This is a genomic window from Ruminococcus sp. 1001713B170207_170306_F1 (assembly GCF_015668065.1).
In the GTDB taxonomy this organism is placed as follows: Bacteria; Bacillota; Clostridia; order Lachnospirales; family Lachnospiraceae; genus Blautia_A; species Blautia_A faecis.
On the sequence record NZ_JADPEX010000016.1, the window covers coordinates 1 to 102,386 of the forward strand.

General features: G+C 43.7%; 75 protein-coding genes and 1 pseudogene. 68 read left to right on the plus strand and 8 right to left on the minus strand.

What is annotated here, in order from left to right:
- The first annotated feature begins 261 nt into the window (after window positions 1-261).
- From I4V84_RS10725 to I4V84_RS10750, 6 genes are all read left to right on the plus strand, one after another.
- The gene (locus I4V84_RS10725; RefSeq protein ID WP_331464536.1) at window positions 262-1,359 is read left to right on the plus strand and encodes a Fic family protein; all 1,098 of its coding nucleotides are present in this window, start codon (window positions 262-264) and stop codon (window positions 1,357-1,359) included.
- A 39-nt stretch (window positions 1,360-1,398) separates the two neighbouring features.
- Complete coding sequence (locus tag I4V84_RS10730; RefSeq protein ID WP_195991925.1) at window positions 1,399-1,797, plus strand: hypothetical protein; 399 nt, start codon at window positions 1,399-1,401, stop codon at window positions 1,795-1,797.
- Window positions 1,798-1,971: 174 nt separating this feature from the next.
- Window positions 1,972-2,169 (plus strand): hypothetical protein, encoded by a 198-nt coding sequence (locus I4V84_RS10735; protein ID WP_173717192.1) that lies wholly within the window; start codon window positions 1,972-1,974, stop codon window positions 2,167-2,169.
- Window positions 2,170-2,221: 52 nt separating this feature from the next.
- Complete coding sequence (locus tag I4V84_RS10740) at window positions 2,222-2,569, plus strand: ATP-binding protein (RefSeq protein WP_173717191.1); 348 nt, start codon at window positions 2,222-2,224, stop codon at window positions 2,567-2,569.
- A gap of 1 nt (window position 2,570) precedes the next feature.
- Entirely contained in the window at window positions 2,571-2,855 is a 285-nt protein-coding gene (locus tag I4V84_RS10745; protein ID WP_207748654.1) for a DUF234 domain-containing protein, read from the plus strand.
- A 35-nt stretch (window positions 2,856-2,890) separates the two neighbouring features.
- Entirely contained in the window at window positions 2,891-4,522 is a 1,632-nt protein-coding gene (locus I4V84_RS10750) for an FMN-binding protein (protein WP_195991927.1), read from the plus strand.
- A 74-nt stretch (window positions 4,523-4,596) separates the two neighbouring features.
- On the opposite strand, the gene I4V84_RS19940 is transcribed toward I4V84_RS10750, so the two are convergent.
- A complete protein-coding gene (locus I4V84_RS19940; protein WP_272113274.1) occupies window positions 4,597-5,934 on the minus strand; it encodes a diguanylate cyclase in 1,338 nt (445 codons plus the stop codon).
- Complete coding sequence (locus I4V84_RS20150) at window positions 5,931-7,424, minus strand: HD domain-containing phosphohydrolase (RefSeq protein WP_272113276.1); 1,494 nt, start codon at window positions 7,422-7,424, stop codon at window positions 5,931-5,933. The genes I4V84_RS19940 and I4V84_RS20150 overlap by 4 nt, the downstream gene beginning before the upstream one ends.
- Before the next feature lie 261 nt (window positions 7,425-7,685).
- Here I4V84_RS20150 and I4V84_RS10760 point away from each other — a divergent pair, with 261 nt between their 5' ends.
- The 7 genes from I4V84_RS10760 to I4V84_RS10790 all read left to right on the plus strand — a co-directional run bounded on the left by I4V84_RS10760 (window position 7,686) and on the right by I4V84_RS10790 (window position 17,893).
- Window positions 7,686-8,201, plus strand: a complete 516-nt coding sequence (locus tag I4V84_RS10760; protein WP_173770231.1) for a cysteine hydrolase — start codon at window positions 7,686-7,688, stop codon at window positions 8,199-8,201.
- 256 nt (window positions 8,202-8,457) lie between these two features.
- Window positions 8,458-9,144, plus strand: a complete 687-nt coding sequence (locus tag I4V84_RS10765; protein ID WP_195477960.1) for a response regulator transcription factor — start codon at window positions 8,458-8,460, stop codon at window positions 9,142-9,144.
- Window positions 9,134-10,420, plus strand: coding sequence for a HAMP domain-containing sensor histidine kinase (locus I4V84_RS10770; protein ID WP_195991929.1), 1,287 nt, complete (start codon window positions 9,134-9,136; stop codon window positions 10,418-10,420). Before I4V84_RS10765 ends, I4V84_RS10770 begins: the two co-directional genes overlap by 11 nt.
- On the plus strand, window positions 10,417-12,492 hold the full coding sequence (locus tag I4V84_RS10775) for an aryl-sulfate sulfotransferase (RefSeq protein ID WP_195991932.1): 2,076 nt from the start codon (window positions 10,417-10,419) through the stop codon (window positions 12,490-12,492). The genes I4V84_RS10770 and I4V84_RS10775 overlap by 4 nt, the downstream gene beginning before the upstream one ends.
- 251 nt (window positions 12,493-12,743) lie before the next feature.
- Window positions 12,744-13,532: a DUF4352 domain-containing protein gene (locus I4V84_RS10780; protein WP_173770227.1), complete on the plus strand. Its 789-nt coding sequence runs from the start codon at window positions 12,744-12,746 to the stop codon at window positions 13,530-13,532.
- A gap of 110 nt (window positions 13,533-13,642) precedes the next feature.
- Entirely contained in the window at window positions 13,643-15,712 is a 2,070-nt protein-coding gene (locus tag I4V84_RS10785; RefSeq protein WP_195991934.1) for an aryl-sulfate sulfotransferase, read from the plus strand.
- A gap of 105 nt (window positions 15,713-15,817) precedes the next feature.
- A complete protein-coding gene (locus tag I4V84_RS10790; protein ID WP_195991936.1) occupies window positions 15,818-17,893 on the plus strand; it encodes an aryl-sulfate sulfotransferase in 2,076 nt (691 codons plus the stop codon).
- 186 nt (window positions 17,894-18,079) lie between these two features.
- Here I4V84_RS10790 and I4V84_RS10795 read toward each other — a convergent pair whose 3' ends face one another.
- Window positions 18,080-18,985, minus strand: coding sequence for an AraC family transcriptional regulator (locus tag I4V84_RS10795; RefSeq protein WP_118577895.1), 906 nt, complete (start codon window positions 18,983-18,985; stop codon window positions 18,080-18,082).
- 354 nt (window positions 18,986-19,339) lie between these two features.
- Between I4V84_RS10795 and I4V84_RS10800 the strand changes: the two genes are divergently transcribed.
- The 31 genes from I4V84_RS10800 (at window position 19,340) to I4V84_RS10950 (ending at window position 68,644) form a co-directional block, all read left to right on the plus strand.
- A complete protein-coding gene (locus I4V84_RS10800; protein WP_118577896.1) occupies window positions 19,340-20,263 on the plus strand; it encodes a dihydrodipicolinate synthase family protein in 924 nt (307 codons plus the stop codon).
- 139 nt (window positions 20,264-20,402) lie between these two features.
- Entirely contained in the window at window positions 20,403-21,452 is a 1,050-nt protein-coding gene (locus tag I4V84_RS10805) for a sialic acid TRAP transporter substrate-binding protein SiaP (protein WP_173717183.1), read from the plus strand.
- Between the two features lie 234 nt (window positions 21,453-21,686).
- Complete coding sequence (locus tag I4V84_RS10810; protein WP_195991938.1) at window positions 21,687-22,181, plus strand: TRAP transporter small permease; 495 nt, start codon at window positions 21,687-21,689, stop codon at window positions 22,179-22,181.
- Window positions 22,178-23,464 carry a TRAP transporter large permease gene (locus I4V84_RS10815; RefSeq protein ID WP_195991940.1) on the plus strand — a complete coding sequence of 429 codons (1,287 nt, stop codon included), beginning with the start codon at window positions 22,178-22,180 and terminating at the stop codon, window positions 23,462-23,464. Before I4V84_RS10810 ends, I4V84_RS10815 begins: the two co-directional genes overlap by 4 nt.
- 363 nt (window positions 23,465-23,827) lie before the next feature.
- Entirely contained in the window at window positions 23,828-27,433 is a 3,606-nt protein-coding gene (locus tag I4V84_RS10820) for a glycosyl hydrolase (protein ID WP_243284073.1), read from the plus strand.
- Window positions 27,434-27,456: 23 nt separating this feature from the next.
- Window positions 27,457-27,915 carry a YhcH/YjgK/YiaL family protein gene (locus tag I4V84_RS10825; RefSeq protein WP_187565357.1) on the plus strand — a complete coding sequence of 153 codons (459 nt, stop codon included), beginning with the start codon at window positions 27,457-27,459 and terminating at the stop codon, window positions 27,913-27,915.
- 157 nt (window positions 27,916-28,072) lie between these two features.
- Window positions 28,073-28,624 carry an ECF-type riboflavin transporter substrate-binding protein gene (locus I4V84_RS10830; protein ID WP_148461353.1) on the plus strand — a complete coding sequence of 184 codons (552 nt, stop codon included), beginning with the start codon at window positions 28,073-28,075 and terminating at the stop codon, window positions 28,622-28,624.
- Window positions 28,625-28,914: 290 nt separating this feature from the next.
- Window positions 28,915-30,639, plus strand: a complete 1,725-nt coding sequence (locus tag I4V84_RS10835; RefSeq protein ID WP_195991942.1) for an ABC transporter ATP-binding protein — start codon at window positions 28,915-28,917, stop codon at window positions 30,637-30,639.
- Window positions 30,629-31,459 carry an energy-coupling factor transporter transmembrane component T gene (locus I4V84_RS10840; RefSeq protein ID WP_195991945.1) on the plus strand — a complete coding sequence of 277 codons (831 nt, stop codon included), beginning with the start codon at window positions 30,629-30,631 and terminating at the stop codon, window positions 31,457-31,459. The genes I4V84_RS10835 and I4V84_RS10840 overlap by 11 nt, the downstream gene beginning before the upstream one ends.
- Before the next feature lie 325 nt (window positions 31,460-31,784).
- The gene (locus tag I4V84_RS10845; protein WP_187565356.1) at window positions 31,785-32,009 is read left to right on the plus strand and encodes a hypothetical protein; all 225 of its coding nucleotides are present in this window, start codon (window positions 31,785-31,787) and stop codon (window positions 32,007-32,009) included.
- A 293-nt stretch (window positions 32,010-32,302) separates the two neighbouring features.
- Window positions 32,303-33,526 (plus strand): M28 family metallopeptidase, encoded by a 1,224-nt coding sequence (locus tag I4V84_RS10850; RefSeq protein WP_195991947.1) that lies wholly within the window; start codon window positions 32,303-32,305, stop codon window positions 33,524-33,526.
- A gap of 12 nt (window positions 33,527-33,538) precedes the next feature.
- Window positions 33,539-34,075 carry a hypothetical protein gene (locus tag I4V84_RS10855; RefSeq protein WP_118577906.1) on the plus strand — a complete coding sequence of 179 codons (537 nt, stop codon included), beginning with the start codon at window positions 33,539-33,541 and terminating at the stop codon, window positions 34,073-34,075.
- A gap of 53 nt (window positions 34,076-34,128) precedes the next feature.
- Complete coding sequence (locus I4V84_RS10860; RefSeq protein ID WP_207748655.1) at window positions 34,129-34,920, plus strand: LytTR family DNA-binding domain-containing protein; 792 nt, start codon at window positions 34,129-34,131, stop codon at window positions 34,918-34,920.
- 200 nt (window positions 34,921-35,120) lie between these two features.
- Window positions 35,121-35,342, plus strand: coding sequence for a hypothetical protein (locus I4V84_RS10865; RefSeq protein ID WP_118577908.1), 222 nt, complete (start codon window positions 35,121-35,123; stop codon window positions 35,340-35,342).
- A 445-nt stretch (window positions 35,343-35,787) separates the two neighbouring features.
- Window positions 35,788-36,717, plus strand: coding sequence for a cysteine synthase A (gene cysK / locus I4V84_RS10870; RefSeq protein WP_195991949.1), 930 nt, complete (start codon window positions 35,788-35,790; stop codon window positions 36,715-36,717).
- Between the two features lie 419 nt (window positions 36,718-37,136).
- Window positions 37,137-37,760 carry a hypothetical protein gene (locus tag I4V84_RS10875; protein WP_195991951.1) on the plus strand — a complete coding sequence of 208 codons (624 nt, stop codon included), beginning with the start codon at window positions 37,137-37,139 and terminating at the stop codon, window positions 37,758-37,760.
- 33 nt (window positions 37,761-37,793) lie between these two features.
- Window positions 37,794-41,507: a leucine-rich repeat protein gene (locus tag I4V84_RS20585; protein ID WP_195991953.1), complete on the plus strand. Its 3,714-nt coding sequence runs from the start codon at window positions 37,794-37,796 to the stop codon at window positions 41,505-41,507.
- 488 nt (window positions 41,508-41,995) lie between these two features.
- The gene (locus tag I4V84_RS10885; RefSeq protein ID WP_195991955.1) at window positions 41,996-44,584 is read left to right on the plus strand and encodes a leucine-rich repeat protein; all 2,589 of its coding nucleotides are present in this window, start codon (window positions 41,996-41,998) and stop codon (window positions 44,582-44,584) included.
- Between the two features lie 39 nt (window positions 44,585-44,623).
- Window positions 44,624-47,512 carry a tetratricopeptide repeat protein gene (locus tag I4V84_RS10890; protein WP_195991957.1) on the plus strand — a complete coding sequence of 963 codons (2,889 nt, stop codon included), beginning with the start codon at window positions 44,624-44,626 and terminating at the stop codon, window positions 47,510-47,512.
- 204 nt (window positions 47,513-47,716) lie between these two features.
- Window positions 47,717-48,541, plus strand: coding sequence for an ATP-dependent sacrificial sulfur transferase LarE (gene larE, locus I4V84_RS10895; protein WP_195408836.1), 825 nt, complete (start codon window positions 47,717-47,719; stop codon window positions 48,539-48,541).
- 246 nt (window positions 48,542-48,787) lie between these two features.
- Window positions 48,788-50,683, plus strand: a complete 1,896-nt coding sequence (locus I4V84_RS10900; protein ID WP_195991958.1) for a leucine-rich repeat domain-containing protein — start codon at window positions 48,788-48,790, stop codon at window positions 50,681-50,683.
- Window positions 50,684-51,003: 320 nt separating this feature from the next.
- Window positions 51,004-52,461 (plus strand): extracellular solute-binding protein, encoded by a 1,458-nt coding sequence (locus I4V84_RS10905; protein ID WP_118577925.1) that lies wholly within the window; start codon window positions 51,004-51,006, stop codon window positions 52,459-52,461.
- 58 nt (window positions 52,462-52,519) lie between these two features.
- The gene (locus tag I4V84_RS10910) at window positions 52,520-56,413 is read left to right on the plus strand and encodes an ATP-binding protein (protein ID WP_195699273.1); all 3,894 of its coding nucleotides are present in this window, start codon (window positions 52,520-52,522) and stop codon (window positions 56,411-56,413) included.
- A gap of 117 nt (window positions 56,414-56,530) precedes the next feature.
- Window positions 56,531-58,966, plus strand: a complete 2,436-nt coding sequence (locus I4V84_RS10915) for a glycoside hydrolase family 3 C-terminal domain-containing protein (protein WP_195991960.1) — start codon at window positions 56,531-56,533, stop codon at window positions 58,964-58,966.
- A gap of 187 nt (window positions 58,967-59,153) precedes the next feature.
- Entirely contained in the window at window positions 59,154-59,657 is a 504-nt protein-coding gene (locus I4V84_RS10920) for a GtrA family protein (RefSeq protein WP_118577927.1), read from the plus strand.
- Between the two features lie 176 nt (window positions 59,658-59,833).
- Window positions 59,834-61,228, plus strand: coding sequence for a trypsin-like peptidase domain-containing protein (locus I4V84_RS10925; protein WP_195991962.1), 1,395 nt, complete (start codon window positions 59,834-59,836; stop codon window positions 61,226-61,228).
- 359 nt (window positions 61,229-61,587) lie between these two features.
- Window positions 61,588-62,316, plus strand: a complete 729-nt coding sequence (locus I4V84_RS10930; protein ID WP_173718020.1) for an HAD family hydrolase — start codon at window positions 61,588-61,590, stop codon at window positions 62,314-62,316.
- A 3-nt stretch (window positions 62,317-62,319) separates the two neighbouring features.
- Window positions 62,320-64,332: a diguanylate cyclase gene (locus I4V84_RS10935; protein ID WP_195991964.1), complete on the plus strand. Its 2,013-nt coding sequence runs from the start codon at window positions 62,320-62,322 to the stop codon at window positions 64,330-64,332.
- 121 nt (window positions 64,333-64,453) lie between these two features.
- Complete coding sequence (locus I4V84_RS10940; protein ID WP_173718022.1) at window positions 64,454-66,040, plus strand: sensor histidine kinase; 1,587 nt, start codon at window positions 64,454-64,456, stop codon at window positions 66,038-66,040.
- Window positions 66,037-67,065: an ABC transporter substrate-binding protein gene (locus I4V84_RS10945; protein WP_173716786.1), complete on the plus strand. Its 1,029-nt coding sequence runs from the start codon at window positions 66,037-66,039 to the stop codon at window positions 67,063-67,065. Before I4V84_RS10940 ends, I4V84_RS10945 begins: the two co-directional genes overlap by 4 nt.
- The gene (locus tag I4V84_RS10950) at window positions 67,040-68,644 is read left to right on the plus strand and encodes a response regulator (RefSeq protein ID WP_173770587.1); all 1,605 of its coding nucleotides are present in this window, start codon (window positions 67,040-67,042) and stop codon (window positions 68,642-68,644) included. The genes I4V84_RS10945 and I4V84_RS10950 overlap by 26 nt, the downstream gene beginning before the upstream one ends.
- Window positions 68,645-68,653: 9 nt before the next feature.
- On the opposite strand, the gene I4V84_RS10955 is transcribed toward I4V84_RS10950, so the two are convergent.
- A complete protein-coding gene (locus tag I4V84_RS10955) occupies window positions 68,654-69,802 on the minus strand; it encodes a GntR family transcriptional regulator (RefSeq protein WP_195991966.1) in 1,149 nt (382 codons plus the stop codon).
- 595 nt (window positions 69,803-70,397) lie between these two features.
- Between I4V84_RS10955 and I4V84_RS10960 the strand changes: the two genes are divergently transcribed.
- From I4V84_RS10960 to I4V84_RS10975, 4 genes are all read left to right on the plus strand, one after another.
- Window positions 70,398-71,381: an ABC transporter substrate-binding protein gene (locus I4V84_RS10960; protein WP_173769138.1), complete on the plus strand. Its 984-nt coding sequence runs from the start codon at window positions 70,398-70,400 to the stop codon at window positions 71,379-71,381.
- 168 nt (window positions 71,382-71,549) lie between these two features.
- On the plus strand, window positions 71,550-73,106 hold the full coding sequence (locus I4V84_RS10965; RefSeq protein ID WP_330673595.1) for a sugar ABC transporter ATP-binding protein: 1,557 nt from the start codon (window positions 71,550-71,552) through the stop codon (window positions 73,104-73,106).
- Window positions 73,106-74,167 carry an ABC transporter permease gene (locus tag I4V84_RS10970; RefSeq protein WP_118577725.1) on the plus strand — a complete coding sequence of 354 codons (1,062 nt, stop codon included), beginning with the start codon at window positions 73,106-73,108 and terminating at the stop codon, window positions 74,165-74,167. The genes I4V84_RS10965 and I4V84_RS10970 overlap by 1 nt, the downstream gene beginning before the upstream one ends.
- On the plus strand, window positions 74,164-75,183 hold the full coding sequence (locus tag I4V84_RS10975) for a sugar ABC transporter permease YjfF (RefSeq protein WP_187565325.1): 1,020 nt from the start codon (window positions 74,164-74,166) through the stop codon (window positions 75,181-75,183). Before I4V84_RS10970 ends, I4V84_RS10975 begins: the two co-directional genes overlap by 4 nt.
- Before the next feature lie 116 nt (window positions 75,184-75,299).
- On the opposite strand, the gene I4V84_RS10980 is transcribed toward I4V84_RS10975, so the two are convergent.
- Window positions 75,300-75,851 carry a prolyl-tRNA synthetase associated domain-containing protein gene (locus tag I4V84_RS10980; RefSeq protein WP_118577811.1) on the minus strand — a complete coding sequence of 184 codons (552 nt, stop codon included), beginning with the start codon at window positions 75,849-75,851 and terminating at the stop codon, window positions 75,300-75,302.
- A 380-nt stretch (window positions 75,852-76,231) separates the two neighbouring features.
- Here I4V84_RS10980 and I4V84_RS10985 point away from each other — a divergent pair, with 380 nt between their 5' ends.
- From I4V84_RS10985 to I4V84_RS11015, 7 genes are all read left to right on the plus strand, one after another.
- The gene (locus I4V84_RS10985; protein ID WP_195991968.1) at window positions 76,232-76,801 is read left to right on the plus strand and encodes a TetR/AcrR family transcriptional regulator; all 570 of its coding nucleotides are present in this window, start codon (window positions 76,232-76,234) and stop codon (window positions 76,799-76,801) included.
- Between the two features lie 352 nt (window positions 76,802-77,153).
- Window positions 77,154-79,121: an oleate hydratase gene (locus I4V84_RS10990; RefSeq protein WP_195379332.1), complete on the plus strand. Its 1,968-nt coding sequence runs from the start codon at window positions 77,154-77,156 to the stop codon at window positions 79,119-79,121.
- Between the two features lie 239 nt (window positions 79,122-79,360).
- Entirely contained in the window at window positions 79,361-80,293 is a 933-nt protein-coding gene (locus I4V84_RS10995; RefSeq protein ID WP_195991970.1) for an aldo/keto reductase, read from the plus strand.
- A gap of 152 nt (window positions 80,294-80,445) precedes the next feature.
- Window positions 80,446-82,503 (plus strand): beta-galactosidase, encoded by a 2,058-nt coding sequence (locus I4V84_RS11000; protein WP_195991972.1) that lies wholly within the window; start codon window positions 80,446-80,448, stop codon window positions 82,501-82,503.
- Window positions 82,504-82,778: 275 nt separating this feature from the next.
- Window positions 82,779-83,906, plus strand: coding sequence for a linear amide C-N hydrolase (locus I4V84_RS11005; protein ID WP_243110239.1), 1,128 nt, complete (start codon window positions 82,779-82,781; stop codon window positions 83,904-83,906).
- 406 nt (window positions 83,907-84,312) lie between these two features.
- Window positions 84,313-85,719, plus strand: coding sequence for a YfcC family protein (locus I4V84_RS11010; protein WP_118577704.1), 1,407 nt, complete (start codon window positions 84,313-84,315; stop codon window positions 85,717-85,719).
- Window positions 85,720-85,833: 114 nt separating this feature from the next.
- On the plus strand, window positions 85,834-86,400 hold the full coding sequence (locus tag I4V84_RS11015) for a M15 family metallopeptidase (protein ID WP_195983070.1): 567 nt from the start codon (window positions 85,834-85,836) through the stop codon (window positions 86,398-86,400).
- Here I4V84_RS11015 and I4V84_RS11020 read toward each other — a convergent pair.
- Together I4V84_RS11020 and I4V84_RS11025 are read right to left on the minus strand one after the other, a co-directional pair.
- Complete coding sequence (locus I4V84_RS11020) at window positions 86,397-87,614, minus strand: HAMP domain-containing sensor histidine kinase (RefSeq protein ID WP_243284074.1); 1,218 nt, start codon at window positions 87,612-87,614, stop codon at window positions 86,397-86,399. The two genes, I4V84_RS11015 and I4V84_RS11020, sit on opposite strands and share 4 nt — an antisense overlap.
- Window positions 87,611-88,285 carry a response regulator transcription factor gene (locus tag I4V84_RS11025; RefSeq protein WP_173716471.1) on the minus strand — a complete coding sequence of 225 codons (675 nt, stop codon included), beginning with the start codon at window positions 88,283-88,285 and terminating at the stop codon, window positions 87,611-87,613. The genes I4V84_RS11020 and I4V84_RS11025 overlap by 4 nt, the downstream gene beginning before the upstream one ends.
- A 174-nt stretch (window positions 88,286-88,459) precedes the next feature.
- Here I4V84_RS11025 and I4V84_RS11030 point away from each other — a divergent pair, with 174 nt between their 5' ends.
- Genes I4V84_RS11030 through I4V84_RS11040 form a run of 3 tightly spaced genes read left to right on the plus strand, consistent with a single transcriptional unit; the run spans window position 88,460 to window position 90,761 of the window.
- On the plus strand, window positions 88,460-89,728 hold the full coding sequence (locus I4V84_RS11030) for a TlpA disulfide reductase family protein (protein WP_195991974.1): 1,269 nt from the start codon (window positions 88,460-88,462) through the stop codon (window positions 89,726-89,728).
- 21 nt (window positions 89,729-89,749) lie between these two features.
- On the plus strand, window positions 89,750-89,911 hold the full coding sequence (locus tag I4V84_RS11035; RefSeq protein WP_148461398.1) for a CD1871A family CXXC motif-containing protein: 162 nt from the start codon (window positions 89,750-89,752) through the stop codon (window positions 89,909-89,911).
- Between the two features lie 7 nt (window positions 89,912-89,918).
- Window positions 89,919-90,761 carry a 4Fe-4S binding protein gene (locus I4V84_RS11040; RefSeq protein ID WP_118577806.1) on the plus strand — a complete coding sequence of 281 codons (843 nt, stop codon included), beginning with the start codon at window positions 89,919-89,921 and terminating at the stop codon, window positions 90,759-90,761.
- A 128-nt stretch (window positions 90,762-90,889) separates the two neighbouring features.
- On the opposite strand, the gene I4V84_RS11045 is transcribed toward I4V84_RS11040, so the two are convergent.
- Complete coding sequence (locus tag I4V84_RS11045; protein WP_118577700.1) at window positions 90,890-91,846, minus strand: L-lactate dehydrogenase; 957 nt, start codon at window positions 91,844-91,846, stop codon at window positions 90,890-90,892.
- Window positions 91,847-92,074: 228 nt separating this feature from the next.
- Between I4V84_RS11045 and I4V84_RS11050 the strand changes: the two genes are divergently transcribed.
- The 10 genes and pseudogenes from I4V84_RS11050 to I4V84_RS11095 all read left to right on the plus strand — a co-directional run bounded on the left by I4V84_RS11050 (window position 92,075) and on the right by I4V84_RS11095 (window position 102,127).
- Entirely contained in the window at window positions 92,075-92,494 is a 420-nt protein-coding gene (locus tag I4V84_RS11050; protein ID WP_195991975.1) for a transcriptional repressor, read from the plus strand.
- Between the two features lie 47 nt (window positions 92,495-92,541).
- The gene (locus I4V84_RS11055) at window positions 92,542-93,579 is read left to right on the plus strand and encodes a metal ABC transporter substrate-binding protein (protein ID WP_243284075.1); all 1,038 of its coding nucleotides are present in this window, start codon (window positions 92,542-92,544) and stop codon (window positions 93,577-93,579) included.
- Entirely contained in the window at window positions 93,576-94,289 is a 714-nt protein-coding gene (locus I4V84_RS11060) for a metal ABC transporter ATP-binding protein (RefSeq protein WP_195991979.1), read from the plus strand. The genes I4V84_RS11055 and I4V84_RS11060 overlap by 4 nt, the downstream gene beginning before the upstream one ends.
- Window positions 94,286-95,131 carry a metal ABC transporter permease gene (locus I4V84_RS11065; protein WP_195991981.1) on the plus strand — a complete coding sequence of 282 codons (846 nt, stop codon included), beginning with the start codon at window positions 94,286-94,288 and terminating at the stop codon, window positions 95,129-95,131. Before I4V84_RS11060 ends, I4V84_RS11065 begins: the two co-directional genes overlap by 4 nt.
- Before the next feature lie 438 nt (window positions 95,132-95,569).
- A complete protein-coding gene (locus tag I4V84_RS11070) occupies window positions 95,570-96,604 on the plus strand; it encodes a hypothetical protein (protein WP_195991983.1) in 1,035 nt (344 codons plus the stop codon).
- 233 nt (window positions 96,605-96,837) lie between these two features.
- Window positions 96,838-96,984 (plus strand): annotated as a pseudogene (locus I4V84_RS11075) (TnpV protein); the annotation flags it as partial.
- Window positions 96,985-97,068: 84 nt separating this feature from the next.
- Complete coding sequence (locus I4V84_RS11080; protein ID WP_226854149.1) at window positions 97,069-97,329, plus strand: hypothetical protein; 261 nt, start codon at window positions 97,069-97,071, stop codon at window positions 97,327-97,329.
- Between the two features lie 88 nt (window positions 97,330-97,417).
- A complete protein-coding gene (locus I4V84_RS11085; RefSeq protein WP_334286063.1) occupies window positions 97,418-97,588 on the plus strand; it encodes a phosphatase PAP2 family protein in 171 nt (56 codons plus the stop codon).
- 19 nt (window positions 97,589-97,607) lie between these two features.
- Window positions 97,608-100,754, plus strand: coding sequence for a response regulator (locus I4V84_RS11090; protein WP_195991985.1), 3,147 nt, complete (start codon window positions 97,608-97,610; stop codon window positions 100,752-100,754).
- A 167-nt stretch (window positions 100,755-100,921) separates the two neighbouring features.
- A complete protein-coding gene (locus I4V84_RS11095) occupies window positions 100,922-102,127 on the plus strand; it encodes an ATP-binding protein (protein ID WP_118577695.1) in 1,206 nt (401 codons plus the stop codon).
- Window positions 102,128-102,386: the final 259 nt, after the last annotated feature.

Here is a 102,386-nt window from a genome sequence, read left to right on the forward strand (position 1 = left end):
AGCCAGATTAAAAGAAAAGAATATTGCAGAAGTCTGGAAGAATATGCTGGAAATGCACTTCTGGTTGGAGTGAATTATAATAAGAGAACGAAAGTACATGAATGCATGATTGAAGAGTATAAGCTTTAAATTAAATTCAGAGATGCATATGTGCACGAAAAGGTCTGTGGCGGGGCAGTGCAGTTGCTGAAAGGATAAGAAAAAAGGACAATAATATTATTATCCCAACATATTTGAATATCTCCCAAAAATGCGCCAATATTGGGAGAAAGAAAAGAAGCTTGGGAGAAAGGAGTTGGAATGAGAGTATTTGATTATTCCAAACTTAAGGAAAGGACCTGGGATAATGAGATTCTGGCATATGTTGCACAAATCCATGAGTATAAAGGAAAACAAGATCTGTATCTAAGACAAAAGCCCGTTGAACTTAATCGCCTGATTGAAATTGCGAAAATACAGAGTACAGAAAGTTCGAATCAGATAGAAGGTATTGTGACAACAAATGCAAGATTAAAACAGCTTGTGGAAGATAAAACAACGCCCAGGAATAGAGATGAAGAAGAAATACTTGGATATCGTAATGTCCTAAATATTGTCCATGAAGCTTACGAAGCAATTCCTGTTCGAAGTAATTATATTTTGCAGCTTCACGGTGAGATGTTAAAACATACTGCATTTTCTTATGCTGGTAAATATAAGACCACTCCAAATGAGATTGATATGATGCTTGAAAATGGAGAGAAAGTGGTGTTGTTTAAGCCATTAGAACCTTACGAAACCCCAGATGCAGTAGAACGACTTTGCAATGAGTATAACAAAGCTATAGGGGATGGTATTGTAGATCCGCTCATTCTGATACCTAATTTTATATTAGATTTTCTATGTATTCATCCTTTCAATGACGGAAATGGACGAATGAGCAGACTATTAACATTATTGCTCCTATATCGAAGTGGATATATTGTTGGGCAGTATATCAGTATAGAAAAAGCTATTGCGGATACAAAAGAAACATATTATGAAGTTTTGCAAAATGCGGATCAAAACTGGTATGAGGGAGAGAATGATCCCAAGCCATTTATTAAATATATGTTAGGAATTATTCTATCGTGCTATAGAGAGTTTGAGGCAAGAATAGTATTAGCTGAAAAAACAGGAAAAAAAAGCAAGGCATATGATGTTGTAAAGACATATTCAGAAAACACGCTCGGAAAGTTTTCGAAACATGATGCACTGGTTGCATGTCCTAGTCTTGGAAGTTCCTCAGTAGAATCAGCATTAAAAAAACTGGTTGATGAGGGTGCTATAATACGAACTGGCGCAGGACGCAAAACAATGTATATGAAGAAAAGAGAGTAATTATTACCAGCTGCAGAAAAAAATGGAGACTACATTGCGATGATGGCCAAAAAGTTTCCTACAGACTCTGATTACGCCAATTCCAATAAGAATCTGAAAGCAGAAGATTATGAAGTAGACTATGCGATCACACACACCTGCCCATTATACCAAGTGAGAACGCTTGGCTGCTACCACGTAGCCAGGGAAGAAGAACCCCTTCAGAACTATTTTCAATGGGTATGTGACAAGTTGAACCAGACTAATGAGATGCTTGCAGATGGCAGCGGCGACAAGAAGGGCAGATCTTTCAAACACTGGTATTTCGTCCACTGGCACACCGACTGGAACAAAAACTGGCTTGAGCTTATGCACCTGGAAGAATTGCCCCAAAAGTGCAGGGCAATTTACCTGGATGTAGAGGATATGGAAACTGGCGAACATATTTTCTTAAAATAATATGGAAAATCGATTGAAAATATCACAGAATAAAATATACTATTTATAAGTATACTACTGCAAACAGTATACTTTGTTTACGGCGCTTATGATTTGACAACGAGGAGGCTGCTTAAGAGAATTTGCCGGCAGACATAAAGCCCTGTTTTTTTCTGCACAGAGAAGAATGATTCTTTGAATCTTCTGGACTTTTCCAAGATGGTGCAAACATTTTTCAAAGGCTCTTTTATATCTTCTTTTCAAAATTGGGAAGCTGAATTTGAATATATTACAGGAAAAATTTCAGACGAAAAATTGGTATTGATTATTGATGAGTTTCCTTTTCTGGCAGAACCGAATCCTTCAATGACATCTGGAGGCGTTTTCCTCTGAGATTTCACTGGAGGAAAATATAAAAAATAATCTGCTTACGGAAGGGACTTTTTTGAATGATGAACCCCAGACACTTTTGAGGATTGAATTGAGAGAGCCTTCGGTATACAATTCCATTTTAGAGGCGATTTCCAATGGATGTAATAAGATTCGTGAGATTGCAGATCGAATTCATGAAGAGAAAAGCAAGTGCAGCAAATATATGCTTACATTGCAGACTCTGCGATTAATTGAGAAGTGTGTTCCCTGTACCGAGCCAGAAACAAGTAAAAAAGGGATTTATGAGATAACAGATAATTATTATAAGTTCTGGTACAGATTCCTTTTTACAAATCAGAATTATTATTCCATGCTGGGCCTGGAGCTTTCCTGCGAAGAAACTTCCGTTTATTCCATATAAAATGGGAAAATGGTGGGGGAATAATCTATTGATAAAAGCGCAGGATGATGTTGATATACTTGCGTTTGATAAAACGGGAAAGAAAGTGTTGCTCTGTGAATGTAAGTTTCGAAATAAACCAATGCCTATGGAAGAGTATGATGACCTGGTTATGGCTGCAGAAATGTTTAAAAATGCAGAGGAAAAGTATCTTATGTTTTTCAGCAAATCTGGTTTCACAGAGTCAGTAAAGGAAAGGGCGGCGCGAGAAAATGCGGTGCTTCTTACAATCGAAGACTTGTATTAGAGTCTTTTTCAGACCCGCTCTAAGGAGTATAAAGAATGAACAGAAAAAACTTTCTGAAAAATAAGAAAATCAACTGGATCAAAGTGGTTATCCAGATATTGTCCTTCGCTTTAATTCCGGGCTTATTTGAAGGGGAATTCGCAGCTGTGGGAAATATTGTTTCCTGCATATACAAGGGAAATATTTCATGGGAAAGTGTGAAGTATTCGGTATGGATGCTGTTGGCAACTGTGCCGGCAACAGTACTTGTGGGAAGGTTTTTCTGTGGATTTTTCTGCAGTTTTGGAGCAGTGCAGGATTTGCTATGGCTTGGATCACACAGATTGCGGGCATTATTTCCGGGAAAAAGAAACCTGAAAAAGGCTGACCGGATATTCAGATTTGCCAAGTATGCAGTGCTTTTTTACTTTATAATATTCATATGGAGTGGTGTAACAGCTGTGAAAACAGCCGGCCCGTGGCAGGTGTTTGGGCAGTATGTTTCATTTGGACACTGGCCAGGATTGAAGCCTTTGCTTTCAGTTGGAGGAGTTCTGCTTCTTTTAATCTTTATTGGCTCACTGTTTGTACAGAGATTTTTTTGCAGATATTTTTGCCCTATGGGAGCAATTTATTCACTGATTTCACAGACATCTTTCCTGAAAATTGATAAGCCGCGGGAAGAGTGCGGAAAGTGTCATTTATGTACCTCGAAATGCACCATGGGGATGGATCTTACGAAGAAAGACAGGATTGCCGGAGGAGAATGTATCAGCTGTCAGAAGTGTGTAAGCTGGTGTCCAAAAGGGAATGCGCACTTTAGAAGCAGATATGGAGTGCTGATCGGAGTGGGCGTTACCTGTGCTACCATCATGGTGTCACAGCTCCTTATAGCAGGAAATCTGGCTAAAGAGAAAACGGCAGATTCAGTGAAAAAAACGGCAGAAAATGATGCTGGAGGTAACTTTCAGAATGGTATTTACACAGGAACCGGTGAGGGCTACAGAGGCAAGGTGACGGTTACGGTAAAGGTTGCCGATGGGAAGATAACGGAGCTTGTACTGGATGATTATGCAGATGATAAGTCTTATATGGAGAGAGCGAAAAACAGGATTTTCCAGGAGATGATCAGCAGGCAGAATACAGATGTAGATGCAGTTTCCGGAGCGACTTACAGCAGTAACGGCTTGATTGAAGCTGTGAATAAAGCACTGGGAAATGACGAAGGTGAAGGGAAGAAACCTGAACAGGAAGAATCTGAAGATAAGCAATCCTTTATAGAGGCTGGACGTTTTCAGAATCTGACAGATGGCATTTATACCGGCTCGGCAGATGCATTTCGAGGGGATGTGGAGGTTCAGGTTACAGTTGAAAAACAGAAGGTAACGGATATTTCCATTCTTTCCTATTGTGATACAGAGGAATACTTTTTCAGGGCAGCACCAGCTGTAATCGAACAGATGAAGGCTGAGCAGAGTCTGAATGTAGATGCAGTAAGTGGAGCAACCTACAGCAGCAATGGGGTTATTCATGCAGTGGCAAATGCGTTGGAGATTCCGGAGGATCAGTATGCACCAAGACCTGGCAGGAATCTGACTGCAAAGAAAAAGAACCATGGGCATATTGTGAAGCATGAGATAACAAGTCAGGAAGAGTATGAGGAAAAAGTAGAGAAATATTCAAAGTGATATGGTCATCCCCCAAAAATAAAAGCTTCTGAATCAGACACAGGACTGAAAAATCCTGTATCTGTCAGAAGCTTTTATTTTTGATTTGTATCCATATTATTTTCTGCCATAGACAGATATTTATATGTGGGCAGAAAGTTAGTGCTTTTTGCCTTTCTATAGTATTGCATAAAAATACGTTCCATAATATTGGGAATCTGAGATTCAACCGGCTGAAACAGGATGATCAGATACTGCATGGAACTGTATCTGGTACAGATATCCACACGCCGGATGGTGTTTTGGATAGCCTGTTCCATATGGGAAAGTGTCTGCTCAATTTCTTCAATATGAGCGGGAGTGTCCGAAGTGGCTTCCAGTGTGAGCATTACCAGGTAGCAGCGGCTTCCGCTTCGGATAATGAGCTGTTGCATATATTCATACTGCCTGGAAAAATCCCGGTAATTCAGTTCAAGAGCACCTGCATAGCTGCCACTTTTGCGAAGCGCGTCTGCCACCTGCTGAAGATCCCTGGCAGTACCTGGTGAATCGGAAGAGGAATGACTGATCTGATGATAAAAGGAAAAGTGATTTTTACCATTTTGCTTTACATTGTATAATGCCTTATCTGCTTTGGAATAACAGTCTGCAAAGGTATCGCTGGTAGTGCACATATACAAACCGGCAGACAGAGCAGCATCTTTGATTTCAGGATCAGCTTCTGCGATGGAATGGAAGTGGTGGAAAAGCCGTGTCGTTAGTTTCGACACATTTTCAGCACTTATGTCTGGCAGAAACAGAAGAAATTCATCTCCACCAAGACGACAGGCAATACCGTTGGCTGTATAGCGTGAAAGCAGGGTTCCCAGATTCCTTAAGGCGCGGTCACCGGCCATGTGTCCATAAACGTCATTGATTTTTTTCAGATTATCCATATCAAGGAAAATAAGACAACCGTTATGTTCCTGCATGAATTCTGCAATAAGCCGCTCTCCAAGGCTTCTCATAGGAAGACCGGTCAGGAAATCATAATTCTTTGAATCCTCCTGGTTCTTTATGGTGCTGACTACTTCTGAAATGAATTTGTTAATGGTGTGGTCAGCCTCTGGTGGAGCTGTTATTTCCTGTGTGCGGATATTGTGGAGAACAACACGCTTTTCATCTAATAGCTTTAAAAATACATCTGTAATTTCCGGATCAAACTGTTTCCCGCGGTTCTTACTGATTTCCTCCCGGATCATTTCCGGAGGAAGTGCATTTCGGTAAATTCTGCGGGAATTCATGGCATCATAGCTGTCTGCCATTGCGGTGATGCGTGCATGAATGGGAATTTCGACACCAGAAAGCCCGTCTGGATATCCATTTCCATCATACCGTTCGTGATGATTTCTGGCCACTTCAACAATATGAGGGACAAAGGTAATATCCTTCAATATTTCTGCACCGATGACGGTGTGTTTTTTATCAGATTATACTCGTCATCTGTAAGTCTGGAGGGCTTGTTTAAGATCAGATCCGGAATACCAATTTTTCCGATATCATGAAGGTAAGCGGCATGCTTTAACTGCTGGATTTCCTCTGAAGACCATCCAAGCTCGGCTGCAATAAGTGCGGCATATTCTGCAACCCGGTAGGAATGTCCGCGGGTGTACTCGTCCTTGGCCTCGATGGTGGTGGACAAAGTCTGCATCATTTGCAGGGAGAGGTTCTCTGTCTGCTTCTGTTTGTGTTCCAGCTCCAGCTGCTGGCGCTCATTCTCTATATGCTGAATGCTTCGAAGAGTCCGGACAATGTTGACAAACAGCAGAATGAGCATTCCAATGCCGATAAAAAGACCGGACAGGGATGTGACAAAATATACAGAGACACATTCAGCAGCAACGCAAAGCAAAACGAGCAAATGCGCCAGGAGCAGAAGATGGTCTGAGGCTTTTTTTCTGTGGCGGATGTAGAGGCAGAGATGGATAAACACCATCAGGAATGTACCGATCAGTATGATCTGCCCCAGGGGGAGGGTTTCAGTGTAGTCTGCAATATTTGCTATGGCCAGAATAGAGCAGACTGTAAAATCCAGCAGGGAGATTCCGATTACAATATGATAAAGTTTGCGGTGAAGCCCATTCTGTATATTGTCTGCATAAAGCAGAAGGGGAATCGGTCCAAGAAGGATCATAACAAAGCATAAGGAAGCCAGGGCAGATGAGTTTGGGATCAGCAGCTGGCGGATCTTGGACTCGCCCAGCATCCAGGTTGCTCCCACTATCATGCACCAGCCAAGATATTCCATGTCAAAGCTTGTGTGGTACACAAAACCAAGGGTAAGGCTGAAAAGAATGGTGGTCAGTCCTGCAAACAGGGTGAAAAATGCGATGTAAGTGGCCAGTCCGTAATGGCTGAAGATCAGCTGCCAGATGTCCGCTTTATCTCCGCAGAAAATCTGGTTCACAACACCGGAATAATTAGAGGTGTAGGTGGTCAGTTCAATGCGGAGCTCCTTTCCGGCATCTTCATGGGAGGTGGAGCAAAAAATGAAACGGCTGGCGGAATTTTTCCCAATCAGACGGGTTTTACTGGTGCTGTACTGTTCTCTTAAGGTGCCGTTTATGTATATGTTTACGTCCTGCAGGGAGGAACGAATCGCTATAGATGAGGCATCAAAATCTGCCGGAAGGGTAGATGTGATGACCATGGTTTCGCCTGCGGGAACATCATAGGAACCGGGAACTGTGATTTCTTCAGTGGTGCCGTCAGATTTTTCCCAGGTAAAGGTTCCGGGATAGAGGAGGGACGGAGAGTTTCCGCTGACAGTTCTTTCATCCGCACCGAAAAACTGCATGAAAATGAACCATCCAAGAATGGCGAGCATCAGAAAATAGAAAATGTATCTTGGTCCCTGGCGGGCAGGGGATTTCTCCTTGGTCATGGTAATTCTCCTTGTATGTGAGCGGTGTTAAATTTTTGTGGTTGTTAATTGTATTATACTATATGCGAAGAGATTCATCAAAACATTATTATCCGCAATGTTTGGAAAATTTTTAAAATCTTTCAGAAATCTGACTGTTTCGGTATACGAAATTCCAATAAAGTGGTATAGTTAATCTAAATAAGTTTTACAAAAATATGTGGTGTTTGGGATGGATTGAGAAAAATTCTGTTAAAAAACATGTGAAGTACGGGGGAAAATATGGATATTTTAGTTGTGATCGATATGCAGAATGATTTTATTGACGGAGCGCTTGGCACACCGGAGGCGGAAGCGATTGTGCCTAATGTGGTGGACAGAGTGAAGAATTTCAATGGTCTTGTGCTGGCGACCAGGGATACTCACGGCGGGGATTATCTGCAGACCCAGGAAGGCAGAATGCTTCCTGTAGAGCATTGCATCCGCGGCACCTATGGCTGGGAGATCCGGGAGGAGATCGCAGAGCTTCTGGAGTCCGGACCCATTGACAAGCCAACCTTTGGCAGCGAAACTCTGGGAAAAGTCCTGAAAGAATTTAATAAATCAGAGACCATTGACAGCATTACACTGGTAGGGCTTTGCACAGATATCTGTGTGATTTCCAATGCTATGCTGCTGAAAGCATTTTTGCCGGAGGTACCGATCATGGTAGACTCTCTTTGCTGCGCCGGAGTGACACCGGAGAGTCATGAGCGGGCGCTGGAAGCGATGAAAGCCTGCCAGATAGAGGTCCTTTAGGGAGCCATGAGAAAATAGAATTTGGAAGTGGTTGCTAAAAAAAATGCCGCAAAGTCACGGGAAGTGGTGATCTTGTGGCATTTTTATTTTTCTGCGTCAAAAGAAAACTTATTTTCTCATATTTCCATCAAAATCACATGATACTATATTAAATAAATTGCGGCTTCTGTCTGATGGGAAACCGCAATGGATTACAAGAGCCTGTTTGAAATACAGAAAGCCTTATGGGACAGGCTTTAAGAGAGAGGAAAGAGCCGTGAAAAAAATAGAGATTCTTGTTGTAGAGGATGAACCGAAATTAGCACAGACGATTTCTGACTTTCTGAGGATTCAGAACTATGAAGTAGAGACAGCACTGACCGGGAACAAAGCCCTGGAATATTTTTGCCAGAATAAGCAGAAGGTGGATCTGATCCTTCTGGATCTTATGCTGCCGGATATTTCCGGATATACCGTATTGAAAGAAATCAGGAAAATATCGGAGGTTCCGGTTATTATTTTGTCTGCAAGGTCGGCCGTGGCAGACCAGATGAGCGGATTTGAGAAAGGTGCAGACGATTATATCACCAAGCCCTTTACTCTGGCTCTTGTGAAAATGCACATTGAGGCGGTGCTGAAGCGTGCCGGGAAGCTGCGGACTATGGTGGAATACAACGATCTGCAGGCAGATGTGAATGCACAGCTTTTATTTTACAAAGAGCAGCATATCCCCACCACCAGGAAAGAATTTGATCTGATAGTTTATTTCATGGAGCATCCGGGAATTGTTCTGCCCAGAGATACCATACTGAATGCGGTGTGGGAATACGATTATGCAGGTGATGTGCGGACCATTGATACTCTGGTGAAGCAGCTGCGGAAAAAACTTGGAGAAGGCTGCAATTATATCCGGACTGTTTACGGCGTGGGCTACATCTTCGGGGAGGACATCCATGAAAATTAAAAAAGATTTCTGGAGAAATGGGAAAGCACTGTGGATTCAGATTATTGCTTTTGCACTGGCAGTCATTCTGTATAGTGTGTGCTGTTATCCCATATATACTTCATCAAAGGCCAGAATCATGCGTCAGCTGTATGAAGATATTCATGACATGGATCTTGAGGAACTTAGCGAGGACGACGAAGAAACACTTGGTGATTATCAGAAAGAAAAATTTGAGACTATAATTGCGAATGAAAATTATGAGCAGATTTATACGTCCAGATCATCTCTGAAAACTATGCAGTCCCGTAAGTACATAGAAAACAAAATTGCCCAGTACACAGAAGAAGGAACCCTGGAACAGCGTCGCATGGAATCCCGGCATATTCTGATGTTTCGTGGGAAGATTATACAGGATGGACATACATTCTATGTATACCTGCGGAAAGATGTTCAGTCAGTTCTGGAAGTGATTGAGGGAACCAGATTATATCTGGCGGTTGTTTTGCTTCTGATGGTGGGATTAAGCTATTTCCTAGAAAAAATGAGTAAAGCAAGTACCGAGAAAAAAGCAAAGCAGTCTGACTATCAGCTTCTGGAAAGCCAGAGAGAATTTGTGGCGAATATTTCCCATGAATTAAAAACACCTCTTGCAGTAGTGTCCAGCCAGGTGGAAATGCTGGAAATCGCAGGAGATAAGATTGATCGTTCCTACTATTATTCTTCCATTCACGAGGAGCTGGACAAAATGTCCAGAATGGTAGGAGAACTCCTTGATTTTTCCATGTTGGACAATCAGATGAGTTCTATGGAAATGAGCCGTGTAAATGTATCAGAAATGATAGAATATCTGCTTCTTCGATATGATGCTATGTTCCGCAAAAACGAGATCAAAGTGGAACAGGAAATCGAAAAGAACTGTTTCGCATACGGAAACCGCATGTATCTGGAAAGAGCAGTAAACAATTATCTGATGAATGCGTTTCAGCATACAGAGCAGGGAAAGCGGATCCGGATTACTCTGAAGAAAGAGAAAAAGCAGATACGCATGGAAGTCTACAACGATGGAGCGCAGATTAAAGAAGAGCAGATGGAGCATATCTGGGACAGCTTTTACACAACTTCCCAGAAGAAGAAACCAGTCACATCTGAGAATGAAGTACGTAACATTGGTCTTGGACTTTTTGTGGTCCGAAAGATCGTGGATAAACATAAAGGAAGCTGCGGAGCCCAAAATCTGGAGAACGGAGTGCTGTTCTGGCTTCAGATTCCTGAAATCAGGGAGTTGGGAAAATGAGAAAGTGGAATAAAAAAACAAAAATTGCAGTATTTATTATATTTTTAATTTTAGCTGTGCTGTTTGCCGCTCTATGCTGGAAAAAGCGCCGTGGAATCTATAATACATATATGAAGCTTACTGGTCAGGAGATTCCTTATTCTGTCCAGGAAAAAAGAAGGAAAAAATATGGATATTATGACCAGGAATTGAATGCTTCCATGAATCTGGAAAATCCGGTTTACATAACTGAGAATGACGGTTCTGCAAATGAGATCGAAACAGATATTCCAAAAGAAGCCACACGTATAGCATCCTCTTATGAAATCGATCAGCAGCTGCAGACAGAGCTGGAGAATGGATACAGCTGGGAGGAGCCTATGGTGATCCAGAATCCTTATCAGGTTTCTCCATTGACAGCGGTGATTATTTTCGACACAAAAGAAGAGTGTGCGGTACGTTTTACGGTCAAGGGAAAAACGGAAGCCGCAGATATCAGCGGAGAAGTGGAATCTGCTGCTTCACACAGAATCCCGGTGATCGGTCTTTACCCGGCAATGGAAAATACAGTTGTTCTGGAGCTTCTGGATAAATCAGGCAAGGTTACAGATTCCCGGGAAATCACTATTACAACGGATGAACTTCCGGATAAACTGGATGATGCTGTGAAACCGGTGAAAACAAGCGGGGGATCTGCATTTGAACTGACTATGGTATATGGACAGCGGACAACTTTCCCATTTGCTTATGATTGTATGGGAGATATCCGTTGGTACATGAGCGGAGAATTTACTTCTGGAATTTATATGTTGTCAAATAGCAGGATGATAGTTGCCTCCAATGAAGCTTTTATGCCATCCCAGGACAAACCGCAGACAACCAATCTCTATGAGATGGATTATCTGGGACGCGCCTACACCATGTACTATGTGGCGGGTGGAAATCACCATGAAGTAATCGAAAAAGAGCCGGACGGAAATCTTCTGGTCCTGACCAGTTCTCTGGAAGGACACATTGAGGACAAAATTCAGGAAATTGACAGACAGACCGGTGAAGTTGTAAATGAATTGATAATGGAAGACATTTTTGGAGGGAAATATGAGGACCGGGTTGACTGGACTCATTTAAACACCGTGTCTTATCAGCCGGAGACAGATACCATTGTGATCAGTCCGCGAAATCTGGAATCTGTGGTCAAATTGAACTGGACGACAAAGGAAATCCAGTGGATTCTCTGCAATCCGAAATTCTGGGAGGGTACAGAATATGAGAAATATGTGCTTCAGCCGGAAGGGGATTTTGTTTATCAGTTCCAGCAGCATACTGCCTACCAGCTGGAAACAGATCTGGATGGAGATGACCAGACAATAGAAGTCAGTATGTTTGATAATCATTATGTAAAAGTACGAAAGTCCGATGTATTGCAATACTTTGATGGTGAAAAAGAATCTTATCTGTTGGTTTATGCTGTAAATGAAGCAGAAAAGACAGTAAAGCAGATTAAAAAGATTCCTACTGTATGGTCTACCATTACTTCTTCTGCTATTTATGATGCTGACAGTAATCATATTTTCGGCATGTGCGGTCATGTGAAGGATTCTGAAGATAAACGAAGAGGAATGAACTATGAGTTTGACTATGATACAGAAGAGCTGATCAATCAGTTCAGCATCAAAAGCTATTATTATCGCGCATCAGAGATGAAAATTGACTGGAATGATCTGGCAGCAGTCATGGAAATAAAAGACAACTATATTATGGGAGAATTATATCAGCCTGTAAAAGCGACCTGGTTCTTCTGGCAGAAGAAGCCGGAACAGGTACTGGATGACGGCGAGATTACATTGCATCTTACCGGACAGGTGCTTTATGCAGGCGCTTATGATCACCAGATTTCCCAGATTATTTTTCATGGAAAGAAAAATACTTATGTGTATGACACTACAGACATCCGTCTTCATACGAAATCTTACCTGAAGTTCTATGAGAACATTCCGGTACCGCTGCAGGGAATGGAAGCGGATGATTATGAGATTTATGTTGTATATCAGAACGAATTTTATGATTTGGAACAAAATATAAAAATTAAGTGATTTAATGCTGCTGTTCACTGGTAACATTCTGCGAAGCGTGTTGCTGTGAATGGTGGAAATAGTAAAACTTTAAATTTTTACAGGCAATATTAAGAAAGTGTTTCTGCTTTATTGCGGAACTATGTTATAATAGTTGATAACACGACCAGAGCGTGTTTGAAAAATGATTCCGGCACATTCGGCAGAATATTTATTTCAAACATGCTCCAGGTAAATGAAGTTATACCAGAAAAATAAAGGGAGTAAAAAAAATGAAGAAAAAAGTTTTATTACAGGTAATGGGAGCCGTTCTGGTGGCTGGTTTAATGGCTGGTTGTGGTGGCACAAATGATACAAAGACGGAAGAGAATACCAAGACAGAAGCTGCCGCAGACAATGCTGATGCCAAGGAAGAGACTGACAGCACGGAAGCAGAAGATACAAGTGAAGATTCTGCAAGTACTGATTCCGCTGAAGAAGACAGTGCAGAGGCAGATGACACAGCTGCAGAAGCAGAGAGTACAGGTGAGGATTCTGCAAGTAGTGATTCAACAGAAGCAGACAGTGCAGAGGTGGCCGACAGCAAGGAGACAGAAGCAGCAGGAAGTTCTGCTGGTACAGCAGCCCAGACTGCAAACAGTGATGCATACGGCGAGGTTGTTTCTGCAGCAGGATGGAATATTACAGTAGAAGATGTGGAGATCAATTCCTCTCTTGAGAATGTAAGCGTAGAACTTGGCTATACAGGTGTGGAGACAAGCGACTACAAGAAAGAGGCTGACGCAGGCAAGACTTTCTGTATGATTAAGCTGAAGATCGAGAAAGACGGCAGCAAGGAGACTTTGGACTGGGCGAATCTGAAGCTGACTGACAGTGAAGGAAATGAATATAGCAGAATGGATGATGAATTCATTTCAGAGCTTGGTATGACACGTATGGCAGGAACCACTTTGAATTTCGGTTCCAACGAGGGCTGGATCGCATTTGAGATTGACGAGAATGCAGAAGGTCTGGAGCTTAGCTATCCATTTGAGGCAGAGGAATATCACTGCGCATTATAAGGATGATAAAAAATGCAGACAATCCGTCAGCTGCCATGACGGTGGTATGAAAATGCGGATTTTGTATTAGATCGTGTTTGAGAAATCATAAAATTGCACAGGAGGCTGGCATGAAGAATAAAAGATATCGGGAACTGGCTGCAATACTTGTAATGATGACAATGACAGCGGGTTCTATTACTACAGTTGCAGCAGAAACAGAAACTACAGCAGAGACAGAAACAGATGAGCCGGAAACAGAAACTGCAGAGGATGCAGATTCCGAGGCAGCAGAAGCAGCAGATATCCAGTCCCAGGCGGCTGCCCTGGAAGTAACTGACCGGTTTGCACAGCAGACTGCTGTTGACGAAGCGCTCCTTCAGGAGGCGTCAAACGGCTACAGTCTTGATGAGGCCCTGATTGTAGTCAATCCATATGGAATGTCCCCTTTAAGTGCAGTTGCCGTTTTTTCCACAGAGGAAGCCTGCGGCGGAACTGTTACTGTGAAAGGAAAATCCGCAGAGAACGATGTGACGGGAACTTTTGAGGAGGAAACGGAGCATATCGTCCCGATTTATGGTCTTTACAACAATGATACCACAGAGGTTGTAATCACTCTGGATGATGGAACTTCTGCTACCTTTGAAGTAACAACTGAAGATATAGGTGTTGACTACGGTACAATCCAGACAGAGATGAAAAGTGAGGCAAGTTACGATTATTCGAACTTGACTTTTGTCTGCTCCACTATGGGAACCCTGTATGGAGTAGATGCGGCCGGAGATATTAGATTCTTTACCAATATTGGCGGAACTCTCGGAGTTCACCAGCTGGAGAACGGGCATCTTCTCATGCCTGCATCCTATGTGCTGAAGAGCAGCTACTATAAAGAAGGAATGATCGAAGTCGACCTTCTGGGAAAAATTTACCGCGAATACATGATTCCTGGTGGCCAGCATCACGATTTCGTGGAGCTTCCGGATGGCAATCTCCTGGTGGCTTCTGACAGCCCGGACTTAAGCACAGTTGAGGACTACGTGGTAGAAATTGACCGTGAGACCGGTGATGTTGTATGGGAGCTTGACATGAAGGATCTCATCAGCCAGGAAGATGGACAGTCTGCTTCTATGGATTCAGACGGAAGTGAGGAAGCTGACTGGTTCCATAATAATGGTCTTGCCTATGATGCAGAGAATGATCTGGTTCTTCTTTCTGCAAGACACAAAGATGCCATTGTAGCAGTAAATAAAGAGGACAAATCCCTGGCATGGATCCTTGGAAATCCTACAGGCTGGGATGGTGTGGATCCGTCTTATTTCTTTACTCCGGAGGGAGAAGATTTCGAATGGTTCTATGCACAGCATAATGTTTCCATTCTGGATAATGGAGATATTGCTCTTTTTGACAATGGTACTGCCAAGGTAAAACGTGTGGATGGCGATAACCGTGTAAGTGGTGATAACGTATATTCCCGTGCGGTTGTTTATCAGATTGATACAGAGAACATGACCGTTTCCCAGGTAACTGAGTATGGTAAAGAGCGAGGCGCCGACTGGTATTCGGACTGGATTTCCGGTGTGGTTTCCCTGGATGGAACACAGGATCATTTGTGGATCACAGCTGGCTCCCACCTGCATAGCGATGAAGAAAACCGCAGTGATTATTACCCGAAAGATATGTTTGTACAGGGACTGACCAAGACCACACATATCGATCAGGTAGATAATGGAGAGCTGAGCTTTGAACTGACGATCTCCGGTGACACTTATAACGCGCTGACCTATCGTTCTTTCCGCATGCCCCTTTATACAGAAGGAAAATATGATCCATCCGCAGTTCCGGAGGTGCTTGGTTTTCTTGGAGAGACAAGTTATGAGGAAAGCAGCATTGATGTGAGCACCGCAGAGGCTTTGCCAGATGGCTGGAATTTCCTGCTGGATGGAAGCAAGATCAGTGTGAACGGAAGCTTCCAGACCCAGACCGCAGCAGCAGATCTGCAGGCTGGAAAGATGATCCTGATAAGCGGTGAGTCCCAGAGAGCTTATCAGCTGACACAGACTCCTTCTGAAGGAGATGACGGAACAAATGTTACAGTTAAGGGCTGGACGGCAATTGACGGGCTGGAAGGTCAGGAATGGGATATTTATCTGGAACTGGACGGTGTTCTTTATAATACGGGATATATGTACAGTCAGGCATAAGTATATAATTTGTCAAAATGGGTTCAAGAGCCTTGAACCCATTTTGACGTTACAGGCTTTGCAGCCTGTACGGACATAACGACAAAAATTTGAGGAGCTTACAGTATGAAAAAATGGAGCAAAAAGAAAAAAATCACCATTCTGCTTCTGTTTCTGGTGCTGCTTGCATTGTTTGCAGGCCTTTGCTGGAAAAAGCGGCGGGGAATTTATAATACTTACATGAAACTTACCAATCAGGAAATTCCCTATTCTGTAAAAGAAAAACGGAAGAAAAAATATGGCTATTACGGTCAAAAGCTGAATGTTACCATGGATGTGGATGACACGATTTCCATTCAGGAAAACGATGATTCCGCGAATGATATCCAGACTGAAATCCCTCAGGCGAAAACACTGGTGGCAACCTCCTATGAGATTGACCAGCAGCTGCAGACAGAGCAGGAAAATGGATATACATGGGATGATCCCATGGTTATTCTCAACCCATATCAGATTTCCCCATTAACTGCAGTAGTACTTTTTGACACAGAAGAAGAGTACGGAGTGCGCTTTACTGTGAAAGGAAAAACTGTAGCAGCAGACATCAGCGGAGAGATAGATTCGACCAGTTCACACAGAGTGCCCATTATTGGTCTTTATCCGGGAGAGGATAATACAGTAGTACTGGAACTTCTGGATGATTCCGGCAGAGTGAAGGATTCCCAGGAGATCACTATTACAACAGAAGCTTTGCCAGAGTCTCTTACGGATGTGATCGAACCTGTGGAGACCAGTGGAGAATCTGCATATGATCTGACCATGGTTTACGGACAGAGCACTCATCTTCCTTTTGCATATGACTGCATGGGAGATATTCGCTGGTATATGAACAAAGAGACTGGAAATTATGGCCTTTACATGCTTTCCAACTGCAGAATAATCTGGCAGGATACTGCCGGATATGTTCCGAACCTGGAGAAGCCTCAGTCTACCAATCTTTATGAGCTGGATTATCTGGGAAGAGCTTACAACATGTATTATCTTTCCGGGGGAAGTCATCATGAGGTAATTGAGAAGGAGCCAGGCGGAAATCTTCTGGTGCTTACAAGCTCCATGCAGAGCCATTGTGAAGATAAAGTTGAGGAAATCGACCGGCAGACAGGTGCGGTAGTAAATGAACTGAAACTTCAGGATATTATTAAATGCAAATACGAGAATCTGGTTGACTGGGCTCATATTAATACGGTTTCCTATCAGCCGGAGACAGATACTATTCTGCTCAGTGTCCGCAATCTGGAATCTGTGATCAAGGTAAACTGGACAACCAAGGAAATCCAGTGGATTCTTTGCGATCCAAGATTCTGGGAAGGCACAGACTATGAAAAATATGTGCTGAAAGCAGATGGTGATTTCATTTATCAGTTCCAGCAGCATACAGCATATCAGATCGATACAGATCTGGATGGCGATGACCAGACTATAGAAATCACCATGTTTGATAACCATTTCCTGTGGAGAAGGAAGAAAGATATCGACTATTATGACAAGACAGAGGAATCCTACCTGCTGGTATATTCTGTAAATGAAGCAGAAGGTACTGTGAAGCAGATTAAGAAGATTCCTACGGTATGGTCCAAGATCACATCCGCAGCGATTTATGAGGATGACAGCAATCATTTCTTCGGAATGTGCGGTCATGTGGCAAATGCAGAAAATGGCTGGAAGGGAATGACCTACGAGTTTGACTACGATACAGAGAAGGTCCTGAATCAGTACTGTCTTAAGAAAACCTTTTACCGTGCAGAGGAAATGCGGATTGATTACAACGATCTTGCAAGTCCTATGGAACTGGATGAGAATTATATCAAAGGAGAATTGTGGCAGCCGGTGAAAACCTGGAAATGGCTGTGGAACAAGAAACCGGATCAGGTGCTTCCGGCAGATACCCTGACATATAACATTACTGGAAAAGTGCTCTATATAGGAACCTATGATCATCAGATTTCCCAGATCATTTTCAAAGGGGAGAAGAATACCTATGTTTATGATACAACAGAGGTTCGTCTGCATATGGAAACATTTCTGGATTTCTATGAAAATATCCCGGTGCCGCTTCAGGGAATGAATGCAGATAATTATGAAATCTACGTCATGTATCAGGACGGATTTTATGATACACAGCAGACCTTTGCAATCAATTAAACAGGTGATATTGCAAAGCCAGAATAGTAAGGGTATTGAGCCCGGATTCAGCTGCCGCAGCTGAATCCGGGAAAAATATACAGCAAAGCAGGGCACGCAGATTGCGGGAATGATTTTCAAACACGCTCTGGACGCGGAATAAAAAAATGCTGCAAAATCATTTTTGCAATGATTTTGCAGCATTTTCTATGACTGGGAAAAACTTTTGCGGTATGCCGCCGGGCTGTAGCTCAGGGTTTTTTTGAAAACAGAGCAGAAGTAATTGCTGGAAGAAAAGCCCAGCTGGTAAGCAATATCTGTAATGGAATCATCTGTAGTCTTCAGAAGCATCTGTGCCCGATCCATTTTCTGGAGGGTAATGTATTCAGCAGGAGTAATTCCCAGTTCTTCTTTAAATTTGGCTTTAAAACGGGATAGAGAATAGTTGGATGCCTGGGCAAGCTCCTGAAGTGTAATGGGGTTTTCAATATTCTGTTCAATGTATTTCAGCGCATGTCCGATGTCACTGTTCAGCTGTTCATTGATCTCTTCCTGGGCTGGAACTGCAGTCAGGTAGTTCAGACTGGCAAGTACACAGGTCAGATACTGGACACCGGCAATGGAGTCGCCTTCTGTTCCGTAAGAAATCAGGTTAAAAGCAGTGCGCAGCATGGAAATCTGGGAACTGCCTACATGGTACAGGTGCTGATCCATATTCAGAAGCCGATGGCACAAAATATTGCTGTAATGCTGGTTCAGACCAAGGAAATTATCGTGCTCCTTCAGATCCAGCTGCATTGCAAAAAATTCGCAGCGGTTCTGGGCAATATGTCCTGTAGTATGAAGCTCATAAGGTCTGGTGATAAAAAGGTTATTTCCGGTAGCACAGTAGCTGGTGCGGACGCCGCCTTTCATAACGTAAGTCTTGCGCTGGCCTTTCACCATGAAATGAAGCTCGATGATATCAGAGTGATAATGCAGAGGAACCGGAACGCCAGGTGCCATAGGTGTAAAATGAGAAAGATTTCTAAGCCCCGGGATCTTATGTTTATCTGCTGTTAATATTTTTTTATGTTCGTTCCATATGTAATCGTCAAATATTTCCTGTTCCATTCAAGTCGCCTCTTCTTATGTCCGTGAATTATTGTGTTGCAGTCTGTTTTACTACTGTTCACTGGTAACGTTCCGCGAAGTGTGTTACTGTGAACGAAGTGAACCGTAACTCTGTTTTGTTTACCGCACTATGCTGTGCTGTTTTGTATTCTTTTTCGTACAAAGTTATAAAATAGTACTAAATATTTTGCTGAAAGCAATTTTAAATTATTTATATTATACTATAGTCACAGTTGAAAAGCAATTGCGCGGTTGCAGTGGATAGTAAATGTTGTTGTTCATTCCGTTCATAAAAACACATCGCGGAACGTTACCGGTGAACAGCAACAAGTAAACATCAAGAGGGAGAAGAGCATGAAAAAAACAATTGCAGGCGGCGTATGGCCGGTTATGATCACACCTTTTACAGAGGACAACAGGATCGACTATGATGCAGTCCTTCGAATCATTGAGTGGTATGACAAGAACGGTGTTGACGGAATCTTCGCAGTATGTCAGTCCAGTGAAATGTTTGAGCTGAGCCCACAGGAGAGAGTGGAGCTTGCAAAATTTATTATCAATAATACACCAAAGCACATGGGAGTAATTGCTTCCGGACATTGCGCTGAGAAGGTAGAGGATCAGATCCGCGAAGCTCAGACTGTAATCGATGCTGGTGTAGATGCATATGTTTTCATTTCCAATCAGTTTGCAAAAGAGAACGAGAGCGAAGATGTAGCTAAGAAAAATATTGAATATCTTCTGGATCACATTGATGGAGATATGTTCGGTGTTTATGAGTGCCCGGCACCATACAAGAGACTTCTTTCACCAGAGCTTCTCAAATGGTGTGCAGAGACTGAGAAATTTGCATTCCTGAAAGACACCTGCTGTGATCTTGATCAGCTGGAAGCAAAATGCAAAGCAGTTGAGGGCACCGGATTAAAGATCTTCAATGCAAATGCAGCAACACTTCTTCGCAGCATGGAAATGGGATGTGCAGGATACTCAGGAGTTATGGCAAACTTCCATCCGGATCTTTATGTATGGCTTTGCAAGAACTATAAAGAGCAGCCGGAGAAAGCACAGGAGCTTATGAACTTCCTTGGCGCTGCTTCCATGGTTGAGTGCCAGGTATATCCGGTAAACAGCAAATACCATATGAATCTGGTAGGTGTGCCGATGACACTTCAGTCAAGAAGACAGGATTATAAGCTTCTTACAGGAAGCAAGAAATTAGAGATCGAAGAGTTCTGTGCGATCACAGAGACCTTCCGCAAGAGCTTTTTTGGAAAGTAATCAGAGATAACTGCCGGAACGGTGGGGACCGTGAGGCCGGCTGAAAGGTATTTCTTAAGATTTGTAATTGGGGTTACAAATATACGTGAAAAAAGGGAAACAAAAACACATAGTGTGTAAAAAACAGGAGGATGAGAGAATGAAAAAAAGATTAATGGCAGCAGTATTATCAACAGCTATGGCAGCAACAATGCTGTTAACAGGAAGCATCAGTGTACAGGCAGCAGATGCTGCAGCAGCAAATGACCCGGCAGTAGAGCTGATCTTTACATCAGTATCTGTAAGCGGTGACTCCCATACAGAGGCTATGTATGAGTTTGCAGATAAAGTTGAGGAATTATCCGGTGGTTCCGTAACATGTAAATGCTACGACAACGGTTCTCTGTTCTCTTCCGAGAACGAGTTCGATGCTCTTCTTAACGGAGATGCAGATCTGGCATATATTTCCTTCCCGACAATTGCAACACAGATTCCGTCCTACAGTATGTTTGCTTCCGGATATCTGTTCAGCTCCTATGAGCATATGACAAGCGTTCTCAACGGTGACATCGGACTTAACAAGATCCGTCCACAGATTGAAGAGACACTGAACATCAAACCTCTTTCCAGCTTCTATCTTGGAAGCCGTGTAATCAACACAAGAGAGAAAGAAATCAACAGCTACGATGACATGAACGGATTACTTCTCCGTATGCCGAACTCCGAAGCATGGCTGTTCCTTGGTGAGGCACTTGGTGCAAACCCGACACCACTTTCCTTCAGTGAGCTGTATACTGCACTTCAGACTGGCGCTGTAGATGCACAGGATAACCCGCTTCCAAGTATCGAGAGTGCAAAATTCTATGAAGTAACAAAATACATCGCAATCACAAACCACGTTGTTGACTCCATCATGCCATGTATCAACGGTGACACATGGAACAGCATGACAGAGGCTCAGCAGGAAGCTGTTACTGAGGCTATGGAATATGCAAGAGACGTAAACGATACAGCAAGACTTGACAGAGAAGCTGAACTGATCAAATTCTTTGAGGAGAAGGGACTTACTGTTACATATCCTGACATCAACGAGTTTAAAGAAAAAGTTCAGGCTAAGTATATGGAAAACGAAGATATGATCAAAGACTGGGATATGGATCTTTACAACGAAATCCAGGCTATGGCTGATACAACAACCGCAGAAGAGTAAAACGAATTGTCGTGACAACAGGCAAGACATAGTGATCAGCTATGAATTGACAGCAAAACTTGAGACATCTGTCTGACTTATAACAAAGAAAAGTCCCAGGCTGTGTGTACGGCCTGGGCTTTTGAATAAAGCACAGATTTTTGGCCTGTCTGCACAGGTGATACATTTTGCAGTAGTGGCTGCAAATGGGAACAAACCGATGGCAGAAAAGTGAATCTGAGAGGAGAGGAAACTGTGGATAATTTCAAAAAGATCGGGAAAAAGATCGCCGATTTCCTTGGCGTTTTTATCCCAAACATTACGTTTTTGGTAATTTTCCTTACCTTTATGGTAACAATCGTATCCAGATATTTTTTCAAAACCCCTGTAACATGGAGTTATGAGGTATCTGTTCTGGGTTACATGTGGACTATGTTCTTCGGCGTTGGTAAGGCAATGGAGGCTGATGAACACGTAGTATTTGGTCTGGTTTACGATGCTGTAAAACCTCGTACCCAGTTTATTTTTAAAGTAGTTTACAATACATTTCTTTTAATCCTGCTGGTAACCTGTTTTGTACCGTGTTTCCAGTCCATGGTTGGAAAGAAAATGGTGACAGGAGTTCTGAAGCTTCCATATACAGTTGTTTTTGCACCATTTATGTATATGCTGGCTGAGATCATTGTCAGAACCTGTATCAATATCAGAAATGCATTTAAAGAATACAAGGAAGGAGGAAAAGAATCATGAGTATGCCGATTATTATGCTGTTTGTGGTTATGGCGATCTGCTTCATAATCCGTATGCCTGTTTCTTTTTCCATGCTTGCAGCTTCTATTACATATTTTCTGCTTGCAGCTCCGGACAAACTGGGCCAGGTATTTACCGTTATCACTGGTAACATGTTTGCAAACTATACCATGCTTGCAGCGCCGCTGTTTATTTTCATGGCAAATGTGCTGAATGAAGGTGAGGTAACAGACAAACTGTTCTCTTTCTGTAATGGTCTTCTTGGAAGATTAAAAGGTGGTACAGCACAGGTTAACGTATTTATTTCCCTTATTTTCTCCGGTATGACCGGTTCTGCTATCGCAGATGCTTCCGGTATTGGTCTGATGGAGATCGACCAGATGAAAAAAGAGGGCTACGACGCAGAGTTTAGCTGTGCCATCACAGCCGCTTCTGCAACGGTAGGACCAATTTTCCCGCCAAGTATTCCGATGGTTATTTACGCTATGTTATCCGGTGCTTCCATTGGTAAGCTGTTTATGGGAGGTATGGTTCCTGGCGTTTTACTTGCCATTCTTCTTATGATCTATGTTGCGTTTATTTCTCATAAGAGAAATTATCCGGCAGGTGTGGTTATGAGCAAGAGAGAGTTCCTGAAAGCTACATTGCAGGCTCTTCCGGCACTGTTTACAGTTGTTATTCTTCTTGGTGGAATTTATTCCGGTATCTGTACTCCTACAGAGGCTGGTGCTGTTGCTTCTGCATACGCACTGATCATTTCTGCACTGATTTACAAAACACTGGGATGGAAAAAGCTTTGGGGTATCATCAAGAAATCCGCTGCCAACACAGCTACACTGGCTCTTCTTTGCGGAACTTCCATGCTGTTCTCTTACATCATCTCTCTGGAGCAGGTTCCGAGAGTTGTTGCAGGACTGGTTATGGGAATCACAGATAACAAGTACATTTTCCTGTTTATCGTAAACATCGTATTCCTGCTTCTTGGCTGTGTACTTGATGTAAGTACTATCCAGCTGGTATTTGTACCAATGGTTCTTCCACTGGTACAGGCTATGGGCATTGACCTTGTTCATTTCGGCGTTGTGATCTGCCTGAACATGATGATCGGTCTTTCCACACCGCCATTTGGTATGCTGTTGTTTATTGTTTCGGGACTTGGAAAAACGAAGATCAAGGGTGTCATACGGGAGATTTTGCCGATGGTGCTTATTATGATCGGGCTGTTGTTCCTGGTTACTTATGTACCGGATATTATTATGTTTATACCTAACAACTTCATGTAAAATATGAACTTGGGTAGTATGAAAGGGACTGTTTTGCAGTCCCTTTTGTTGTATCGGGAGGCACGGTTACCCGGACGCACTTTCGCAGCTGATATTCCACGCGGGGCGGTGCAACACTGCGGCGAGCTAACTGCTAACTACGACTAAATCGTTCAGGAGAGCCTTCACGATTAAGTCTTCGTAAGCAGTGGATCTCGCCTCCGTTAAGGGCGCACCTGGAAATGCCCCGCTTAGGAATATCAGCTACGAAAACGCTGTGTATTGGTAACGAATGGATACAATAAAAGCGACGGTGCTGGTGATGATGGAATAGGGAATTTAGAACAATAATGTAATGTGGGACTATAAGAGGAGGACATAAGGATGGGCACATTGGATAAGGTAAAGGGATTGGTTGAGAATCCGCCGAAGGAGTATCGGAGTGCTCCTTTCTGGGGGTGGAATGACAGGCTTCAGAAGGAGAATCTGGGAGAGCAGATAGAGGGATTTAAGAAGGCGGGGATGGGGGGATTTTTTATTCATTCCCGTGAAGGGCTGGAGACGGAGTATCTTTCCACAGAGTGGATGGAGGATGTGAAGTTCTGTGTGGATAAAGCCCGGGAAAATGATCTGGAGCTGTGGATATATGATGAGGATAAATGGCCGTCGGGGGCTGCGGGAGGTATGGTCAGCAAGGTAAATCCAGCGGAGTTTACGGCCAGGGCGCTGACGATGGAGTGCGGGAAAGCCGGGGAGCTGGCGGTACCGGCGAAGCTAAGTACCGAGGAAGAAAGGATAGTTACCGGGGACTCGGATTCGTTAATGTGCGGCGGGAATCGAAGCGTGGACGAAAATTTCATGTCTGGCAGGAACGGCGGTGAAGATTTAGCAGTGGAAGAAACTATGGAGACAGAGTTTCTTCAGGGTGTTTATGTGATTCAAACGGCGGCGGACGGCAGATTTATTAAGAGGATGAAAGAATATCTGACTTATGAGGAAGCTGCTGGAGCTTGCGGTGTTGATGAAGAGATTCTGCTTCTGCGCCAGGAGATTTCTGGTAAGAGTGAGTGGTACAACGGCTTGATGCCGCCAGATAATCTGAATCCGGAGAGCGTGAAGACATTTTTGAAGTTGACCCATGAGCATTATGAGGAAGTGTTTGGCGGAAGTTTTCCAAAAGAGGTGAAAGGATTTTTCACAGATGAACCAAACTGCTGTGATTTCTTCAGCGTTTTCCATGAAGGCAGACCGTGGATTCCGTGGAGTATTGGATTTACAGAGTATTTTATTGAAAAGAGAGGATATGATCCGCAGGAGAAGCTGCCTTACCTGTTTTTCGATGGGGAAGGGGCGGAGAAGATTCGTCATGATTATTGGAAGACAGTGGCGCAGCGTTTCGAAGAAAGTTATATGAAACAGGTTTATGAGTGGTGTGATAAACGGGGGCTTCGTACTACGGGACATATTTTATATGAGAACGACCTGGGCTATCAGACTCGTGTGTGCGGTGCGGCGATGCCTCAGCTTCGTTATCTGCATAATCCTGGAATTGATCTTCTTGGCGCACAGACGGATGAGTATCTGACTGTGAAACAGTGTGCAAGCGTGGCACATCAGTATGAACGTTCCACGACCATCAGTGAGGCTTACGGCTGCACTGGCTGGGAGCTGGATTTTTCTACTCAGAAATGGCTGGGAGACTGGCAGTTCGCGCTTGGAATTACGAGACGTTGTCAGCATCTTGCCCTGTATTCCATTACTGGCTGCAGGAAGAGGGACTATCCGCCGGTTTTCAACTATCAGAATACCTGGTGGGATGACAATGATAAGATGGAGAATTATTTTGGTCGTCTGGCGCTGTGTCTTTCTCAGGGTGAGCCGGTGCGGAAGGTGCTGATGATCCATCCGATTTCCAGCATCTGGACCGAGTGCCGCAGTGACCGGGCGGAGGATTTCAATCATCTGGAAATGAATATGGGATGGCTGGATGAGCATATTACTTCTTTAAATCGAAAAGGTGAGTATTATAACCGGATCGCAAAAGCGCTGACTGCAGGGCATGTGGATTTTGATTTTGGAGATGAGATCCTGTTGGAGCAGGACGGCAAGGTTGAGGATGGAATGTTTGTGGCAGGAAAGTGCAGCTATCAGGTGGTTGTGGTTCCGGGAGTGAGCAATCTGTTTGCAAACACGGTGAAGCTGTTGAAGGAATTTCTTGCAGCTGGTGGAATGGTGATCTGGCTGAAGCCGTATCCGGTGATGATTGAAGGAGAACGGATTGGTAGTAAGCAGATCTGCGTTGCTAAGAGATGGGATAAAAAAATAGACAGTGAAGATGTAAATGAAGAGAAATCTGACCGCAGGAAAGTGTGTGGAAAATATGGTGATATCCGGGATGTTTTAGATGAGGAAGCATTTGTTCATACGGTTGAGCATGAATGGGAGCTGACGGAAGCTGTGGCGAAATGCACCGGAAAAGATTTTACTGTGCGAAATGCCAGCGGCGCAGAGGATGGTGAGATTCTTTCCATGCTGAGAAAGACAGAAGATGGACATATTCTTTTCCTGACAAATCACGATCGGAACAATGCACATCAGGTTTACATAAAACTTGACTGCGGGAACGCTGTGGAAGAGCTTGACCCGCTGACCGGAGAAGTTTGTGAGGTGGAAACTGTTGCGGATGGAGAGGGCGTTTGCTTTACCAGGACATTCGAGACGGGGATGAGCCGAATTTATTTTGTGAAGAAAATAATAGGGGCTGGACAGATTATTAAAGAGATAAATAGTGTTGAAGACAAATGTGGAATTGAGGAAGATACTACCGTTGTGGACTTGGCCGCTGTTTCTGATGGCGTAAATGCGGTGCATGAAATGACAGTGAGCAAAGCTGCCACATTCCCATACAGACATCCGCATTACACAGATCCCGTATTAGCTACATTCGGTCCGGACGCGAAATTAAGAAGAACTATGGAGAATGTGCTGACGATAGATAAATGTACTTATGAGCTGGGGGTTGCTTCAGCAAATAAAATTTGTGACGGAAATGCTATGGTGGAAGATAAAGATCTTGACGCAATTGTAGAGCAGGTATCAGAATTCAGACATGGCAGCGGACTGTCAGAAGCAGGAAGCGTCTGTGAGTCCGCAGAGATGGAAATCTGGCAGGCGCAGAAGGAAATTCGTGAGAAATTGCGCATGCAGCAGGTTTACTATAACGGTGCACCTCAGCGATATACCTGGGTGGATCAGCCACATCCGGCAGATGGAACACCATTTACCATGCATTTCCGGTTTAATGTTGCAGAAGACATTTCCAGTGAATGCAGTTTTGTAATTGAGAAGCCTTATGGTCTGGAAGTTTACTTCGATGGCGTGAAATGTGCGCAGACCGGCAAATGGTTTATTGACAAAGACATGCGTTGCTTCGGACTTCCTGCTTTGAGTAAGGGGGTGCATCGGATTACCATAAAAGGCAGTTACGACCAAAAGCGGGAACTGGAAGATGTATTCGTAATTGGAAATTTCGCCGTAGATATGTCTGGCAATATTTCCAGGGAAAAAGAAATTCTGCATACTGGTGATTGGAGCATGCAAGGTTATGTAAACTATCCTGGCGGTATGATTTACCAGTACAAGGTGCCACAGTTGATTTCCGATAAGCAGGTTCTTCTTCATTTGGGTGAGTGGAGAGGTACCCTTCTGAAAGTCAGAGTAAATGGTAAGGAAGCTGGTTTTCATTTCGAAAAGAAGAACTGTGTCACAGATGTAACTGGTCTTTTCGAAAAAGAAGAGAATACTCTGGAAATTGAAGTTTCCGGAAGTCCAAGAAACATGTTCGGCCCATTCCACCAGTCCTACACCGGCTGCAGCCGGATCAGCTGGGCTGATTTTCGCACCGAGGGAATGTTCCATACGGATGGGAAGGTGCTGAAGCCTTACGGTATGATGGGGCAGAGCTATATTTGTGAGTATGAAGAACAGTAAAAAAATGAACAGGAGGATTTATCATGATTGCAGATTATGCAGACAAACTGAATTCCTACGAGGAGTTCAAAGACTATGCTGACATGGTGCAGCAGTTCATTAAACGACAGAAAGAGGAGAATCTTCCAGAAGGCAGATACGATCTGGAAAATGGTATTTTTGCTTTGGTGCAGAAATATACCACCAAGCCACTGGAAGGTGCACAGATGGAATCCCATAAGAAATACTGCGACCTTCAGTATATTGTAGAAGGCACTGAAAAAATCTATTGGGCTTCTCTTCGCAAGCTTACTGTGGAGGATGACCGCACCCCGGAAGCTGACATTATTTTCTATAAAAGTGGTCCGGAGCAGGGATACACTCTTCTGGAGGCTGGCATGTTTGGTTTCTACGCTCCTGAAGACGGTCATATGCCCTGCATCGCCGTAACAGAAGCCCAGCCCGCAACGAAAATTGTGTTTAAGATTCCGGTGAAAGGCTGAAATACTGTGGATTCAGATTGACAAGCTCTTAATAAAGCGTATACTATAGCGTGTTAGAGCCTGCTTGAAAAAACATTCCCGCAAATTGTGACGCACATCTTGCAGAAAGCCTTTATCAAACACGCTCTAGTAAGACACATAGTAGGAGGAAAGAGCTATGAAAAACAACAATAGTATCAAAACCGTAGTTGCTATCGGTATCGGTGCAGCACTGTTCTTTGTGCTGGGACGCTTTGTGGCGATCCCTAGTCCGGTTCCGAACACAAACATCAGTCTTCAGTACGCAGTACTTGGACTTCTTGCAGCAATGTATGGCCCGGTTGCAGGCGGACTCATTGGTTTCATCGGACATACACTGATCGACCTGTCCTGGGGTGGAAGCCCATGGTGGAGCTGGGTTATCACATCTGCATTTGTAGGTGTTGTGATCGGTCTGTTCGCCAAGAAGCTTCAGGTTCAGGAAGGCGATTTCGGAAAAGGCAAAGTTGCCGTTTTCACAGTTGCAAACGTGATCGCACATGTTGTAGGATGGGTAGTTGTTGCACCTGTACTTGACATTGTAATCTATGCTGAGCCGGCAAACAAAGTATTTGCACAGGGCGCATTCGCTGCAGTTTCAAACACCATCACAGGTGTTGTAGTCGGCGGTCTTCTGATCCTGGCTTATACAAAAACAATTGCAAAGAAAGGCTCCCTGGATCAGGAATAAGTTGAAAGGGAAATTTGTAAAAGACCTTGCTATGGGGAAACTTGTGGCAGGGTCTTTTTTGATGCATAATTTTATTGGATCCAAAAAGTAAATTTCGCAAGATTTATGCAAAATAAGATAAACTTTGGTAAGAAATTTTATTGTGGATTTAAGAAATTCGTGTTATCCTTTTGAGATGGTGTAAGGTGTACACTTATAGAGATGCAAATTGTTAAGTGGTTCTGAAGCAGTCACATTGTTTACAAATTGACGATGGATTCGCTTCAGGATATTTGATTTTGAGGTACTATATGACAGAGAAAAAATTTCCTATTATTTCTTTCAAAAACTTTTCTTTCCAGTACCGGGCACAGAAAAAGCCTACGCTGAAGGAAATTAATCTGGATATTTATCCTGGCGAGCGGGTGTTGATCGCAGGTCCTTCCGGCTGTGGAAAAAGTACTCTGGCAGGCTGCATCAATGGCCTGAATCCTTTTTCCAATCCAGGAGAATGCAGCGGGGAACTTATTGTGGATGGTGTGGATGCGCCGAAGAGCAGCATTTTTCAGCTCTCTGCACATGTGGGCACAGTGCTGCAGGATCCGGATGGTCAGTTTATCGGGCTGACGGTTGGCGAGGATATTGCCTTTGCATTGGAAAACAGCTGCATGCCGCAGGATGAAATGCATGAGATCACCCGTCACGCGGCAGAGCTGGTCGGAATTCAGGATCATCTGGATTACGCGCCCCACGAGCTTTCCGGAGGGCAGAAGCAGCGCGTCAGCCTGGCGGGGGTAATGGTGGATCAGGTGAAAATCCTGTTGTTCGACGAGCCATTGGCCAATCTGGATCCGGCTACAGGTAAGCAGACTATTGAGCTGATCGACGAGATTCAGGAAAAAACAGATACTACGGTGGTGATCATTGAGCACCGTCTGGAGGATGTTTTGTGGCGAGATGTGGACCGTATTGTTCTTATGGGCGATGGAAAAATTCTGGCAGATCTTCACCCGGATGAGCTTTTGTCCACCAGACTTCTGGAAGAAAACGGAATCCGAGAGCCTCTTTATCTTACTGCACTGCGTTATGCAGGTGTGGAACTTGCTCCTGCGAAGAAACCGGCACATGTTGATTCTGTTGTGATAGATAAGGCAGACCGGAAGAAAATGACAGACTGGTTCTGGTCCCGCCCGGCAGCAGAGGCTGAGAAAGAACATGAGCCGCTGCTTGAAGTTAGAAATCTTACCTTTGGTTATGAGAGAGGCAGGCAGACCTTACGTGATGTTTCTCTTACAATCCAAAAGGGTGAAATGGTCAGCATTGTAGGGAAAAACGGTGCCGGTAAATCTACTTTTTCCAAACTGGTCTGCGGCTTTGAGACACCAGATTCCGGTGAAATCCTTTTCCAGGGAAGGAATCTTCTGCAGGAAAATATCCGCCACAGAGCCAAACATATTGGCTATGTGATGCAGAATCCCAATCAGATGATTTCCAAGACTATGATTTTTGATGAGGTGGCACTGAGCCTTCGCAATATGGGAAAAAGCGAGGAAGAGATTCGGGAAAAAGTGGAGGAAACTTTGAAAGTCTGCGGACTTTTCCCATTTCGGAACTGGCCGGTATCGGCGCTTAGCTTCGGGCAGAAGAAGCGTGTGACCATTGCCAGTGTGCTGGTGCAGGATCCGGAACTGATCATTCTGGATGAGCCGACTGCGGGACAGGATTTTCGCCATTATACAGAGATTATGGAGTTCCTTCGTGGGCTGAATGAAAAAGGGGTAACAGTTGTGATGATTACCCATGATATGCATTTGATGCTGGAATATACGCCTCGGGCACTGGTCTTTGCTGACGGCAGGCTGATCGCGGACAGAAGCGCGGCAGCAGCTCTTTGTGATCCACAGCTGATCCGTCAGGCGGCACTGAAGGAGACCAGTCTTTTTACCTTGGCGAACCAGCTGGGAATCAGTCCGGCTGAAGAGTTTGTGCAGCGTTTTATTGAGGAGGACAGGGAGGTGCGAAGCCATGGCCGCTAAGACAGTGTTGAATTATCTGCCAAGGGAAAGTGTGATACACAAGCTGACAGGTACCACCAAACTGGCGTTTTTCCTGCTTTTTACTTTTGCAAGTATGATCACTTATAATACGTGGGTACTGCTTGGGCTGTTTGCGGTGAGCCTGGCGGCGTTTAAACTGAGTAAGATTAAGTTCCGCGAAGTGCGGTTTATGATGATTTTTATGCTGGTATTTCTGGTGTTGAATAATCTGTTTATTTTCCTGTTTGATCCTAACCAGGGAACGACGCTGTATGGCACCAGACATGTGCTTTGCCACCTGTTCTGGCGGTATGATCTGACTGCAGAGCAGCTGTTTTATATGGTGAATATTTCTCTGAAATATTTTGTTGCGCTGCCGGTTGCGATCTTGTTTATTTCTGCAACGAACCCAAGTGAGTTTGCTGCTAGCCTGAACAGTATTGGAATTTCCTATAAAGTGGGTTATTCTGTGGCGATTGCGCTTCGATACATTCCAGACATTCAGCGTGACTACCACAGCATCAGCCAGGCTCAGCAGGCAAGGGGCGTAGAACTTGGAAAAAACGAGCACTTTTTTGCCCGGCTGAAGAATTCGGTGAATATTCTTCTGCCGCTGATCCTGACCAGCCTGAATCGGATTGATACCATTTCCAATGCCATGGAACTGCGTGGGTTCGGAAAGGATAAGAAGAGAACGTGGTATATGAAGAGACCTTTTGAGAAAAGGGACTTCGTGGCAATTGGAGTTGGCGTGCTGCTGCTGGTAGTCAGCATGACGGTGACGATACGGTGGGGGAGATTTTATAATCCGTTTGTGTGAGGGAATTGAATAATATGAAAGATATGAGATGGCTGTGCGAGGGGGCTCGCATGGCTATTTCTTTTAAAGTAAATTAAGGAGTGTACATATTATATTTGGTTATTTGTGGGGGGAGACAGATATAAAAAGAAGCATGGCTGTCAAGAAGGAGATTGGATGCAATCTTTAAACGCACTATTAGTAAAACATTGGAAAAGGCATTCTATGGTCAATCATATGAAGTGAAAATTTTATGGTCCCTTCTTGTATTCTGAATTTGTGCGTGTTACTATGAACTTGTAGATATCTTTTAATCTGTGAAGCGTTTCCTGCGTAAGGAGGAAAAATGAGCAGAAAGCCACAGAACAAAAGAAAAAGGGACACTGCTTACCATCCGGAGCTGCATACAAGAGATGTGAACAGTCGTGAGATTTTCAAAAACGATACACTTGTCAGCCAGTTTTTGAGAAATTATACGAATATTCCATTGTTTGCGAATGTTCAGCCTGAAGATATCAAGGATGTATCCAGCAAATCAACTCTATTTACAGCAATGCGCCGGAAGCGATAAAAGAAATTTACAAGAAGATTTTATGGACTTTACTAATAAAGATGAATGTGCCCGTGGACGAGGCAAGAGAGATGATGGGCGAGATTGGAGGTCGTGGAATGGGTTATCTGTTTGAAAAAAGAGCAAATGTAACCGAAAACTAAATTTAAGTAAGGGAAACAAATCACGATGAAAGGTATTAATACGTAAAATGTTATAAACTTAAGTGAAATTTATAAAAACAAACCTCCGGTTCTCAGGGACACTCTGAGAGCCGGAGATTTTATCTTCAATTCACAAAGGAGAAAACCATCATGAATTTATCCAATATTTTCGAATCCACCGATTTCGTCCACGCCAGTGGCACGAAGGAGGAACTGCAGGTTGCTGAATTTCTGAAAGCGCAGTGCGAGGCGCTGGGAGTGCCAGCGAGGCTGGAGGCTTTTCGGGTTGCTATGGGAGAGATTGAATCTGCGCATTTGTTTGCAGATGGGAAGGAAATCACCTGTAAGGCGTTTAACTGCTGTGGCAGCGGCAGCGTAGAGGGAGAGCTTTATTATATGCCGGGAACGGATCCTGTTTCCATAGCAGGTGCAAAAGACAAAATTGTACTGATGGACACTCAGGGAGTTGGATTTTTTGTTTACCAGGACCTGATGAAAGCAGGAGCAAAGGGAATTATTTTCCAGTACGGAAATATGTATTATCCAAATACAGATATTGATCAGCGCGATCTGCGCGAAGCCGTTGTAGGGAAAGAACGGAAAGTTCTTTGCGCCATGATCCATTCCAGCCAGGCAGTAGAACTGGTGAAAAATAAGGTGAAGAACATTCGTCTGGAGGTTTCCCAGAAAGAGTACGACGGGGAGTCACACAATGTAATTGCAGAGATTCCGGGCAGACGGGACGAGTTTATTGTGCTTAGTGCCCATTACGATTCCACTTCTTTATCCCACGGCGCTTATGATAATATGAGTGGCTGCGCAGGTTTGCTTGGAATTATGGAACAGCTGAAGGGAAAAGAACTGAACTATGGTCTTCGTTTCGTATTCTGCGGAAGTGAGGAGAGAGGGCTTCTGGGCTCTAAGGCATATGTGAAGGAGCATAAAGAGGAACTGGACAAAATAGTGCAGAACATTAATCTGGATATGATTGGAACTTATATGGGTAAATTTATCTCCTGTGTTTCCGCAGAGGACAAGCTGGCACATTATATATCTTACATGGCAGCAGAGATCGGTTTTCCAATTGAGGCAAAGACCGGAGTGTATTCCAGTGATTCTACACCTTTTGCAGACAGTGGAATTCCGGCACTCTCTTTTGCCAGAATTGCCAGCTCCAATGTGGCACCAATTCATTGCCGCTATGATGTGAAGGCGGTTATGTCTATGGAGCAGCTTCAGTGGGATATTGATTTTCTGGTGAAGTTTACAGAACGTTTTGCAAATGCAGCAGTGTGTCCGGTTGCAAGGGAGATTCCGGAGAAAATCAAGAAAGAACTGGATGAGTATCTTGCAAGAAAAAGAAAAGAGCAGTAGGGGAGGCATCCTATGAGTTACATAACCACATACACAAGAAACCATTTCAATCCGGTTCATCCGGAGGCGGAGAAGATCGATATTCAGGATATTGCACATGCGTTGTCGCTGACCTGTAGGGGAAATGGACATGTAAGTTCTTTCTGGTCTGTTGGGGAGCATTGTATTTGCTGTGCGAAGGAGGCTCTTGGGCGAGGGTATTCCAATCGTCAGGCGCTGGCTTGTCTTTTGCATGATGCCAGCGAGTGCTATATGTCAGATGTGCCCCGTCCGCTGAAGCAGGAGATGCCCAGATACCGTGAGGTGGAAGAGCAGCTGCTTCAGGTGATTTATAAGAAATTTCTGGGAAGCAGTCTGACTGATGAAGAAGCGCAGCGTCTGAAAGAAATTGATGATGATCTTCTCTGGTATGATTTAGAGGTTCTTCTGGAAGAGAAACAACCGGGGGATGCACCGAAGCTGCACTTTGAGCTGGATTATACAGTGCGGCCGTTTGTTGAAGTAGAGCAGGAATATCTGGAAATGTTTCAAAAACTGAGCGAATCATAAAAGACAGATTTTTACCCGGAGAATGCGGCATTTATTATGCAGAAATATGAGGGATGGCAGATTCAGAAACAGACCTCAGACAGATTCTATGGGAGGAATTACACATGAACCAGGAGATAAAAATAGCGGTTTGTGATGACCTTGCGGAAGACAGGGAGAATATCACCCGGCTGCTTTCGGAATACACAGACAAAAATAACCTATATGTGAAAATAGAAGAATTTTCTTCCGGGGAGGCATTTTTATCCTCAGATACATCCGTTTATTCACTGGTTTTTATGGATATTTTTATGAGTGGGATGAACGGTATGGAGACGGCGAAGAAGCTGATTTCAAGAAACAGCCGGGTGCAGATCGTGTTCGGGAGCACCAGTACGGAGTTTGCAGCAGAGGCCTTTGATATTGAGGCGCTTCATTACATGGTGAAGCCAGTGGGAAAAGAGAAGCTGTTTCATATTCTGGATCGCTTTTTTGACAGTGTCTACTCCCTGCGGACTGTGAACGTGAAAGTGGGACGGCTGGAGGAGAGCATTTACATTTCCGATATTCTGTATGCAGAAGCAGATGGAAAACGAGCGAAAATTCACACGAAAAAGGGCGTGATAGATGCTTCCATGTCTATGGCAGATCTGGAAGAGGTTCTGCCAGCCAATGAGTTTTGCCGCCCGATCCGGTGGGCGCTGGTTTCCATGAGGGAAATCGTGGCTATGCCTACGGATATTCTGAAGCTGTCGGATAAGACAGAAATCCCCATCAGTCGTCTTAAGCGAAAGGAAATCCAGGATGCTTTTGCAAATTATAGCTGGCGAAGTACGAGACGGCGCATGCGGGGCGGAATCCTGTAAAAGAATTTACAGACTACGTTATAATTAAAAGGGAGAAACTCTATAGCGTGTTTGAAAAAAGGCTTTCTGTAAAATATACGTCATAATCTGCAAGTGAAAATTTAAGCGAAATATTGAGAGAACGTTTCGGACATGTTATGATTTGGAAAATATGAAAAACCTTTAGAAAACATTTTTTTGAAAGCGGAGGACATCATACTATGGGAAAAATTATTAATTTATCAGCAGTACTGGAAAAAGAAGAGAAATTACAGCAGGTTGTAGATTACATGGAGGAACTGAAAGACCAGTTTTCAGATTTGATCCAGGAGTATGAGGATGATGGCGCAGATGTAAGGAAAGTCGATACACTGACTGAGGCTCTGGACGCGCTGGAAGATGCATATGAGATGGTCTGTGAAGTTGCTGAGGAAGAGGAGTGATAATTTATTAAAAATAAGGTACATTCAGCTAAAAACACGAAACAACACAACGTGTTAATTAGTACTGGGTGTACTTTTCTTGTATATTGTGGAGATTTTGTAGTGTATAGAAATCGTACAAGCGTCGCTACGCGACGGCTCTAATGTTACTGTGAACTTTGTTCACAAAAAACACCTCGCGGAATGTTACCAGTGAACAGTAACGCTCCAATCTATTTTCTTATATAAAATCCCAAAAACCTATTGACATAGTGGGTTAATAGTGGTAATATCCATTTAACGAATAAATAACCCAGTAAATCAATACGGAATATCGACAATTATTGCCGAAGAAGCAAGCTGGCAGTTACTGGGGGCAGATACAGACATAACAGGCGGGCCGCCATACGGCGACATCACCTCAAATAAATGTAAAGCGGCCGCAGGCGCCGGGAAAGGAATGGATATGGCATACTATAAGGGAACACTTGGATTGATCGGAAACACCCCACTTGTAGAGGTTACTAATATTGAGAAGGAGCTTGGACTGGAAGCTACTGTTCTTGTGAAGCTGGAATACTTTAACCCGGCAGGAAGCGTTAAGGACAGAATTGCCAAGGCTATGATCGAGGATGCAGAGCAGAAGGGAATCCTGAAGGAAGGTTCCGTAATCATTGAGCCAACTTCTGGAAATACCGGAATCGGTCTGGCATCTATCGCAGCAGCTAAGGGATACAGAATCATCCTCACCATGCCAGAGACCATGAGTGTTGAGCGTCGAAACATTCTGAAAGCATACGGCGCAGAGCTTGTTCTTACCGATGGAACCAAGGGAATGAAAGGTGCCATTGCCAAGGCTAACGAACTGGCAGAGGAGATTCCGAACAGCTTCATCCCAGGACAGTTTGTGAACCCGGCGAACCCGGCAGTGCATAAGGCTACCACAGGTCCGGAGATTTGGAAGGACACTGAGGGAAAGGTTGATATCTTCATCGCAGGTGTTGGTACAGGCGGAACCCTTACCGGAACAGGCGAATATCTGAAAGAGCAGAACCCGAATGTGAAAATTGTAGCACTTGAGCCTTCTACCTCCCCGGTATTATCTGAGGGAAAAGCAGGTCCGCACAAGATCCAGGGAATCGGTGCCGGATTTGTTCCGGATGTTCTGAATACCAAGGTTTATGATGAGATTTATAAAGCAGAGGCTGATGAGGCATTTGCCACAGCGAAGCTTCTTGCACACAAAGAAGGAATCCTGGTAGGAATCTCTTCTGGTGCTGCATTAAGCGCTGCAATCGAGTATGCGAAGAAACCTGAGAACAAGGGCAAAGTGATCGTAGCACTTCTCCCGGATACTGGTGACAGATATTATTCTACACCACTGTTCACTGAATAAAGATACATTGTAAACATACGGTAACTGTGAAGGCATTGCGTAGTTATAGTTTACCAAATAAGAAGCTTCACTATCTGATATCGCTTATACAGAGTTGTTATCAGATCGGTGAGGCTTTTTTGCGTAATATTACGCTATTATCTTATTTGGTTAGCAACTGTACCGTCAGCATTGATAGTACAATTATCGGTCGGATTGAACTCGAGAATGTACATAAAAATTGCATGCTTATACATAAAAACGACAACTAACTTTTCCGGCGCCGTTTGTGATTGTAAGGGAAAAATAGCTATGCTAAAATGAATTTAGTCAATTATCAAAAATAAATGTAATTGTTCAGATCCAATTTCAAAAATGCTTTGCATTTCGTCGTTTGATTCTGACCAGTTACAAATGAATTTAAGGGAGAGAAAAGAATTATGAAAAGGAAGGCAATCAGCCGGATACTTGCAATTTCGTTGAGTGTTGCAATGTGTGCACAAAGCATTCCGATTTATGCGGCAGAAGAAATTGGGACTTCAGCTGCAGCGGACTTCTTCGCAGAAGATTCTATTGAAAACCAGAGTTTGAATGAAGGCGACGCGGAAACTAACACGGAAACCAACACAGAAACCAACGCGGAAACTAACACGGAATCTAATACAGAAACCAACACGAAAGCCGATGCGACAACCGGCATATCGGAAGCGTATACGTTGGAAGAGAGTAATTCAGCGACCACATCGGAGGAAACGGTTACTGACGAGGATGGATTCTGGTCTGGAGAATCAGAAACAGTTGAATCTTCAGCAAATGGTTCTGGTGGATGGGAATCTGCGGAAATGGATGGAGCAGAAGCGGGAGATGAGGCGGTAAAGCGAGATGCTGCAGCTTTTGTTTCGGGCGACGTGGAAGAAAACGTAGAGAAAACTGGAGAGACAAATGAATTGGAAGAGGCTCTTTCTGAATCGGCAGAGATGACAGAAGGTGATTTTTCCTATGTAATTGTAAATAACAGTTATGCGCGTATTACCAGATATTCCGGAAGTGCCACCAGCGTTTAGGTTCCATCTAACATAGGTGGTTATGCGGTTCAGGTGATCGGAGCGAGAGCATTCCAGGGAAATACAGTGCTGGAAAGTGTGGAGCTTCCCGATGGTCTTACCACCATATACGCCTATGCATTTGAAAACTATACCAGTATCACCAGCATACATCTGCCAGACAGCATCACCACATTGGGCTATAAAGTCTTTGGAGGCTGCAGCAATCTTGTCAGTGCCAATTATCCGGTGAACTGGGTAAACAGCCCCAGTGGAAACGGATCGAACAGCTATGAATATGGAAACGTATTCTCCGGCTGTCCGAAGCTGACCGGGATAGAGATTCCGGAAGGAGTAAAGGTAATCGCACCACACAGCTTTGCAAGCTTAACCACACTAATCTGTGTAACGTTGCCATCAAGCCTGACCGAAATCGGTGCATACGCATTCGCAGGAGCAACCGGACTTACAGAAGTAACGCTTCCTTCCAATACCAAGACGATAAGAGATTATGCATTTGCCGACTGCGCAGATTTAAAGAACATTTACATTCCAGATTCCACTACTGATATCAGGAAAGCTGTATTCGAAAACTGCCCACAGCTGACGATACATTGCAGTTATTATTCTATGGCAACCATATATGCCATTGAAAATAATATTCCATTTGAGCAAATTGGAACTTATACGGACAGCGCCGAAACCGTCCTGGATCGTTCAGGCACCAGCTATTACGGAGACTTCGGAAGTGCCACAGCCAATGGATATGTGGCCATGACAGTACGCTATAACATAAAAGACACATGGAAATCCGCAGTAAGCGACCTGAATGTGAAGCTGGTTCTTCCTTCCAACGGAGAGCTTGACGAATCCACATTAAAGGTGGATGGGGAGTTATGCCAGAACTATAATTTAAAGGACAGGACACTGACCATTCCTGTGAAAGGCACCTCAGGAATTATCCGTTTCAGCATCAAAGCACAGAATCAGTCAGCTGCTCGCAGTTATGCCATTTTAAATTACAGAAAGAATAGAAACTCCAGCCAGGAAATCATTGGTGTATTGAATGAAAGCATTAATCTGTTCACCATAGATGCACCAGATGTTGTATCAAAGCCAACCGTAAATGTTTCCGGTATGGCAAATGCTGGAGGAACTGTTACCCTGCTTGTGGATGAGAAAGAACAGCAGACAGTCCAGGTATCAAAGGCCGGCTTATGGTCTGCCGTCCTTACACTGGAAAATCCTTCCAACTATGAGACATATAAGATCAAAGCACTCTGCACACAGGCAGATGGTACAACAGAAACAAGAACTGCTGCAGTTACCTATAATGAAGGAGAACCCTCAATCGAGTCCTTCAAAATGTACTATAATGAGCATGACAAAATAAAATCCTACGATCTGACAAAGACAGACGGAGTAACACCTTTGGTGTATTACCTTCCGAAAAGCAAATTTGACTATGAGCTTACCTTTGAAAATCCGGAACAGATAAAGACTCTGTATGTTACAAGTACCAGAAACAACCAGACGAAATATCTGGAAGCAACCTATGATCCAGAAAAAAATGCGTTTGTGACAGACGGATATTTCGATGAATCCAATCACAATTATGTTCCTGGTGTGATCAGCTATGAATATAACAAAACAGTTCCAGAAGTAAAAATGGGACAGGATTTTGACTGGGAGGCTTTGCAGAAAGGACTTCCGGAAGGTGCAGAAAATGATATTACGGTAAGGAAAAATACAGCAACGGATTATGACGCAACCATTGATCTCGGTAAATTCGGGGAAGATCTGAAAGATGTAGGACTGGATGTCACCATCAGCGTGTTTGACGAGAGCAACAGCTCCAGTATGGGAACATGGAAGGGATTGATCGACGAAGCCAATAAAGATATGGGCTATCTGATCCCGGGGTATGATGACAGCAAGTATATCTGCAACCTGGATTATTCCGACAAAGGCACCTGGTATATGCTGGTAAAGGATGTTACCGGAAATAAATACATTGGATTTATGCTGGACACTGCTACAGATAATGCCGGTACTCTGGATCAGTACTGGACACTTTCCCAGATTTCCTCCCACCTGTCAACAATAAATAAGGGAGCGTCTATGTTATATCAGAACTATCAGATTGAGAAAGACATGGATGAGCTGAGAAAAGACGTACTGGCTTCCGGCGGTAACTATTCCGACCAGGAATTAAAAGAGAAATTAAAAGCAGTAGATAATCTGGAAAGCGACCAGAAAATGTTTATGATCATGACAGCGATGATTCCACTGGTGGTAGCCGGAGGTGCGATGGGCGCAGGTCCGGTAATTGCGCTGACTGCCATATTGGGAACGATTACAGCAGCTTCCTCATTATTCTGGGATATCAGAAAAGCAGATATTAAAGGGGAAAAATTCAAGCTTCGTTTTGTAGTAGATCCAAGCGGCTATGTGTTTGATCTTTCCACAGGAGAGAGAATTGAGGATGTCACTGTAACAGCTTACTGGATCCCATATGATGAGTCAGATGACTTCTGGAATAGAACGCCGTCCCCATCCGAGTATGGAACGAAATGGAATGCCGGGGAATATAACCAGTACAATCCTCTTCAGACAAATGCAGATGGAAAATATGCATGGGATGTTCCAGAAGGCTGGTGGAGAGTAAAATACGAGAAAGAGGGATATGAAACTACATGGAGTGACTGGATGACCGTTCCGCCTCTTCGAACCGAAGTGAATATCGGTATGGTATCGTTGTCAAAACCACCAGTAGAGCACAGCTGGGATAACGGAACTGTAGTCATAGCACCAACCTGTACTTCCACTGGAATTATCAGCTATGAGTGTACGGATTGCCATATTACCAGAACAGAGGTTTTGCCGGTGAATCCAGATGCCCACAGCTGGGATAACGGAAAAGTGACAAAGGAAGCTACCTGTACTGAGGAAGGCATCAGAACCTTTGCCTGTGTGAATTGTGGGCAGACCAGAACAGAGAAGTTGCCTGCGAAGGGACATGGGGAAACAGAGGTCAGAGGGAAAAAAGCTGCAACCTGTGCAAGTGAAGGTTATACAGGAGATACTTATTGCAAGATCTGCGGAACCAGATTAAGCAGCGGGAAAACAATTGGGAAGACAGAACATACCTGGGGAGAATGGAAAAAGACAGCAGATGCTACTGTATTTGCAGCTCAGAAAGAGAAGAGAATCTGCCAGATCTGCCAGACCACAGAAGAAAGAGACAATGGAAATCCGCTGACTTCCAAAATGACACTTACAGCCTCCAGCCTGAAAATGAAAATAAAACAGACCACAAAAGCGTTCCAGATTTCCGGCATGGAGAGTGGGGACTATGTAGCATCTGTGGTTTCAGGCAACAGTAAGCTTCTGAAGGTAAGCTCCTACACCAGAGATGGCGCAGTTACGCTGAAGGCTCAGAAGAAAATAGGAAAGACGAAACTTACAGTGACTCTGGCTGGTGGGGCAGTAAAAACTGTGAATGTTACCATCCAGAAGGGAACGGTGAAAACCACCAAAATTTCAGGTGTACCGAAGAAAATTACCTTAAAGAAAGGGAAAAAACAGACTTTGGCACCGATTCTGGCGCCGATCACAACCCAGCAGAAAGTGACCTACACCACATCTAATAAGAAAGTCTGCACTGTGACAAAAAGTGGTGTAATCACAGCGAAGAAAAAAGGTACTGCAAAAGTTACGGTACGCTCCGGAAGTAAAAAGGTGGTTATTACAGTCAAAGTGTCATAAATCGTAAGAGAGCGAAGCAGGCTACGCCTACTGAAAGAAGACAAAATATACCGTAAAGCGGGGCGTGCAGATTGTAAGAATGATTAGGGGGCAGACTTTAGAACTGCCAATATTACAGGATGTATGATGCCTCTGATAAACTGCCGTGTCTGATATGTTTAAGAAACATATTGGACACGGCAGTTTTTTTTAACAGGATAACTGTTTAGTATCTTCACACTGCCTTCTGGATAGTTGTCAAACAGGTTGTGTTGTGCATAAAAAAAGCAATCTTGTGCATAAAAACCGTAACCTTTCCCACTATTATTGTCTCAAAAATTCAATTATGATATTCTTTTTATAAGAAAAAAAGAGCAATTTTCCAGCTTTTGAAAATTTGCTGGTGCTATTCAGAGCCACGAAGCGTGTTGCTGTGAACGGAGTGAACAGTAACCCAAATGGATTTTTGAACAGTTATAATTGCCGAAAAAATAAGGGGGAATGAAAGAGTGAAAAAACAAATTTCAAAATGTGTGAAAATGCTGTTCCTTGGCATTATCATGTGCCTGGGTATGGCGCTTAGCGTGCATGCAGAAGGCTCAGGACAGTTTTTCCAGTTCGACGGCGAAAAGTGGAACAAGGAAGAATTTTCCTGGACAGACAGTCAGGGGCAGATCTGGTATGCCCATGAATATGGAACAAATGGAGAAGCTATTATCAGCGCAGTAACCGAGGCTGTTATGGAACTGCAGGTTCCGTCATATGTGTATAAGGATGGTGTGGCGAAGAAGGTAATTGGAATCGGTAAGTATTTTCCGGATTCAGAATATGATAACACATGGGACCGGTTTAGCTGTTTCTATTACGATGGAAAGTATGGCAACGGAACGCTGTATAAGTTGATTCTTCCGGATACACTCTGCTATGTGATGCCCAATGCATTTTCAACAAGTGGCAGCTGGTTTGACGGACTGGCAGCCGTTCAGCTGCCGCAGAATCCACGGCTTGTAATTGGAGAAAGTGCGTTTTATGGGGATAAGAATCTTCAAATCGTGCATTTTAATGACGCAGTAGGCGGTGCACAGCCTGTAAAAATCGAGAAGCAGGCATTTGGTAACTGTCCGAAACTGGAAGAGATAACATTGCCGCCAACAGGGGCTTATAACGAGATTGATAAAGAAGCTTTTTACAGTTATGGAGAATGTAACCTGAAAAGAATTTACAATGCCCCATCCGAGCTGGAACTGGGCTGGGATCAGTATTGTGCAGATGTTGAGGAGGTTTCTTTTGCAGAAGGACTTACATATGTCGATGGAATTTCGACTATTGTAGCTTATGAATGGAATGAGGATGGAAGTCCCTCGAGTGGACGGGGAGAAAACATTAAAACACTGAAAAAAGTAACGTTGCCCTCCACACTGAAGGAAATTGGCTGGGACGCATTTAAGGATAACAAGAACCTTACTTACATCAATCTCCCGGAGGGCTTAACCACTATTGGAAGTTATGCTTTTGCAGGCTGTACAGCGCTTACAGGATTTACTTCTCTTCCGGCAAGCGTAAGCGGAGGTATCGGAGAAGGTGCATTTATGGGCTGCAAGAACCTCCATCTTGAAAATGTATATATTCATGGAACTGACAGCCTGAAATATCAGTTCACCGACAGTGGAATTGTAAGTATCCGCATTGGTGCTGATGTAAAATATACAGTTGGTGCAATGTTCAAGGGCTGCACAAGCTTAAAAGAAATCACAGTTGACGCAGGACATCCGTACCTTTCTTCCCAGGACGGTGTGCTTTACAGTAAGGTTTATAAAAGCAGCGGAGGGGAAGTGGCTGGCAGCAGTATTTTCACCTATCCTGCAGGAAAAAGCTGGGCAGGAAGCTATACACTTCCGTCAGATGTAGTATTGTTAGGCGGTTTTGCATTTGATTCCTGTAAATTTACAGAGATTCACATTCCGGCCCGTGTACTGGATCTGGATTATGACTCTATGGCTTCTATAGGAGACAGGAACACATATTATGCCTTTGATTCCATCAAGGACAGCTGTAAATTATACGTTGTAAAAAATTCTTATGTGGACAATTACTTTAATACACGTTATCATTTTTATTATGAAAATGGTGATGTGCTTCCAATTAGTTATGATCTGGCTGGCGGAACAAATGACAGCTCCAACCCATCCACTTTCACAGGTGGAAACAGTATTGAGCTGAAAGCGCCTACACGAAGCGGTTATACCTTTACCGGATGGACGACAGTAGATGCGGATGATGAAGAAGTAAACTTTTCCGGTTCTTACACACCATCAATGGGTGAACTGGTAAGTGGTGTTAAACTGACTGCAAACTGGAAAAAGAACCCAGATCCTACCAAGGCACCAGAACCGACGAAAGCTCCAACGGCAGAGCCGACAAAAGCTCCGAACGCAGAGCCGACTAAGGCACCATCTGCTCCGGAACCGACGAAGACTCCGAACGCTTCTGATAACAATCAGAACACTGTAATTCCATCCAAGCTTCCGAAGCTTACCGGAACCAAGGCCACCAATGTGCTTACCGATGGCGCCAAGATTTCCTGGAAGCGGATTGCAAGTGCAACCGGATATCAGATCACAATTTCCACTGACAAGAAATTCAAGAAGAATGTAAAGAATTATATTGTCGAGGAAAATAAAAACAATGAACTGATCTACGGTTTGAAATCTGGAAAGACCTATTATGTAAAAGTAAGAGCAATCGCACAGGGCGGCGGCAAGAAGGTTACCGGAAAGTACGGCAAGGCAGTTAAATTTACTACATATGTTGTGCCTAAGGTAAAGAAGATCAGTGTAAAGAATAACAAGAAGGGTATGATCACCATTACGGCATCCAAGGTAAAAGGTGCTGCTGGTTATGCATTTGTAGTGACAGCAGATTCCGGTCTTACAGATATTGTAGCAATCAAGGAATCCAAGAAGAATACAGTAACGATAAAGAATCTTTCTAAGGGACATACGTATTATATACGTGCGTGTGCCTATAAACTGAACAAGCAGAAACAGAAGGTGTTTGGTGTGTACACGAAAAAAGCCAAAATTACAATTAAAAAATAAGGAACGAGTTGTTGTGTTTACAACTAGATAGAATGTGACATGAAGAAAGATGAGCAGGCAAATGTGTTGCTTTCGTTAAAAAATTTATATCGGTTGTTTACCGTGAAAGATTATCCGGTTTATTCTACAGGTATTTTACGTGAAAAAAGTAAAAAAGGTCTGACTCTGGTCAGATTCTGGGATGAATATCTTCTCTATGAGTGGAAAGGCACCAGACACGGAAAAATGATTTTTCGAAAGGATGGAAGCCAGAACCGTTATCATTCGGAATTTTGTAATCGCAAGGAAAGCTTTCCCTTGTATCATATATACATAGAGGAAGTGCTGGAAGGTCTGAATACGGAGACATTTGGCAGTCAGGTACTGATTTTTGAAAAATTCCTGAAAGAGAAAAATTATAACCATTCTGTGTTTGTACAGAAGCTGAGAAAATTTCTGGGCATGGTCATGGAGTCAGATCCATGGCTGTCCCAAGAGTGTGGGGAAAAGCTGATCTTCTGGATCGATTACATAGAGAAAAAACAGAAGGATTTTTCCCAGTCCTTTGGGGATGCCTGGCTGTTTACCCTGCTTAGTCTGCACGCGATGGCGGGGCCGGAAATATCCGGGGCAAAAATGAAACTGGTAAGAAACCGTGAAGACTTAAAGCCGGAATATATCTGGAGCTGTATTTATCAGGAATCCGGGGAAACCAGGCAGAGCTTTCTCACTCTGCGAAACTGTGAATTGTTCCGGAAATCTGTGAAAGCCAGCCATTTCTTTGGCAGAGAAGAAGAGTTATATGACTTGAAAGAGATGTTCTTCAATTCCGGAAAGTATCTGATTTCCGGAATTGGAGGAATTGGAAAAACAGAACTCATGCGTCAGCTTGTGAGCTGGATGGAGCAGGAAGAAGTAAAGTGCCGGATCGCAGCTGTTCAGTATGAGGAGAATCTGGCGGCCAGCTTTTCCAGAAGTTTTCTGAATCTTACTGGTGAGAGCGTGGAAGAAAGATTTCACGAAAGTATCTATCATCTGTCAGAAGAGCATCAGGAAAAAACAGTGCTTTTTCTGGATAATATGAACCATACGGAAGAGGAAGATCCTTACCTGTCAGAATTGAAAGATCTGCCGTGCACCATATTTGTTACTTCACGTCAGAAACATCTGGATGGGTTTACTACATTTGGCATAAAGGCACCGCAAAAGAGTGCCTTAAGTTTGATTTTTCGTGACAATTACAACAAAATACTTTCCAGAGAGGAAAAAGACCGGCTGAGTCGTTTGCTGGAAAAAGAGATTTTTCAGCATCCTCTGACATTGAAGCTTCTTGGAAAAGCGGGGACCTACTATTTTGGTAATTGGGATTATCTGGAAGAAGAGCTGCAGAATAACTGGAATGATGTTGCAGAAGAGTTCGGACTCATTGATATGTACCGTGGGCTGTACAAACTGGCTGATATTGGAGAAACCGGAAGCCAGCTGGCAAGGATGTTCGCGCTTCTGCCGTATCAGGAAATTGACCGGAATTTTACTGTGATGTTTTTCCAGGGATTTTTGAAGAAAAACGAAACTCTGGGAGAGGCGCTTGGCAGACTGGTGAAATTCGGCTGGCTGGAAGATACGGGAAATGGCTACCGTATGCATCCTGTAATTGCAGAGAGTCTGTGTACAAAGGATTTTTCAGAAGCTGAGTTTCAGCCATTCTGGGAACGGGCACAGAAGTGCTTTTTCCCGAAACAGGCATCGAAAGACGAGGATCCTCGTATGGAGGAAATTGCGTGGCTTGTCTTCCAGGGAATTTCCAGAGTACAGGGAGCGGTCAGTGACCAGCTTGTGGCACTGGCGGCAGAGGCTGCCCGATATCTGGAGCTGCCGGTTCCTATGTGCGGGAAAATCCGGAAACTGGAAAAAAGATGTGCACAGATTTCCAATGAGACGAAGTTTATGGTAGCGTGTCTGACAGAGACAAAACCTGAACAAAATGAAGAATATATAGAACTCTTCCGCGAACAGCTGAAAAAGAGAACGCTATCATCGGAATGGATGTTGTTTGCTATAAGTGATTTTTGCAATAGGCTGGAGCAAAGCAGTAATTATGAGTGTTACCGGGAGATCTGTGATTTAATTTTTCAACAGAAGGATAATATTGATTATAAAATTGGATATGCGCTTTTGCAGACGAATATGCAGATGTTGAAGCTTAATGTGAAAAAGGTTGAAATGTGGGTAGAACGTGGAATCCTCATGTGTGTACAATGGGGGCATAGCCAGAGAATACTGGATTTTCTTTATCAAAAAGCAGAATGTCATATGTTTCTTCAGGAAAAAGAAAAGCTGGCAGATTGTCTGGAAAAAATAGAGCAGATACGACAGATACAAAGAAAGCGTCAGGTTGAGAGTGAGTTTGTAATATGGCAGCTTCGTGGTCAGCTTGCAGCTATGGATCAGAATATGGAAGAAGCCGCCTATTGTATGGAACAAGCAACGGACAGGTGCAAAATGTACTGTGGTGAGAAAAATCAGATGTATTCTGCCATGTCAGAGGAACTGGCACGAATGTATAATGCTGCCGGACGAAGGGAAGAGTCGTTGGCATGTCATCTTGCGGTTCGCAATCAGCTGCTTAAGAATGGCTATCGTGAGGGTTCTATGCTTCTGATGGTGGACAACAATATGAGTGTAGTCTACCTGGACTTGGGAAAGCCGGAAGAAGCGATTCCATATCTGACAGAGGCGCTGGAGCTTGCGAAGGAGAATGGACTTGTAGGTCCGGCAGTCGCAGAGCCTACCTGGAATCTGGCACGCGTTTACCGCGCACTTGGAGATGAGGAAAAAGAAGATATATATCTGAAAGCCGCCGTGGAAGGCTTCCGGGAATGCTACCCACCGGAGCATCCCAAGCGGATCGCAGCTGAACAGAGACTGAAAGAACGCCAGGGGGAATGAACCTGGCGTTCTTTCTGCTTTTATGGAAAGATGTGCGGCGGTATACTTAAAGCTGACTACAACTAATCCTATTGACATACTAGGATACTTTATAGTAACATAAATCAAAATCGTCCCAGCTCTTTGCGCGAAGGATATTTTTTGTCTGAAAGGAAAGATGGAGCTGGGGAGAGACTAAATTTACCGCCGCAGGAGGATAATCATATGAGCGAAATCACTGCAACCAAAGAGCAGCAGAATAAATACGAAGCTTTAAAAGAATACTTACGCAGTCTGGGAAGTGTGGCTGTGGCTTTTTCAAGCGGGGTGGACTCTACGTTTCTTTTGAAAACAGCACACGATGTGCTGGGGGATAAATGTATCGCGATTACTGCCATGTCCTGTTCTTTCCCGAAGAGAGAACTGGAAGAGGCGAAGACCTTCTGTGAGAAGGAAGGAATCCGCCACATTACAGTAGAGTCTGAAGAACTGGAAATTGAGGGCTTCTGCCAGAACCCGACTAACCGTTGCTATATCTGCAAGAAAGAATTATTTGAGAAAATCTGGGACATTGCCACAAAAGAGGGGCTGAATGCAGTGGCAGAGGGTTCCAACATGGACGACAATGGTGATTACAGACCTGGTTTACAGGCTGTTGCAGAGCTGGGGGTGAAGAGCCCGCTGCGCCACAGCGAATTGTATAAAGCAGACATCCGTGCCCTGTCTAAAGATCTTGGCCTTCCCACCTGGGAGAAACAATCCTTCGCCTGTCTTTCTTCCCGTTTTGTATACGGTGAGACTATCACGAAGGAGAAACTTGGCATGGTAGACAAGGCAGAACAGCTGCTTCTGGATCTGGGATTTCATCAGCTTCGTGTGCGTATTCATGGTACATTGGCACGAATTGAAGTATTGCCAGATGAACTCCAGAAAGTCCTGGAGAACCGCAACCAGATCGTGAAAGCATTCAAAGAATACGGCTTCACATACGTGACCATGGATCTTCAGGGATACCGAATGGGAAGTATGAATGAGACATTGAAGAAATAGTTTTCGACTTATGAATTATCGTCTATACTATGCTGTTAGTTAATTGTTTTAAATGCTGTTTTGCTTTATCATTAAATTAATCGTCTGACAAATTTTGGGAGGGAGTATGCTGCGGGCTCATTTGCAGAATAGCAGGTTATCCATTTAGAGGAAGCGTTTATTGTTATGCAACAGATATTAATGGAAAAATCTTTGCCTCTGGAGTGTGTTTGAAAGGACGAAAAAAAGAATAGCGAGGTAAAGCGTATGAGAAACAGACGACTGGCATTGGCTGCAGCATTGCTGCTGGCAATCACAAGTGCAGACGGAGCAGCACTGGCAGTAAGTGGAGCTGATTTTTCTTCTGAGGAAGTAGCAGAAGCAGTTTTTGACGAAGTGGAGAATGAGGGTCTGGATAATCAGGATGAGGTTCAGGAACAGGTTCAGACTCCGGAGATGGATCAGGTGGAGGAACAGTCATCCGAGGATTCATTCTCAGATGCGTCTGGCATGGAAGCAGCTGCAGAATGGCAGAATGAGGAAGCGGCAACAGCAGACGAAGCCCTGGTTTTTTCAGATGGAGAAGACATAGGAATTACCTATACCTTGTCAGATGATGGGAAACTGGTAATTTCCGGAACTGGAAGCATAGCAGATGATGCATTTGCTGGCAATACTAAGATAACAAGTGTGGTTATCTCAGAAGGAGTGACCGGCATTGGTTCCCGCGCATTTACTGGCTGCACCAATCTGACAAGTGTGACAATTCCAGAAGGCGTAACCGTCATAGATGGTATGACCTTTGGCAATTGCACCAGTCTGACAAGCGTAACCATTCCGGGAACGGTAACCTCTATAGAAGTTCAGGCATTCTGGAAGTGCAGCAGTTTGACAAGCATAACTATTCCTGCAAGCGTAACGAGCATTGGAAGCGGTGTATTTCAGGGGTGTACCAGTCTGACAAGTGTAAAGCTTTCAGAGGGCCTGACCAGAATTGGAGATCAGACTTTTGGCAGATGTAATGCGTTAGAAACCATAGAAATCCCGGCAAGTTTGACATCTATAGGAAATGATGCGTTTAAAAACTGTGCCAAGCTGAGAAGTATCCGCTGCTATGCAAATAGCAGCACGTGGCAGCCCAGATACATTTGTGATTCAAATACAACCGTATATTACAGTTACAATCCGAACCATACCCATTCCTACAAGTCACATGTGATAAAAATGAGTGGCTGTACCTATTCGGGATCTGAAGAAGAAATCTGTGAATTTTGCGGTGATTACTATACAAAAGAAACACCGGCACTTGGTCATGACTGGAACCGTGGGGAAACAACAGAAGATGCTTCCTGTGAAAGTGACGGAGAAAAAACTTATACCTGCAGAAGATGTGGTGACAAAAAGAAAGAGACAATTCCAGCAACCGGACATAGCTGGGTAAGGTCATGGCATGAAGATGCAACCTGTACAGATGACGGAGTCGATGAATACACCTGCAGATATTGCGATACGGAAAAGAGAACTACAATAAAAGCAACCGGACATAAATTTTCTGCATGGGCAGTAACACAGGAAGCAACTGTGGATGAGGAAGAAGTCCAGACACGTACCTGCAGTGCATGCGGTGAGCAGGAAACAAAAATTACCCGGGACAGACTGCAGCCAACAATGAAATTGAATCAGTCCAGTATTGTGCTGAAGACCGGACAGAAGACGAAGTGTCTGAAAGTAACCGGGCTTGCAAAGGGAGATTTCATTTCCACCTGGAGTACGGATAACTGGAGTATTGCAGATGTATCTGTTAGTTCAGATGGAACCTGTAACATTACCGCCGGTAAAACTACAGGCAAAACCCGTATTCACATATACCTGAACAGCGGATATGAAAAGTCTGTTACCGTAAAAGTCCAGAAAACCGCTGTAAAAACCACAAAGATCAAAGGTGTGCCGAAAACACTGAAATTAAATAAAAATCAGAAATATTCCCTGAAACCGGTTTTAAAACCAGTAACAAGCAAAGAAAAAATCACCTACAAATCCAGCTCCTCCAAGGTGGTAAAGGTAGATTCCAAGGGCAGAATTACTGCAAAGAAAAAAGGAACAGCCGTAATTACGGTGAAAGCAGGGAAGAAAACAGTTAAGTGTAAGGTGACTGTGAAATAACGTATATTTTGAAAGGACAGGAATGAAATATTTTCTGTCCTTTTTCATGAATATTTATTGATTCTTTTTCTCACATTTCCTATAATAAGCCTATGTGTTATAAATTTACCCATGTGACATGTAAAAACGCCGGAAAGGATATTGTATCCCATAGAAGTCAGCGATGCATTTTACCTGTTGCAGGGGCTTTTTGTTTTGAAGATTTGGGATTTCAAACACGCTCTGGTCTGCCATGGCAGCAGGTCTTTGGACAGTGTTGCAGACAGAAGTATATATTGAGTTAAGCTGCGGTATCAGGTGCCGTGAGGGAGTAAAAGAGTATGAAGAAAAAATGTGTGGCAATGATGTTAATCGCAATAATGACCGCATCTTTAGCTGGTTGTGGAAGCAGCAAGGACGGAAGCGGTAAATCTGTAAAGCTGGATTCGGATCACCCGGTGTCCCTGACGATCTGGCATTATTACAACGGTGCCCAACAGGCAATGTTTGACACCCTTGTAAAGGAATTTAACGCCTCCGTTGGAAAAGAGGAGGGTATCTACGTGGAGAGCTACAGTCAGGGTTCCGTATCCGACCTTGAGGAAGCAGTCAACAGCTCTTTGAACGGAGAAGTAGGAGCAGAAGAACTGCCGGATATTTTTTCTTCCTATTCTGATACTGCTTACGCAGTACAGCAGCAGGATAAGCTGGCAGACCTTTCCGTGTATTTTACAGAAGATGAGCTGTCCAGGTATGTAGATTCCTACATCCAGGAGGGCTATTTTAACCAGGATGGCGCTTTATATCTTTTCCCGGTTGCCAAATCCACAGAGATCACCATGATCAATAAGACTGACTGGGAGCCTTTTGCAGAAGCCACTGGAACTACAGTGGAGGAACTTGCCACTACAGAAGGTATTACAGAGGTTGCACAGCGCTACTATGAGTGGACGGATGAGCAGACCCCGGATGTGCCGGACGATGGAAAAGCATTCTACGGCAGAGACTCCATGTCCAACTATTTTATCATTGGCATGAAGCAGATGGGAAAGGAAATTTTCCAGGTGAAAGATGGAAAAATGACCTTAAACACAGATGAAGATTTGATCCGCCGCCTTTGGGATAATTACTATGTACCATATATGAAGGGCTATTTCGCATCTCTTGGAAAATTCCGTTCCGATGATGTGAAGACAGGAGATATTCTTGCATACACGGGCTCCACATCTTCTGCCGTATACTTTCCGGATACCGTGGAAATAGGGAATAAAAGCTATCCGATCGATTATATCGTATGTGATTCTCCGGTTATGGAGGGCGGCGAGAACATAAAAGTTCAGCAAGGTGCCGGAATGGCAGTGACCAAGTCTGATGAGGAACATGAGTATGCTGCAAGTGTATTCCTGAAATGGTTCACACAGAAGAACCAGAACCTGCGCTTTGTATGCGAATCCTCCTATATGCCGGTTCTGAAAGAAGCCAACAGCGTAGACGCACTGGATTCCGTTATTAAAGAGAATAATATAGAAGTCAACCAGAAGGTTTACGATTGTTTTACAACGGAAATGGAAGACTTTGATAAAACAAGTTTCTATACAATTGGAGCCTTTGACAATAGCTACAGTGCCCGTAAGATCCTGGATTATTCTCTGGCTGACAAGGCAAAGGCTGATAAAGATGCCATGGACGCTGCAATCGCAGACGGAGAGAGCCGGGAAGAGGCTCTTGCACAGTATCTGACAGATGAGAATTTCCAGAGCTGGTATACAGAATTCTGCCATAGCCTGGAGTGTATTTGAAAAAACATTCAAAGTGTTTTTTTAGACAGATTCTGGACATAAGGAGGTGAGGAAGGCTGTGAAGAAAAAGAAATCTCTTTGGAATATATTTCTGATTCCTATACTGATCATTGTGTTTGTACAGGGTGCAGTCCCATTCCTGACATTGATTTTCAGCGGAATCCGCTCAAACATGGAGAATGCGGTTATCGGTCTGGACAGTCATACGGTGGAGAACCGTAAGGTGGTTCTGGAGAACGATATGATCGAGCAGTGGAGCAGCGTGTACAAGGAAAGTGACAGTCTGTCCTCTGCGCTGACAAAGGTATTGAGCAATCATCAGATGGATATGCAGGGCTTCATGGGCTCAGGGAAAGTTCAGGAGGAATATCTGGAAACGGTTTTTTATGATATGGTGGAGGTTTTGCAGTACAATTCCACTTCTGGAATTTTTCTGGTTCTGGGAAATGACGGTGATACAGATTCGGAAGGGGAATACAAAGGCTTCTGGGTGAGAGACTCAGATCCCCAGACCAAAACGGCTTCCCGCACGGACCTGCTGATGGAGCGTGGAAGTAAGGTACTGTCGCAGAATATGTCCATTTCACTGGATACTTCCTGGCATACAGATTTCCACTTCCAGGGCAATGGGAAAAGAGATGCCGATGACTTTTTTTACCAGCCATATATAACAGCAGAAAATTACGTTGATTCCCGCACCAGTATGAAAAATCTGGGCTATTGGTCGAAGCCGTTTATTCTGGAAGATTTCTATAAGGATAACCATAAGATGATCACATATTCGGCACCTCTTGTTTATGATAAAACCGTTTACGGTGTGCTTGGAATTGAAGTGGGAGTGAATGATCTGACCAAATTTTTTCAGGTAAAAGATCTGGATTCCGATCTGAATGCAGGATTTGCCCTTGTGGTAGACCATGGAAATGGAAATTATGAGGGAATTGCCGGTGAGGGTGCGCTGTATGATGCAGTTTCCCGGGACGGAAGTGACTTTGTTCTGGAGGAGCCGGTGCAGGAGAATTTGCGGCTGGTACAGGGGGCTGCCATTGGGAAACAGCAGATTTACGGACTTGTGAGCAATCTGGAGCTGTACAGCAGAAATGTGCCGTATGAAGATACGCAGTGGGCATTGTGCGGTTTTGTTACAGAGGATTCTGTGTATGGATTGATTTCCGATGTTTATGAGAGAATTCTGGGAGCGATTCTGGGAAGTGCCCTGATGGCGGTTATTCTGGTTTATTTTCTTGTCCAGTATGCGACGGAACCGGTTTACCATCTGGTGGAGAGTGTACGAGGCGGAGTGAAGGGAATTCACGGTTTTCAGGAGTCAGGTATTCAGGAGCTTGATGAGCTCCATAAAGTGATAGAGAATCTGACGGATACCCAGATGCAGACAGAGAATCAGCTTCTGGAGGAAAAGGAGCGCTATCGGATTGCGGTAGAAAGTTCCCAGGATGCCTTTTTTACCTACAAATGTAAGGAAAAACTGCTGGAAATAGTTAACAGTAAAGGCAATGACGGTGTATGGGACTGCGGAAAGCATCCGGAATTTCTTGATAATGACAGTATCCATCCGGCAGATAAGGCAAAGCTGGTGAACGCAGTAAAAAGCTCAGACGGCGTTCTGGATGTTGACTTTCGTCTGCAGCATGCCAATGGAGAATTTCAGTGGGTAAATCTATCCGGAAGCATTACTTTTGATGAGAATAAAGAGCGCAGCAGGGTCGTTGGCTGTATTCACAATGTGCATCAGCACAAGCTTCTGGAGCAGGCGCAGAAAAGAAAGCAGATTTATGACTCCATTACCTCTTTTTACCGCCTTGGAAGCGGACTGGAAGTTGTGGAAACACTGTGTCGGGATGACCCGGAAGGGGTACTGGTACTTCTGGAAATCCAGCAGTTTTCCAAAATCGATGAGCGCTATGGCCTGATCTTCGGAGATATTATTCTGGAGCAGTTTGCCGGTCTGCTGGCGAAGCGCTTCCAGGAGGACGGTTTAAACGGTGGTATTTATATCAGGGCTGGTGCAGACCAGATGCTGGTATGGCTGCCGGTATGTACGACCGGACCGATCGTGAGAAGTGTGCAGGGACTGGAAAAGGAGTTTGGGGCGCTTACAGATGAGAAGCATCTGTCCCTTTCCCTGAAATGTGGAATCGCAGTTACAGGCAGCAGAAATTCGCTGTCTGAGGCACTTGAACAGACGAAGACTGCTCTTACAGCTGCACGTCATGGAAAGCAGGAAATCATGTTCTATGAGGAGCTTTCAACGGTGGAAAAAGCCTGTGCGGTTGATGTGGCATTTGCGGAGGTGGCTTCTCTGGAACGTCTGAAGGAAATGACACTTTCCTCTATAGCTCTGAACCTGTTTGACAGAGATGGTGATACTTCTGTGGTTCTGGATATTCTGGCGTTGAAGCTGCAGGAGAAATACCATCTGACAGACATTGTGATCACCCATTTCAACGGGGAATATATGGTAAATAACCTGCTGTACTGCTGGAAAACCTGGGAGAAAAAGGATGGCTGGGACGGTATGGTCCACTGTTCTGAGAAGCAATACCAGCACTTTGTGGAGACACAGGAAATGCAGCAGCTTCTGACTTCCGGGGAAAGCATATGGAAAGAGCCGCTGATTCAGCCTTTTGCTTCAGGCAGAAACGATATTGTATTCCATATGACAGATAACGGACAGTATTCCGGAAGTATTGTATTCCGGGACATTGACCAGGATGTTCTGGAGAAAAAAGAAGAGTGTAAGTGTCTGGAAGAAATCAGCGCAATTATTCAAAACCGGTTGAATCTGGAGCGTCACGATCTTTCTGCCAAGGCGAAATCGGATTTCCTGGCCCGTATGTCTCATGAGATCCGTACTCCTATGAACGGTATTATAGGTATGACGGAGATTGCATTGAAAGATGGACAGACTGAGGAGCGGCGGATCGACTGTCTGAGAAAAATCGAGTACTCCTCGGAATATCTGCTTGGACTTATCAACGATATTCTGGATATGTCCAAGATTGAGAGCGGAAAGATGAGGCTGATCGAAGAAAAATGCAATCTCATGGAGATGATACAGGGACTTCGTCCTTTGCTGGAAGCGAAGCTGAACGAAAATAACATTCAGTATATAGCAGATATCCAGCTGAAAAACCATTGGTTTATGGCAGATTCCCTGCGGCTGAACCAGGTTCTGGTAAATCTTCTGGGAAATGCGCTGAAGTATTCCAGACCAGATGGACATGTGTGGCTGACCGTTCGCGAGACAGAAGAAGAGAAAGGCTTTTCCAATCTGTATTTTCAGGTCAGGGATGATGGAATTGGAATTGCACCTGAGAAACAGCAGCTTATTTTCCGGCAGTTTGAGCAGGCGGATAATTCTGAAAATGCAAGAAAACAGGGCACTGGTCTTGGTCTTGCCATCAGCAGAAGAATTGTGCGGATGATGGATTCCGATATTAAGTTGGAAAGTGAGCCTGGTAAGGGAAGCAGCTTCAGCTTTAACGTGAAGCTTCAGCCGGTAAGCGGAGAGAAGACTACGGTCACCAGCCAGCCGGAGGAGATCAGCTTCCCGGGAAAAAGAATCCTGGTGGTTGAGGATAATGAGCTGAATATGGAAATTATCTGTACTATCCTTGAAAATTACGGAATTAAAACCGAGCAGGCAGTTAACGGAAAAGAAGCTGTGCGGCGCATGGAAGAATCCGTTCCCGGATATTACGATATGATCTTTATGGATATTATGATGCCGGAAATGGACGGACTGGAAGCAACCCGGACTATCCGGAATCTGGATCGTGAGGATTGCAAAAAGATTCCGATTTACGCAATGAGCGCCAACGCTTTCGACGAGGATGTGAAACGTTCCCTGGCAAGCGGTATGAACGGACATCTTTCCAAGCCTGTGAATCTGCAGGTGCTGGAGAAAACGCTGCAGAAAGTGCTGGGATAAAAATAAATGGTTTTTTAATGCATCTTGTGCAATATATTGACAGTTTGTGATAACCCCGTCTTTTACAGACGGGGTTATGTTATATTTATGGCAACATAGAAGGGAGCGATCACAAGCATGAAATATCAGAATATCATAGATAACATGACCCTGAAGGAAAAAGCCGCATTCCTCAGCGGAAAAAGCGAGTGGCAGACAAGAGATTTCCCGCGTCTGGATATCCCGGCGATTTTCTGTTCAGACGGACCGAATGGTGTGCGTAAACAGGCAGGAGCAGGAGATCATCTGGGAATCAATCCAGCAGTACCGGCAACCTGTTTTCCTACAGCGGCAGCTATGGCAAACAGCTGGGATGAAGAGCTGGAGCAGAGGGTAGGCGTTGCCCTTGGTGAAGAATCCATGGAAGAAGACGTAAACGTTCTTCTTGGACCTGGACTGAACATTAAGAGAAATCCTCTCTGTGGACGTAACTTCGAGTATTTTTCCGAGGATCCCTATCTTTCCGGAAAAATGGCAGCTGCTTTTATCCGCGGTGTGCAGAGCACAGGAGCAGCAGCCTGTGCAAAACATTTCGCTGTAAACAGCCAGGAACTTCGCCGTATGGCAATGAATGCGGTGGTAGATGAGAGAACTCTCCGTGAAATCTACCTCACCGGTTTTGAGATTGCCATCAAAGAGGGTGGCGCGAAAACGGTTATGAGCAGCTACAACGAGGTAAACGGTGTTTACGCCAACGAAAACGAGCATCTGCTGAAAGACATTCTCCGCGATGAGTGGGGCTTCGAAGGCTCTGTTATCACTGACTGGGGCGCTTCTAACGACCATTCTCTCGGTGTAAAGAACGGTTCCACTCTGGAAATGCCGACTCCGGGACTTGATGCGGCAAGAGAGCTTCTTGCCAGCGTAGAAAGCGGCAAGATCAGTGAGAAGGACATCGACGAGCGCGTAGACGAGCTTCTTGATCTGGTACTTACTACCACCGAGAATGCAAAGCATTATAAAAAAGTGGCGGACAAGAAAGCCCTTCATGAGGAGCACCACAAGCTGGCACGTCTTGCCTGCGAGAACAGTGCAGTTCTTCTGAAAAATGAGGACGGAATCCTTCCGGTTGGAGCGAAGGTTCAGGCAGCCATAATCGGTGACTTCGCTTTTGACCCAAGATACCAGGGCGCAGGTTCTTCCATGGTAAATTCCACAAAAGTAGATTCCATCAAGGACATGCTGGAGACCAGCGGAATCTCTGTGACTGGAATTGTACGCGGTTATCAGCGCGATGGCAAGGAAGACGAAGCTATGAAAAAAGAGGCCGTAGATCTTGCCCGCCGTTCTGATGTGGTTCTGTTTTTCTTCGGATTGAACGAGAAAAGCGAGACAGAAGGTCTTGACCGCAAGCATCTCCGCATTCCGCAGAACCAGATCAACCTGATCCAGGAGCTGGCAAAAGCCAACGCAAACATGATTGGTATCATCAGTGCAGGTTCTGTTATTGAAATGCCATGGCACCATCATTTCAAAGCCCTGCTTCACACCGCTCTCATGGGTCAGGCAGGTGCAGGTGCAGTGCTTGATATTCTTTCCGGTAAAGTCAACCCATCCGGAAAGCTTGCTGAAACTTACATTAAGAAATATGAGGATACTCCTTCTTACAATTACTATCCGTCACAGGAGCGGAACTCTGAGTACAGAGAGGGAATTTACGTAGGATACCGCTACTTCGACACCGCAGGTGTGCCGGTAAACTATCCATTTGGATATGGTCTTTCCTACACTACATTTGAATATGACAATCTTCAGGTGAAGCCGGATGGGGCGACGTTTACCCTTCGCAACACCGGAAAGTATGATGGTGCAGAGATTGCCCAGCTTTATGTAGGACTTCCGGGAGCAAAAGTTTTCCGCCCGGTCAAGGAGCTGAAAGGCTTTTCCAAGGTGTTCTTAAAGGCAGGCGAGGAGAAAACCGTTACCATTAAGTTCGACGACAAGACATTCCGTTACTGGAATATGAAGACAAATAAATGGGAAGTAGAAGGCGGCGTTTACAGCATTATGATCGGTGCAAGCTGTGCGGATATCCGTCTTCAGGATTCTCTTGCCATTATCGGAACCACTGAGGTAATGCCATACTATACTAACCGCATTTCTTCTTACGTGGAGGGAAAAATCCAGCAGGTCGGAAATGAGGAGTACGAGACGATCCTGGGCCATTCCATTCCGGACGGAAGTTGGAGCGGCGAGCTTGGCATGAACGATGCCCTTTGCCAGATGTATTACGCAAAGAGCGGAATTGCCCGCTTCATCTGTAAGAAGCTGGGCGAAAAGTTGAAAAAGAGCGAGGCAGCGGGAATTCCGGATCTCAACACCTTGTTCCAGTATAACATGCCATTCCGTGCAATCGCTAAGATGACAGGCGGTATGGTTTCCATGGAAATGGTAGAGGGACTTCTAAAGGTTGTAAACGGTCATTTCAGCGGACTTGGAAAAGTAATCAGCGGATTTTTCAGAAACCAGAAGCTGAACAAGCAGTATGAGAAAGATCTGGAAGAGCAGAAGTAAAACAAGTAAGCCCCACGCCCCGGGTAAATACAACAGCAGGGCAGGGAATGTGAGAGAAGCATAAAAAACAACTTGATTTTTACGCTTCACATAAAAGAGATGTTTAGCCGTGGTGCTTAATAGAATGGTTAAATGTCAAAAGAAACAGGAAAATATTTAGAAGTATAAAGGTAAGAGAGGTATCGTCATGGGAAAAATCAAACAGTTAATCGAAGATCACCCAAACATCTGGGAGTTTATTAAATTTAACGTATTATCCAACTGCGCAACTATTACAAACTTCATTATCATGTGGCTGTGCACTGGTTTTATTTTCAAAAGCTTTGCAAATACACCATTTAAGTTTCTGGTGTTCAATTACGCAGATAATATCGAGTCCAATCTTGGTTTATGTGGATTTTTAAGCTTTTTGGTTGCAACTGCAGCAGCTCAGACCGTAAACTTCTTTGTACAGAAGAATCTGGTTTTCAAATCCAATGCAGCGTTTGAGAAGGCTGTACCGAAATACATTGTACTTGCAGTTGTGCTGGTGCTTGTATCCGCAGCACTTCCGGCTTACAGCCAGAGCTTTTTCGTAAACATCGGTATTTCCGAAGCACTTGCACCTACACTCGCAAATGTTCTGAACATTCTGGTTCAGGTAGTTCTCAGCTACCCGACCATGAAATTCTGGATCATGCCGAACAAATAAAGATGATTGTTCTTTACCCGGATTGCCTTGCAGTCCGGGTTTTTTAATGCTAATATTAAAAGGCGGAATTTAACAATTTAAACACATTTTTCCCACAAAGAGAACACAAATTGTCTCTATACTGTGAACTATCAAATGAAGAGAACATAAAGGAGTTTCTAAAGGAGGCTTTTATCATGAAGAATAGAAATGAAGAATTAAAGAGAAAACTTAAAAAGGCAGCAAGCATTAGTCTTTGCGCAGTACTGGCAGGCGGCCTTGCAGCAGGGACATATACAGGAGTTAACTATCTGACAGGCTATGAGCAGAACGTACAGGCAGCAAGCGAAGGTAAAGTTGAGCTGCTGAAATCCGAGAAGAAATCGGATGATTCCCAGGATGACAGCAAAGATGAGAGTACAGCAAAGGGTAGCCTTGATGTATCTGATATTGTAGAAGAGGCAATGCCAAGTATCGTTTCCATTACAACCAAATCTGTAGAAGAGGTTCAGAACTACTACGGAATGTTTGGTCAGTACGGTGCTTACTCTCCTGAGCAGAGAGAAGTACAGGGAAGCGGTTCCGGTATTATCATTGGTAAGAACGATTCCGAGCTTCTGATCGCAACCAACTATCATGTAGTAGAAGGTGCGGAGACTTTATCTGTTGGCTTCTGTGACAGCACAGCATGTGAGGCTAAGGTAAAAGGTTATGACAGCGAGAGGGATCTTGCAGTTGTAGCAGTTTCCCTGGATGATATTGACAGCGATACAATGGATGCCATTACGATTGCAACTATCGGTAATTCCGATGACCTGAAGGTTGGTGCACAGGTTGTTGCAATTGGTAACGCACTTGGTTATGGTCAGTCCGTAACAACCGGTATTGTAAGCGCCAAGAACCGTCAGCTGAATTCTGATGATACAGTCGGCGATTATGACAGCGACAGCAATTCCGCTACAAACCTGATCCAGACAGATGCAGCAATCAACCCAGGCAACAGCGGTGGTGCTCTTCTGAACATGAACGGTGAGGTTGTTGGTATCAACTCTGCAAAGCTTGCTTCCACAGCGGTTGAGGGTATCGGTTATGCAATTGCAATTTCTGATGTAACAGATACGCTGGAGAGCCTGATGAATGAGGAGACCAGAGATAAAGTTGATAACCACGGTGTTCTGGGAATCACAGCTCAGAGTGTTGACAGTGCAGTAAGTGAAGCATACGGTGTTCCGGAAGGCGTTCTTGTAAGAGACGTAACAGAAGGCGGTGCAGCTGATGAGGCTGGTATTGAAGCAAAATCCATCATTACAAAATTTGCAGGCAAGGTTGTTACGACCAAGGAACAGCTGGTTGATTTCCTTTCCTACTACGAGCCTGGTGAGGATGTAGAGCTTACCATTGAGGTTCCGGATGGAAAAGGTTACAAAGAAGAGACAGTAACTGTAACTCTTGGCGAGAACACAAATACACAGAGTACGGATTCCAAGGACAACGGTGACGGTCAGGGAAGCAGCCAGGATGATAATCTTCTGGAAGACTGGGAGAATAACGAAGGCGGCTCAGGTCTCCAGTACGGCGAGGGCTGGAATTAAACACTTGGGCGAATACGCTCTAGTAAGGCATACAGATTGCCGGAATGCTTTTTAGACACGCTCTAAGGCAGGAGAACCGGGATTGATTCAGCCACGGAAATGTAAATAATAGAATGAGAGAGGTTCATCTGTAAAAAAGGTGAACCTCTTTTTTCGGGCAAAATTTCCCACAAAGCGAGGCATGCCGGTTGCGAAACAGATTTTTCAAATATACTCTGCTTTGAAATAGTTAGAAAACACATAGAAAACTGAATAATAGATTGCGTAGCCTACCTTAAAAAGGTATAATTATTTTATTGTCTGCAGACTGCGGCATAATATTTTTTAGAGTTATACGAAAAAGGAAAAGAGTCAGCAAAATGAACAACGAAAGATTTCTGGTTTTCGATATAGATGATACCTTATACAGCCAGATGGAGCCGTTGCTTACAGCCTGTGAGTTCAGTCTGGGCAGGAAGCTTCCGGATCCGGAGCTGTTTTACCGGATTTTCGGGAAAAGAAGCGCTGAAATGTTTCTGTTCAGCGAGAGTGGACAGGTTTCCATTCATGAATCCCGGATTTACAGAATTGAAAATACTATGAAAGACCTGGGAATTCCCTTTACCAGAGAGCAGGCAGAGCTCTTCCAGAAGAGATATAAAGAGAATCAGTCCCATCTTCATGTTTCAGGGGTAATGACACAACTGCTGGACGAATGCGAAGCTGCCGGAGTGAAAATGGGCGTGATCACTAACGGACCTTTTTCCCATCAGGTTCAGAAGTTTCACACATTGGGACTTGATAAATGGTTTACAGAGGATCAGCTGATCGTGTCTGCAGGCGTGGGCGTGGCCAAGCCGGATGTGCAGATTTTCCGCATGGCAGAAGAAAAATGGGGAATGAAGCCGGAGAATACTTTTATGATCGGGGATTCTCTGGAGAATGACATTGCAGGTGCAAAAAATGCCGGATGGAAGACCATCTGGATGAACCATCACCGTTATACGGTTCCGGAAGGTATGGAAAAACCAGATTATATTGCATATACAGAGGAAGAGTTGAGAAAGCTTATTGTCCAAATATGCTTTACAACGAAGAAGGATGGATAAAGTATGGTATCAGATTACAAAATCACCATGGAGCAGGCAGAATACGAGATGGTCTGTTACCGTAGGGTTTTTAACTTTGTAAGGCTTCTTGACCAGGAAAAACTGGAGAAATTGAATGCAGAAGGTCTGTTGGCAGCAGAGGGCGGACAGACAAAAAAAGCAGATTTGTGCATAGGACATTTTTGCCAGGGCTGTGTGGCAATGGAAGCCTTTTTACGGAAGGCAGAGCTGTGCAAGCTGGAATTTATTGGAGATGACATTTATCAGATCATGGCTAAATATCTGGAAATTGACGGTAATCCTTATGTAATGGAGCTTTTGAAGAAAATGGACAAAAGCAGCCTGATCGACCGGAAAGATCATGAGCGCCTGATCAGCAGCCTTACCGGATATAACGAGAGACTGTATCAGGATGTTCTTACGAAGGCATACAACAGACGTTATTATGAAGAAGAATTGAAGTCCAAGATGGGACCGGCTGGAATTGCCATGATCGATCTGGACGATTTTAAGCTTTATAACGACACATATGGACATAATGCCGGGGATATGGCACTGACTGTTGTTGCAGAAACCATATGCAAGCATATCCGTAAGGATGATATTCTGATCCGCTATGGAGGGGATGAGTTTCTTCTGGTGCTTCCCGGAGTAACAGAAGTGAAATTTGCCGAAAGACTGCAGGAAATCCATGATAAGATTCATCTGGCTGCGGTGCCGGGATATGCAGGAATTCAGCTTTCTGTGAGTATTGGAGGAACAATTGCCGGGGCAGATGAAACGATCGGAAGTGTGGTAGGAAGAGCTGACCGCTTTATGTACCAGGCGAAAACCCGTAAGAATCTGGTGGTAACCGAGTCTAATGAGATAAAAGATGGAAATGCAGATGGCGCAGAGGTTAATCGTGATGAGCTGAAACAGCAGATTCTGATCGTGGATGATGCTGAGCTGAACCGTGATATTCTTGCGGAGATTCTGCACCATGATTTTAAGACTATGGAAGTAAGCAATGGGGAGGAATGTCTCTCCGTGCTTCGGGAGTATGGTGCAGGAATCTCACTGGTGTTGCTTGATATTGTAATGCCTGGCATGGACGGCTTTGCAGTTCTTGAGGAGATGAACCGGAATCATTGGATCGAGGACATTCCGGTCATCATGATCTCCAGTGAGGAGACAGAATCATATATACGCCGGGCGTATGAAATGGGAGTTTCAGACTATATCAGCCGCCCGTTTGATGCCAGGGTTGTTTACCGGCGTGTATATAATACTATTAAATTATACGCAAAACAGAGGCGCCTAATCACACTTGTAACGGATCAAATTCGCGAAAAAGAAAAAAATAGTCAAATTTTGATAGATATTCTCAGCCATATCGTAGAATTTCGTAATGGAGAGAGCGGTCAGCACGTTCAGCACATAAAGATGTTGACCGGATTTCTGTTGGACAGACTGATGCAGAAAACAGATAAATATGATCTGAAATGGTCTGACCAGTACATGATCACAATTGCATCTGCCCTTCACGATATTGGTAAAGTGGGAATCGACGAGAAGATTTTGAATAAACCAGGCAGACTGACAAATGAAGAGTTTGAGGAAATGAAGAAGCATACCCTGATCGGTGCTTCCATGCTGAAGAGCCTGGGTGTTTATCAGAATGAAGAGCTTGTGAAGGTGGCTTACCAGATCTGCAGATGGCACCACGAGCGCTATAACGGCAAGGGCTATCCGGATGGTCTGAAGGGGGAAGAAATTCCGATTGCAGCCCAGGTGGTTTCTGTTGCGGATGTATATGATGCACTGACAAGCGAGCGTGTTTATAAGAAAGCATTTTCCCATGAGAAGGCTATGGAGATGATCCTGGCTGGTGAGTGCGGAACCTTCAATCCGCTGCTGCTGGAGTGCTTGCAGGATATTCAGGGCAGAATCCAGGGGGAAATGAAGCGGGCAGAAGAGCAGCCTATGCTTGTGCAGAACTCTTATGTGGGGAAGATGATCGAGACGGTGCAGTAGCCAGGGCTTATTATAATGTAATATATTGAGGTATTGTTCGACGAATTATTATGGGTAAAAATCGTGAACAGCAGCATTTGCAGGTCGGGGGACCTGCGGGAGTGGGGGTAAGTTTTACTTTATGAAAAAGAAAATTCTTACACTGGCGGCAGTGGTAACACTGCCGTTTATTCTTCTTGTGATGTATCTTCTTGCCTCGATGGCAAGCTATAGCAATACTTATGATGAGATCGTAAGCAACATGACTGTGGCGAATAATTATAATCTGAATTTCAAAGAAGAGATGGACGAGAGTCTGTATAAGCTGGTTGTTGGCTACGTCACTCTGGATACCATCGAAACAGACAAAAGTCTTAAAAATCCATATACTTTAATAGATGAATTACGCAGCGAATTTACCAGACTGACAGCCATTACCACAGAATCTGAGAGCAAGCTGTGGCTGGAGAGCCTTCTTCGCAATATTGATACCCTGGAAAAAAGGGTGGACGATATTGTGGACAGCATTTCTGCCGGTGGCAGATATAATGAGAATATTGAGAAGCTGGACAACAATATTTACATTCTGACGGAACTGATCCAGGATGATATCCAGTATTATATCTATTATCAGACGCGTTATATGGACAAGGTCACAGATACCCTGCAAGATCAGATCGGGCGGTTTATGGTGGTGTGCAGTGTGCTGATCGGCGTGCTGATCATTGTGGTTGCAGTCAGTGCGGTGATGATCGTTTCCGGTATTATACAGCCCATCAGTCAGCTGAACCAGGCTACGGAGAAGATTGCCCAGGGTGATTTCAATGCCAGAGCCCAGGCGGATTCCGATGATGAGGTGGCTGAGCTTGCAGTGAGCTTTAACAAAATGGCAGGAAGCATGCAGTCTCTGATCGATAAGGTGAAGGAAGACGAGCGGAAAATGCGAAAAGCAGATCTGCGCCTTCTTCAGGAGCAGATTCAGCCTCATTTTCTTTATAATACGCTGGACACCATTGTGTGGCTGATCGAGTCCAATGAGCCGGACGAAGCGGTGACCATGGTTGTTACACTGTCGGACTTTTTCCGTGAAATCCTCAGCAAAGGGAAGGAATTTATTTCCATTAAGGAAGAAGAAAAACACATCAGTAGTTACCTCCAGATTCAGGAGATGCGTTATCGGGATATTCTGGAATATGACATTCAGCTGGATCAGGTGATTTATAAATATCAGATTCTGAAACTGACCCTTCAGCCAGTGGTGGAGAATGCACTTTACCATGGAATCAAATATAAACGTGCCAAAGGCTGTATTCACATTCACGGGGAAAAAGAGGGCGATATTATCCGTCTGACTGTCCGGGATGATGGTGTGGGCATGGATGAGGAAGAGCTTGAACAGCTTCGCCAGCAGATCGAGAAGCCCTGCCAGGAGACGGAGAAGGGCTTTGGTCTGGCAAATGTAAATGAGCGTATCCACATGTATTTCGGACCGGAGTATGGAATGAAGATCCAGTCACAGAAGGGCAAGGGAACTACAGTGGAGATTGTGATCCCGGCTATTCTGGAAGCTCCGGTGGAGAAAACAGGGAATGATACAGCAAAAGCGGTTGATGTCAGCAACAGCGTGAATTCTGACGCAAATAAAAAAATAGAAAATAATCCGAAACAGCAGAATGACAATAAGATAATTGAGGGTGGACAGCCACAGCAGGAGGAGACAGGCGTATGAGACAGTTTATAAGAAAAAATATCTGGGCTGTGGCGCCGGTTGTGCTTGTGCTTATGGCACTGGCCCTTCTGGGAAGCCCTTTGAGCAGTAAAGTGCAGGAAACTCCTGCGGAGGACGATAATCTGATCGTAGTAGGTGTTGCCCAGGTGGGAAGCGAATCTGTATGGCGAAGTGCCCACACGCAGTCCATTCAGGACGCTTTCACCAGGGCAAACGGCTACATGCTGATTTTTGACAATGCCAGACAGAAGCAGGCCAATCAGATCAAGGCCATCCGAAGCTTTATTTCCCAGCAGGTGGATTATATCGTACTTTCTCCTATTGAGGAATCTGGCTGGGACACTGTGCTTCAGGAGGCGAAGGATGCCGGGATTCCGGTAATTCTCATAGATCGTAAGGTTTCTGTGGATGATGACTCCCTCTATGCTTCCTGGGTTGGTTCCGATTTTGTCCGCGAAGGACAGGATGCCGGTTACTGGCTTGAGGATTACATGAAAAAGCAGGGCAGGGAAGATGACGAAGTTAACATTGTAGTGCTGAAAGGAACCAAAGGCGCCTCCGCCACCATCGGCAGAACCCGTGGGTTCAATGAAGTGGCAAAGGTGCAGCGCAATTGGAACATTTTGCAGCAGGTAGACGGAGAATTTACCACAGCAAAAGGAAAAGAAGAGATGGCAAGGCTTCTGGATCAGTATGAGGACATAGATGTGGTGGTTTCACAGAACGATGACATGACTTTTGGTGCTCTTGAAGCCATCAGAGAAGCAGGAAAAACTGCAGGAGTGAACGGCGATATTACGGTAATTTCCTTTGATGCGGTGGATGCGGGCGTGGAGCTGGTGAGAAATGGGGAGATCAACATTGATGTCCAGTGTAATCCTGACCAGGGAAAATACGTGGAGCAGATCATTCAGGATATGGAAGCTGGCAAAGAAATAGAGAAAGCATATTATGTTCCGGAGCGGGTGTATACCCAGGAGAACGTTGGGGAGGAAGAAAATGTTACGGAAGGTATTTCTGGTTGAAGATGAGACGGTGATCCGCGAAGGGCTCAGGGACAGGATTCCCTGGGATCAGTTCGGATACCGTTTTGTAGGAGAAGCAGCAGACGGGGAAATGGCTTTGCCCCTGATCCGTAAGACGAAGCCGGATGTATTGATCACGGATATTAAAATGCCTTTTATGGATGGGCTTTCCTTAAGTAAAATTGTGAGCAAAGAATTTCCGCGGATGAAGATTATTATTATCAGTGGTTATGATGATTTTGAATATGCGAGACAGGCAATTGAAGTTGGTGTTGACCAGTATCTTCTGAAGCCGGTTACCAGAATGAAGCTGAAAAATGTACTTCTTGAACTGAAAGATAAGATCGAGCAGGATCAGGAGCAGGAGGACTACCGCACCCAGTTCCAGAATGAGATCCAGGAGTATGAGCAGTTTTCCAGACGGCGTTTTATGGAGAAAATTCTGGAGGGCGAGCTGTCGGTTAAGGAGATTTATGATGAGGCAGAGCGTCAGTCCATAGAAATTACGGCAGCAGGATATAATCTGCTTTTCCTGTATTTACAGGAGAAAAATAAGGACAAGATGGCAGGTTTTCTTCGGAAACAGGATGAAGTGCTTCATTATTTTCTCCGCTATCCCCAGTATCTGCTTTTCCGCTGGAATGTAAACAGTTATGGAGTTCTGGTAAAGGGGGAATTGTCCCGGCTTCCAGAGCTGACAGATAATTGCGTGGAGTATGTGAAACGGGCCTGCGAAGGGGAAGAGCAGATGGACTGGTATGTGGCGGTAGGAAAACCAGTGGAGAGATTGAGCCTGCTTTCCCAGTGTTATCAGAGCGTGAATCATTATTTTGCATATCGTTTTATGGTGCCGGGGCTTCATGTGCTTACAGAAGAAACTTTGGAAAGTTATGTAAACTCGCAGGGGGAGAACCGGCTGGCAGCAGTGGATTCTTCACAGCTGAATCCTGAGATCATCAAGGATTTTCTCACAAAAGGAAGCAGTAGTGAGATCCAGGAGTTCGTTCAGGGATATCTGGGTGGAATGAGTAAGGCATTGGAGTCCAGAATGTTCCGGGATTATGTGGTGCTTCATATTCGGTTTACAACTATTATGTATCTGGAATCCATTGGTGTGGAAAAAGAGGGTTATACAGAACGGATTGAGGGAAAATATCAGGATACCAGCATCAAGGCATCACAGGTGGCAGGGTATTGTGTGGACATTCTTCAGAGTGCCATTGATATCAGGGATGAGAAGAATGAGTCTCAGGGCAACAGCGCCATGAGGAAAGTGCTGGATTATATTGATGAGAATTACTATAAAGAGACCATTTCCCTGAATGAAGTAGCGGATGCGGTAAATATGAGTGCCAACTATTTAAGCGCAATTTTCAGCCAGAATATGCAGAAGACGTTTGTAGAGTATATTACCTGCAAACGTGTTGACAGAGCGAAAAAACTCCTGCGCGAGACGGACAAGTCGTCCGGAGAGATCGCACAGGAGGTGGGATATAAGGATCCCCATTATTTCAGTTATGTGTTTAAGAAAAAATCCGGGTGCAGCCCAAGGGAATATCGGAGTAAGGGGACTGCATGATATTCAAAATTAATTATGCGATTTCGGCAGTGATAACTGCCATGGGACTTCCTGCGAAGAGACAGGGAGTCCTTTTAATTTGTTTATGCTCATTTGGGCGGCCAGAGTACCAGGCTGGTGTGTCTGGTGTGTCAGTGTTGTGGCGCGGAGCAGACCAGATGTGGTAAGGTAGCTGGTATTGAAGGCGGCTAGTGCTATTGTGGTTTCGAAACTATGGTCGGCGGAAGTAGTCTTGAATCCAGTGCTTTGAAGAGAGGATGAAAGGGAAGCATGAGTTGCTATCTTTTTCTCCTGTCCAAGCGACAGCTCTTCCCATAACAGCCATGCAATAAAGTCATCCTCACAAATAAACGCAGTGCAGTCGGGGGTGATCCGTTCTAGAAATTTTTTCAGGAAGCTGATATCCTGGCTCTGACGGAAATCATCCAGTTCCTGTGTGGTGTACCAGCAGATGTTGCGGTCTGGTACAGTCAGCCCCTGATTTTGCATAGCATCCAGAAATCCCTGGTAGCGTTCAAGTCCCCGCTGATCGTCCATCTGGAAAATACCGGCGATAGAAGAGTGGCCTTTTTCCACAAGACTTTGCACCAGAAGACCAGCCCCATATAGATTATCTTCATAGATTACTGGAATCTGAGACAACTGGGGATAAGCACATCCCAGGAACAAAATGGAAGTTCCCCTTTGTATCAGCCTTTGATAAAGCTCTGTATTAGGTGATGGTAAGGCGCTTTTTACAGGCTCCACAATAAGTGCTCGCAGCGGACTTTTCAAAAGAAACTGAAGGATTTGCCGTTCCTGGTCCACATGATTGTGAGTGGGGTAAACCTTGCAGGAAAATCCCTCCGCAGCCAGCGCCACACGAATATCATTTATCAGTGCAGGATATTCATATTGCTGTTCATCGGGAATCAGAATTCCAACTATATTCCGGTCTTCCAGGCTGGAAAGTCCGGTAATGTAAGCTCCGCTCCCTTTAATGCGGCGGATTTCCCGCTCATCTTCAAGAACCGCCAGCGCAGCCCGGACCGTTTGTCGGCTGACACGGTATCTGACAGCCAGCTCCTGTTCGGTGGGAAGCTTGTTGCTTCCCTTTTGAATAGAATCTGAAATGATTTCTCTTAGCTGTTCAACCAGCCATTTATATTTGATCGCCATATATTTTAGTTCCTCTTTCTTAGGTTAGAGCGTGTCTGAAAAAGTATTCCCGCAATCTGTCGCGCCACTCTGTTTTTTTTATTTTGCTGGGATAGTTATTTCATAAAATTTTCACATGAATTATTTATGATTTCCCAATAAATCTTCTGCTTTTTCACTTCTAAAACCCAAAATATTATACCTTTTTTCAAATGATCAAACCTTTTTTTTCCAGCTTAGACAGTTTGCCAAATCGAAAAACATAGAAAAAGGTGTAATATTTTTCACAAAATCATAAGAAAACAAACTTTCTAAATGAGAAATCATAAAATATCACCCCTTTTCCTGCTTGAAATTCATTATAATATAAATTTGTCTGTATTTCACTATGAAAACCAACAAATTTGTATTGTTTGAACTGACGAAACAACCAAAAGGCGGGAAAACAATATTGAAATTTATGTTGATTTTCGCTAAATTATAGACATCAAGAAGAACACGGATTCAAAGAACGGACGGAAAGCTAAGACAGCAAACGGATCAGTGTTGAACGAGAAACCAATGGCAGGCGCGACCTGCAAAAGTATTTTTCTAAAAGAAAGAGAGGAACAATCACATGAAAAAGAAATTAGCAGTTATGGCACTCGCAGCAGCAACACTCAGCATGATGGCTATGCCGGTTTACGCTGACGATCTGGTAACAGTTGGATACGCACAGGTTGGACATGAATCAGACTGGCGTACAGCAAACACCCAGAACTATCAGGACGTTTTCTCAGAAGAGAACGGATACAGCCTTGATCTTGTAGACTGCGACAATGACAATGCTGCACAGCTTGAAGCAGTTCGTACATTCATTAGTAAAGATATGGATTACATCGTAATCGCTCCGATCCAGTCCGCTGGCTGGGACACCGTTCTTCAGGAAGCACAGGATGCAGGAATCCCTGTAATCATCGCAGACCGTGAGATCGAAGCAAGCGACGACTTATATGATGCATGGGTTGGAACAAACACAACAAACGAAGGTATCACAGCTGGTAACTGGTTAGCTGAGTATCTTGGCGATAAAGATGCTAACATTCTTGTAATCGAAGGTTCCGTAGGAGCTTCCGCAGCACTTGGACGTACAGAAGGATTCAATCAGGTAGCTGGCGAGCATGACAACTGGAAGATCCTTGATTCTCAGTCCGGTGACTTTACACAGGCTGGTGGCCAGGAAGTTATGGAGTCTTTCATCAAATCCTACGAGGGACAGTTCAATGTAGTTGTCTGCCAGAACGATAACGAAGCATACGGCGCAATGGATGCAATGGATGCAGCAGGTATCACCTACGGTGTTGACGGCGATGTAACTCTTATTTCCTTCGATGCAACACACGATGGACTTCAGTACACATTAGACGGAAAGATCAACTGCAACGTTGAGTGTAACCCGATCCAGGCTGAGGTTGTTAAGGGCGTAATCGAAAAAATGCAGGCAGGCGAAGAATTTGAGAAGACAACACTTGTTGAGGATCAGGCATTCGTAGCACCTGGAATCGAGAGCGAATATGCAACAACTATGACTGATGAAGTTCTGGCTGGACGTGCTTATTAATCAGAAAAATCAATCGGAGAGTGTGAAAACAGCAGAGCTGTGAAACAATCCGTAAACATCGAAATTGGTTATCAGCAAGCAGCTGAAAAACGATAAAGATGAACAAATAGGGGAGGAAAGTCCCAATGCGGATTTTCTTCCCCTTAATTTTCGCGAGCAACGAGGAGAATGAAAAATGAAGTTGATAACGGGAAGGGAGGAATCGCGTTGGAGGCAGGAGTAGTATTGAAAATGCAGGGAATCTGCATGACATTCCCAGGTGTAAAAGCACTGGAAGGCGTGGATCTGACATTGAAAAAAGGTGAAATCCGCGCGCTGATGGGAGAGAATGGCGCGGGTAAATCCACATTGATCAAGTGCCTGACCGGCGTAAATAAATTTGAGGCTGGAGAGATTTATCTGGAAGGATTTGATCATCCCATCGTAAATAAAGATACCATGGACGCCCAGAAGAAGGGCATTTCTACTGTATATCAGGAAGTAAACCTCTGTCCAAACCTTTCGGTGGCAGAGAATCTTTACATAGGCCGCGAGCCGCTGACAAAGCTTGGAACGGTCAACCGAAAGGCAATGAACCGTCAGGCAGCTGCCCTTATGAAACAGCTGGAGCTTGACGTTGATGTAACACGTAATCTTGAAGAATATTCACTGGCATTGCAGCAGATGATCGCAATTGCCCGTGCTGTAGATATGGACTGTAAGGTGCTCATTCTGGATGAGCCCACATCTTCACTGGATGATCGTGAAGTAGAAAAGCTTTTTACCATGATGCGCAGACTGAAGGAGAAAGGTGTAGGAATCATATTTGTTACCCATTTCCTGGAACAGGTTTATGCAGTATGTGACGGAATTACCGTTCTTCGAAATGGTCAGCTGGTTGGCGAGTATGAGATTGCAGATCTTCCGAGAGTGAAGCTGGTAGCAGCTATGATGGGAAAAGATTTCGACGATCTTGCTTCCATTAAACCGGAGACCACAGGAGATAAGAGAAAAGAACCGATGGTAATCGAAGCCCGTGGCTTAAGCCATGCAGGAACCATCAAACCATTTGACCTTGATATCCACAAAGGAGAGGTTATCGGTCTTACCGGACTTCTTGGAAGCGGACGAAGCGAACTGGCACGTACTATTTACGGTGCTGACCGCGCCCAGACTGGTACTTTGAAAGTAAAAGGCAAGGAAGTTAAGGTGAAAAATCCTATTGATGCCATGCATCTTGGAATGGGACTTCTTCCTGATGACCGTAAAGCGGAGGGAATTGTTGCAGATTTGTCCGTAAGAGAAAATATCATCCTTGCAATTCAGGCAAAACAGGGAGTTCTGAAAAAGATCCCTATGGCAAAACAGTGTGAGATTGCAGACAAGTATATTGATCTTCTCCAGATCAAATGTGCAAGCCGCGAGACTTTGATCAAACAACTTTCCGGTGGAAACCAGCAGAAGGTTATCCTTGCAAGATGGCTTGCAACAAACCCGGATTTCCTGATTCTGGACGAGCCTACTCGAGGCATCGATATCGGTACCAAGACAGAGATCCAGAAGCTGGTTCTGAAGCTTGCAGATGAAGGAAAGAGTCTGATCTTCATTTCCTCTGAGATTGAGGAAATGCTCCGTACCTGTAACCGTATGGCAGTTCTCCGTGACGGTCAGAAGGTTGGAGAGATTGATGAGGCAGATATGAACCAGATGAACGTAATGAAAGCAATCGCAGGAGGTGAGCAGTAATGGGTAATTTCAAAAAACTGGCGCAGAAACGTCTGTTCCTTCCGGTTTTCAGTATGATCCTGGTCATGCTGATCAACGTAGTATATGATATTGCAACAGGAAGCGCACCGCTTTCCTTCTTTATGATTTCCATTAAGAATGGTGTACTTTACGGACGTCTGATCGACATCCTGAACCGTGGAAGTGAAATCGCCATACTGGCAATCGGTATGACACTCGTTGTATCTGCTTCCGGCGGTACTGATATTTCCGTTGGTTCCGTAATGAGTCTTTACGCAGGTGTCTGCTGTATGATCCTTGCAGGATACGGAAATGTAAATGTGCAGGAATATGCGCATCCGCTGCTGGTTGGCATTGGAGCCGGACTTCTTGTCACTTTGATCTGTGGCGTTTTTAATGGATTTCTGGTTGCCTATATGAATATTCAGCCTATGGTCGCCACTCTGATCCTATGGTCGGCAGGCCGAGCAGTAGGACTTCTTCTTTGCAACAGCCAGATCGTTTATGTTCGAGTTCCTTCTTTCCAGAAGCTTGGCGCTTACTGCGGAATCATTCCTACACCGATCATTGTGGCTGCTGTGTGTGTAGCAATTGCTTCTATTGTACTTCGCTACACAGCACTTGGAACTTACATCCAGAGTGTTGGTATTAACAAAAAAGCTTCCCGTATCGCAGGCTTTAATTCCGCAAAGATCATCCTTATGTGCTATGCAATCTGCGGTCTTTGTGCAGGTCTTGCAGGTATGGTTGCAACCTCCAGAATCTATTCAGCAGATACCAATAACATCGGTCTGAACATGGAGCTGGATGCAATTCTTTCTGTAGCACTTGGCGGCAACAGCCTTGGCGGCGGTAAGTTTTCCCTGGCAGGTTCCATCATTGGAGCGTACACCATCCAGGCGATTACCACAACTCTGTATGCACTTGGTGTTTCTTCTGCACAGGCACCGGTATTTAAGGCAATCGTAGTTATTATCATCGTAGTAATTCAGGCTGAGCCAGCCAAAGCCTTCTTTAAGAAGCTGACAAAGAAATCCGGAAAGGAGGCAGCTCGGGCATGAAAAAGAAAAAAATAAACAGCAATAACCTGTTGCTGCTGATCACCATTGTATTATTCTTTGTAATGTATGCTGCAGGATGTATCGTATATGCGGACAAAGGCTTTACCCGTTTCCAGACATTCCTCAACATCCTGATCAACAATGCAGGCCTGATCTGCATTACAGCTGGTATGACTTGCGTCATGCTTACTGGCGGTATTGACATTTCCGTAGGTTCACTGGTTGCTATGGACTGTATGATCCTGGCAGTGGGAATTGAGCAGTGGGGATGGTCCAGCCCGGTACTTATGCTTCTGATTCTTGCAATTGGCATTATATTTGGTATTGTTCAGGGCTTCTGTATTTCCTACCTGGAAATCCAGCCTTTCATCGTTACTATGGCAGGAATGTTCTTTGCCAGAGGTATGACAGCTGTGATCTGTAAAGAGCAGGTAAGTATTGTTTCTGACAAGATTTTTACCACTCTTTCCAGCTTTAAGATTTCCCTTCCCTTTGGAGGGTATCTGAACAAAAAGGGAATCATGCAGTTTCCATACCTTCGTGTAACTGTTGTAGTTGCATTGATCGTAGTTATTGCTATTTATCTGATGCTGAAATACACACGCTTCGGCCGCAGTATTTACGCAGTAGGTGGCAATCAGCAGTCTGCAACCCTGATGGGACTTGATGTTAAGAAAACACAGATGAAGGCATATATTCTTTCCAGTTTCCTTACTTCCATCGGCGGAATCTGCTACTGCCTGAATACCATGGCAGGTACCACCACCCAGGCAACCGGCCTTGAAATGGACGCTATTTCCTCCGCAGTCATCGGTGGTACACTTCTTACCGGTGGTGTAGGAAATGTACTTGGTTCCTTGTTTGGTGTATTGATCAATGGTACGATTTCTACTTTGGTTAAAACCAATGGAAAACTGATCAGCTCCTGGTCCAACATTGTAACAGCAATCCTGCTGTGCTTCTTCATTGTACTTCAGAGTGTATTTGCACTGGTAAAGGAGCGGAAGAGCAAATAAAAATTGAATAAAGACTGAAATGAGACAGGCGGGTACATGATTGAAATGTGTATCTGTCTGTTTTATTTTGGGCATAATGGAAGAAAGGGTAACATACAAATTAGTTAATTGCAATTTTATTCTTCCTGTCCCAATTTCACAAAAATCGGTTCATGTTTCATAGCCGGAATAATTTTTTCCATCATATCTTTCATATTAATTTTCAGGCTGGAGGTGTTAATACAAGGGTGACAGCCGATGTAAGGTTCCTTCAGGAGGTCTTCATCAATAAGCAGCTGCACATGATTTTCCTTATCGTTCATAAGTCCAAGTATACTGACAGAACCAGGTGTAATATCAAGGAATTTCTCCATATAAGTTTCATTGCCGAAGGAAAGTCTGGCAACGCCAAGCTGGGAAGATACTTCCTTTGTCTTAAACTTCTTGTCGCCTGGCAGGAGCAGCAGATAGAAGTTCGTTTCCTGGCGGTTGCAGAGAAACAGGTTTTTGCAGATTACTGCATCAAGCACTTTATCCACATCTTTACAAGCTTCAATGGTCATCAGAGTTTCATGGTCAATCCTCTGATAAGGCACCTGAAGTGCATCAAGAAAATCATAAGTACGTATCTCTTTTTCAAGTCTGCCCGTGGTATCTGCGGGACGTCCGTTTTCAAGCTTTAATTCCATGGTGTTCTCCTTATGTATTCCCCCACAGGGTCTTTTTTGTCAAATATCTGGGGAATATTGTAGCATTGAGAGTTTTTCTTGTAAAGTGGAGGATGTTCTCCCACAAATTGTGATACACATCTTTTAGAAAATATTTTTCAAATACATTCCAGAATAGTGATGAATATTTCAGAAAATATATGCATATATAAGTTCGGAGGCGGATATCTGCTTTTTTCCATAGCGCTCCTGTTGACAAAAAATCAAAAAGGATTTATAAAATCCTTAGAGCCTGCAGATTGCAGGAATGATTTTTCAAACACGCTCTAGAATCTGTGCGGACCTCATGGATTGCATGATGCCGTACTGCATAATAAAATCATCAGGAGGAGCACATCTGAATGAACAATATCACAAAAAATGCACTGGAAGAGTCTCTGAAGAAATTTCTCCTTCAGAAGCCTCTGGACAAGATCACCATCAGCGACCTGACTACAGACTGCGGAATCAGCCGAATGGCTTTTTACTATCATTTTAAAGACATTTATGACCTGGTAGAATGGTCCTGTATTGAGGACGCTTCTCGGGCTTTGCAGGGAAAAAAGACCTACGACACCTGGCAGGAAGGGCTTCAGCAGATTTTTGAGGCTGTTTTGGAAAATAAACCATTTATTTTGAATGTGTATCGCTCTGTGAAACGAGAGCAGGTGGAAAATTATCTGTACAGCCTGACCTATCAGCTGATCGAAGGAGTGGTGGAAGAGCAGAGCGAGAACCTGATGGTTACAGAGGAACAGAAGAAATTTATTGCGGATTTTTACAAATATAGTTTCGTAGGTGTTATGCTTGACTGGATCAAGAGAGGAATGAAGGAAGCCCCGGAAGAAATCGCGAATATGGTCTGCGTGACCATGCATGGAAATGTTGGGAATTCCCTGCGGAATATGGAGAAGGAAGGCAATAAAGATTAAGTTTGTCCGAAAAATAAGGGATAACTATGGCATAGCTGCTTTAATCTTGAAAGAGCGGGACATAAAGTTTTCGAAATCAACTTTACAAAGTAAGGCGGATGATAAGTTTTTTGTCATCCGTCTTGTTTTGTAAATTGAGGAAAATTATTTTTTGACGTAGAATACACTCAGAAACAGGAAATACTAAATAAAAGGCAGCAGAATTTCGAATCAGCCAAATAAAAGCTTTTTATCTGAAAGCCAGGAAACAAATCTGAGAAAGTTTAGAAGCTGATTCGAAAAGTTAAAACAAGAATAAACACAGATAGCCGGAAATAATGTAACGGCAAATTTCAGAAAGGTGGTAATTTTTATGTCAAAGAAAAAACATTCCGTATTAGGCATGGCAGCACTTGCCGCAGCAGGTGCAGGAGCAGCAGTTCTGGCAAACAAGAGCCGCGAGGAGAAACAGATCACAGAAGCACACGTAGACCCGAATTACCGCAATACAGAGCGTGGCAAAAATGAGAAAAACAGCAAGGGCATTTATTATACAAACGGTAACTACGAAGCATTTGCCCGCCCGGAGAAACCGGAAGGTGTAGATGACAAGCATGCATATCTGGTAGGAAGCGGACTTGCTTCTCTGGCAGCAGCTTGCTTCCTTGTAAGAGACGCACAGATGCCTGGCGACCACATTCACATTCTGGAATCGATGGACATTGCAGGCGGTGCATGCGACGGTATTTTTGATCCGATGAGAGGATACGTTATGCGAGGCGGCCGTGAGATGGAAAACCATTTCGAGTGCCTCTGGGATCTTTTCCACAGCATTCCATCTCTGGAAAAACCAGGTGCCTCCGTTCTGGACGAGTACTACTGGCTGAACAAACATGATCCGAACTATTCTCTTTGCCGTGCTACTGTAAATCAGGGCAAGGACGCTCACACAGATGGTAAATTCAACCTGAGCCAGAAGGGCTGCATGGAGATCATGAAGCTGTTCTTCACAAAGGACGAGGATCTTTACGACAAGACCATCGAGGATGTATTCGATGATGAGGTTCTGAATTCCACATTCTGGTTATACTGGAGAACCATGTTTGCATTCGAAAACTGGCACAGCGCACTGGAGATGAAGCTTTATATCCAGCGTTTTATCCATCATATCGGCGGACTTCCGGATTTCAGTGCTCTGAAATTCACCAAATACAATCAGTATGAGTCCCTGATCCTTCCAATGAAGAAATATCTGGAGGATGCAGGCGTTGACTTCCAGTTCAACACAGAGGTTACCAATGTAATCTTTGATATCCATGATGGCAAAAAAGTGGCAACTGCCATTGAGTGCAAGGTAAAGGGTGTTGAGAAGGGAATCCTTCTTACTGAGAATGACTACGTATTTGTTACCAACGGAAGCTGTACAGAGGGAACTATCTACGGTGACCAGAACCACGCTCCAAATGGAGATGCTGAGGTTCGTACAAGCGGCTGCTGGAGCCTTTGGAAAAATATTGCAAAACAGGATCCGTCTTTCGGACATCCGGAGAAATTCTGTTCTGATATTGCAAAGACTAACTGGGAATCTGCAACTGTTACCACACTGGATGACAAGATTATTCCTTATATTACCGACATCTGCAAGCGAGATCCAAAGAGCGGCAATGTTGTTACCGGCGGTATCGTAAGCTGCCAGGATTCCAGCTGGCTGTTAAGCTGGACCATCAACCGTCAGGGTCAGTTCAAGGATCAGGACAAAGATAAGGTTTGTGTCTGGGTATATGGTCTTTTCACAGATGTACCTGGCGATTATGTAAAGAAACCGATGAAAGAATGTACCGGTAAAGAAATTACCGAAGAGTGGCTGTACCATATGGGCGTACCAACGGATCAGATCGAGGATCTGGCTGAAAACAGCGCAGTCTGTGTACCGACCATGATGCCTTACATCACTGCATTCTTCATGCCAAGAGCAAAAGGCGACAGACCGGACGTTATCCCGGATGGCTGCGTGAACTTTGCATTCCTTGGACAGTTTGCTGAGACTCCAAGAGACACCATCTTCACCACAGAATATTCTGTTCGTACCGCAATGGAAGCTGTATACGGACTTATGGGCGTAGACCGTGGTGTTCCGGAAGTATGGGGCAGCGTTTACGATGTAAGAGAACTCCTTGATGCCAGCGTAAAACTTATGGATGGCAGATCCCCACTTGAAATCGAGCTTCCTGGACCGCTGAATCTGGTGAAAAAACCTTTGCTGAAAGCAATTAAGGGAACCTTAGTGGAGAAGGTACTGAGAGACCATGATGTGATTAAGGATTATATGCTGGAGAAATAAGCGGTTGTAAAAATTTTATATGCTGAAACGAGCGAAGAGTCGGAGTGATCCGGCTCTTTGTTTTGTACTACAACAACAAATGAAATTGAAAAACTGTTTAATGGCGAAAAAGCGGAATCTTGCAAGGCTATTAACAGTGTGATAAACTAAAGCGTGTCTGAAAAAGGCTTTCTGCAAAATAAGATATAATATTGCGGTTTCTGGACAAGAAGCTGTTTGGTACAAGAGGAGAAAATCGTATGCAGTATATTGAATTTGGAAAAGATAAAGATAAGGTATCTGAAATTGTTATGGGATTGATGAGGATTTCAGAGATGTCCACTGGTGAGGTCTTGGATTTGATTGAGACTGGTCTTGAAGAGGGGATTAATTTTCTGGATCTTGCAGACATTTATGGTGGCGGAAAATCAGAAGAAGTGATAGGAAAAGTGTTTACAGAGAATCCTTCTTTGCGTACTAAATTTTTCGTTCAGTCAAAATGCGGAATCCGTTGTGATCCGGATTTTACCTATTTCGATTTTTCCAGAGATTATATTTTGGAGGCTGTAGATGGAATTCTGTCCAGACTTCATACAGATCATCTGGATAGCCTGCTTCTTCACAGACCAGATGCGCTTATGGAACCAGATGAAATTGCAGAGGCTTTTGACCGCCTTTATAAAGCTGGAAAAGTACGGAATTTTGGGGTTAGCAACATGACGCCTATGATGATGGAAATGCTAAACAGGGAAATACAGTTCCCAATTTGTGCAAACCAGATTCAGCTTAGCTGTGCCGTTACCCAGGTTTTTGACGCTGGTTTTCACATGGATATGCAGTGTGATAAGGGAATCATGAGGGATGGCGGTGGAGTACTGGAATACTGCCGTATGAAAAAGATCCCGGTTCAGGCGTGGTCTTCCCTTCAGTATGGATATTTTCAGGGAACTTTTCTTGAATCTGATAATTATCGGGAATTGAACACTGTGCTCAACAGAATTGCTTCTGAAAAGGTGGTCACTCCTATGGCTGTTGCTCTTGCCTGGATTCTTAGCTATCCTGGAGCAACTCAGGCTGTAATCGGCACTACAAAATCGATTCGTGTCCGTGAAGCAGCAAAAGCAACGGAAGTTAGGTTGAGCAAAAAAGAGTGGTACGAGATATATCTGGCTGCTGGAAATGATTTGCCCTGATGAAGTAAGTCAAGTGGATATTCCAGGTTCCGCTTCGCTACTTGCTCATATAATAATTGAAATCAATCAAAAAAGGGAGATGCGAAAAAACTCAATCGAGTTTTTTCACATCCCCTTTGTTTCAAAAGAAATGAATTAAAAAGGAGCAGAATATGAGAAAACCACAAAATTTTCAATGGAAAGAAATGACCATGGGAACCTGTTATTATCCGGAGCATTGGAGTAGAGAACTGTGGCAGGATGATTTACAGAGAATGAAGGCGGCAGGGATTACTGTGATCCGCGTGGCAGAGTTTGCCTGGAACAAAGTGGAGCCGGAGGAGAATGTTTTTGTATTTGATTTCTGGGATGAATTTCTGAAATTATGTAAACTGGAAGAAATGCAGGTGATTTTTGGAACACCTACAGCTACACCGCCGGCATGGCTTACGGAAAAATACCCGGAAGTTTTAAATTGCCGTCAAGATGGAGTTCCATATCGTCATGGAGCCAGAAGACATTATAATTACAATTCACCAAAATATAGAGAATTATCTGCAAGGATCGTAGAAAAGCTGGCGCAGCATTACGGCAAACATCCGGCGATTGTGGGGTGGCAGATTGACAATGAGCTGAATTGTGAGGTGGATGAATTTTATTCAGAGGCAGATTCAGTTGCCTTTCGTAATTTTGTGAAAGAAAAGTATAAAACTCTGGATAACCTCAACGAAGCATGGGGAACTGTTTTCTGGAATCAGACCTATACAGACTGGGAGCAGATTTATGTTCCGCGACCGGTGTTAAATAATGGTTGCAATCCACATCTCAGGCTGGATTATTACCGCTTTATTTCAGAAAGTACAATTTCTTTCTGTAAAATGCAGGCAGAAATAATCTCGAAATATAAGAAAGACGGAGACTATATCACCACAAATGGTATGTTCTGGAATCTGGATAATCACAAGATGGCAGAGGAATGCCTGGATGTTTATACATATGATTCCTATCCAAGTTTTGCATTTGGGTTGAACAGAGATCCGAAGACCGCGAAAGACCTAAATGACCGTCATTGGAGTAAAAATCTAACGGAAGTACGTTCCATATGTCCTCATTTTGGTATTATGGAACAGCAGTCTGGGGCAGGTGGATGGACTACAAGAATGGAAGGTCCGGCACCAAGACCTGGTCAGCTTACACTTTGGGCAATGCAGAGTGTAGCCCATGGCGCAGATTATATTTCTTTTTTCAGGTGGAGAACCTGTACTTTTAGTACAGAAATGTACTGGCATGGAATTTTGGATTATGACAATCGTGATAACCGTAAGCTGGCAGAGGTAAAAGACTTTTATAATAAATTAAAGTGTCTGGATGAAGTTTGCGGAGCGGATTACACCGCTGCATTTGGAGTATTAAAAGACTACGACAATATGTGGGATACCAATGTGGATGCATGGCATAGAAGGGTGGAAGCGCAGAGCTCAGAAGAAATCTTCATTGCTTCTGAAATTTATCACACCCCATATAATACGTTATATCTGAACGAGGATACAGATATAAAGGAATTGCAGAAATATCCGGTGCTCATCTATGCACATCCTGTTATTATGACGGGAAAAAGAGCTGCTTTACTTAAAGAATATGTAGCAAATGGCGGAATCCTGATCATAGGCTGCCGTTCCGGATATAAGCAGGAAAATGGCAAATGTGTTATGCTTCCGCAGCCCGGACTTTTGCAGAAAATTACTGGTTCAGATGTGAGAGATTTTACATTCACAAGTCCAGCAGAGCCGTCTGTCACCGCCAACTGGGACGGTCAGACGATTGACATGCCAATATTTAACGACATTATGGAGCCTGTAGAGGAGGGAGAAACTCTGGCTTTCTATGACAATAGCTATTACGCAGGAAAACCAGCCGTAATCAGAAAAAATACAGGAAAGGGCTATGCAATTCATTTTGGCAGTACTTTTTCCAGAGAAAGCATGAAGGTGCTGTTAGAATACACAGGAATTCTGGAACCATTCCAGGCTATGCTTGAAGCTCCACAGGAGGTGGAAGTCATTCAGCGTGTGAAAGGAAATAAGAAATACTTCTTTGTCCTGAACTATATGGGTTCAGAACAAAAAATTGTGCTGAAAAAGCAGATGCGGTCCTTATATGATAATGTAATTGCAAATGGTGAAATCTGCATGAAACCGTATGAGACAATAGTTTATGAAGTTTTGGAATGAAACAGGAAAATGTTTTTGAAAATATGAAATTAAATAAATCAGAAATAGTTAAACGAAGAGTCGGAGAAATCCGGCTCTTTGTTGTTTATAAGGTAGTGAGCCAAATTCATAGAACGCGTTTGATTTCAGTTTTTAAACGCGCCATGGTTAGGGATTAGGTTATGAATAAAACAGGTTAATTCAACAGAAAAACAAGTCATATCCAATAATTGTCTTGCATACCTATTATTTAATCCAGTATAATGATTATATCAAAAATATTACAGGAGGGGGGTATGCAGATGAGGACACAATCGAAGAAACATAAGATAATCCGTACGGTTTTACTGGTGATTCTTTTGCTTCTGATAGTGGCTGCGGGTGGTTTTATTTCAGTGTATGAGGGGCGTTTTCAAACCATAAGCAGTATACAGAAAGTGACAGATTACGACGAGTATAATCTGTATCGCATGGATGTGAAATATGATTATGATCTGGATCGACTGATCGAATACGGCATAACAGATAACCAGAGCTTTGTTGATGCCATTGTGAAAGAGGCACTTCCTATCTTGCCAGTACATATTAAAGCACCGGATTTTGGCTGCAGTGCTTTTACCCTGCAGGAAGCAGACGGAAATGTGCTGATGGGCAGAAACTATGATTTCAAACGGTATACTTCCGCAATGCTGGTTTACTGTGAACCGAAGGGTGGTTACAAATCCGTGGCTTTCGCAGCATTGGATAATATCTCTGCAAATATTCCGGATGTGAGTATGAAGAAAAAGCTTGCCACATTAACAGCACCATTTATCTGCCTGGATGGCATGAATGAAAAAGGGGTATCTATTGCAGTCCTTACTTTGGACAGCGAACCGGTTCACCAGAATACAGGCAAGCCGGTGATCGGAACTACGCTTGTGATCCGTTTGATTCTGGACCGTGCGGCAACTACAGAAGAAGCCGTAGAGCTTCTGAATCAGTATGACATGTTTGCTACAAGCGGCAGAGATTATCATTTTTATATCACAGATGCTTCCGGTGATGGCAGAGTAGTGGAGTATGACTGTGAAAGTGAAACCAGAGAATTGGTTGCCACATCAATTCGCTCCATTACGAATTTCTTTGGACTCTATGAGGATAAAGTCCTTCCGAATCAGAAGAATGGCATTTACGGTCACGGAAAAGAGCGGTATGACAAAATGGAAGCTATTTTTGACTATGAGGAAGTTTACAACAGTGATGTTGCATGGGAGGCTTTGAAGGCCGCATCACAGGAGCCGTCAGAGGAGGAAGTTACCAGTAATACCCAGTGGTCTATTGTTTATGATGATACCAATCTCACCGCAGAGATTGCCCTTCGGAGAAACTGGGATGATGTGATCGGGTATAATCTGAAGGATAACGCGATTACACTAAAATAATAACATAGAGCCTGTTTCAAACATAATCCGGTAGTCTTAAAGGAAGAGAAAGACACGTGAACCAGAAGTTCAATATAAGGTTTTAAATGCCTCGTCAAAGGGAAGCTTCATCATTTCCCCGGCGGGGCATTTTGATTATTTGAAATACTAATCTTGTTACAGTGTTGACTGGAATGTTAGTGAAATTTGTCTATAAATTTGAAACAATATGTCAACTTAGTCTGAAAAATAACGCTTTAACACGTTAATTTTGATTGACTCCATAGTATATGCAGTGTATTATGAATTTATAATTGCTGTTTGCGGAGTGGATAAATGTATGGGGTATGCATAAGAAAAAAGTGTAAAACTCTTCAGGCAAAGCGAATAGTTTTTATAATCCATCTATCTAAAGGGGGAGTCATTTATGACGGGAAAGAGAAAAAGAAAACTGGCAATGCCAGACACCCTGATCATCGTAGCATCCGTTGTACTTCTGGTGGCGATTCTTTCATGGATCATTCCATCCGGAACCTACGATTATCAGGAAATGAACATCAATGGAAGAATTCGAAACGTAGCCATTGATGGAACTTATCACACAATTGATAAATCCGAAGTTACCACAACCGGATTCCTTGGATTTTTCAGTGTACTGTATCGAGGCTGCGTGGAGGCTGCTGATGTAATCTTCATGATCCTCTGCTGCTGCGGAACTTTCGGTGTTGTGGTGAAAACAGGTGCTTTCCATGCAGGAATCGGAACCATTTTAAAGAAACTGAAGGGAAAAGAAATTCTGCTTGTTCCAATCATTATGATGATCTTCGGACTGGGCGGTTCTGTGTTTGGTATGGCAAGTGAATTCTATGGATTTTATCCATTGATCGTAGGTCTGGGAGTTGCTCTTGGATATGATGCAATGTTCGGATTTGCCATTATTGCAGTTGGAGAGTTTGTTGGATTTATGGGAGCGACATTGAATCCATATTCTGTAGGAATTGCCCAGACAATTTCAGGTGTAGAGCTTTATTCCGGAACCGGATACCGTGCGATCTGCTTCGTGATCTTCATGGCAATTTCCATTATCTATGTAATGGTTTACGGGCGGAAAATTAAGAAAAATCCAGGTGCATCCGTTGTATTTGGTGAAAAAAACATTCATGCCTTTGACAGAGATGAGTTAAATGAATACAGCTTTACCTTAAAAGATGGTCTGGTTCTTCTGGATGTTCTTGTAGTGCTGGTTGTTCTTATGCTGGGTCTGATCAAATGGGGATGGGATTTCCCGCAGCTTTGTGGCTTGTTCCTTCTTATGTCTATGATTGCTGCAGCAATCTGTAAGTGGTCTCCGAATAAATGGTGCAGTGAGTTTATTGACAGCGCAAAGACTGCAATGTGGGGATGTATCCTTACTGGTATTGCGAAGGCTATCACAGTTGTTATGCAAGATGCGCAAATTATGGATACTGTTATCTACGGCTTGTCAAATGTGCTGAAAAATGCGCCTCATGCAGTTTCTGCACAGGTAATGCTTGTAGTACAGACTCTGATCAACTTCTTCATACCATCTGCAACAGGCCAGGCTTCTGCAACCATGCCGATCATGGCACAGCTGGCAGATATTATTGGTGTGAGCAGACAGACAGCAGTTCTTGCATTCCAGTTTGGCGATGGACTTTCCAATATTTTCTGGCCGACGGCAGATATCGTTATCATCTGTGGCCTTGGTGGAATTTCCCTGCAGAAATGGTATAAGTGGTTTACACCGCTGTTTCTGATCTTGTTTGTGACACAGGCGATTTTGTTGGGAATTGCAACTGGAATTGGTTTCTAGAGCCTTTTTCAAACACGCTCCGGAACTTCAAGGAAAAGCTTCAAGAACATTAATTGTTTGATAACCAGTGAACTTTAAAAACATAAAGGTAACTGTTCTGAAAAGGTAAGTCTAATGGAAAGAAAAGGAAACTTAATTAAACTTACGGACCTGTCTTCCGATTTCATCATCGACCTGAAATATGCCACGCCGGATAATTTCACTGGCGTGCAGGTGTACCAGTCAGCGGATTGCTGGCTGGATGAGCACACAGCGCAGATCCTGATAAAAGCCAAAGAAATTTTCGAAAAGGATGGTTATCGGGTAAAGATATGGGACGCCTACCGCCCCATCCGTGCCCAGAAGCGTTTTTGGGAAATTATGCCAAACGACGACTTCATCGCCCGTCCGCCCGACATGACGAAGATCAAAAAATTCCGTCCTACACATATGAACGGAATGTGCGTTGACGTCACCTTAACTGACAAAGAGGGCAATGAAATCGAAATGCCATCTCCGTTTGACGCTATGGATGAACGCGCTTCACTGAATTATTCCGGTCATTCCGAAACCGGAAGAAGAAACGGCGAGTATTTGAAACAAGTAATGGAATCCGTAGGCTTCCAGGCATATGAATGTGAATGGTGGCATTTTTATGATGTATCTACGGATCCAGCGCCGTTTTCGGATTATGAAATTTAATTTTTTAAACTACTAACGGGCAGCATAAGTGCGATTATGCTGCCTTTTTCATTACTTTCTAATACTTTCACTGAGCCACCGTGTTCCCGGGCAATAGAGTCAACCAGCGCCAGCCCCAGTCCGGCACCTCCCATGGCCCGGCTGCGGGACTTGTCTACACGGAAAAAAGGATCAAAGATTTTTTTTTGATTTTCAGGTGAAATGCCAATGCCGGTGTCTTTTACCAGGATCATAGCCTGACCGTTTTTCTCCTTCACCGAAACTGTGACAGAGCCATTGGGACGGTTGTATTTAATGGCATTTTCCACAAGATTGTAGACTGCACGATAAAGAAGTACATAGCTGCCGGTGATATTGCGAATATTGTTATTAAGTGCAGATGCATCAGGCGTGTGGACATCAGTATGCCAATCCTGACTGGAGTTGTCATCAAAATGAATTGAAATCCCTGCTTTTTCTGCAACTGGATCCAGGTCGCAGAAAACCTCATCTACAAGCTCTTCCAGCGCAACCTGATCTGTTCGTGGAACAGATTTCAGATTCGTCATGTCAAGAAGGGTTCCCACCAGCTGGGAAAGCCTTGTTGTCTGTTCCCTGATCATAGTGAAAAGCTGTTGGTATTCAACCATTTCCGGTTCCTGCTTTTTCTCAAAAACTTCCAGGTTGGTCTGCAATACTGCTAGTGGTGTCCGCAGCTCATGAGCTGCATTTGCAGAAAACTGTTTCTGTGTACTAAAGGCATTATCCAGCCTGGCCAGCATTTCATTGAAAGAGCTGGTCAGCTGTGCAATTTCATCCTTTGAATTGGGAACTGCCAGCTGGGTGGAAAGGTTCTGCGCCTGGATCTGACTGACTTCACTGGTTAGCTTCTGCAGCGGCGTAAGGGTCTTTTTTGTAAGAAAATAAGTACACACGCTGGAAAGAAGAATAATGATCGTGGTGGCAATAACACTTCGGAGAAGAAAATCCTCCTTGGTTTCCTGAATTTCCTGTTCAAACTGAGGAAAAAGAGCTTTGGGATCTACATTAAAGGTAATGGGTGAATCTCCATCCTGTGGATCCACCTTGATCATATAATTCTGCAATCCGTCCATTCCCGATACGGCAGAATGGCTGATGAAGAAGTACATAAGAACACAGGAGACAATCATCAGTAAGGACAGCAATAAAGTGAGTTTCAGCTGAAGTGAGGTGTGGAAACGTTTTTTTGTCATCTGTATTCCTCCAATATATAGCCCTGGCCAATTTTATTCTGAATAGGGTCAAATCCAATTGCAGCCTTTAGTTTTTTTCTCAGAGATGAAATGTGCACACGGATGGAATTGCTGAAGGTATTTACACTTCCATCCCAAATATGTTCAATCATTTCTTCCGGTGAAATCACCCGGTTCTGATGGAGCAGGAAATATTCCAGAAGGCTGCTTTCTTTTCTGGTAAGGGAAAGCGGCACTCCATTTACAGAAGCTTCTCTTGTTCTGGTATCAAAGGTAAGCTGATTCCATTTCAGGCATACATCCTCCTGAACAAATTTCCGCCGGGTAAGGCTTCGGATTCTGGCTTCCAGCTCCTGGAAGTGAAAGGGTTTGGTAAGATAATCATTGGCGCCCAGATCCAGACCGTTTACTTTATCTTCAATCTGATCCCGGGCAGACAGGATCAGAACCGGGGTATTGGTATTGTGCTCTCGGAACTGGCGGAGAATTTCCAGACCGTCCGTGCCGGGAAGATTCAGATCCAGCAGGATCAGGTCATAATTTTCTGTCATACACAGGCAAAGCCCTTCGTCTCCATCGAAACAGATATCTGTTTCATAACCATCTATGCGAAGTCCCTCCGCAACAGAGCGGCAGAGCTGTTCTTCGTCTTCTATAATTAAAATGTGCATAGCTGCTCCTTTCGTAATATGATTTTGCGCAGATCAGATACTCGCAAAAAAGAGAGTATTTATAATTTAAATATTATCATATTTTGAAAAAAATAGAAATCTTAACACAGATTTTATAGGAAAGATGTTAAAATACGTTCAGATAAATAAAAAACGCTGAAAGGAAAATTAAAAATGATGAATAAAAAAAGACTTATGGCAATTCTGGCAGCAGGAGTTCTGACTGCAACATCTTTCAATCCGGTTATGCTCAAGGCTGAAAGCGTATCAGCAGAAGAAGCTGGCATGGCAGTTCCGGCAGATGCAGCAGGCATGAGCGTACCTGCGGATGCAGCTGGCGCAGCAGTTTCAGCAGATGAGGCCGGCGCAGCAGTATCAGCAGACGAAGCCGGCGCAGTGGTAGCCGGTGACGGTTCTGAGACAGCTGTTTTCTCTGAAGATGGCACACCTGTGAAAAAAACAGTAAAAGCAGCAGATATTAATATGAAGGTGCAGGATTCCTACGATTTCCCATTCCTTGGCTTAAAGGCAGTCCTTCCGGAAGAACTGAAGAAACAGATCGAAAACTCCGATATGCTTATGATCACAGAGGAAGAATGGAATGATGACAGTACTGGCTTCAAGTATGCCTTTTTCCACTGGAATAAGCTTACTGAGGAGCAGAAAAACGAAGATGTAAACCTTCTTGGAACCGGCTATGAGGACTGGCTCAAGAGCATCGAAAGAGTTGGTACACTTGGTGTTTACAGCAAGGATGTGATCGATGATCTGGATTCTATCACAGGCTGCAATGAGCACAAAGAGCTGGGAACCAGCGAGGATGGAAATTATAAGTACTATCTCAGCATTAATAAAGATGCAGAGTCTGACCTGACAGACGAGATTGAAAAAATTGAAGCTACGATCACAGAAATGACAGCTTTTGATCCAAGCAAATCTGTATTTGATATGCCTGCAGAAAATGCCAACCCGGATGCAGGAAATGTAGGCGCATTTGAGACAACGGATATTGATGGAAATGCCTATACAGAAAAAGTATTCAGTGACTATGACCTGACTCTTGTAAACTGCTTTACAACCTGGTGCTCTCCGTGTGTAAATGAAATGCCAGACCTTGACAAGCTCTATCAGGAGATGAAGGAAAAGGGTGTGGGCGTAGTTGGAATGGTTATCGATTCTGTAGGCGAGGACGGAACTACAGATGAAGATACTGTGAAAAAAGCGCAGATTCTCAAGGAAAAAACAGGAGTTACCTATCCTCTTCTGATTCCGGATGCAGGAAACATGAATGGACGTATCAGCGGTCTCAGCAGCTTCCCGGAATCCTTCTTTGTGGATAAAGATGGAAACATTGTAGGAGATCCGATCATGGGCAGCAGAAATCTGGAAGACTGGAAAACAGCTGTAGAGGATGCACTGGAAAAAATTAATTCCGGAAAATAAAAAGCGGTTAGGGAATATAGGATGAAAAATTATATAAATAAAATCACCCAGTCCAAATGGACAGGAATCGCCCTTGCAGCGGTGGGGATTCTGATGATGGCCTTTGGTATTTACCGGGGTGAAATGGAAGTTGTTTTTACAAAAGCTGTAAATATCTGTATGGAGTGTATTGGAATTGGATGATAAGAAAATGAATATAAAAAACTGGCCCAGACATACCATACAGGCACTCTGGGCGGCACTTACAAATTCCCATATATCCGGATTTGTAACTGGAAAAATATATACAGGAAAGCTGAAAAATGCCTGTGTTCCGGGACTGAACTGCTATTCATGTCCTGGGGCAGCAGGAGCCTGTCCCATTGGTTCCTTACAGGCTGTGGTTGGAAGCTGGAACTTTAAATTTGCCTACTACGTAATCGGATTCCTGATTTTCGTAGGAGCGATCCTGGGAAGACTGGTGTGCGGATTTCTCTGTCCGTTTGGACTGATCCAGGATCTGCTGAATAAGATTCCTTTTCCAAAGAAAATTCGTACTTTCAAAGGAGACAAACTTCTTCGAAAGCTGAAATACGTGATTTTTCTGGTGTTTGTAATTCTGCTTCCCCTGTTTCTCACAGATATAATGGGCCAGGGAGCACCCTATTTCTGTAAGCTGATCTGTCCGGCCGGAACTTTGGAGGGCGGATTGCCGCTGGTACTTTTGAACAAGGCTATGCGCGGTGCCATTGGCTGGCTGTACATATGGAAAAATACAATTCTGATCGTGACAATTGTTCTTTCCATTATTATTTACAGACCATTTTGCCGTTATATTTGTCCGCTTGGCGCATTTTATTCCGTATTCAATAAGGTTTCCATTTACCGCTACCGTGTAGATATGGAAAAATGCGTTCACTGTGGAAAATGTGCAAAGGCTTGCCAGATGGTGGTCAACCCTGTGGAAAACCCCAACAGTCCGGAATGTATCCGTTGCGGACGGTGTAAGCAGGCATGTCCGGTACACGCCATTGCAAGTGGGTGCAAGAGATAACAGGAATGTTTTTACCATTTTTATGGGGATTAACTTTATGTATGCTTTATAAGTAAAAAAGCTTACTGCGATTTAGACATTGAAAAAATAAATGTCTAAGTTGTAGTAAGCTTTTATTATTTATGGTGTCAGGAAATACTCTCGATTACATTACGGAGATACTCGTAGCAGATCTTAAGATTTTTCTCACCCTCTTTATCCAGCGGAATCTGCAGTGTGCGTTCCACGCCATTTCGTGAAATAACGCATGGAAGGCTCATTGCGATTCCTTCTAATCCGTATTCCCCTTCCAGAACAACGGAAGCCGGTACAACGGCACGTTCATTTCGCATAATGGCTCCTACAAGACGGCAGACGCTGAGGGCGATGCCGGAGCTTGTGTAGCCCTTCAATTCTACAATGTCCAGACCGCTGACCTTCACCTCGTGAAGCAGCTTTTCACAGTCAACAGGCTCTTTCAGACCAAACTGTTTCTGAAAATCATGGAAAGGAATTCCTACAATATTAACCGCATTCCATGGAATAAAGCTTGTGCCGCCGTGTTCGCCCAGAACGAATCCGGTGACATTTTTTGCATCTACACCGCACAGGTCGGCAAGCATTTTATTGAAGCGGGCGGTGTCCAGAAGAGTACCGGTACCGATCAGAAGATTTCGGGGATAGTTGAATTCCTTCTGTGCAATATAAGTAAGAATGTCCATTGGATTTGAAACATTGATAATAATGGCAGAACGGGTGTAAGTGGTGATCTGTGTCATGATCTCCTTCATCACCTGTACATTGGTCTGCAGCAGCACCATGCGGTCACGGGAGTTACCTGGCTGAATGCTGGGACCTGCGGTGTTGATGATAATTTGGGCGTCTTTACAGTCCTCGTAGGTACCCACCCGGATGTTTGCGTTGGCACTGTATGCAAAGGCGGTGGTGTGGCTGGCATCCAGTACGACTCCCAATGCTTTTTTTTGATTTCTGTTTATGACAACGATCTCATCTGCAAGATTCATTCGCAGAAGAGAGTCCAGAATTGCAGATCCCACATGACCTGCGCCGATCAGAACAATTTTTCCATAACTTATATTTTCCATGATGTCAGGCTCCTTTAGAAATGTAAACTTTCATATATAGTGATGTCACCGATAGACGACATGTCTGTTTTGTGAATAAGAATAGCACTTGTGTGCTGCATAAACAAGAGAATTTTTGATTGCACTGTAAAAAATACGGAGTGACAAAAATGAAAACGATTTTCATATTGACTTTGAAAAAGAATCTGCTATAATATGAAAATGATTTTCAAATTGGAGGCGCGGGAAATGAGCGAAAAAGCACAATATCGTACCAGACAGATTACAGAGCTGGAGAATTATCTGTGCTCTATGGAAGGAAAACATGTTACAGTCAGCGATATATGCAAATACTTTAAAAGTCAGGGGATTTCTATCGGAACCACAACGGTGTACCGCCAGCTTGACCGGATGGTGGAGCAGGGACTGGTTGCCAAATATGTGGTAGACGGCACCAGCAGTGCATGCTTCGAGTATCTGGGACATGATGAGCATTGTCATAAACATATATGCTTTCATTGCAAATGCGAGAAGTGTGGAAAGGTGATTCATCTGGAATGCGGGGAAATGACACATCTGGGCGAGCATATGCTGGCAGACCATGGATTTCAGTGGGATTTTACCAAGACGGTGTTTTATGGAATCTGTGAGGAGTGTAGAGGAAAATAATGAGGTTGAACATGCACAAATTAAAAAATAAATTCAAAAGGCTATTTATGTCAGCTGCCACAATAGGTACTGCCTGCCTTCTTGCAGGCTGCGGTGCAGGTGCGGCGGCAGGAACTGACAATTCCAGTGTGGCGGAAAGCCAGAGCGGGGTAAATGGCAGCGAACAGGAAAATGCCAGATCAGATAGTCAGAAGCTTCAGATTGTAGCCACTATTTTTCCAGAATACGACTGGGTAAAGGAAATCCTGGGCGACCAGGCTGATAATGTGGATCTTACCCTGCTTTTGGGTAACGGAACAGACATGCATAGTTTCCAGCCTACCATGGAAGATATTTTGAAAGTATCCACCTGTGACCTGTTTATTTATGTAGGCGGTGAGTCTGATTCCTGGGTTGCCGATGCATTGAAGGGCGCCGGAAACCCAGACCGAAAAGCAATCAACCTGATGGACGTGCTGGGAGACCAGGTGAAGGAAGAAGAGCTTGTAGAGGGGATGCAGGATGAAGACGACCACACTCACGAAGAAGGGCATACCCACGATGATGATCTGGAATACGATGAGCATGTCTGGCTGTCTTTGAAAAATGCGTCTCTATTCTGCGACACCATTGCCAGTAGTCTGGCTGATGCCGATCCGGAGCATTCCCGGCTTTATCAGCAGAACGCCGAGGCTTACGAAGAAAAACTGGCAGCTCTCGATCAGGAATACCAGACATCAGTGGAGAAATCCCAGTCCAAAACCCTGCTTTTTGCGGATCGTTTCCCGTTCCGCTATTTAATTGACGACTACAATCTTACTTACTACGCTGCATTTGCCGGCTGTTCAGCAGAAACAGATGCCAGTTTCGAGACCATCACATTTCTGGCTGGCAAGCTGGATGAGCTGAACCTTCCGGCTGTTCTCACTATCGAGAATTCCGATCAGAAAGTAGCGAAAGCAGTAATTGAAAATACAAACACTAAGGATCAGAAGATTTTGACATTAAATTCCATGCAGTCCGTAACAACAAAGGATGTGGAAGAGGGAACCACATACCTTTCCATCATGGAAAATAATCTCCAGATTCTGAAGGAGGCATTATGAGTCTGATTACTTGCGAGAACCTTACATTGGGATATGAAGGAAAAGCGATTTTGTCCGGGCTGAATTTCAGCGTAAATTCCGGTGATTACCTTTGTATCGTAGGAGAAAACGGCTCTGGGAAATCCACACTGATGAAAACCCTTCTTCATCTTCAGAGCCCTATGAGCGGCAGTATCATTCTGGGAGACGATTTAAAAATCAACGAGATTGGCTACCTGCCACAGCAGACTGCACTTCAGAGAGACTTCCCTGCTTCGGTAGACGAAATTGTGATGTCCGGTTTCCTGGGAAGAATGGGACTTCGTCCTTTTTACAATAAAGCAGAGAAAAAAGAAGCCCGTGAATTGATGGAGAAAACCAGGATTACGGATCTGGCTGACCGTTGTTATCGACAATTGTCCGGCGGGCAGCAGCAGAGAGTGCTTCTGACCAGAGCTCTCTGCGCCACAAGGAAAATCCTCCTTCTGGATGAGCCTGTTTCTGGCCTGGATCCGGTTGCAACTGCGGATATGTACCAGATTATCAACGAATTAAATAAAGAAGACCGAGTAACCATCATCATGATTTCTCACGATATCGGTGAAGTAGCAACTTATGCAAGTCATGTGCTGCATATTGGGCAGAAGGTTTTCTTCGGAACAAAAGAGGAATATCTGGAAAGCAAGATTGGAAAGCGGCTTGTGGATGCTGGAGAGGAGGGAAAAGCATGAGCGGAATTTTTGAAAAACTGGCATTTTATTTCCAGTATCCATTTGTGTGGTATGCTTTGATCGTAGGCGTGCTTATTGCACTTTGCTCCTCTCTTCTGGGGGTAACGTTGGTGCTGAAGCGGTTTTCCTTTATTGGGGATGGACTGTCCCATGTGGCATTCGGCGCTATGGCCGTTGCGTCGGTGCTGAATTTCAGCAACAATATGCTGTTCGTTATGCCGGTAACTGTGATCTGTGCGGTGCTGCTTCTTCGTACAGGACAGAGTACAAAGATCAAAGGAGATGCGGCAATCGCTATGATTTCGGTTGGAGCCCTGGCAGTTGGCTATCTGCTGATGAATGTTTTTTCCACAGGTTCTAATATTTCCGGAGATGTGTGCAGCAGCCTGTTTGGTTCTACGTCAATCCTGACCCTGACCACATCTGAGGTGTGGCTGTGTGTAGTGGCGTCTGTTATTGTTGTGGCACTGTTTACAGTATTTTATCATAAGATATTTGCAGTTACCTTTGATGAAAATTTTGCAAAAGCTACTGGAACCAGGACAGATATGTACAATCTTCTGATTGCGGTGATCACAGCAGTGATCATTGTACTGGCTATGAATCTGGTGGGGTCCCTGCTGATCTCAGCTTTGATCATTTTCCCGGCACTGTCGGCAATGAGAATCTATAAACGATTCAGCGCAGTAATTATCTGTTCGGCGATTTTATCTGTGTTGTGTGCATTTCTTGGAATTATTGTTTCCATCCTGGGCGGAACGCCGGTAGGGTCTACTATTGTGGCTGTAGATATTGCGGCGTTTCTGGTGACAAGCCTGATTGGGAAGCTTTTAGAGAGATAGAATATGGTATAGAGCGGTAGAGTGTGTCTGAAAAATCAGACAAGTTAATATGGCAGTTACTTAATATTCGATGTATAGGGCGTTCTTGTAAGTGGTTCAGCTTGCAGGGGACGCCTTTTTTATGTAATAGGAAATTCTGTTGGAATTGCCTATTACATCAAAAGTCTTACTGAGCAGGAACGCACTGCGGCGGAAGGGTAGCTGTCGCTCGAGGCGACCCTCCGCAGGCAGAGAATCCTGCAAGCTGGATCCTTTTTATATGGGCAATGAGAAAAATACTAACCAGAGTATAGTGCTTTTTCCTGGGTAAATTTCTTATAATATAGTTACAGCAGAATGATACAGTTGTAGAAAAAATTTCTGGTTACTGTTTTGTATCTGGCTGCAAAGTTAAAACTATATTTTTCAGAAAAATTATATGATCCAGGGAGGGTGCTTATGAAAAGAAAAATAATTGCTGCAATATTTACCGGAATGTTAACCGCCGCATTGTTTCCTGCTATTGCCCATGCAGAAATCGAAAATCCGGAGGACTATATGGGCATCTGGTATGCCAATTATGTAATATATTCCGACGAAAGCAGCGAACGCCACAATGTAGCGGAATATTTGAACCAATACTTGGAAATGAGGCTAATGGAAGACGGAAGTGCTTACATGGAAATGTCCTACAATAGTGAGGAGTCAGACTCGGCAGAAATTCTGAAGGTCTCATGGAAGCTGGAGGGCGGGAAAATACTTGTTTCCCTGGAGGAAGGAGACATTTATCTTGATACAGTGGACGGAGAGTTTGTGGGGAGCTTAGATGAGGATACCCAGGTGATTTTTGGACGTGAACTGGTGCAGACAGGAGAAGCTCAGAGCCTGGATCATCTGGACGATCTGGAAGATAGTGAAAAAGCTAAGATTCCAAAGGAGAATCCCTACATTTATCATCCGGAAACAGACAATCCGGAGGAGATCATTGCCCGCTATCTTGGGGCTGCGAATTTGGAAAAAGGTTATGAAGTTTCCGTGGATGAAGACAATGGAACCTTTACAGCTCATTGGGCAGGAGATGAATATTATGATCCCAGGGACTATGTTGGAAGCTACAGAATAACGGATGATAACTATATCAACATTTGCTGGAGAGAGGCCACCAGTGAGTATGGCGATAAATGCTATGGTGCGGTTCTGGTAGACCGCTGGAACCAGTTTACGATAAATGAGGATCTTGGAAATCTGGCCGAAGTTATGACAGCCATGGCAAACGACATAAACAGCGGACGTGTTTTCACAGCTTACAGGACGGAAATCACAGAAGGCTCTGAAAACCAGGGGGCTGTGAAATTTATAGATGAGGATTACGAAGTTTCCTATAGCTACCAGATCATTCCAGGTGCAGATCCTATGGTGACACTTACCAGGTATGATTCGGAATATGATTATGAACAGGTGTATACAAATTATCAGCTGAGGGAAATGCTGTAGGAAAATAGAAAAATTGGAAAATGTGAAATTAGCACTCACCTCTTGATAATGAAAGTCGATTTTTGTCCTGGCTTGTGTATCCTAGAAGTGCCTGTTTTACAGGCTTTCCGGGGCATCAGTCATTTTGTCTGGTATTGTAAAGCAGTGTCAGATTTGTCGTAAATGTCGTAAATTTGTGGTCAAAAAATGATGAGAAATGGAGAGTGCTAATAAAATGAACGCAGGCAGCCAGAGAACGGGAAGAAGTGATCCTGAAACAGTTGGAAGAAAAAGAACCATTACCGGATAAAGAGAAAAATCAGATTGCCTGGGTAAGAGCTGCTAATCAGCACAGAGCGATTGCGGAAGAGATTATTCTCAAGGAATTGATTTATGTATAAATGTTGCCAGTAAACAATCTAGCAGATAACTAATGAAAATAGAATATTGTGAGCGAAGTAAGGCGTGAGTCATAGAAATGTGGCTTGCGTCTTTTTCTTTGCCTGAAAGGAAGTGATAAGTTACTGACATTTTTCAAAGACGCTGGTCTTGATGGAAAAGCAGGCTGGCAATTGTTCAAAGAGAAGGAGTATCTTGGCAAATTGGATAACCAGAAAGAAGTTGAGAAATTACTGGAACAGTATATTCTTCGGTTTGAGCGAGATCCAAAAGAAGAACCGGAACTGAGCCGGTTTCACTTATTTGATGCAAAAGGAAATATATATCAAAGGTCAGTGACCTTTTGACACCCTAATCCTGTTTATAAATAAATACATTCAAATTTGAGTAGGCATACAGGAAAAAGTAGGGTAAAATAATGTATATGCTGAAAGAATGGGAGAAAAGAAGCTGTGGAAACCGGTTCTGGTTCTTGCCTGTCTGATAGGAATATCAAGATTGTATTTGTATGTGCATTATCCCACAGATGTTCTTGGCGGAGTCCTGGCAGGCGCTATATCAGGATATCTGGGATATCGGTTCATCCAGGCCATTTTTACAGAATAAAACAAGAAGGGGGAGGACCATGTCCGAAGTAAAGAATAAGAAAAAGAAATCCAGTATGATTCAGGTCAGTATTGGTGTTCTGGCAGTTATTCTGGCTATTCTTATTATTATAATGATGGGAATTGTTTCTGATATTCAGGGAACGGCTCGTATTGTAAATTATACTGGTTTAGTCCGTGGAGAGACACAGAGGATCATCAAGCTGGAGGTTGCCGGGGAACAGGACGATGCAATGATCCAGGAGGTAAGGTCTTTCATTGATGGTCTGCGCAATGGAAATACGAAACTGAATCTGGTATATCTGAATGATACGGATTTTCAGAATAAAATGCAGGAACTGGACGAGGGATTTTCTGATCTGTATAAAGAAATCTGTTTGGGGCGGTCTGAAGGATATGAAAAAACAGATATTATATCCAGAAGTGAGGATTTCTTTGTAATCTGTGATGAAGCAACAGGTCTGGCCGAAAAATATTCGCAGAAAAAAGCCACATCCTTATCATTGCTTGAAAAATATATCACAGCAGATATTGTTGTGTTGATGCTGCTGATCGGATATGAGTTTATAAAAGCAATACAGTATGCTGCAATGAACCGTCTGTTGCAGCGAAAAGTATATCTGGATGATGCGACAGGACTTCCGAACAAAAATAAATGTGAAGAATTACTGAGTGAGGAAGAAACGGATGCAGATACCGGTGTCTGCAGTTTTGACCTTAATAATCTACGGCGTATTAATGACAGCAGAGGACATGAAGCCGGTGATGCCTATATCCGTAGATTTGCTATCTGCCTGCGGGCTTCCATACCAGCAGAGCAGTTTGTGGGAAGAGCAGGTGGAGATGAGTTTCTTGTAGTTACCCATGGACTGGACAGGGAACAGATGACACAGTGCCTTGAAAAGGTGCGCAGAGATATGGCAGAGGAATCCAGAGTGTATCCGGATACTCAGCTAAGCTATGCGGTAGGTTTTGCACTGGCCTGTGATTTTCCCGGAAGTACAATGAGGGAGCTGTTTAACTGCGCAGACAAAAACATGTATATCAATAAGAATCATGTAAAAAGGGAAGAGGCTGCAGCAGAAAAGAATCAGGGATATCAGCTGTTAAAGCTGCTTAATCAGCACGGCAGTAATTTCTCAGATTGTCTGTATTGTGATGCCGGGATGGATACCTATCGGGCGATTCGTTCCAGTGAAAATTTTTTCCTGGCCTCTGATGGTGCATATTCCGGTGCAGTGGAACAGATCATAGAGGAACAGATTGAAAAGTTCTGTCAGGCAGATATTCGCGAAGGGCTGCAGATTTCGGAACTTCAAAAGAAAATGCATACGAAGAAAGATGTGCTGGAATATGAGTATAATATCGGGAAACAGGGGGCATATAACCGCCTGACACTGATTCCTGTGGACAGGGATGAGGACAAAAAGCTGCATCATTTTCTCCTGGCATTTGAAACCATCCGAAAGACTTCAGAAGGTCAGACAGGGGCAAAAGAGCAGCTGCAGCTTTATTATGAACAGCTGAAACAGTCTATCCTGGAAAATGACAGCTATGTGGATGCGCTTCTGGAATTGTCAGATGTGATCTATACAGTAAATCTGACAAAAGATGTTCTGGAAAGAAGGATTGTACTGAATGGAAAAGAACAGAAGAGCCGGGAACTTTTTATGGATTATTCACTTCCATGTTCTTATCAGGATTACTGCTGGGAATATGAGAAAAAAATCACCCAGGAAACAATTGCCGGTTACTGTATGACAGATAATTGTGAAAAGCTTCGTAAGAGGTTTGAGAACGGAGAAACAAATATGTCTGTGGAGTATTGTGCCCGCGAAGATGATGGAAGTATCCGCTGGGTACAGAAAACAGTTCTTATGACCAGAATGGTGGTGTTTGATACAGAAATTCTTGCTGAGATCCCTATGATTTATGCAATCATTCTGTTGCAGGATACCACACAGAGACATGAACGGGATGAGCAGGAACAGGCACGCCTTCAGGCTGCATTTAATGAAATGCGTGCCGAGAGCAGGGCGAAAACGAATTTCCTAAGCCGTATGAGCCATGATATCAGGACACCTTTGAATGGTATTATTGGTCTGTTAAAGATTGATGAGACCCATTTTGAGGATAAAGCACTGATACGGGAAAATCATAAAAAGATGAAGATAGCAGCGGATTATTTACTTTCCCTTATTAATGATGTTCTGCAGATGAGCAAAATAGAGGAAGGTCATATTGTTTTGACTCATGAATATATCTGTCTTAAAGATCTGGTCTATGAGATTGAGAGCATTATCACACACAGGGCAGCAGATGAGGATATTCAGTGGATTTATGAGAAAAATAAGGAGGATATTCCCTATCCTTATGTCTATGGAAGCTCACTGCATCTTCGCCAGATTTTTCTGAATATCTATGGAAACTGCATTAAGTATAATCGGCCGGGAGGAAAGATTACCACGGTAATGGAGGCTGTAGATGTACATGATGGGATCTGTACATACAGATGGACAATTTCTGATACAGGTATAGGGATGAGTGCAGAGTTCCTGAGCCGCATTTTTGATCCGTTCTCACAGGAAAAAACAGATGCCCGTAGTGTTTATCAGGGAACTGGTCTGGGAATGGCGATTGCCAGGGGATTGATTGAGCAGATGCATGGAAGTATTGAAGTGACAAGTCAGGTGGGAGTTGGATCTGTGTTTGTCATTACCATTCCTTTTGAGATTGCAGAGAAACAGAAAAAGGATGAGGAAATTGCAGAGAAATATAATATTCGTGGATTGCATCTGTTGGCAGCCGAGGATAATGAGCTTAATGCTGAAATCATAGAAATGTTGCTGACTGATGACGGTGCGAAGGTTACAGTTGCAAATAACGGCAGACAGGCGGTGGAGTACTTCGAAAGTAATTCTCCGGGAACCTTTGATGCCATATTGATGGATGTCATGATGCCTGTTATGGATGGTATCGCAGCAACAAAAGCCATACGTGCTATGGACAGGGCGGATGCAAAAACAGTTCCGATCATTGCAATGACTGCAAATGCATTTGAGGAAGATGCAAAAAGATGTCTCGCAGCCGGCATGACCGCACATCTGGCAAAACCATTCCAGATAGAAGATGTGGAAAAGGCCATTGTGGAGTGCTGTGGAAAGTAATGCCATCTGCAAGATCTATTGCCATCAGTAAATTATCAGAAGCAGCTAGTAAGTTAATTTTTGTTCCAATAAAAATAAAAAAATCAATAGTTTTGGGACTACAATCCTAAAACTATTGATTTTTTTGTTGCTTTTGGAATATAATTAGTAAAGAAAGGAGCATTATTATGATTATAGAAAGAAAAGAATATTTAGAAAAACTGATAGCCTGGAAAGATAAGCAGTTGATTAAAATTGTTACAGGTGTACGACGTTGTGGAAAATCTATGCTTCTGGAAATTTATCGCAATTATTTAAAAGAGCATGGGATTGAGGAAGAACAGATTATTTCTATTAATTTTGAAGATCTTGATTATGAAGAACTGACAGATTACAGGAAATTATATAAATATTTAAAGGAACGTCTGATTGATGGAAAAATGACATATATTTTCCTTGATGAAATTCAGAATGTAACAGATTTTCCGAAAGTGTTGGACAGTCTTTATATTAAAAAAAACATAGATATTTATGTGACTGGTTCCAATGCATATATGTTGTCCAGTGAGATTGCAACTATGATTTCAGGAAGATATATTCAGATTGAAATGTTGCCGTTGTCTTTTAAGGAATATATGGAGAGTACTGGCAGTATGAATGACAGAGGAATCAAATATGCTGAGTATTTGCAGAATAGTTCATTTCCGTTTACACTGGAATTAAAAAATCAGCCAGATGAGATCAGAGATTATCTGGAAGGAATCTATAATACGATTGTTGTAAAGGATATTATAAACAGAAAAAAAATTACAGATACTATGATGCTTAAGAGTGTCTTAAGATTTGTGTTTGATAATATAGGAAATCCATTGTCATCAAAAAAAATTGCAGATACGATGACCTCAGAAGGGCGAAAAATTGATACAAAAACGGTGGAAAAATATCTAGAGGCTTTTAGCGAGAGCTATATTATATATCAGGCAAAACGTTATAATATAAAGGGGAAACAATATTTAAAAACTCTTGAAAAATATTATATAGTTGATATTGGAATGAGGTATATGCTTTTAGGTTCGAGGCAGGCAGATGCAGGACATGTTCTGGAAAATATAGTCTATCTGGAATTGTTACGTCGAGGATATGAGGTGTATGTTGGAAAAATCGATTCATATGAAGTGGATTTTGTGGCACAGAATAAAAAGGGAACAGTATATTTCCAGGTGGCACTGACTGTACGAGATGAAAATACACTTTTAAGAGAATTAAGGCCATTACAGGCGATACGAGATCATTATCCAAAGATTATCTTAACAATGGATGAAGAACCAGAAGAACAATATGAGGGAATTCGACGTATTAATGCCAGAGACTGGTTATTGGGGATTGTAGACTGAGCAATGCAAATTCATGGTAATAATATATATAAACAGAAGATATATTTGTTGATAGCAGTGAAAGTGCAAGATAAGTTGCAAAAATATGTTGTTCCTTTTTATGCAGTATGTGATGGGGGCTGGATGTCCGGTGGATATCCGTCTAGCACAGACCGTAGCGTTCACAAATTCTTCACAAAAATATTAGCACTCACCTCTTGTTATTACAGCGTAGCTTTTGTCTTAGTTCATAGAGTGCCGTAAAGTGCCTATTTACAGG

Bases quoted from the DNA above. Each gene is read 5' to 3' on its own strand.
- I4V84_RS10730 (WP_195991925.1), top strand. From the start codon at position 1,399: ATGATGGCCAAAAAGTTTCCTACAGACTCTGATTACGCCAATTCCAAT.
- I4V84_RS10745 (WP_207748654.1), top strand. From the start codon at position 2,571: ATGGGAAAATGGTGGGGGAATAATCTATTGATAAAAGCGCAGGATGAT.
- I4V84_RS10750 (WP_195991927.1), top strand. From the start codon at position 2,891: ATGAACAGAAAAAACTTTCTGAAAAATAAGAAAATCAACTGGATCAAA.
- I4V84_RS20150 (WP_272113276.1), bottom strand. From the start codon at position 7,424: ATGACCAAGGAGAAATCCCCTGCCCGCCAGGGACCAAGATACATTTTC.
- I4V84_RS10760 (WP_173770231.1), top strand. From the start codon at position 7,686: ATGGATATTTTAGTTGTGATCGATATGCAGAATGATTTTATTGACGGA.
- I4V84_RS10770 (WP_195991929.1), top strand. From the start codon at position 9,134: ATGAAAATTAAAAAAGATTTCTGGAGAAATGGGAAAGCACTGTGGATT.
- I4V84_RS10775 (WP_195991932.1), top strand. From the start codon at position 10,417: ATGAGAAAGTGGAATAAAAAAACAAAAATTGCAGTATTTATTATATTT.
- I4V84_RS10780 (WP_173770227.1), top strand. From the start codon at position 12,744: ATGAAGAAAAAAGTTTTATTACAGGTAATGGGAGCCGTTCTGGTGGCT.
- I4V84_RS10785 (WP_195991934.1), top strand. From the start codon at position 13,643: ATGAAGAATAAAAGATATCGGGAACTGGCTGCAATACTTGTAATGATG.
- I4V84_RS10790 (WP_195991936.1), top strand. From the start codon at position 15,818: ATGAAAAAATGGAGCAAAAAGAAAAAAATCACCATTCTGCTTCTGTTT.
- I4V84_RS10795 (WP_118577895.1), bottom strand. From the start codon at position 18,985: ATGGAACAGGAAATATTTGACGATTACATATGGAACGAACATAAAAAA.
- I4V84_RS10800 (WP_118577896.1), top strand. From the start codon at position 19,340: ATGAAAAAAACAATTGCAGGCGGCGTATGGCCGGTTATGATCACACCT.
- I4V84_RS10805 (WP_173717183.1), top strand. From the start codon at position 20,403: ATGAAAAAAAGATTAATGGCAGCAGTATTATCAACAGCTATGGCAGCA.
- I4V84_RS10815 (WP_195991940.1), top strand. From the start codon at position 22,178: ATGAGTATGCCGATTATTATGCTGTTTGTGGTTATGGCGATCTGCTTC.
- I4V84_RS10820 (WP_243284073.1), top strand. From the start codon at position 23,828: ATGGGCACATTGGATAAGGTAAAGGGATTGGTTGAGAATCCGCCGAAG.
- I4V84_RS10825 (WP_187565357.1), top strand. From the start codon at position 27,457: ATGATTGCAGATTATGCAGACAAACTGAATTCCTACGAGGAGTTCAAA.
- I4V84_RS10830 (WP_148461353.1), top strand. From the start codon at position 28,073: ATGAAAAACAACAATAGTATCAAAACCGTAGTTGCTATCGGTATCGGT.
- I4V84_RS10835 (WP_195991942.1), top strand. From the start codon at position 28,915: ATGACAGAGAAAAAATTTCCTATTATTTCTTTCAAAAACTTTTCTTTC.
- I4V84_RS10840 (WP_195991945.1), top strand. From the start codon at position 30,629: ATGGCCGCTAAGACAGTGTTGAATTATCTGCCAAGGGAAAGTGTGATA.
- I4V84_RS10845 (WP_187565356.1), top strand. From the start codon at position 31,785: ATGAGCAGAAAGCCACAGAACAAAAGAAAAAGGGACACTGCTTACCAT.
- I4V84_RS10850 (WP_195991947.1), top strand. From the start codon at position 32,303: ATGAATTTATCCAATATTTTCGAATCCACCGATTTCGTCCACGCCAGT.
- I4V84_RS10855 (WP_118577906.1), top strand. From the start codon at position 33,539: ATGAGTTACATAACCACATACACAAGAAACCATTTCAATCCGGTTCAT.
- I4V84_RS10860 (WP_207748655.1), top strand. From the start codon at position 34,129: ATGGCAGATTCAGAAACAGACCTCAGACAGATTCTATGGGAGGAATTA.
- I4V84_RS10865 (WP_118577908.1), top strand. From the start codon at position 35,121: ATGGGAAAAATTATTAATTTATCAGCAGTACTGGAAAAAGAAGAGAAA.
- cysK (WP_195991949.1), top strand. From the start codon at position 35,788: ATGGCATACTATAAGGGAACACTTGGATTGATCGGAAACACCCCACTT.
- I4V84_RS10875 (WP_195991951.1), top strand. From the start codon at position 37,137: ATGAAAAGGAAGGCAATCAGCCGGATACTTGCAATTTCGTTGAGTGTT.
- I4V84_RS10890 (WP_195991957.1), top strand. From the start codon at position 44,624: ATGAAGAAAGATGAGCAGGCAAATGTGTTGCTTTCGTTAAAAAATTTA.
- larE (WP_195408836.1), top strand. From the start codon at position 47,717: ATGAGCGAAATCACTGCAACCAAAGAGCAGCAGAATAAATACGAAGCT.
- I4V84_RS10900 (WP_195991958.1), top strand. From the start codon at position 48,788: ATGAGAAACAGACGACTGGCATTGGCTGCAGCATTGCTGCTGGCAATC.
- I4V84_RS10905 (WP_118577925.1), top strand. From the start codon at position 51,004: ATGAAGAAAAAATGTGTGGCAATGATGTTAATCGCAATAATGACCGCA.
- I4V84_RS10915 (WP_195991960.1), top strand. From the start codon at position 56,531: ATGAAATATCAGAATATCATAGATAACATGACCCTGAAGGAAAAAGCC.
- I4V84_RS10920 (WP_118577927.1), top strand. From the start codon at position 59,154: ATGGGAAAAATCAAACAGTTAATCGAAGATCACCCAAACATCTGGGAG.
- I4V84_RS10925 (WP_195991962.1), top strand. From the start codon at position 59,834: ATGAAGAATAGAAATGAAGAATTAAAGAGAAAACTTAAAAAGGCAGCA.
- I4V84_RS10930 (WP_173718020.1), top strand. From the start codon at position 61,588: ATGAACAACGAAAGATTTCTGGTTTTCGATATAGATGATACCTTATAC.
- I4V84_RS10935 (WP_195991964.1), top strand. From the start codon at position 62,320: ATGGTATCAGATTACAAAATCACCATGGAGCAGGCAGAATACGAGATG.
- I4V84_RS10940 (WP_173718022.1), top strand. From the start codon at position 64,454: ATGAAAAAGAAAATTCTTACACTGGCGGCAGTGGTAACACTGCCGTTT.
- I4V84_RS10945 (WP_173716786.1), top strand. From the start codon at position 66,037: ATGAGACAGTTTATAAGAAAAAATATCTGGGCTGTGGCGCCGGTTGTG.
- I4V84_RS10950 (WP_173770587.1), top strand. From the start codon at position 67,040: ATGTTACGGAAGGTATTTCTGGTTGAAGATGAGACGGTGATCCGCGAA.
- I4V84_RS10955 (WP_195991966.1), bottom strand. From the start codon at position 69,802: ATGGCGATCAAATATAAATGGCTGGTTGAACAGCTAAGAGAAATCATT.
- I4V84_RS10960 (WP_173769138.1), top strand. From the start codon at position 70,398: ATGAAAAAGAAATTAGCAGTTATGGCACTCGCAGCAGCAACACTCAGC.
- I4V84_RS10965 (WP_330673595.1), top strand. From the start codon at position 71,550: ATGAAAAATGAAGTTGATAACGGGAAGGGAGGAATCGCGTTGGAGGCA.
- I4V84_RS10970 (WP_118577725.1), top strand. From the start codon at position 73,106: ATGGGTAATTTCAAAAAACTGGCGCAGAAACGTCTGTTCCTTCCGGTT.
- I4V84_RS10975 (WP_187565325.1), top strand. From the start codon at position 74,164: ATGAAAAAGAAAAAAATAAACAGCAATAACCTGTTGCTGCTGATCACC.
- I4V84_RS10980 (WP_118577811.1), bottom strand. From the start codon at position 75,851: ATGGAATTAAAGCTTGAAAACGGACGTCCCGCAGATACCACGGGCAGA.
- I4V84_RS10985 (WP_195991968.1), top strand. From the start codon at position 76,232: ATGAACAATATCACAAAAAATGCACTGGAAGAGTCTCTGAAGAAATTT.
- I4V84_RS10990 (WP_195379332.1), top strand. From the start codon at position 77,154: ATGTCAAAGAAAAAACATTCCGTATTAGGCATGGCAGCACTTGCCGCA.
- I4V84_RS10995 (WP_195991970.1), top strand. From the start codon at position 79,361: ATGCAGTATATTGAATTTGGAAAAGATAAAGATAAGGTATCTGAAATT.
- I4V84_RS11000 (WP_195991972.1), top strand. From the start codon at position 80,446: ATGAGAAAACCACAAAATTTTCAATGGAAAGAAATGACCATGGGAACC.
- I4V84_RS11005 (WP_243110239.1), top strand. From the start codon at position 82,779: ATGCAGATGAGGACACAATCGAAGAAACATAAGATAATCCGTACGGTT.
- I4V84_RS11010 (WP_118577704.1), top strand. From the start codon at position 84,313: ATGACGGGAAAGAGAAAAAGAAAACTGGCAATGCCAGACACCCTGATC.
- I4V84_RS11015 (WP_195983070.1), top strand. From the start codon at position 85,834: ATGGAAAGAAAAGGAAACTTAATTAAACTTACGGACCTGTCTTCCGAT.
- I4V84_RS11020 (WP_243284074.1), bottom strand. From the start codon at position 87,614: ATGACAAAAAAACGTTTCCACACCTCACTTCAGCTGAAACTCACTTTA.
- I4V84_RS11025 (WP_173716471.1), bottom strand. From the start codon at position 88,285: ATGCACATTTTAATTATAGAAGACGAAGAACAGCTCTGCCGCTCTGTT.
- I4V84_RS11030 (WP_195991974.1), top strand. From the start codon at position 88,460: ATGATGAATAAAAAAAGACTTATGGCAATTCTGGCAGCAGGAGTTCTG.
- I4V84_RS11035 (WP_148461398.1), top strand. From the start codon at position 89,750: ATGAAAAATTATATAAATAAAATCACCCAGTCCAAATGGACAGGAATC.
- I4V84_RS11040 (WP_118577806.1), top strand. From the start codon at position 89,919: ATGAATATAAAAAACTGGCCCAGACATACCATACAGGCACTCTGGGCG.
- I4V84_RS11045 (WP_118577700.1), bottom strand. From the start codon at position 91,846: ATGGAAAATATAAGTTATGGAAAAATTGTTCTGATCGGCGCAGGTCAT.
- I4V84_RS11050 (WP_195991975.1), top strand. From the start codon at position 92,075: ATGAGCGAAAAAGCACAATATCGTACCAGACAGATTACAGAGCTGGAG.
- I4V84_RS11055 (WP_243284075.1), top strand. From the start codon at position 92,542: ATGTCAGCTGCCACAATAGGTACTGCCTGCCTTCTTGCAGGCTGCGGT.
- I4V84_RS11060 (WP_195991979.1), top strand. From the start codon at position 93,576: ATGAGTCTGATTACTTGCGAGAACCTTACATTGGGATATGAAGGAAAA.
- I4V84_RS11065 (WP_195991981.1), top strand. From the start codon at position 94,286: ATGAGCGGAATTTTTGAAAAACTGGCATTTTATTTCCAGTATCCATTT.
- I4V84_RS11070 (WP_195991983.1), top strand. From the start codon at position 95,570: ATGAAAAGAAAAATAATTGCTGCAATATTTACCGGAATGTTAACCGCC.
- I4V84_RS11085 (WP_334286063.1), top strand. From the start codon at position 97,418: ATGGGAGAAAAGAAGCTGTGGAAACCGGTTCTGGTTCTTGCCTGTCTG.
- I4V84_RS11090 (WP_195991985.1), top strand. From the start codon at position 97,608: ATGTCCGAAGTAAAGAATAAGAAAAAGAAATCCAGTATGATTCAGGTC.
- I4V84_RS11095 (WP_118577695.1), top strand. From the start codon at position 100,922: ATGATTATAGAAAGAAAAGAATATTTAGAAAAACTGATAGCCTGGAAA.